This window comes from Sporosarcina sp. E16_3, assembly GCF_017347125.1.
Lineage (GTDB): Bacteria > Bacillota > Bacilli > Bacillales_A > Planococcaceae > Sporosarcina.
Window position 1 is genome coordinate 1 of the sequence record NZ_JADPRX010000012.1, and the last position, 89,113, is coordinate 89,113.

Sequence of the window (89,113 nt, forward strand, 5' to 3'; positions counted from 1 at the left end):
GAGGCTCGGGTCATAAGTCGGTCCGGCTGTGCGGCAAAGAACGCCGCTTCGCCAGCCCGCCTTATGCCTGCCGCCTCTGAACAGGCGCTTGCGCTTTTGATATTCAAATTATTTCCCACTTACGTTCTTCAGCTATAGCTTTTAACCGTGGTTCAGGTCGAACGGCAACAGGGTTCCCGACGAGTTCTAGTACAGACAAGTCGGAAAAACTATCTCCGTAGGCGAAACTATTTTCCCAGTCGATATCTTTCCCTTGTAGTACTTCTAGAATCTTTTCGTTTTTTCGTGGACCTTGTATATGATAGAGTGGCGTTCGATTATCAGTTTTTCCCTCTTTCATGGGAATTTCGGTACCGATAATTGAATCGAACTGCAACTCCTTTGTGACGGATTGCAAAAGGGACGAGTATGCCCCAGAAACGAGCATGATATGTACATTTTCAGTAGCGTGCTGATTCAAACGCGCAATTACATCGGGATTAAAGCCTTCTCGTACCCGATCGGTTAATTCTCCGAAGTAGGCATCTAATTCATTAATGGACATTAGGCCGAGTGCATTCAAGTAAATTTGCATGGAACGTTCTTTCATCTTGGCTTCCGGAATTAGTTTCAACTTGTGGCCGATATAAGGTGGAAGGATGGCCCGGTAAAATCGTTTATAATTTGTATGATGGACGGGGTGGTATCTTAAATGGCTCATTAATAGTTGAAAAGTTTCATCTGAATACAGTGTTCCATCAAAATCGAATATCGCAACTCGCATAAAAATCCCCTTTTTTCTGCTATTTGAAATAAATTCCTTGGTTTTATCATACAGCGTTTGTAATGTAGAGGCAATTTGAGGATAATAAGAAGTGAGAGTGAGGAGTTTATTATTATGAAAAAAAATCATAAGAATACAGCAAGTAGAAAAGAAGATACATCCGTTTATACAGTGAAAGAACCAATGGAGTTATTACCCTTCCTATTGGAGATGATGTCTAAAAGTAGCCGTAACTCAGTGAAATCTATACTGACACGTGGACAGGTCACAGTGAATGGTAGGATGGTTACGCAACATAATCATCCACTTCAAGCTGGACAACTTGTTGAAATTCTTAAAAATCGAGCAGCGATGAAAGAGGATACGCTAGTCGGAGTAACTATTTTGCATGAAGATGACGATATCATTGTTATTAATAAAGAAGCGGGTCTGCTTTCAGTCGCTTCAAAAAATCCGGAAGATATGACAGCTATTAGACAGCTAATGGACTATGTAAAAGAATCCAATTCACGAAACCGCGTTTATATCGTTCATCGTCTTGACCGTGATACGTCGGGTGTGATGTTGTTCGCGAAAAGCGAAGAAGTGAAAAATGGATTACAGGCCGCGTGGAATGAAGTCGTGAAAGAACGTACGTATACGGCACTTGTTGAAGGTAAAGTTAGGAAAAAAGAAGGAACGATTTCATCGTGGCTAAAGGAAAGTAAAACATTTAAAGTGTACTCAAATCCGACTGACAACGGTGGGCAACATGCTGTCACTCATTACAAAACGCTACAGACGAATAGTAACTACTCGTTACTTGAAGTTCAACTAGAAACAGGTCGTAAAAATCAGATTCGCGTTCATATGGAAGACCTAGGCCATCCAATTGTTGGTGATAAAAAATACGGATCTACCGTTAATCCAATCAAACGGATTGGTCTTCATGCAACAGCACTGGCACTTTTACACCCGCGTACTGGAGAACTCGTCCGTTTCAAAGCGGATGTCCCTTCTTCACTTATTGCGAAGTCAAAATGATCGGTTGGTGTGTTCATGAAAATTACATCTTTTGAGGATTTAAAACAGGCCGAGATGGTACTTTCATTTGGTAAGCAAAAAATGACCGTTTCCGTCTTTATGATAGATGGGTTATTAATTGATACCGGGCCGGCGAAAATGAAAGCAAGACTTATACCCCTGTTTGAACAGTGGGATATGACGAAAGTAATCTTAACACACCACCACGAAGATCATACGGGGTTGGCATATTGGCTTCAAGAAATTAAGAAAGTCCCGATTTATATTCATGAATTAGGGATTAAAGACTGTGAAGAGAGTGCGAAGTTGCCTTTTTATCGTAAAGTTTTTTGGGGTGAAAGAGAACCGTTCCAACCGATTGAATTGAATGACATGATTACAACAGATAACTACAACTGGGATGTCATTCATACACCTGGTCACGCACATGACCATGTTGCGTTGTTTAATCAGGAAAAAGGTTGGATGTTTGGCGGTGATTTGTATATACAACCGACTCCTAAAAGTTTGTTTGCATTTGAATCTGTTCCGGAAATCATTACATCATTAAAAAAAGTTTTGACATATGATTTTGAAACGTATATTTGTTCCCATGCAGGGATCAAAGTGAAAGGGAGACAAGCGATTGAGAAGAAGTTGGATTACTTGGAGAGCATACAACAAGAAGTCCAATCACTTTACAATCAAGGAATGACTTCGCATGCAATAAGAAAAAAACTATTTCCCAAAAGTCATCCGATGCATTACTTATCCTTTTTTGAGAATTCGCCAAAACATATCGTCAACTCGATTTTGGAATGAGTTGCGTGCTTGAGTAAATAGGTTGTGATAAAGAGCCCCATTGAATTTGCTGCGGCGCTAGGGGAAGCCTTCGCTCAGTTTATTATAGGTATTTATTTGTTCAACATATATAGTAATAAAAAAATCAGATGTCCACTCGATTTCGAGGGGGCATCTGATTTTTTGTTTTCAGTTATTTACTGCAAAGTGTTATTCGGCATACCTGGTTGGCCTTGCGAGGAGGCGAACGAATTCAATAATTGTTGCATATCTTGTGCGGCGAGTTGTGGTACTTGGTAATAATGGTGTTTGTTTTGGTAAATCGCCAGTTCATAAGCCATTTCTATACAATTGGGTACTGAGTCGGCAAGTACGCGACGTAAGACGGGGTTACATGTTTCAGTGGCAGCCATTGTTTTCATGGATGCTCCGGCCTTTGCAGAGCCTAGTAGAAAGCCTGAAATGATTTCATCCGATATGTCTGCCTCGGAATGCATCGGTTTTTTCGGTTGAGACGGTTTCATACCATACACGAAATCATTGCCTTGTTTCATCTCATATCTTCCAGTTGGATGTGAGGGATTTCGTCCGGTCTTGAAACATTCAACTGTAATGTTATATGCGTCTAAAGTAAAGCGGTATTGGCGATCCAAAATATCAAGTAACTCGGGATCTTTCACATGTGTTCGTAATAGCATTGCTTGGTTCAGACATGCGACAGTTCCAGATAATGCCTCGTGTACGTCAAATAATTCATGACCGCCATGATTCATTTGCTGTGAAACGCTACCCGTGTGCATATTCTCATGAGTTTGATTGTCCATTTGGCCGAATGGGTTTTGTGTCACTGTATTAACTCCTCCTTAATAGTTATTGATTTTCATCAACAATAGTATGGATGATTGCGTGGAAGCTATACGTGAAAATTGTTAAATCAAAACAAACTAAGCATAATCTCCTTCTAGCAAAAATAGTCTAGGGTAGAGGACATTTTTATTAATGAAAGGCAGATGATAAGTATGCAGATCCATGTGGTTCAAAAAGGTCAAAGTTTATATGGAATTGCCCAAGCTTATGGCATTAATTATCAAGAAATTGCACAAGCTAATGAACTGCCAGATCCATCACGTATCGTTGTAGGCCAAGCGTTAGTCATACCGATTACGGGTAGCTACCACTGGGTTCAGCCGGGTCAGTCACTTTATTCCATTGCTCAAATGTACGGTTTGACAGTAAATGAGCTTGCAACAATTAATCGACTATCCCCATCGCAAAACTTACGTGTTGGACAGCGTCTGTATATTCCACCGCAACCGAAAAAGCAAGCTGAGTCATTACTCTATGTAGAGCCGCGGACTCCAGTAACTCAAGTAATGATTGATGAAGTTAAACAAAGAGTTGATGGGCTGACATATCTAGCTATGTTCAGTTATGAAGCGCAACGAGATGGGTCATTGAAGGCACCCTCGATTGATGATATGCCAAATATAGCAAAAGCTGCGGGAGCGGCAAATGCACTTGTTGTAAGTAATTTGGAAAACTTTGCATTTAATGCAGACCTTGCTCATGTATTGTTTACTGATCAAGCTGCACAAAATCAGTTGTTTGGCAATCTCATTCAAGTTGCCAATGAGGTGGGGTATAAGGACATTCATTTTGATTTTGAGTTATTATATCCAGAAGACCGTGAACTTTATAATCGTTTTCTGCGAAATGCGAGAGATCGATTCCATAAAGCCGGATTTACAATTTCGACTGCACTAGCACCCATGACAAGTGACGTTAGGACGGGTATTTACGGGGCTCATGATTATCGTGCGCACGGGGAGATTGTGGATTTCGTTTCACTAATGACATATGAGTGGGGTTATACGTATAGCGATCCACAAGCAGTCAGTCCAATAGGCCCTGTTCGAAACGTCGTCGAGTATGCTGTCAGTCAAATCCCAAGTGAAAAAATATTCTTGGGTCAAAATCTATACGGTTATGATTGGTCGACACCTTATCCGAGCCAAGGCGGATCTGCTGCCAAGGCATTAAGCCCTCAGCAGGCACTAGCGATTGCGGCAGAAAGAGAAGTTGATATCCAATACGACTATGTTGCGCAGGCGCCGCATTTCAAGTATACAGATGCAGGGGTACAGCATGAAGTTTGGTTTGAAGACGCACGTAGTATCCAAGCTAAATTTGACTTGATCAAACAGTTCAACTTACGCGGTATGATGTATTGGAAACTTGGTTTGGCTTTCCCACAAAACTGGTTATTATTAGAAGACAACTTTACAATCCGGAAAATCACCTAAAAAATGAACCGCAGTGCCTGAGCACTAGCGGTTCGTTTTGTCAATTTAATTACTCTTTATTGATATAATTAATGAAACTCGTCAGAAATTCTACATCCGGATTGAAAAGTAAAACAGGTAGGAAAACGAAAGTCGCCAGTAGCGTTATATTCGCACCTATAAACGTACGCAGTACCTTTTTAAATCTCATTGTCCTAACCTTCTTTCTCCTAGTTGTAATTTTCTAATAGCTATTGACAGCTACACAGATAAGTATATGCTTCATCAATCGATATTTGAATAACTAAATAATACTCTTTCTTCAGAAAAAAGTAAATAATTTTATTTTTCATACATAAATAAAACATAATGATGTATAATTACTTATTCAGCAATAGATAAAAAGTTGAATATATTCATATTTTCAGCGATAATACTAAAAAATGACTAAATGATTTTGAAATATCATTCAGTTGTGGAAGTAGGAATTTAACAGCTTCCACCTTTAACTTATACAAGAAAGGGATGAGTGAAAAATGACGAAGTTGAATGAATCTCACAATGATAGAAAAAAAAGAGCGAATGATTACGTTCATGAAGTCTATGAATTGATCAAGAAAAGAAATCCAGATGAAAAAGAGTTTTTGCAAGCAACAAGAGAGATTTTCGATTCACTTCGACCTGTCTTCTCCAAGCATCCCGACTATATAACAAATGGTATTTTAGAACGTATTACAGAACCGGAACGCATCATTATTTTCCGCGTTGCATGGGAAGATGATCAAGGTAAAGTACATGTAAATCGTGGTTTCCGTGTCCAGTTCAATAGTGATCTCGGACCGTATAAAGGCGGTATCCGCTTCCATCCTTCGGTAAATAGTAGCATCATGAAGTTTCTCGCATTTGAACAGATATTTAAAAATGCGTTAACAGGCCAACCAATTGGTGCGGGTAAAGGTGGCTCTGACTTTGATCCGAAAGGTAAATCAGACCGTGAAATCATGCGTTTTACTCAAAGCTTCATCACGGAGTTGAGCAGATATATTGGTCCTGATACCGACGTTCCAGCAGGGGATATCGGCGTTGGTAAGAGAGAAATCGGCTACATGTTCGGTCAGTATAATCGCTTGAAAGGCGGTTATGAAGCAGGCGTATTTACTGGCAAGGATCCAAAACACGGTGGTAGTCTTGGGCGCAAAGAGGCAACAGGGTATGGAACTGTCTATTTTGTTGAAGAAATGTTAAAAGAAGCAGGTTTAAGTTTTGTGGGTAAAAAGGTTGTTGTTTCCGGGTCGGGTAACGTTTCCACTTATGCAATTGAAAAAGCAATCCAGCTAGGCGCTACAGTATTGGCTTGCAGTGATTCAGGCGGCTATATTTATGACGAAAATGGAATCGATCTTGATACGATAAAGCGTTTGAAAGAAGTCGAGAACAAACGGATTTCAGAATACGTTAAAGAACATCCGGGTGCAAAGTATTACGACGATTGTTCGGCAATCTGGTCAATTCCATGTGATATTGCACTTCCTTGTGCGACACAAAATGAAATTGATGAGATAGCTGCACGTATACTGATTGCGAACGGTGTAATAGCAATCGGCGAAGGTGCGAATATGCCTTGTACGCTGGAAGCGATGGCAGTTTTTCACGAGCATAAAACTTTATTCGGTCCGGCGAAAGCTGCGAATGCAGGCGGGGTAGCGGTATCGGCGATGGAAATGTCCCAAAATAGCATGCGCCTTTCTTGGACAGTCGAAGAGGTTGATGAAAGACTTCAGACTGTCATGAAAAATATCTATACCAGCTGTTTGGATGCAGCAGAAGCATACGGACATCCCGGTAACCTCGTAATGGGAGCCAACATTGCAGGATTTTTAAAAGTAGCAGATGCAATGGTAGCCCATGGTCTTAGTTAAGCTTATGACAGTCCCATAAAAAGAGTACACAGGCTAAAAATTGTGTACTCTTTTTCAATTCGAAAAAACTCAAACAAAACTATTGTGTTAATTTGAAAATATGTTATTATAAAAATACAGATTGATGAATAAACATGCATCCGAGTAAATGGAAGGGGATTTTAAATATGGCTAAGAAAAAAGTGGTTTTAGCATATTCAGGTGGACTAGATACCTCTGTGGCAGTACAGTGGCTAACAGAACAAGGGTACGATGTGGTGGCGGTTTGTCTAGACGTCGGAGAAGGGAAAGACTTGGACTTCATCCAGGCAAAGGCGTTGCAGGTTGGAGCTGTAAATAGTTATGTAATTGATGCGAAAGAGGAATTTGCACAGGAGTATGCGTTGCTTTCACTCCAAGCTCAAACTTATTATGAAAACAAGTATCCTCTAGTATCGGCACTATCACGTCCGCTTATTTCAAAAAAACTTGTTGAAGTGGCGCATAAAGAAAATGCGACAGCGGTTGCACACGGCTGTACGGGAAAAGGGAATGACCAAGTACGTTTCGAAGTTGCCATCAAAGCACTGGATCCGTTATTGGAAGTCATAGCTCCTGTCCGTGAGTGGAGTTGGTCGCGTGAAGAAGAAATTGCTTATGCGAAGGAAAAGGATATTCCGATTCCAATCGACCTAGATAGCCCATATTCCGTCGACCAAAACTTATGGGGACGTGCTAATGAGTGTGGAATTCTGGAGGATCCTTGGGCAGCACCACCCGAAGATGCATTCGGACTTACGGTTTCTATTGAAAATTCGCCGGATACGTCCGATGTCATTGAAATTGATTTTGTAAAAGGTGTACCAGTCAGTATTGATGGTCAGCAGTATCCACTGAGTGAACTGATTCTGAAACTAAATGGGATTGGCGGAAAACACGGTGTCGGAAGAATTGACCACGTAGAAAACCGTCTTGTTGGTATCAAGTCACGTGAAGTGTATGAATGTCCAGGAGCAATTATATTGCTGAAGGCACATAAGGAATTGGAAGATCTGACACTTGTTAAAGAGTTGGCTCATTTTAAACCAATTATTTCCCAAAAGTTGAGCGAGCTAATCTATAACGGATTGTGGTTCTCACCACTTAGAGATGCTTTAGAAGCATTCATCAAAGAAACACAGCAATACGTCAATGGAACAGTACGTGTGAAGCTGTTCAAAGGGCATGCGCTTGTAGAAGGTAGAAAGTCGCCAAATTCTCTTTATGACATGAACCTTGCAACGTATACGTCTGATGACTCGTTTGACCAATCGGCAGCTGTTGGGTTCATTAAGCTTTGGGGATTACCTACAGAAGTGCACAGCATGGTAAACAAGATGCAAACGGTGAAAAAATAAGCACCATCAATTCAAAGAACCATCTACTCTATAATGGTAGATGGTTTTTTGAGTTGTATGATTCTTTTGGTGTAAAGAGGAGACTAGTCGAATATCATCAATTGCTTGAAAAGGTGAATTTTACCAACTATTTTTTGAGTAAAGACATAGACTGTGATAGTATGAAAAAATGTGAATATGAAAAAAATTCAACTTCAGCGAAATTTTTCTAGTTCACGATTCAAGTTTAGGAGGAGAATTGCATGGAAGAGAAAGTTGTGAAAAAAAAGTCGCCAAAGTTATTAATGATTATTGTATTAACTGTATTGGTCACTGTAGGCGGCAGCGTGTCGGCATTTCTTTTGGTGAATAAATCACCGAAAGTACAATATTTTTTAGCAGAAGTAGAAACGTTTAAACTAGTGGGGACTATCTTTGAAGACCGCTATAAGAACGAACTAAGGTGGTTGGAAGTTCAAAAGGAAAAGCCGGTTGAAACGAATTTTGACCTATCTGGCGAATGGAATGATCCATCCGTTGACAATGAAATGCAACAAGTACAAAGCATTGTCAATAGCGCTAAAATTTCCAGTAAACAAGTCTATGATCCAGTCAAGAAAGAGTTGGGAGTGGATCTTAGGGGGGAACTAGGTAGCGTTAACATGAACTTTGGTTCGGTTTTTGTGACAACTGAGAAACTAGTGGCTTCATTTCCATTCATGGATGAACTGATTCGCTTCGACGATAAGGATTTTGGGAAATTAATGCGAGAAACCGATCCAGATTATGAAGGAAATGAAAATCTTGGTCTATCCCAACTATTCGAAGACGGCTTTTCGATGACGGAAGAATCTCGTACATATGTCGAAAAAGAATATATAGCGTATTTCATTAAAGAGATTCCTGAAGAGGCATTTACGAGTGAAAAAGAAGAACTTACTGTGTTTGATAAAAAAATGAAAACAAAAAAAGTCAAGTTGGATCTTACAGAACAACAAGTTAAAACATTACTGAAAAATTTATTGGAAAAAGCGAAAAAGGATGAAAAACTTAAAACTATACTGAAAGAGCAACTGACACTTACTTCATTTGCTGGGGATACTTCCGATAATGAAATTGCAACGCTTATGGATGGCTTTGAAGATGGGCTTGATGAGGCGATTGTAGGTGTGGATTCCATTAAACTTCCTAACGGATTGCAATCTACAATCTGGCACCATTCAAACAAAATTGTGAAACGTGAATTTGCAATGGGTGTGGGTGAAGATAAGACTGATGTCGATACGTTAATGATTAGCGGAACTCAATTGCTAGAGAAAGTAGGGCAAAAATGGGACTTTACATTTGGCGTAGAAGATTCCTTCGGAGATGAAAACTTTGTGAAAATCAAAGGCGATTTAAGCTGGAAAGATCAAAAAGCAATTGATTCCATTACGTTGACGATGGATGATATGAAGTTCATCTATAAAGGAAAAGAACAACTAAAAGATAAGAAAAGAACATTCTCTCGTTCATTTGGCTTTACAGATGGGGATTTGGATCCTGCCGTTATTTGGAAAGGTAGCGCTACACACGAAAGTGATTCAATGAAAGCGAAGCATGAATTTACTTTCAGTGAAGAGTCAATGGACGTTAATATGTTCAATTTGATTTTAAAGCAACAAGGAAAAGTTGTGAAAAAAGTAGATATGCCAGTAGAAACAGATGGCACAGTGAATATTGGTAAAATGAATAAAGATGAATTAGAAGCGTTTACTGAAGAAGCTATGGTAAAAGTCCAAGATTGGGTGTTTGGGTTTATGGAAGATTTACAGGGTGAAATAGGCGGATTTTAAGAATGGAAGTGACTAATTTGCTGTCCATTAGAAGAATACTATTTTTCATGCGTCAATATAATAAACAGTTGAAGAAGAAGTGGGCGACACTTCTTCTTCTTTTTCTATTTCCAATTATTTTGATAGGCTCACTGTTGCTCCTGCTGGCTGGTTTACTGCTACCAGAAGAAGATTCTCCAATCCGGGTAGCTTTGGTTGATGAAGACAGAACGCAGGAAACGATACTGTTTAGCGGACTACTCGAAGAAACGGCCTCGCATAATCAATTCATCCAAATTATGTCGATAACGAAGGACAATGCTGAAAAGCTGATGGCGCAAAATGAAATCAGTACCTATTTTACATTTCCAAGCGGGTTTACGGAGGATTTGTATGAAGGTGAGTCCGTGACGATTCCGATTGTTGGAAATGCAGCGCGTTCAACAGATAGTTTTCTTGTGAAAGAGTTAGTAGAAAGCATGATGCGCTACATTGCCGTGGCCCAGTCGACTATTCTGACTATCAATGAGTACGCAAAGAAAACCGATATGCCAGAAGAAGAACGCCAAAAAATGATGTTTCAACAGTTTATGGATTTCAGTTTGTACACACTTGGAAAAGATAAGTTACTTGATGAAGAAGTGATTACAAATGTGGCGACGGCTTCTCCGACTCACTATTACATATTATCGGGTTGGTTAATAATTATGTCAGTCTGGCTTTTCGCTATCTATACTGTTTTAGGGAAAGAAGAGCATTCCTCGATGCTCATTCGGATGAAATTATTCGGTGTAACCATGTGGCAACGTATCCTAGCAAGAATTCTTGTCTCTTTAGGATATAGCCTTGTCGTTGCGGCAGTAGCATTTTTCATCATAAATAAGTTTGTAGGATTTGAACTATTTCTCACTGATTATTTACGATTGGGCTTGTTCACTATTCTTTATGCCCTGTTATTTTTAGTTGGCATAGCGTTAATTGATGTTTTGATTACATCTCGGAAAGTGGTTCTTTTATTACAAAGCCTCTATACCTTCTTACTGATTTTCACAAGTGGTGCAGTTATACCGACACTTTACTTTCCGCAAGTGATTCAAGGTGTTTTACCGTATATCTTTTCATACATTAGCTTGAATTGGATGATTGATATTGTATTAGAAGGACGAAACTATGCGAACTTCACAACGCTGACGGTCCTTGCTACTATCGGACTACTCTTACTTTGGCTATCAACAGTCGAAAAAGAGAGGTGGATCCGGTGAAGATTGTTTTGTTTATCCGCTGGATGCGTTTGAAGAAGGAATGGAGAAGTCTTATATGCTGGATGCTTCTCCCACTTGTTATGACAGTGCTAATTATGCAAGGGGTTGAGACTTGGCAAGAGGAGACTAAGGTGCCGATAGCAATTGTAGTTGAGGAACAGACTGAAATGGCAGCTAATCTAGTCGATAATATCACGAATTCGGAACTTCTCCATATCCAGTTCATGTCCTTGGATGAAGCACTACATAAACTCGAACAGCATGAGCTGGATAGTGTCTTCGTTATTCGCAAGGGCTATGAGAATAATATACTGGCAAACCGGCGAAATCAGCTGATCGAGGCATACTCTTCCAATCGGTCTTTCGCTTATCAATCGGTCGTCGAAACGATTACTTCCTATTCCCAACAAGACGCAGCCCGTTCAAAAGCGGCTTTTGTTATCAAACAATTGTTCTTAGAATATGGTATGGAAGAAGAATGGAATTATGAAGAAGTAATTGCTAGTAGTCGTGAGAGACAAAAAAGTGAAGCGTTGCTCCAATCGAGTTTTACTTATTATGAAAAGAGTAAAACCACTGAAGAACATGCGTTGCCGTTACTGAAAGCTTGGGGGCTTTGGGCATTTTTCGCAGTCATCACGACATTTTTCCTGTTCGACTGGATGCTGAAAGAAAATCGACCATCGATGCGCCAGCGCTGGTTATTCACGGAAATCTCTTTTAAAAAGTATGCATGTGGATCGTTGATGTATTTTACAGTCATCATTTATCTAATGGATCTCGTCACGGCATTTCTCTTCTCGTCATTATTCCGGGAAGCATTGACCATCCGAGTGTTGATTTCACTTTTCGCTTTTCGGTTGACGATAAACTTGCTTGCGTTTTTACTCGCAAGCGTCTACAAGCAATTATTTATGTACTATATAAGTGGTCTTGGGATTGCACTGCTTTTGATTGTAATCGGTGGGTCAATCATACCGGTGGATGGGCTAACGGGGAAGTGGCCATGGATTGAAGAATTAAGTCCGGTCCATTCGTTACTGAAAGGGACGATACCGCTGATATGGCTTTTCGTTATGATTGTCTTGCTCACTTTTTGGATCCATAAAGGAGGGAAGGCAAATGCTTAACGTAACGGGGTTACAGAAAAAATACAAGGAAAAGACCGTTTTAGAAAATGTGTCTTTTCAAATGAAACCAGGCGAAATTGTCGGCCTTGTTGGGGAAAATGGTGCAGGTAAATCAACATTGCTTCAACTACTCGCGACGGTTATGCAGCCGACACAAGGTGACATTCAACTGGATGGACTTTCTTATGTGAATGATGTGAAGGAAATCAGGCGGATAATCGGTTATGTTCCTCAAGACATATCGATTTGGGAGGAATTCACTGTAGAAGAAAATATGCTGTTTTTTGAACAGTTGTCGTGGAAAAAACGTACAAAAGAGGAATGCCGACAACTTTGTTTGGATATGCAATTGACGCATTGGAAGGAAGGGGTTCAATCGTTATCGGGCGGTATGAAAAGGAAGTTGAACCTAGCAATCAGCCTGCTCCATGATCCGACTTTCCTGTTGTTAGATGAACCTACAGTTGGTATCGATCTAAAATCCAAAATGGAGATAGGTTCGTATTTGAATAGCCTGGCGAAAAATGAAGGGAAAATGATAATGTATACGTCTCATGATATGGATGAAATCACTACCGTTTGCGACCGAGTTTATGCAATAGGAAAAGATCCGTTTTATATGAATTTATTGATGGGAAATAAAATTTCCGTAGAACAGTTGAAATGAGTGATTGTATTGAAAAAATCGAAGAAAATAGCAATGGCTGGTGCTATTGTGCTTACAATTTTTAGTTTATTTTTGTGGTGGTTAACGGGTAAATGGATGGATGAGGGAGTGGAACCGGCAGCAGATGGAACGAATGACTATGCAATCATACTCGGGGCGAAAGTGAAAAAAGATTCCCTGTCGCTGTCTTTGCAGTATCGCTTGGATGCTGCGCTCCAGTATGCCAATGACCATCCACATTTGACCATGATCTTATCTGGTGGCCAAGGTTCTGATGAGCCTATTAGCGAAGCGGAAGCGATGAGACGGTTTTTAACGGAGAATGGCATCGCTGAGGGACGGCTTATTTTAGAAACAGCATCTACCTCAACTTATGAAAATATACTATTTTCGAAAAAGTTATTGCCGTCTGAAATTCAATCGGTCACAATCATTACAAGTGATTATCACCTTGCTAGAGCGCGGAAAATTGCGGCTAACCTTGGCCTTGCATCGGATGCCGTATCGGCTAAAACACCAAAAGTGGTAGCTGCAAAATTGACTGTGCGGGAGCGTATCGCGCTTGTGAAGACCTATATCGTAGGGAAATAAACGGGCAACCGTTTTTCTTTGATGATGGTGATAAAAATAGCTTTTATTTGATTTATATAAGTTACCAATCTGCTGAAAAGTCGAGTGTTTAAACAATAAAAGATGGGTACCAATAACTATAAAGGAAAACTAGTATTCTACGTCGAATTAATTGAAGGGTAGCACTAGTTTTGCACGTTAAAATGCGAAGACGAATTGACAAGGGGATTCACTAAGGTAAGAGGTTCACAAAAACATAAAATAGGAGGCATATTATGGTGAAAACGAGGTTCAAATTTCGAATGCTTTTCGTAATTGTGCTCATGATCCAAATGATTGTAGTTCCATATCACTTTTCAGCGGAAGAAATCGATTCAAGTGCTCCTTCTTGGACACAACCAATTGATTATCTTGCTCTAGGTGATTCGTTGGCGGCAGGCGTTACTCCAAACAATGAGTTAGGGAACGGCTATGCGGATTTCTTAGCAGAGTCAATGCAGAAGATAGGTGCTTTAAAGACTTATAACAAAGGCTTCTCGTATCCAGGCTATAAAACAACAGATGTTTTAAATGATATTAAACTGAACGTAACGAAGGAAATTTACGGCATTGGCTTCGAAGAGAAGACGGCCAAACTTCAGCAATCCATCAAGGATGCAGAAGTAATCACAATTAGCGTCGGAGCAAATGATATTTTACCACTCATGAAACAAGATCCGGCGACAGGTAAGATCTCCATCGATCAGCAAATGGCGTTGACAATTCTCCAGCAAGTAGGTACAAATTACAAATCGATTATGGCTCAAATCAACGAAATCAATCCCGAAGCGCAAGTGTATGTCATGGGCTACTATAACCCGTTTTATTATATGTCTGAAGACATGCAGCCATTGCTCAAACAGTTGCTAGATATGTTGAATAAAGCTATTGCAACAGGGCTAGTGGGAACGCAAGCAATCTTCGTGCCAACAGGTGATGTAATTGCGTCAAACTACATGACGTACCTTCCAAATCCGGGGAATATCCACCTGAGTGAGGCTGGCTATAAAAAAGTGACTGAGCAATTTTGGACGGACATGCGAACAGCTAATCCGGGGGGGGAGGCAAGTAGCCCCGTAGCTGATCCAACGACACCAAAAGTATTTTCAGATATTTCGAATCATGGTTTGAGAAGTTATATTGAACAAGCAGCGGCTGCTAAAATCATTGGTGGCTACTCGGACGGAACATTTAAACCTGATCAAAACTTAACACGTGTGCAAGCCGTTTCAATAATTGTGAGCGCATTAGGTTTAAAAACAGAAGAAGTAGCTCCATTTGGCGATACTGGTAATTATGCAGATAAAACCAAGGCTGACATCAATGCCGCTTATAAATATGGAATTATTAAAGGGAATAAAGGGAACTTTAATCCTAGTGATTTAGTGACGCGTGCTCAATTAGCTTTAATGATAGAGCGTGCATATGGAAGCGTAACAGGAAAAGCATACAAGGCCTCTACTAAAGCACCTTATTCTGATTTCGGAAGTTATAATGCGGAAGTAGTAAATGCTATTTCAATGCTTCATGAATTAGATGTTGCAACTGGATTCCAAGGGAAATTCATGCCAAGCAGCTCAACTACGCGTGCACAAGCTGCCAAAATGATTGTTAATTTTACCTCTATATTTAAACAAGCAGAATAATAGATGTGAAAAACGGTCCAGTATGTCTCTAGTAAGTAGAGGCGTACTGGACCGTATTATTTAAAGGTAAGAATAATCACGTCGGTTGATTAGCCATTTATTTGCATAAGATACAGGTGAGAAGGGCTTGATATCCGCCACTTACACTGGATCATTTCCGGCTCGCTTTCGGCGAAATATTCATGACAGATTTGGGGAGGAATTGCAGTACATTCCTCCATTGAGGGGTATGTGTGGCTAGCGGTGACTTCGTCACTTCTAGCCACACTCTTTTCTATAATCCTGTTGCGAATAGTTGCCTGTCGCGTTCCTACAATGTTCCAGTGAAAAATGCAGTTGCTTTGAAAGAAAAGAATAGATGGCTTTCTATAGAGGTTGTAAGTGCCCGAAGATACAATTTCGGGCGCTCTAGTACTCTGTACAATGTGTTCCTTGCTTACTTTTAGCAAAGAGTACACATCTAATCATGTGATGCCTTATAGAAAGTAACACTTCTTTTAAAGAAAAAACCATAGAGAAAGCATCAGCCGCCAAAATTGCATCTTTGGTGGCTTTTATCCAGTTAAGAAGCCAGCTATTCTTTCGTCCCAAAAAGCTTTAGCACTACGTGTACATATGCATTTGGAGCAGGGCGGATGAAGGACCACCATACGATTACCGAAAAAAATGTATAGGGATGCGACAAAGTCGCATCCCTATACATCCAGACATCTCGATAACGGTATAGTAGTCGTTCAATCCAAAGTAATCCAAATGCAACTATACACGTAGCACGCAGTGCGTGATCAAGTTATTTGCTTGTTGCTTTTGGGTAATCAACAGGCGTGAAGAAAAGTATAAGTTTTTCAACATGGAATAGTGTCTAGTCTCCGGCGCCTAGCCCCTCGAGTCGCTTCAGTCCTTAAGTTAAAGGCAAAAAGCGTCTTTATCTTAAGGCCCTCCAGCGCTTGTCGGGTCTACCAGGCTCCTGCGCTTTTCTCAGTGTCTAGCTCAAGCGCCCATGAGCTTGCGCTATTCTCAATTCACATCATATTACTAATTGCGTGAAAAGTGGGTTTTTTATTGTCGAATGTAGTGATATACTTGAATCCAATCGACTGCAACAACTGCAGCGATTCGCTGAATTGGAATGCAATGTCTTCGGGTTTATGTGCATCCGAACCAAGTGTGATGATTTCACCTCCGCATTGTTTATAAAGCTTAAGAATGTCATCACTCGGCATACCATTGGTCAATCCATAGCGGACACCAGAAGTATTCAACTCAATTCCTTTGCCTTCCGGAATAATAACATTGAAGATAGCCGTTAATTCATCATGAAAAGGGTTAACACAGGGTTTCTTTGTGTATCTTTTCACTAGGTCGACATGACCGAGGATGTTAAATTGTTTATAGTTTTTCACGCAATATAATAACTCTGAATAATAAATGCCATATGCTTCTTCGATGGTTTTATGCTCAAAAAACTCTCCGTAGTGTAATCCCTTTTTTTCGACGGTATGCATGGAACAGATTACAAAATCGAATGTTTCTGTGTCCATAAGCCCATCGTATCTGTCTAGTATATGTGGCTGTACACCAATTTCAACGCCTTTCTTTATACGAATACGCCCTTCATATTTCTTCTGCATCTCTATCAATTTACTTGCGTAATCCTTTTTGTCAAAGTCAAAAACAATTGTATCATCGGGATATTCATAGTCGATATGTTCAGTAAAACAAATTTCAGTTAATCCTTTATGAATCGCTCCCTCAATCATATCTTCCATTGAAATTGGGCAGTCTGCAGAGAACGAACTGTGCATGTGATAATCGAACATTATTAATCATTCCTCCTATTGACATTTCGTTGGTATACCTTTATAGTACTAAATAACTTTAGTCTAGTAAAGCAGTAAAGTAAGGGGTGTTGGAAATGGTTAGAAATGAAGTGTATCCTGAACGAATGTTAAGTGATAGTGAAAAGTTTGAAAGAATCATTAAGACAATCAACAAGCGCTTTACCACATACGGCTATAAACGCATTAAGACATCGGCTTTTGAACAATATGATTTATATTCAAAAGTAAAAAGCTCGATAAACCAAAATGAAATGATTAAAGTAATCGATCATACAGGGCAAGTATTGGTATTGCGGCCCGATGTCACGATTCCAATTACAAGGGAACTGGTGGAAAATTTCCCGGGCCTTTCAAGTGAACTTCGTTATTTTTATGTACAAGAGGTATTTCGTCAGCCATTTGATAAAAATGAAAGCATTGAACGTACACAAGCAGGCGTTGAATATTTTTGCGATAGTTCTCCTGAAGCGGATGCAGAAGTAATTGCACTAGCTTGTCATTTAATGAGGGATTTGGGATTCAGTGATATTAAAATAGAATTAGGGCACGCTGAATTTTTCAATGAACTTGTCCAAAAGATGCCACTTACGTCACTTCAAATTGATCAATTGAAGTCCTTGATACAAGCGAAAAATGTTGTAGAAATTGGACCTTTTCTTCAAAACCTGGACATTGAAGATGAAGTTAGAGAAGTAATCGAACGGATTCCGTTTCTATATGGTAACCCAGTTGATGTGAGTGAACGGACAACGGGGATTGTCTTAACGGAAAAAATGCAGGACACGCTCGATTATTTAATGGATGTTTACAGTATATTGAAAATGTACGGATTGGAACAGTATATCGTCATGGATTTGGGATTGATCAATCATATGGGTTATTACTCAGGGGTTATTTTCCAAGGATATGTCGAAAGATTTGGGAAACCTGTTTTAATGGGTGGGCGCTATGATGAGTTAGGAAACGAGTTTGGAGCAAGATTGCCGGCGATTGGGTTTGCATGTGAAATTGAATCGTTGGTTAAAGCGACAGATAGCAGGGAAGTTACATCCCGCTTTTCAATCGATGTAAAAATAACGTATGCAGATAGCCAATTGGAACAAGCCATCGCCATCGCCAATGAATTAAGGGAACGGAATTATAGTGTGCTGTCATTTTCAGCGCACAAGGAAACAGTAGATCCACGACAGAGTGTTTACTCGATACGTTTGGAGAAAGATAGTAATTCATTTCTTTATAAAGATAAAGTTACGACATTTACGGACTTAAAAGCGTTGTTGGATTTACTCGTAGGGGGATTGAATTGAAATGACACATCTTACCATCGCCATGGCGAAGGGGCGTACTGCTGACAAAGCGTTAGCGTTTTTCGAAAAAGCAGGCATCCGTTTTTCAGAATACCATGATAAAAGCAGGAAGCTTGTTATCTATGATGATGAAAATAAAGTAAAACTCATATTTGTGAAAGCAGTCGATGTTCCAACTTACGTCGAAAAAGGAGCAGCAGATATTGGGATTGTCGGTAAAGATACGATTATGGAAGATCCAGTAGATGTCTATGAACTGCTGGATCTTGGAATTGGAAAATGCCAGCTGGCTGTTGCCGGGTTTCCAGATAAACAATTTCCGAGCAGTGCGTTACTGACGGTTGCTTCAAAATATCCAGCAGTGACAAAAGCCTATTTTGACAGCAAAGGCATTCGTATTGAGACTATCAAGTTGAATGGCTCCATCGAATTGGCTCCGCTTATAGGTATGGCTGATGTCATCGTTGATATTGTTGAATCGGGCAAGACACTAAAAGAAAATGGATTAGTCATCTTAGAGACAATTGCGGATGTTAGCGCGAGATTGATTGTTAATAAAGCAAGTTATGCGACAAGGACCAGTCAAATCCAGCAAGTCATTTCGGACTTAAAAGCTGCATTGGAGTGATAATTTATGCGAATTGTAACGTTGGAACAATATAGAGAAGAGAAAGAGCAACAAGTAGCAGGACAAATAACTAATTTCGAATTTGACCGAACCGTGCTCGGAATTATCGAAACAGTCCGTGAAGACGGGGATCAGGCATTGAAAGGCTATACCGAACAGTTTGATGGCGTATGGCTAGATAACTTGATTGTTACGGCTGAGGAGTTCGCAGAAGCGCAGGCATTGATTACAGGGGAGTTTTTGGCTGCACTACGAAAAGCAAAGCAAAACATTACTGCGTTCCATGAAATTCAAAAAGAACAATCTTGGTTTATCAATCAAGAAAAAGGAATTGTACTTGGTCAAAAAGTAACTCCCTTGGACAGTGTCGGTATATACGTACCCGGTGGAAAAGCGGCTTATCCTTCGACTGTTCTCATGAATGCGATTCCAGCAAAAATTGCGGGAGTCGGTAGGATTGCAATGGTGACACCACCTCAAGCGGATGGCAAAGTGAATCCACACGTACTTATAGCAGCGCAAGAAGCTGGTGTGGATATCGTCTATAAAATTGGTGGTGCACAAGCAATTGCAGCATTGGCATATGGAACAGAAACGGTGAAGAAAGTAGTGAAAATCACCGGTCCTGGAAATGCATTTGTAGCACGGGCAAAAAAATGGGTGTTCGGTGACGTAGCTATCGATATGATTGCAGGACCGAGTGAAATTTGTGTTGTGGCGGACGATAGTGCCGTTCCAGAGTTTGTCGCTGCGGATTTGTTATCGCAAGCGGAGCATGATGAACGGGCAACAGCGGTATGCGTGACGACGAGTAATTCATTTGCCGAAGCACTTCAAAAAGAAGTGGTGAAGCAAACTGAACTAGCAGATCGTAAGGGAATTATCGAAGTTTCTATCGCTGATAATGGGCGCATTATCTTAGTCGATTCACTGGAGGAAGCTTACGACTTCGTCAATAAGCTTGCGCCGGAACATTTACAGCTAATGGTGCAAAATCCGATGGAGCAATTGCCGTTCATTCACAATGCAGGAGCAATCTTCTTAGGTAACTATTCACCAGAGGCATTGGGCGATTATATGGCTGGTCCGAATCATACATTGCCAACGAGCGGGACATCGGCATTTTCATCGCCGTTAGGTGTCTATGACTTTATGAAAAAATCAAGCATTATTCATTATACGGAGCAAGCATTGCAAGATGTATCCGAAGATATTATCACAATTGCGAATGCGGAAGGCTTAACTGCCCATGCAAATTCAATTCAAGTAAGGAAGGCGAACTTTTATGCGAAGTAAATCGATTTCAAGACAGACAGCGGAGACAAAGATTAACTTGGACTTTGCGATTGATGGAAGTGGAACAACAAACATTAAAACAGGTGTTGGCTTTTTCGACCATATGCTGACACTGTTCACAAATCACGGTCGATTCGATTTAACGGTTGATTGTGACGGCGATATTGACGTGGACCAGCATCACTCCGTCGAAGATATCGGCATCGTATTGGGACAAGCCTTCTATGAAAGTATCGGATCAAAGGAGGGCATTGAACGTTATGCGACAGTGTCAACACCTATGGACGAAGCATTATCAACAGTTTCGATTGATATTAGCGGGCGTCCATTTTTCGTTTATAACGTAGAGGGTTTGAAAGATAAAGTAGGAGAATTCGACACGGAGCTTGTTGAGGAGTTTTTCCAAGCATTCACAAGCCATGCCAAAGTGACATTGCATATAAATTTGCAGTATGGGAAAAACAGTCACCATATTATCGAATCAATTTTCAAAGGATTCGGACGTGCATTGCGCGTAGCAAGTGCAATTAATCCAGATGTAAAAGGAGTTCCATCTACGAAGGGGATGCTATAAAAATATCTCCTTTATGAACTTATATAGTGAACCAATGAACATACCTATACAAACTAAGCGAAGGCGCCTTAAAAGGGGTAGCCGAAGCCATAAGACTGGCGGCGAAGCTGCTTGGCTTATGGCGGGAGGCATCCCCGAGCGCCGCAACGAATTCAATGAGATTCTTCATATAACAAGGGGGAACAATGATGATTTTATTTCCAGCAATTGATATACGTAATGGTAAATGTGTTCGGTTAATCCAAGGCGATTATGATCAGGAAATTATCTATAATGATTCACCTACAGCAATGGCTTTGGAATGGGAAAAACAAGGTGCTGACTACATTCACGTCGTCGATTTAGATGGAGCGAAAACAGGAAACTCATTAAATCGCGAAGCCATCCAGGCGATTGCTAAAAGCGTATCGATACCGGTTCAAGTAGGCGGAGGAATCCGGACGATGGAGATCATTGACGCGCATATTGCATCCGGCGTTAGCCGCGTTATTATCGGTACGGCAGCGATTCAAGATAAACCATTTTTAAAGCAAGCCGTAGAAAAATACGCTGATAAAATCGCAGTTTCCATCGATGCAAGAAGAGGATTCGTCGCAACTGACGGCTGGACGGAAACAAGTGATGTATTGGCAGTTGACTTGTTAAACGAACTAGAAGAAATCGGTGTGAAAACAGTCATTTATACAGACATATTGAAAGATGGAATGATGCAAGGACCTAATTTTCACGAGCTGGAAATGATGGACAAAGCATCTTCTATCGACATTGTTGCATCAGGTGGTGTCTCCACAGAAGAGGATATTGTTCAGTTACGGGAACTCGATTTATACGGAGCAATTATTGGTAAAGCTTTATATGAAGGTAAACTATCTTTAGAAAAAGTATTAGGGGGACAACGGGGATGACTAGCAACCGGATAATTCCATGTTTGGATTTTGATAACGGGAAAGTCGTAAAAGGTAAAAAATTTCTGGAAGTTAAAGAAGTTGCAGATCCACTGACATTGGCAAAGAAATATGTAGCTGACGGTGCAGATGAACTTGTGTTTTACGACATTGCGGCTTCAACAAATAACCGTGCTATGTTCCTTGACTTAATTGCAGAAATTGCGAAAGAAGTACCCGTACCATTTATCGTTGGTGGGGGCATCCGGACTGTCGAAGATATCCAGAAGGTGTTTGACGCCGGTGGAGATAAAGTATCTATCAATAGTGCAGCACTCAGCAATCCATCATTAATTGAAGAAGCCGCAAAAAAATTCGGTTCTGAACGAATTATACTGTCAATGGATGTCAATGAAGTGGGCCCTTCTAAGTGGTCAGTATTTTCTAATGGAGGCATGAAAGATACTGGTATGGATGCTATAGAATGGGCGATTCAAGGTGAAAAATTGGGTGCCGGCGAGCTTGTTGTTAATAGTATTGGCGAAGACGGCGTGAAAAGTGGCTATAATATCGAATTGACGCGGGCGATTGCGGAAGCAGTCAACATTCCTGTCATTGCGAGCGGCGGCGCAGGGAAACCTGAACACTTCCATACTGTATTGACTGAAGGAAAAGCCGACGCTGCGCTTGCAGCATCCGTATTCCATTTCGAAGATATTAATATCGGTGAATTAAAAACATATCTAGCTGAACAAAATACATCTGTTGGGAATGACTGACTATGACACTAGAAATCGACACATTATCATTTGACGAAAATGGACTGATTCCAGCAATTGTCCAAGATGACCGGACAGGGAATGTATTGATGCTTGCTTATATGAATAAAGAGTCGTTGCAGAAGACGATTGATACGAAAGAGACCTGGTTTTTCAGCAGGTCAAGACAGGAACTATGGAACAAAGGGGCAACATCTGGCAACCGACAAATTGTGAAGAACTTGTCACTGGATTGTGATAGTGATGCAATTTTGGTACAAGTTACACCACAAGGTCCGGCTTGTCATACGGGAGAATTGACTTGTTTCCACAAGCAAATTCTCGATGAGGTTGTACAGACTCGCTCAATCGTTCATGAAATCACGGATGAAATAAAAAATCGACGTCTAAACCCTGTAGAAGGATCATACACATCGTATCTGTTCCGTGAAGGCTTGGATAAAATTTTGAAAAAAGTCGGAGAAGAAACAACTGAAGTTGTCATCGGCGCAAAAAACCGTGACAAAGCTGAAGTAACAAGTGAACTTGCTGATTTGACGTATCACTCACTAGTATTGATGGAAGAGTTAGGTGTTAGTGTGGAGGATGTCAAAAACGAATTGCGGAAAAGACGATCTAAAAGCGAAGTGCTGCGAGATGAGTAAATTTTGGAGCTCAATGGTGAAACGGACCGAGCCTTATATTCCTGGGGAGCAGGTTGAACAAAAGGACATTGTGAAACTGAATACCAATGAAAATCCGTACCCTCCAAGTCCGCAAGTGATCGCTGCAATCGAGCAAGAGATGGGACGCAACCTCCAGTTGTATCCATCTCCAACGGCGATTGAGTTACGAGAAACGATAGGACTGTACTATGGACTTACTGCTGAAGAAGTATTCGTAGGTAATGGTTCAGATGAAGTACTGGCATTCTCTTTCATGGCGTTTTTCGAGCCAGGCATACCAATTCGATTCCCTGACGTTACATATAGTTTTTATCCGGTCTATGCAAAGTTATTCGATATTCCTTATGAGGAAGTTCCGTTGAATAAAGATTTCACATTGCCCGTGGATAAATACTTTCAGTCCGAAGGTGGCGTCATTTTACCGAATCCAAATGCACCGACTAGCATCTATGCTGAACTTGGGCACATTGAGGAGATTGTCGAAAATAACCCTGACCAAGTCGTCATCATCGACGAGGCATATATCGACTTTGCATCAAAATCAGCGACTGAACTCATTCGGAAGTACGATAATGTCCTTGTCGTCCAGACGACATCCAAATCACGTTCACTCGCCGGTTTACGCGTGGGCTTTGCGATGGGAGCTCCTTCATTAATTGCTGCATTGATTCGCATTAAAGACTCATTCAATTCTTATACGCTGGACCGTCTTGCGCTGGTCGGGGCAAAAGCGGCGTTTGAGGATAGAGCGTATTTCACGGAAACGACCCAAAAAATCATTGCAACACGGGAAAAGTTGAACGAGACGTTGCAACAGCTCGATTTCGACGTACTACCTTCACAAGCAAACTTTGTTTTCGCCTCACATAAGACTGTTCCAGCAGAGTTTATTTACAATGAATTAAAAAAAGAAGGCGTGTTAGTTAGGTATTTTAACAAACCCGGAATCGACAACTACCTACGTATAACAATCGGAACAGATGAACAGATGGAACGATTAGTTGAGAAATTAAGTGACGTCTTGAGTTTGAAATGAACTAGTAGATTCGAAGATGAAATGAGTTAATGAAAAATGTATCGAAACTGCTATACTTGTGTAAACAAGGGAGGTTTTCGATATGGGATCAAAATATATTGATATCGCACTAATATTATTCATGAGTTATTTCGCAATTACGCGATTTAGGGATGGTCAAATTGGCTTTGGAATCTTTTTTACGGTTCTTAGCTTATTGAATATTTTAACGTTGGTCATGAAAATAAAGAAGGACAATGCCGCAAAGAATGAAGTGCGATGAAGTTTAAATAAGTAGTGACCACAAACTAGGCATCCTCCAGGGAATATGGAGGATGCCTAGTTTTATTTTTAACGTGTAGCTAAGAAACGCAACTGAATATATACTATTTGAATTCAGTGGTTCATAGAATGATGTAAGGAGTTAGCGATGTAAGATGTGAAAAAATAAAGAAGGGAAGTGAAAAATGAGCAAAACACTGCTTAAGATTTCTGTCGTCTATTTCATGCTTGGGATTTCGTTTGGGCTCTACATGTCGCTCACACACATCTTTACATTGACGTCTGTGCATGTTCACATCAATTTGCTAGGATGGATGTCATTAGCCCTCATTGGAGTTTTTTATCATCTATATCCGAGTTTGGAGAAGACTGGCTTGGCAAAATGGCATTTTTGGCTTCATAATATTGGATTGCCAGTTATGATGATTGCCATTGCATTAGCCATTTTAGGCGTGAGTCCTGTATTTTTTCCAATCGCAACGGCGGGTGGGGCAGCGACATTGATTGGTATTTTCTGTTTTGGTTTCAATATTCTTATGAATCTGGATAAACGAACGGCATAAAAATGGTATACCGCCTGCCCTTTCCGCTAGACGTGGAGAGGGCAGGCGGTTTTTATGTATTCAAAAGTGTTCAGTGAATTAAATTAGTTGTTCCAATTTCTAATTTCATGTAGTATAATATGTGAATTGCATTTTCTGAAATGAGGATAACTAATGAAAAATTCAATATATGGACTTACAATCGAACAACTAACAGAATGGTTATTGGAACAAGGTCAGAAAAAGTTCCGCGCCGCACAAATTTGGGACTGGCTATATAAAAAACGTGTAACAAACTTTGCGGACATGAAGAATATTAATCAAGAATGTATTGATTTGCTGGATGCGAACTTTGTTATGCGTACGCTGGAGCAGACTGTAAAACAGGAGTCTGAAGATGGCACTATCAAGTTCCTTTTCAAAATGCAAGATGGCAATTTGATTGAAACCGTTTTGATGAAATTCCCTTATGGTCAATCGGTTTGTGTAACGACACAAGTAGGCTGTAATATCGGCTGTAGTTTCTGTGCAAGTGGTTTGTTGAAAAAGAGCCGTGATTTGACTGCTGGAGAAATTGTAGAGCAAATCATGGAAGTACAGCATCACCTCGATGCAAAAGAGCAAGAGGAGCGCGTAAGCCATATTGTTGTTATGGGAATCGGCGAACCATTCGATAACTATTCAAATTTGATGGATTTCCTACGCGTCGTTAATGACCAAAAAGGACTTTCAATCGGTGCTCGTCACATTACTGTTTCAACTAGTGGTAATCCGCAACGAATTAAGGAATTCGCAGAAGAAAATATCCAAATCAACTTAGCTGTTTCTTTGCATGCACCGAATAATGAACTGCGTACACGCGTTATGAAAATTAACAAAGCGTTCCCGATTGAAAAATTGATGGATTCGATTGATTACTATTTGGAAACGACAAACCGCAGAATAACGTTTGAATATATAATGTTGCATGATGTGAATGATCATGTTGCTGAAGCGCAACAATTGGCAAAACTGCTTGAAAACAAACGTCATCTGTCATATGTTAACTTGATTCCCTACAACCCTGTTGACGAACATGACCAGTATCGTCGTAGTACACCTGAAGACATTAAAGCATTTTACGAAACGCTTAAAAGAAAAGGAATTAATTGCGGCGTTCGACTTGAACATGGTACAGACATTGACGCGGCATGCGGCCAGTTAAGAAGTAAGCAAATTAAGAAAGAGAAAGCTGTCTAAGGCAGTAAAAAAAGAGTGTACAATTCCTATGGAAACTAGGAATTGTACACTCTTTTTGTCGTATAGACTCCGACGCATTTGTTCTAGCTTTTTTTCTTCATCAAAATCACGATGAACTGGACAATAAAGGCCAGTCCCAATCCAAAGGAAGAGATGATGAACAAGGACAAGATTCCGAGTACATCACCTATCCCATTCGGATTCATTAATAAGCTGCGGAAAAACTCTGCAAAACCGAGAACCACACCAATCAAGAAGATCCTGAAAGCAATTTTCAAATTGTAAAACAGCAGTAAAAATGAAAAGACACCGATAATTAGCCCAAAAAGGCCAAATGTTAAGTAGTTTGTAAAGACAAGCGTTTGACCCAAAATAGTTCGTACACCTACTATGAGAAGAATGAAACTCGTAAGTCCAGTGAAAAAGCCAATCTTCCATAACTTGTTAATCATAAACTGCACCCACTTTCATTGTTCATCATATCGAATAATGGGGTGATTATGCCAATGAAAGCATTAAAATAGCAAAAGTGTAAGCACGACCAATCATATCTCCTTGCTAACTGACTTTATATGTCGCCAGACCGATCATATCCAATCATATATAGTCCATAGCCCGTGAGGCTAGGCAACAATTCACTAACTTGTAACTAATCCATAATCCAATTAATTTCTAAGTAATGAAAAAATCCCATTCCTCTGATTAAAGGAATGGGATTCATGAACTTATAGGTTATTTCTTTGCGATTAGGATAAGTTTACCTTGGTCAAGCTCTTGCTCAGCATCAGCAGCTTCTGCAACGGATAGACCTACAGCTTCCATCTTGCTACGAAGCTCATCTCCGCGGGAAGAGAACATGTTCTTCATACCATCCAAGAAACCTTGTTCTTTCATGCCTACGCTTTCCGTATCTAGCGCATCCGTTATGTGACTGGCTCTCTTTTTGTCATGTGCAAAAATATAGATGTCATCATGTGTATAGCCTTGTGTAACCAATTCCTCGATTTCTTTTTTAGCTTGAACGGCGTTTTCAACAGTTTTTTTAACAGTCATTAAATATCCCTCCATTTTTGTACTCTTTCTTTATATACCATTAAAATGTAAGTACTAAACATTTTTTTGAAAGAGTCGAATCTTAACGTAAATTTTTATACGTCCGAATGAAATTGGTTGGGTCTGTCTCGACTTCATATGTGAAGACACCTTGGGTTGTATGCAAATAGAAAAAGCCTGCTCCGCTAGAGAATGGTTTATAGGACATATCATGGACATGTTCTAATTTGAAAGTATTGTTTGCAGTTGAAATTGTGTCAGCGTATAAGTGGATGCTATGGACAGTTCGTTGCGTTTTTTGGTCGTACCAACCCATAATTCGTTCGACCCTGTTATATGAAATAGTGGACACGATTTGGCTGTTCGATTCAATCACTGTGATTCCTCCCGGGTTAAGTTTGGTCATGAACTACCTTGTCTAACCATATGGTAACAGTTTTTTTATATAATCGCTTCTATAGGAAATAAAGCAGCTGCCCACATCTCAATACCGGAAGTGGCAACCAAAGAAGAAACGAATAAAGCAATGCAGGAGTTTGGAGGAAACAGGGAGAAATAAAGAGAAAGAAGCCCGGGAGAAAGATATGAATACAGCAAACAATTTAGGTTTATCGTTAACTCCAAAATTCTATATAAGCGGAAAATAATATAAAGGTATTGCGCTGAGTGATTTACAAAAATGGTGGAAGAGGCGGCTGATAGTGGTAAGTAAACTCATTACAGCGATGATGCTCCTGCTTTGAAAAAGTAAGTAATGGTAGGGATATGGCACCTGTGATGAGTGGGAGGCTATTGTACTGGTGTATTAATCCCTTTTCAGTTCATGACAACTTTCACGGACAGCGGTATGATGAATAGGGTTGTTTCCATCAGTGTATCTGGCATATACTATTGAAAGTGATCCAAGGAAACACCTCCTAAGTGGATAAGCCTATGAGGTGTTTTTGTCTACTATTTTTGAATTTTTTTGATATCCTTCATCATTTCCTTAACATAGGACGCATCTACGTAATTGTATTCGTTCACGATCCTGCCTTGCTTATCGATCAGATAAAAGTTTGTCCCGTGAATGACTTGATTGGAGGTTGAGGGCTTTTGAACAATCGTTTGAAATTGCTCCCGTGCAAAAGTTTCGATTACTTCTTGTGTATACCCCGTCAACATATGCCAATTCGTTTCATCGTCCGTAAATTGGTGGATGTACGCTTTTAATATATCGGGTGAATCGATTGTTGGATCAACAGTGAATGATACGAATTCGGCTTGTATGTCTTCATCCTTGAACTTTTTTTGTAAATCCGCCATCTCAAGTGTCATCGGAGGACAAACGGTTTTACATTTTGTGAAGACGAAATCGGCAATCCAGACTTTCCCTGCTAATTCATCTGTACCAAAAGGTTGTCCATTTTGGTCAGTAAAAGAAAAGGAGACAATCTCCTTGCCATTTTGTGGCTGAGAACTACAAGCGGCAAGTAATACTGCAAAGACAAGGGGAATAAACAGATAGCGCATGTTTTTCAAATTACACCTCTTCTTTTTCATCATTAGATAAGCCTGGCAATCGAATCGTTACGCTTGTTCCTGTCAGGGCGTCACTAGTCATCTCAAATGTCCCGTTGTGTAGTCGAATGATCTCTTTTACAATTGGGAGCCCCAAGCCTGTACCACCTGTTGTCCGATTTCGGGCTTTATCTGTCCTGAAAAAACGATCGCCAATTCGTTCGATATCTTCATCGTCAATCAGAATTCCGTCGTTCGTCACTCGGAATTGCAGGGAAGTATCTTGTTTCGTTAATTCAATAGCCAGGGTGCCATTCACGACGGAATATTTTACGGCATTGTCTATGATATTGTAAAATATTTGTTGAATTCTTTTTGGATCACCTGTCAGAATAAGTTCTTCTTCGATAGTCAATTCGAGATGTAATTCTTTTTCAGCGATATGAATCGTGAACAAGTCAACTGTATCTACTACTAATTGAGCGATAGCAATCGGTTGCATGTCTATTGTATAAAAGTCTTCTTGCAAATGATTTAATTCCACAAGATCAGTGATCAATTTGGTCAGCCGTTCTGTTTCTTTTTCAATCGTTGTCAAATAGCTTTGTGCTTCTTCAGGCGATGAATAAATTTTGTCTTTAAGAACATGGGTGTAACCGCTAATATACGTAAGCGGTGTACGGAGTTCGTGCACGATGTTTGACGTGAATTCCTTTTTACGTTCTTCCTGCTGTTCGAGTGAAAGGCTCATCAAATTGAACGCCTTCGTCAATTGGCCAACCTCATCGTCGCGCTCGCTTTGGATTCGATTTGAATAGTTCCCTTTAGATACTTCAAAAGAAAGTCGCTGAAGGTCTTGCAATGGTTTGAATAAAGAACGCCATGCACGATTGACCACTAGAAAGAGTATGAAGAAAAATAAGCTGCCAACAATCAACAGTATCGGAATGCTTCCTCGAAACACATCCTGAACGGCCGCGAGAGGTACGTATATATAGATAAAACCGATAAGTCCATCCTCGCCCTTGATTGGGAAAATAGCGCCTAGAATTTCACTGTTCAATTCCTTTACGAATCCCTCTTTTAGCACATAGGCACCTTTGTCTAACTTTGCAAGGTCATTTGCATCGACAAGTGTTTCATAATTTATTTCATAAGGGAAATAGGAGGTGAGGTCATCTAAGTTATCCACTACGATAATTTCGTATTCGGAAACGATGTTATACCATTGTATTTTATCGATGATTTCATCACTTAATTCCCCGTAATGGTAATGAGAAGCCGTTCTTTTCCCCTGGTAGACAATGGATTCTTCGATACTTGTCAGATACAATTCGGAATAGAGATAATGGATGAAGAAAAAGGAGAAAAGAATTGTAAACCCGATACTGGAAATCAGGACTACTCCTATTTTCTTGCTTAATGTAAGTTTCTTCAATCTTCACACCTCGAATTTGTAGCCGATACCCCAGACTGTTTCAATCAGCTCTCCGTAATTTCCCATTTTTAGTCGTAACGTTTTAATATGTGTATCGACTGTGCGCTCGCTACTTTGATGTTCTTCACCCCAGACAATGTATAGCAGTTGTTCCCTTGAATATACGCGACCTTTATTTTTAGCAAGTATATGGAGCATACCGAACTCCTTTAATGTTAATGATAAGGGATTTCCATTCAATGACACTTTATGTGCTTCGATTTCGATAACTAGCGGCCCGATAGTTAACGTATCTGCGATAGCTTTATTTTGATAAGATCGTCTCAGAACGGATTCAATCCTTGCAAGAAGCTCCCCCGGTAAAAATGGTTTGACAATATAATCGTCGCCGCCAAGTTTCAAGCCTTGTATTTTATCCCATTCGTCCCCTTTTGCTGATAGAAAGATGAGTGGAATCGTCGATGTGCGTTTTACTTCCTTGGCGAATGTAAAGCCATCCATGTAGGGCATCATTACATCTACGAGTAGCAACTGCGGATCTGCTTTAGCTATCAATGATAGTGCATGTACACCGTCCGTTGCTTCGATGACAGTGTAGCCTTCTTTCTCGAGGAACATTCGAATCAGTTTCCTCATTTGCGGTTCATCGTCTATAATCATGATGGTGGATGAATTCAAGATAAAACCTCATTTCAATTATAGATTACTTATTATACTCATTTTCTCTAATAGTTGTGAAAATCGTGTGAAGCGCAGTACTTCACAATTAGTTCTAACTTATCTATTATAATCATAACGAACATAACGAACTACGTTAAGTAAAACGAAAATGGAGGAATCATGATGAAAAGAAAACTTGGTTTGTTAGCAGGGGTATTCATGCTGGCAATGATGGCGGCGTGCGGTAAAGAAGAAACGATAAAAGAGGACGACACAGGGGTACCTCTACCACTCGATGTGCAGCTAACAGTGACAGAACAAGTTGATGTGAATGGCATAATAAAAATGGCAGCAGTTGTTACACAAGGCGAAGACAAAGTAGATAACGCTGATGAAGTTGAATTTGAAGTATGGGAAGAAGGTAAAAAAGACGACAGTGTCAAGATTGAATCGAAGAATGACAAAGACGGTCTGTATTCGGCAGAAACATCGTTTGATCATGACGGTCTATTCCACGTTCAAGTGCATGTAACAGCGAGAGGTTTGCATACAATGCCGAAAAAAGAAGTGACGGTCGGTAACGGTGCACATATTGAAGAAGCTGTTGAAGGCGAGTCTGAACACGAACATGGGCATGCTGACGGATTTTCGATGCACTTCATGGAACCTGAAAATATGAAGCCCGGCGAAGCTGCTGAATTTGTCGTTCACCTGCAAGATGATGGTCAACCATTTGAAAAAGCGCAAGTACGTTACGAAATTTGGAATGAAGCCAATCCGGATAAACACGACTGGATCGATGTCGAGGAAAAAGTTGCTGGTGAATATACAGCTTCTTACACATTTGCACAAGCGGGTCCACACAAAATTCAAATTCACGTAACAGATGATAATGAATTACATGAACATGAAGAACATGCAATAGAAGTTAACTAAACTGAGCACGGAGCGTTCCTGACAAATCAGTCAAGAATGCTCCGTGTTTTTTGGATAAAGGATTATCCATTTACACTTGAATATCTTTACGTTTGCTAGAAGAAGGTATATTTAACTCTTCTCTATACTTACTAATTGTGCGTCTAGAGATTGTGATGCCTTTTTCGCTATTAAAGTATTCTGCTATTTTTTGATCAGAATAGGGTTTGAATTTGTTTTCCTGGGCTACGAAATTTTCTAAAAGTGTTTTTACTGCCGTTTGAGAAATGCTAGTGCCATCCGCAGATTCTAACTTTGAAGTAAATAGCAGTCGTAGTTCAAAAGAACCGAATGCTGTCTGAATGACTTTGTTGGATGTTGCTCTGCTGACAGTCGATTCGTGCATTTCAATTTCATCAGCGACTTCTTTTAGTGTTAATGGCTTTAATGAGGGGAATCCATCTACAAAAAAGCTTTGTTGTTTTTCTAACAGGACTTGCACAATTTTAATAATCGTATTCCGGCGCTGTTCGATGCTACTGAGAAGCCATTGCACATTTTTATATTGGGTTTGAATGTACTTTGACACATCACTTTTCGATTGAAGCTGTTGCGAATAATTTGCGGTGATTTGAATCGTCGGTAAATAGCCGTCATTCAAATGAAAAACTAATTTATCATCTTTGGATTCTACAATAATGTCTGGAGTTAAATATTCAGTTGAAGAATTAGAAATAAATGAGCAGGGCCTCGGATTAAGCGTTTGTATGAAGTCGTAGAGATTCTTGACTACCTTCATTTCAATATTCATTTGTAAGGCGATTTCATTCCATTTATGATCGGCAAGCAAGTTTAAATGATGTTCTATTAAATGAGCAGCTAGTCTATTGTCAGGATAGATGAATGTGATTTGTAGGAGCAGGCATTCCTCTAAGTTTCTAGCCCCAATACCGACCGGTCCCACTTGCTGAAGTAAAAGTATCCCCTTGTTAATAGCGTCTTCATCAAATTCCAAATAGAACGCTGAATCCCTATCAAGGACACGTAGATAGCCATTGTCATCTAAATTATAAATGAGATAGTTTAATAACTTTTGGGTGTGTTCGTCGGGGTAGAGGAATTTCGCATCTTCGAATAATGTGTCCCGCATGTTCCTATCCGTACATGGAAATAGATCATCCGGCATCTCGGAAGAGCCAAAGGAGGACGATCGCTGATTTAATCTTTCCTCATATGTATTTTTTTCTTTCAGCTCGATAAGCGGATTTTCAAGCTCTTGCTGCCGTATAAATTGTTCCAGTTCATACGTCGAGTATTGTAAGAGTTCAATTGCTTGTCTTAACTCGAGTGTCATTAGTAGACTCTGTTCTTGTCGTTGCTGGAGTACAAGCGCCATAAAGTTTCCTCCTTTTGAAGCTGATTGGTATTGTAAGCGTTTTCAAACTAGTGACATTAAGTGTACCATATGTTTTTGGAAACTTCGATTAGAAAAAAGAATTTTCAGTCGAGTGAAAAAAGAAGGGGAACTGAGAGCATTATAGTGATAGAAACTAATTTGACTATCCCATTTGCGAATAAGGCCATTGATTTGTTTGTTTTATATTATGAAGCAATTATTTGCGCCAAATGGGATAAGTATAATTAGAAAAACATTTCATAAATGCCAATTATGATAAGCAAGAGTCCTGCAATGATAGTTGAGTACTTACCAAATAGTGTACTGCCAATTTTATTTCCGATTTTAATCCCTAAAGAAATTGAAATTAGTGAAAATACGCCAATTGAGATGGAAGTGAAAAAAGGAGAGAATCCAGTGATTCCGGCTCCAAAACCAATTGCTAAGCAGTTTAAAGCAAGCAAGAAACCTAAAAAAGAAGATTCTTTTAACGTGATTATTTGTTCTTTTTCTACACTTAGAATTGCGGGACGTACATCTTCTTTTTGCATTGACTTATTTTTAACACACACTGGAGACGGCATTATAAACCATATGCCAAGGGCGGTAATTAGGAAGCCACCAGTAAAGTTGGCCATGGATTGTGAAAAGTAATGGGATAAAAAACTCCCCGCTGAAATGGATACAAATGCAAATACAATAGAAATTAGAGAAATAATGAAGTTGTATAAGATAGGAATTCTTTTTAATTTTAAACCGTATGAAACACTTATTGCTAAATTATCAATGTTTGCTGCAATTCCGATTAATAATATAGTTACCCACTGCATACTAATTTCCCCCTGTATCTATTTGTTTTTCTTCTATGTATATGAGCAAATAGAAAATAGCGTGTGGAATGGGTCTGCCGAATGACGTGGGAATCATCAAAGTCCCTGTTAGGTGACTCTGAATTTGAGGCTGCTATCAAGACAATTTGTTAGGATGATTAAATTTGGAAAAGTAAACTGTATAATGAAAGAAACAAAATAATAAAAGGGGGCTTTTCTTTTGGCAGAACACTACTTTCATTTAACAGCGGACTGGCCTGGTTTGCGGAATGATATAGGAACAATCGATGCGGGGAATTTGAAGACGAAGATCTCAATCCCACCTGAAATGGATGGGCCGGGAATTGGTACGAATCCGGATGAAATGCTGTTGGGCGCTGCTGCGACATGTTATATTATTACACTTGCGGCTATGATGGAGCGAAGTAAACTGGAGAAAGTTGCCTTGACGATGGAGTCAATCGGCGTTGTCGATGTATCCAACGGTGTTATTACATATAAAAAGATTATCCATAAACCCCAAATTGTGTTGAAACAGGACGCGACTGAAAAGGATGAAGCACTGGCACACAAGCTTGCGGAAAAAGCGGAAACGTCTTGTATGATTAGCCGCGCTATCAAAGGAAATGTAGAAATTGAGCTAGACGCGACAGTGATAAAATAGAACGCTAGGATGTTGAAAAACCGTGCTCTTTGGAGTGCGGTTTTTATTATGCGTAAAACAGGATTGAACGAAACGTAGATTAATGTTATGTTTGTTTATATAAAATGAGTATATATTGAAAGGTGTTTATGTTTAGTTGGATATGTTACTAGATTACCCGTTAGAAGTTATGGAAAAGGGCTATATCAAGGAGAGTCACCATTATCGCTGTTTAATATGTGATGAAGAAGTTGAAAAGGGAGTCATTTATCCTGTAGGAGATGTACTTTTCGCAGATTGGCGTTATATGGAACATCATATTGAAAGGATGCATGGCAATGTCTTTGACCTATTGCTCTCGGGTGGTAAAGAACAGACAGGGTTGTCCGATCAACAGTCAAAACTGCTGTCGTTGATTTACGAAGGAAAGACAGACAAAGAAATTCAAAAAGAACTGAAAATCGGAAGCATGTCGACGATTCGGAATCATCGTTTCTCATTACGGAAGAAAGAAAGACAGGCAAAAACACTTCTAGCCCTCATGAATTTGGTGAAACGGCAACAAGAAGTCGGTCCAAACGAACCGGGTATTGTTAAGTCGATATCGAAATCATTTGAATCTTCAACAGAATTAGCACGCTACTTCTCGGAAGAAGATGGTCGTTTGAAAACACTCCGTATGAAAGAACAAGAAAAAATCCAATTGTTGGCTGAAGTTGCATTGCTCTTCAAACCGGGAAAAGTGTATACAGAAGGTCAAGTCAACGCGGTTTTGGAAACAGTTTATGAAGATTATATGCTGTTACGGCGGGAGATGGTCGACCGTGGTGTGTTAACGCGTAACGCTGAAGGAAGTGCGTATCGCCTCGTGCAGAATTTAGAAAATGGAGATGTCGATGAAATGGATTTTAAAAAAGAAATGAAATTGAAGGCGAAGGAAGAGAAACCGAGTTATGGTATATTTCAAATCAAGAATGTAAAGAACGGGAAGCTTTTTGTAAATTCGACACCAAATTTCAAAACATTGAATGGATTGAAATTCATGTTATCTACCGGTGGGCATAAAAATAAAGAACTGCAAACCGATTGGGATGAACTTGGAAAAGAGAGTTTTGAAATCGAAATACTCGAATCGATAGATGAGAAGGATTGGAAAGGGACTAGCAAAGGTGAAATTCTAAAGAAGCAGTTGGATAAGTGGTTAGAAGAGTTACAGCCATACGGGGAAAAAGGATACAATCGTATAAAAAAAGTGTAATAGATAATGAAAAGACGGCAAACACAAAATTGTGAATGCCGTCTTTTCATATTTACTTATTTGGCGTATCCTTTTCAGGCTTTTTAATGGGTACGAGATTAAAGATATCATGATCTTCAAAAGCATCAACAAGGCGATCGAGCCATTCGTAGTAATCGCGCAGGTATAGTAATTTTTCAATATCTATAGTTACTTCTTCTCTTAATCCATCATCAATCGCAGGGTCGTTCACTAGTTCTTCCAGTTCAGCCAAAGATCTTCTAATTGCTGCTGAATGAAAGGAAACAGATCTTCTCCATTTTATTGAAAAAAGATCTAGAAAGCTTTGATACCAATCATCTTTCACTTGATAAAGGTCTTTTCGGACCCCTCTTTTCCAAGCGCGTTCCACTAACTTCAAATCGGATAGCGCTCTGACAGAAGTGCTCATGCTCGTTTTGCTCATCCCAAGTTCTTCTGTCATGTCATCCAATGTTAACGGCTCATTATGAAAAAACATCGTGCCATACTGTCTTCCAGCAGAAGGTGTAAGACCATAAAGATGTATATTTTGTGCGATGGATTCAATAATCCGTTCACGAGCTTTTTCAAGTTTTTCATTACCGTTCATAAGCGTCTTCCCTCCACTAGCATCGGCATTCATTAACCGATCCAGCCCATTTCTTATAGCGTATTATATCCTATCTTAAAAAGCAATTCGTAGCAATGAAAGTTCGTACAGTTTTTTCTGTACAAACCATTTAAATTGAGAAAACGGTTGTAATGCAAAAAAAAGACAGCTATACTAGAAGACATTCATTAGTTTTGAAAATGTCAGGAGTGTATGCATGAGTGAACAAATTGTCAATAAGAAAATCGAAGTGATTAACACCACGAAGATTTTTGGTAAAAACGCGAAGCGGGCTTCCCAGCTGCTTAATGAAGGAAAATCAAAAGGTGAGATTTTGAAGGCGACTGGAGCAACAGTCGGGGTTAAAAATGCATCATTCGATGTGTACGAGGGCGAAATATTCGTCATTATGGGATTGTCAGGTAGCGGAAAATCAACGCTTGTCAGATTGCTGAACAGGTTGATTGACCCAACTATGGGCAATATCCTACTGGACGGTGAGGACATCGTCGGGATGAATAAAGAACAACTTCGTACTGTAAGACGTAAGAAAATTGGAATGGTATTTCAAAACTTTGCACTTTTTCCCCACAAGACGATTCTTGAAAACGCGGAATATGGCTTAGAAATCCAAGGAGTTGCGAAGGCAGAACGTCAAGCCAAAGCGAAAGAATCCTTAGGGTTAGTCGGACTTGCAGGATATGAAGATCAATTCCCTAGCCAGCTGAGCGGAGGCATGCAACAGCGTGTTGGTTTAGCGAGAGCACTAGCTAACGGACCAGATATATTGCTGATGGACGAAGCATTCAGTGCACTTGATCCGTTAATTCGCAAAGATATGCAAGACGAATTATTGCAGCTTCATAATGATATGGGGAAAACAATTATTTTCATTACCCATGACTTAGATGAGGCACTTCGTATAGGAGACCGCATTGCATTGATGAAAGACGGGGAAATCGTTCAAGTGGGTACGCCTGAAGAGATATTGATGAGTCCGTCGAATGAATATGTCGAACGTTTTGTTGAAGATGTGGATCTTTCCAAAGTATTGACAGCGGGACATATTATGAAGAAAGCAGATACGGTTCAAATCGACCGTGGAGCTAGAATAGCGCTCCGTATGATGAAAAAACTTGGGATATCTTCAATTTACGTTGTCAATAAAGCAAACCGTCTATTAGGGGCAGTTACAGCGCAAGATGCGAGTTTAGCTATTGAAGCAGGGAAGACACTTGAGGAAATAATGATTACTGACCTTCCCATGATTCCTCAGGATACCGTGCTAATCGATTTGTTCGATATCGTATCGACAGCTGTTATCCCTGTTGCAGTCATTGATGAAAATAATAGGCTTCAAGGAATTATTATTCGTGGTGCATTGATTGGCGCATTATCAGGTGACAATCAGTTTATCAATAATAATGGTACATTCGATTCCGATGAAAAAACGGATACGGAGGTGAAGATAAATGGATAAAATTTTACCTCGTTTGCCATTTGCGGAGTGGATTGACAATGGTGTCGATTGGCTCGTGGTTACTTTTGGTACAGTGTTTGACGGAATTTCAGATTTTCTCAAAGGGATTGTTGAAGGGTCGGTAGAATGGCTCGATATGATGCCATCTATCTTACTTGCCGTGCTATTTGCCTTACTTGCGTGGTTCGTTTCCACTCGCCGCATAGCGTTATTCACATTAATCGGCTTGCTTTTCATTGATTACTTGGGCTATTGGTACCCGATGCTGCAAATGCTAGCGCTCGTACTCACCTCAGTATTTTTCGCACTGATAATCGGAATTCCAGTCGGTATTTGGGGTTCACAACAAGCGACGGCAAGGAAAATCATCAATCCATTATTGGATCTAATGCAAACAATGCCGGCGTTCGTTTATTTACTGCCAGCTATATTCTTCTTTAACATCGGGGTCGTCCCGGGGGTTGTGGCATCTGTTATCTTCTCAATGCCACCAACAATCCGTTTAACGATGCTGGGAATCCAGCAAGTTCCGAAAGATTTAATCGAAGCGACGGAAGCATTTGGTTCTACGACTTGGCAGAGACTGAGTAAAGTGCAAATTCCGCTTGCCAAACCGACAATTATGGCAGGTGTCAACCAAAGCATAATGCTTTCCTTGTCCATGGTCGTTATCGCCTCTATGGTTGGTGCGCCAGGGCTTGGTGAAGAAGTTTACAGGGCTGTAACACAATTGAAAACGGGTGTTGGTTTTGAAGCGGGGCTATCCATTGTGATCGTGGCAATTATTTTGGACCGAGTAACACAACACGCTGGAAAGAAAAAACAAGGGGGAATTACAAAATGAAATTAACTAAAAAAGTATTAGGGCTCGGAGCGGTTGCTCTACTAGCAGTTGGACTTGCCGCATGTGGTAATGACGATGACAAGAATGAAGCAGGTGGAAACACTGCGAAAACAGTTGGTGAATCAGTAGACTATAAAATTACAGGCATCGATCCAGGCGCAGGTATCATGGAAGCGACTGAAAAAGTGCTTGTAGAATATGACCTTACAGATTGGGATCTTACAACAGGTTCAAGTGCGGCAATGACAGCTTCACTGAAAAAAGCCTATGACAAAGAGCAACCGATTATCGTTACAGGTTGGACACCGCATTGGAAATTTGCGAAATACGATTTGAAATATCTTGAAGATCCAAAAGGCGTGTACGGTGGGGAAGAGCAAATCCGTACAATCGGAAGAATTGGTCTAGAAGACGATATGCCAGAAGCGCATAAAATCTTATCGCAGTTCAATTGGACTGAAGAAGATATGGGCGAAATAATGGTAGCGATTCAAGAAGGCGAAAAAGACGATGCAGCTGCACAAAAATGGGTTGATGCAAACGAAGAAAAAGTAGCTGAATGGACAAATGGTGTTGAAAAAGTGGACGGTGACAAGATCAAACTTGCTTATGTTGCATGGGACAGTGAAATCGCTAGTCATAACGTCATGAAAATTGTTTTAGAAGATATGGGTTATAAAGTGACATTAACGCAAGTTGAAGCAGGTCCATTATGGACGGCAGTTGCTGACGGTAGTGCAGATGCATCGCTTGCAGCTTGGATGCCATTAACGCATAAAACGTACGCTGATAAATTCGAAGGTAAATTCGAAGAACTTGGCGTCAATATGGAAGGTGTCAAAGTCGGTCTTGTAGTACCGAAGTATATGGACATCACTTCAATTGAAGACTTGAAGAATTAGAAATAATTGCTTTATACGCACCGAGCACCGAAGCGAATTCAATTGAATTCCTAATTTCATCAATTATAGAAGACTCAGTTCCGTTCAATCGGACTGAGTTTTTTTGATTTTATGGAAGTAGTATGATAACTTTAAGTCGACACGTATAAACAAACTCTTCGGGGCAAGGTGAAATTCCTTACCGGCGGTGATCGAGCATAGCTCGTTAGTCCGTGACCCGTCCTTCCTTGTTTGGAAGGCGGTGGAGCTGGTGAAATTCCGGCACCGACAGTTATAGTCTGGATGGGAGAAGTTGTTTGGATATGCGTGTTATGCTTGCAGGCTCTGCCCTTTCAAAAATCGAAAGGGGGAATGCCAATGGACCCTCAATATTATATGAGACTTGCTCTTGAACTGGCGCGTAGTGCACAAGGACAAACCTCGCCTAATCCACTTGTCGGTGCTGTTTGTGTAAAAAACGGCCGGATTTTAGGGACTGGTGCGCACTTAAAAGCTGGAACACCTCATGCTGAAGTGCATGCACTGGCAATGGCAGGTACGGATTCTATTGGTGCTGATCTATACGTGACACTGGAACCGTGTGCCCATACTGGGAAAACACCTCCGTGTACAGATCTCATTATTTCGTCTGAAATTCAACGTGTTTTTGTTGCGTCTATCGATCCGAATCCTTCCGTCAATGGAACTGGAATCGGGCTTCTTAAAGCTGCTGGAATTGAAGTTATTACCGGCATTTTACAGGAAGAGGCAGAGCAGTTAAACCAAGCATTTTTTCATTTTATCAGATACGGGAAACCATACGTTACCTTGAAAGCCGCCGCAACTCTTGACGGTAGACTTTCAACGCAGAACGGGGACAGCAAATGGATTACTTCGGCTGCATCACGAACCGATGTCCATCACCTCCGCCATACCCATGATGCTATTTTGGTCGGCGTACAAACCGTACTTCACGATAACCCTTTCCTCACCACCCGTTTGCCCCATGGTGGAAAGAACCCTATTCGAATTATTTTAGACCGGCATCTCAGGACGCCAAAAACAGCGAATGTCGTTACAGACGGCGCTGCAGAAACAATTATATTTACACTCGATTCAACAGAATCGACAACTACTTTTTCGGATTATCCGCTCGTTTCAATTGAAAGGATTTCAGAAAATGGATCTTTTTTGAATGAAGCCTTAAAACGTCTTGCTGACAAGGAAATCATGACGTTGTTTGTCGAAGGCGGTAGCAAAGTTCATTCCAGTTTCATCAATGAAGGTCTCGCGGATGAACTGTATTTGTATATGGCTCCGAAATTGATTGGCAACGGTGCTTCTTTATTCATGGATGATACTCGGAACCTGATGGCAGAAGGCGAATCCCTTCGTTTTTTAGATGTGCGACAAATCGGGGACGATATCCGATTGCACGCCAGGTTTCTGAAGGAGGATTGACAGCAGTTGTTTACTGGAATTATTGAAGAGATAGGAACAGTTTCAGCGGTTAGGCCAGCGGCGAATTCATTGCAACTATCAATACGTTGTACCAAAGTGCTTAGCGATGTTAAAAAAGGCGATAGTCTGGCAGTGAACGGTGTCTGTTTGACGGTATCAGACTTCTCGAGCAATCAATTTACAGCTGACGTCATGCCTGAAACTGTTAAAGCGACAACGCTTCAAGCACTGCGTACGGGAAGTCCAGTTAACTTAGAGCGTGCGATGGCGGCGAATGGTCGTTTCGGCGGACATATAGTCAGTGGACATGTTGATGGCACTGGCGAAATTGTTTCAGTTAGGCAAAAAGAAAATGCAATCTATATGGAAATCAGTATCGCAACTGAATTATTGAAGTATTTTATCCCGAAAGGTTCAGTAACAGTGGATGGAACTTCACTTACTGTCTTTGGTGTGACCGATAAAGGTTTTATCATCTCACTTATTCCAATTACACGAGACGACTCCATTATTGGCCGTAAACGGACCGGGGATAAGGTAAACGTAGAATGTGATATGCTCGCAAAATATATAGAACGGCTACTGACTACAAACAAAGGGAAATCAACTGGCGGTTTAACAATGGATACCCTTATCGCTAGTGGATTCCTTAGTTAAGGAGGCACAACAGATGTACACAACAGTAGAAAAAGCAATCGAAGAGCTGAAAAAAGGAAAAGCGATTATTGTCGTTGACGACGAAGACCGGGAGAACGAAGGGGACTTTGTTGCGCTTGGCGAATTCGCTACACCTGAAATAATTAACTTTATGGCAACAGAAGGCCGTGGACTGATTTGCGTGCCGATAGATGAAGAGAAATCGCGACAACTTGAACTAGGGCTGATGACGGAAAATAATAGTGATGTGCACGGAACTGCTTTTACAATTAGTGTAGATCACGCGGATTGTCACACTGGCATTTCAGCATTTGAACGGTCAGAAACCGTTCTGAAAATGCTCGGGAATGAATCAGGTCCAGCTGACTTCAGAAGACCAGGACATATTTTTCCGTTAATTGCGAAGTCTGGTGGTGTCTTAAAGCGGTCAGGCCATACAGAAGCCGCCGTAGACCTTGCGAAGCTTGCGGGAGCAGAACCGGTCGGAGTAATATGTGAAATTATGAACGTCGATGGAACGATGGCCAGAGGTCCGCAGTTGAAAGAGATAGCGGAGCGATTTGAACTTGTTATTTTAACAATTCAGGAACTAATTGCTTATCGTCGAATCAATGAAAAACTTGTTGAGCGTATTGTGGATATTAATCTGCCAACAGATTTTGGAGATTTCAAAGCAGTCGCTTTTGTTGAAAAAGAAACAGGGCATGAACATATTGCTTTGGTAAAAGGCGATATTGAAGACGCTGAAAATGTACTCGTCCGCGTTCATTCGGAATGTTTGACAGGCGATGTCTTTGGCTCATGTCGATGTGATTGTGGCCCGCAACTTCAAGCTGCTCTCGCACAGATTGAAAAAGCTGGAAAAGGCGTTCTGCTCTATATGCGTCAGGAAGGGCGTGGCATTGGCCTCGTCAATAAAATGAAGGCATACAAGCTGCAGGAAGAAGGATACGACACAGTAGAAGCCAATGAAAAATTAGGATTCTCAGATGATCTTCGAGATTATGGCATCGGAGCACAAATACTACGGGATCTCGGTTTAGCGTCGATTCATCTTTTGACAAACAACCCGCGTAAAATTGCTGGACTAGCGGGGCATGGGTTAGAAATAACAGAGCGTGTTCAAATCGAAATGCCTATTAAAGTAGAGAATAAAATATACATGGAAACGAAGAAAATTAAAATGGGTCACTTACTGAACAATTAAGGGGGAATTGGAATGAGCACAATTTATGAAGGACATTTAGTCGGAACAGGACTTAAAGTTGGGATCGTCGTTGCGAGGTTTAATGAATTCATCACAGGGAAATTATTAGGTGGGGCAGAAGACGCATTGCGTCGCCACGGAGTTGCCGATAGTGATATCGCGGTTGCATGGGTGCCAGGTGCTTATGAAATTCCGCTAATCGCGAAGAAAATGGCTGCTTCTGGTAAGTACGATGCTGTTATTACACTTGGAACCGTTATCCGTGGTGCAACACCGCATTTTGATTATGTGTGCAGTGAAGTAGCAAAAGGCGTTGCAGCTATTAATCTGCAAGAAGGCATTCCCGTGATTTTCGGTGTCTTGACAACAGATACGATTGAACAAGCGATTGAACGTGCAGGAACGAAAGCCGGTAATAAAGGATGGGATGCAGGGAATGCAGCGATTGAGATGGCGAATTTGTTGAAACAGATGTAAGTGTTGGTAAGGAGAAGGCTGAGTTTCCAGTTAATCGGAAACTCAGCCTTTTTTTTAATGCTTAGCATACAAAAAAATCCTGTACTGCGGGTAATTTGTCATGGGAGAAGCATCAGTGAAAATGTGGATTTACAACGATAAGCATTTTTTTATGAATATAAGGGGGTATTTCATACATACTAGACAAAAATGGGTGGTGAAGAATACTTTGAACAGGCTGTTAATACGATTCGTACTATTTGTTGTGATACTTCTAATACTAATTCCATTTAAAACCAAGGCCCTTAATCATGAGGCATCTAAAATGATCACCATTCAAAATGAAACAAAAGAAAAAGTTGTCGGGAATTTACTAGAAGCGAATGTAACTTTATATGCTATCGAAAGAGAAGGGTATTTGGAAAAGTTCAGATTAGAAGCAAATGGAGGTATTCAGTATTTTCCATATTGGATTAATGTATCTAATGAAGCTTATTGGCCACAACTTTTTTATAAGGACATTATTCAAGATGGAAAAAAAGAATTAATTATTGTATTAACAAGGGGATATGGAACCGGGGTTATAGAACAATTTGTCCATGTACTTCATAATACTGAAACCAATTTTGGGGAAGTTTACGGGGAAATACTTGTAGATAATCCAATGGCTATTCTTTTAAAAAACGTGAAAACAAAATTAACGAAGTCGGAAGCGATTATTAATATTGGAAATGAAAGAACTGTTATCCAACTTGATAAGTTGGGTATTGACCCCAAACGCTTATTTTCAGACGTCGTTACAGGAAGTTTAGTTCGCTTTGATGTTTTGGATAATGAATTGACTGCTATTATGGGGGCCCAAACTTCTCCACTTGGTGGCTATATAGGTGAATTTCATATTACTTATGAATTCAAAGATCAAATGTATCAAGTAAAAAGGATTAAATTCATTCCACTTGAAACTTCATGAGAGTAACTTGCTTATTTTGATAATCACCCTTGTAAAGAACCTATTTCCATCTACATAGTTCCTTTTTTGTTGCCATCTACGACCGAAAGCCTCGCTAAATTTGCTGGAAATAGTTATGATAGAGGAAGTTGTTATTTTATGAAATGAGGCGATTTACATGAGTGAACAAGCAAATGTTATTCTACCTAAAAAAACATGTACCATTGAGAAGCTAGTTACGATTCCAAAAGATGTTCAAAAAGTACTGAATGGTGAAAAGACAGCTACTCGCCGCAATGGTGTTTATGCAGATCTTGGTGAAGTTATGGTACTTGATGGTAAAGAGTTTAAAGTCGATACAATTTATTCACAGTCGCTTGGCGAAATGACGGACGAACATGCACAACAAGAAGGTTATACAACAATGGAAGAATATAAACAATCCATTCTTGCAATGCATGATAAAATGCCATGGATACCGACAATGCGTGTTTGGGTACATGAATATAGCCCTGTAGAGAAATGATGTTCTGAATGAATTCAGGAATCTATGGCGCGATTGTCTTTTTGCATGTTATTAGTGCTGTCCTCGCCATAGGTCCATTATTTATCTTAATGCCGATCATTAAGCGAGTGCGTGGCGTTGGAACCGGAATTGAGCAAGCTTTATTGTCTATTATCAACGTCATCATTCGTTTGGTCATGCATGCAGGACATGTTCTCGTCTACACTGGTGTCCTCCTATTGGTATTTGGACCTTGGCCATGGCATACGTCATGGGTGATTATGACGCTTGCTGTTATGCTTTTATCTGGAGTTTTTCTAGCAAAAGGATTTACAGTTGTGCTACGGAGATTTAAAAATCCACATGCTAATAAAAATAAGATACTTGATCGTTTGAATACTACTTCATGGATATACATTGGTCTTATGCTGATCATGCTTTGGCTCATGGTTCAAAAACCAATGCTTTGGTGAATATGAATAAGAAATACTTGCTATACATAGAAAATGATGTGCATCTAACTGATGCATGTCTTTTTTTTGGTATTCGACTCCTTTTTGAAAGTGGTTCGTCTAGTAAGGGAGAGGGGGTGGAGCAGTATAGACAGCCGTCACTTTGGACCCCTATCGTTGAGTAAAGTAGAAGGGAAAGTAATAGGCTATCGAATGGAACAGTAAAAACCAATGCCGGATACCCCAATTCAGGGAATCAGGCATTGGTTAGATCTGATTCAGCTGTAATCTAACAGCCTTCTTTTCCAAAAATGCTGTAAGACAAACAGAATTCTAGCGGATAACGGACGCAATAAGGAAAACCATCAGAATGTAGCAGGCAGTAAAAAGATGTCCTCACTGTATTTGGTTATTAAAAGATATTTCTAGAAGATGCGGGAAATTAAGGGTTTAAATTTGTATAGCGTTCGGCTACGAACTTCAAGTCCTCTAGGAATAAGGATCGTAAGTTAGGACGGCGCCTAACGGCAAGTGGATGGTAGGCCACAGCCGTCTGAAAACCCCGTACATCATGCCAACTGCCCCGCAATGACTTCACTTCGGCTTCGTGATTCTGAAAAAAAGATTGGACCGCCACGTTGCCTAGGCAAAGAATTAGTGCAGGCTTTTTTTCTTGAAGTTGCTGTTCTAAATGTCTCATACAAATTTGACGAACTACTTCTTTGTCGTATGCACGCACAGGTTTTCTTTTTAGGATGAAAGTGACATACAGATCATCCAATTTCAAACCGGCATCATTCGCGACTTCTTGCAGTGTTTGCCGCGTTCCGCAAACAAATGACTCACCTTCACGGTCTTCACGTGCACCCGGATTATCAAGAATAATTATAATCGGTGCTTGCGGATTTCCTTCGCCCCAAACCATTCGTGTCCCTTGCTCATATAGACCGCACTCCTTGCAATCTAGCAGGTAATCAGGGGTTGGATCCTCTGCAAGCGCCATTGGACAAAATTCAGGCATATTTTAAGCTCCCTTTGTAGTTTTGTGTAATAAAGAAAGCTTTCCTCTAACCAATGAATTTCAAACTTCGTTACAGCACATTGACTGTTTATGGTAAAATTATCATAAGATTTTGAAGTTAGACATTTAATACGAATGGGGTTGGTGGGAATGGAATTTGTGCACTATCAAGATGTACATGAATTTGCGGTGAAAGTAGAACCGATTTTGTCTAAAGGCGAAGATGTATACAGTCTATTTTTTGGAGTGCTGCAAGCAATTAAGGCTGGGCGTTACGAAAATCCATTCTTGGCAACAGTTGAAGAAGATGGGGAAGTGTTAGCTCTAGTTCAAATGACTCCCCCTCATCCGTTAAACCTTATTATTACCGATGAGAGTCGGTTGGAAGAAAGTATGGAATTAGTAATAGAAAAATTATTGGAATTTGAAATTAAAATGAGTAGTGTCATAAGCTTGAAACCATGGGCGTACAGTTTCGCGAAGAAATGGGAAACTAGAACTGGAATTGGACATCAGATACTAATGGATCAGGGCTTATATCGACTGAACAAAGTAAATGAGATACTTGAAAAAAGCCCTGGTGCATGGCGCTTTGCGGAAAAAAAGGATTGTCCACTTATCGAGAAGTGGTTCAACTTATTTGAAGGAGATGCCAGGATTCCGCTTACGCCAATGGAGGATGTGAAAAAGCGCGTTGCATCATTTGTTGACGAACAGGAAGTTTTTTTGTGGGAAAATAACGGAAAAGTCGTATCAATGATGAAAAAGGCGCGCCCATCGAAGCATGGTGTAACCGTATCTTTCGTTTTTACACCAAAGGAAGAGCGAAAAAAAGGCTATGCTCGAACGATGGTAGCTGCCGGTACAAAAGAACTTCTAAAGGAATATGACTTTTGCGTACTCTATACGGATTTGATGAATCCAACGTCGAATAAAATCTATATGGAAATTGGTTATGAACGAATTGCGGATTCCGTCCAGTTAGGCTTTACTTCAAAATGAATGGGAATATGAATAACTGAAAGTGAAAAATGGCAGGTATGAAGGGAGAAAAGAATTGTTAAGTTATTATAGTAGGTTATCTTCGGAAGTTTATGATTTAGATAAACCCGTTGGGCATTCATTTGGAGATGTAGAATATTATATAGATAGATTAGCTACATGCAAAGGGCGTATTCTAGAACCCGCAACCGGAACAGGGCGTATTCTAATCCCGCTTTTGGAAAAAGGGTTTAAGGTTGATGGATTTGATAGTTCGGATGATATGTTAACGATATGCCGTACAAACTGTGAAGAAAGAGGTTTATACCCACACCTTTTCGAAGGCAAGATGGAGTCATTTTCATTGGATATGAAATACGAAGCCATTATCATACCTGCGGGTACATTCTTGTTACTGCATAAAAGAGAAGACTCTATCAAAGCGTTGAGAAACTTTCACAAACATCTTGTACATGGCGGAAGGTTAATTGTTGATTTATTTATGCAAAGTGAAGTCTCGATAGGTAAAGTTACGACTAGAACTTGGGAATGTACGAATGGTGATAGTATTACTTTAGAAAATAATACAGTAGAGATTGACTATATTCATCAGTACTCAATTTCGCATGGACGTTATGAGAAATGGCGTAACGGATCGCTTTTACAAACCGAACTGGAACGTTTTCCACTACGCTGGTATGGCGTGGAAGAATTCAAACTGATTCTTGAAGAAATAGGGTTTGGAAATATCACAATTTCGTCGGATTATAATTTCGGGGAGTATCCGATAAATCCAAAACAGGCAATAATCTTTGAAGCGGTGGCTACTAAAGAATAGCTACTACTTCCTTAGGGGAGATTAGTCGGGGAGAATCTGTCTAGCCGCCTGGATTAGCAAAGCTGGTAGTACGGGCGCTTTCAGAAGCAGGTTACTTGCAACTTGTGCAGTTGATTAAGCCGGATGAAGAAGGGGTCTTACCACTACTTGGTACCGGAGTCTAAGCCTTGAATTCTTTCCGTAATGCTTTTTCTGCGTAAGGATTATCATTCTTGAAAGATACTTAAGATAAGCTAAGACTATCCGTTAGGTTTGGATAGTCTTTTTTTATGGTAAAGATTAATATGCTAGGTAGTGAGAAGAAATATGGCAATACGCTTAAAGCTTGAGTGACTTTTTCAATAAAAAGGGGGGTTGGTAAAATGAACGTTATTGAAGTGAAAAACTTAACGAAAACGTATGGCAAAGCCAGGGGGATTTCAGATGTGAGCTTTAATGTCGAGCAAGGTGAAGTATTTGGCTTTATCGGGCCGAACGGGGCTGGAAAATCGACGACAATCCGAACGTTATTATCATTAATTCATCCAACGAGCGGTAGTGCAACGATTTTCGGGAAAGACATACTAAAGGACGCACCGGAAATTAAAAAGGACATCGGTTATTTGCCTTCGGAAGTATTCTATTACGATAATATGAGAGTGAAGGACTTGTTAAAGTACTCCGCCAGTTTTTATAAAAAAGATTGTAGAAAACGAATGAATGAACTTGCGGAGATTATGGAATTGGACCTGAATCGTAAAATCGATGACTTGTCACTGGGGAATAAAAAGAAGGTCGGCATTGTGCAGGGATTATTACATGAACCTAAATTAATCATTCTCGACGAACCGACAAGTGGTTTAGATCCACTCATGCAACATAAATTCTTTGAACTGTTAGAGGAAGAAAATAAAAAAGGGGCGACGATTTTATTTTCATCGCATATTTTATCGGAAGTTCAACGACTGTGCGATCGCGTTGCAATTATTAAAGAAGGAAAGATTATTAAATTGGAGAAAATAAGCACGTTAAAAGAAAATAATTATAAAAAAATTCATATTGAGACGTCTACAGAAATTGGGAAAGACTATTTTGCGATTGAAGGAGTGACAGATTTAGTTGTTGATAGGCATAAAGTTGATTTTCTTTTCAGAGGAGATATTAATGAAGTAATGAAGAAAATCGCTACCACTTACATCGTAAATATAGCAGTGGAGGAGCCGGATTTAGAGGAGATTTTCATGCATTTTTATGAAAAAGAGGAGGCGTATTAACAATGAATATTTATTTACATGAGTTGAATGGTTACCGAAAATCTACTGTGATGTGGACGGCAACACTCGTGTTAGTTGTTTTACTATTCATGTCCATATACCCCGCTTTTTCAAAAGATGTAACGGCATTTAAAAGTATATTGGAAGGATTTCCTGAATCTGTTCGAAATGCCATCGGATTAGAGATAGATCAGTTTTTTTCGTTGTTGGGTTTTTATTCCTATCTATTTCTGTACATTAAACTTCTTGGAGCCATTCAAGCGATGAATTTAGGAATCGGTATTATTTCAAAAGAAGTACGCGATAAAACCGCTGATTTTTTGTTGACGAAGCCAGTGAGCCGCGTGACTATTTTAGTTGCAAAAATGATGGCTGCGTTAACTTGTATTGTCCTTACGAACGTGATTTATTTGCTACTAACTTGTCTAATTGTGTCATATTCGTCGACAGAACCATTTAGTTCGAAAACGCTATTTATGCTATCACTAACATTATTTCTTCTTCAACTACTATTTTTAAGTTTAGGGTTTATGATTGCGGTTGTTGTACAAAAAATAAAAGCAGTGCTCCCTGTTTCACTCGGAGTAGTGTTTATGTTCTTTCTACTAAATTTATTTGGTTCAGCGACCGGGGACAACTTGCTACGCTATTTGACTCCATTTCAATACGTTGAACCAATGTATATTTTAAAAAATAATAGCTATGAGCCAGATTTTCTACTTGCCGGGTTGATTGTTCTGATCGTTACCATCGTAGTCAGTTATGTCGTTTATACAAAAAAGGATATCCCATCTGTATAAGGTTGAAAAAAATATATGAGGGAGGATCATTTCCATGAACATTTTTAATAGGGAAATGAGAGCGAATCGAAAATCGCTCATTATTTGGTGTGTCGGTATATTGTTCATCGTTGGAAGTGGTATGGCTAAGTATGCGGCATTAAGCAATACAGGCGATTCGATAAATAAGTTAATGGCAGATATGCCAGCGTCATTGCAGGCACTCATGGGGATTGGATCGTTGGATTTAGCGACTGTGGACGGTTACTTTGGGTTGTTGTATTTATATTTAGTCATAATGGCGTCCATTCACGCAGCAATGTTAGGAGCGACAATGATATCAAAAGAAGAGCGTGATAAAACAGCGGAGTTTTTGTTTGTGAAGCCTATTTCTAGAACAACGGTAATTACGGCTAAATTAGGGGCATCCATTGTCATTGTCATAGTTTTTAATCTCGTAACCCTACTGTCTTCAATCGTTTCTGTCGACTTTTATAACACAGGAGACTCCGTCAGTGCCGAAGTTGCACTATTAATGGGTGGAATGTTCATGATGCAGCTTCTCTTTTTATTTCTCTCGGCAGCCGTTGCGGCCTTTGTTAAAAAGCCAAAGTTGTCTATCCCGATATCAACGGGTATCTTGTTGGTCACATTTATTATGTCTGTTGGAATTGATTTGAAAAGTAATCTAAAGGACCTTAAGTACGTAACACCATTTAAATACTATGAAGCACAGAATTTACTTCATGATGGCGGATTCGACGGAAAAATTATCGTAATATCACTCCTAATAATGATAGGATCCATTTTGACGACGTATGTCTTTTATAGAAAAAGAGATTTACATATATAATAAACTGACGGACTTTTGCAGTCCGTCAGTTTTCATCATTATAAATTACTTCGGACATAGGTAAGACGTTGTGCAATCTCATTAGCGATTTTCGTGCCATGAAAGCGTCCATCTTCAATGTAAACACGATTTGTAATGCCGCCTGTTACAACCCCAGAGAGAAAAACGTTCTTGACATTTGATTCATAAGTCTCTGGATTAAAGGATGGAACTAATGAAGAGAGGTCGGTTTGAATTCCAACGCTTTGAAGCATCGAAATATTTGGCTGATATCCGATGAGAGAAAATACATAGTCATTTTGAATTGTAATCGTTTCTTCGGGAGAAATTATACGAATGGTTGTTTCATCAATAGCAGCAATGCTGGAATTGGGGTGAAAATCAATATTTCCTTTTTTAAGAAGGTTTCGCATATCTAGTAATAAGGATGGTTTAATACCTTCTAAGACAGTTTCTCCTCGATGCACAAGTGTTACATAAGCTCCGTTACGATAGAGATCAATTGCAGCTTCAATTGCTGAATTTTTACCGCCGACAACTGTAACATGTTGTCCGTAATAGAGATGGCCTTCTTTATAATAATGGGACACCTTCGATAGATTGTCACCGCATACACCTAGCTGTTTAGGCGTATCGAAAATCCCGGTTGCAATCACAATCATCTTCGCTTCGTAAGGAATAGTGTTGCCATTACGATCTTCTGCATTGACAGAAAAGGATGCTGCGTTTTTTGAGATAGAATTCACCTTTTGATAGCACTTAATATTAATTTTCTGCCTTTCTGTTACAAGGCGATAATATTTTAACAACTCAGTTCGAGTGGGGCGTACGTCTTGAGATAGGAATGGAATGTTGCCAATTTCTAAGCGGTCTGAAGTACTATAGAACGTCATATGTAAAGGACAGTTGACAATGGAATTGACAATCGCCTCCTTTTCAATAATTACGTAAGTAAGTCCTTTTTCTTGAAGGGCAAGACCTGTCGATAAGCCACACGGACCACCGCCAATAATAACAACATCATACATACAACGAATATCCTCCTTAAAATTCACGTGAAAGTGGTTAAAAATGCTATTTCAGGAATATTACATGATGAATAACGCAACAAAGTAGTGTTTCTTATTACCGGTCAGTATGCTCAAACGAGTAAGAAGAAATACTGGGAAAATATAAACTAATTAATTGTCTTTTTGCAACATACTGTTGACAATAGACATCAGTATGTCTGTGTCAATCGTATCTTTGCCTAAGAATAAAATACAGAGGGGGTTATCAACAATGAAAGCTGTGAAAATTTATCATTACGACGCATTTAGTAATAAACCGAATAAGGGAAATCCAGCGGGCGTCGTTTTAGATGGGAATAACCTAACAGAAAAAGAAATGCAAGAAGTCGCTTTTAATGTAGGTTTTAATGAAACCGCTTTTCCTGTGAAGTCAGATGTAGCTGATATTAGAATTCGTTATTTTACGCCAGGTGAAGAAATGGACTTATGTGGTCATGCAACGATGGCTACTATTTACGCACTGAAATCTAGAGGGTTATTAGGGGAGAAAACGGAGCTAACTATTGAAACAAGAGCAGGTATTTTACCAATAAGGATACATTCAACAATAGATAATGAACTATACATAACTATGAAACAGGCATCTCCACAGTTTGAAGAATTTAAAGGCTCAATAGAAGATTTGGCAATGTCAATCGGACTTGTTGAAGAGGATATAGATTCTGAATTACCGGTTTTATATGGAAGTACAGGCTTATGGACTTTGTTAATTCCTATAAAAAAACGTAATGCGTTCAATAGGATGAAGCCCAACAACAAACTATTCCCGACTATATTAAAGGAAATGCCAAAAGCGTCTGTACATCCTTTTTGCCTAGAACCGGTTGATCCTGATGCACATATGCACGCCCGCCATTTCTCCTCTCCGTTTTCTGGTACGGTAGAGGACCCTGTGACAGGCACTGCTTCAGGGGTGATGGGCGCTTATTATGCCGAAAATATAGCAAATAGTTTTGACACTAAATTAAACTTGTTAATTGAACAGGGTATTGAAATTGGAAAAGATGGTAGGGTGAAAGTCAAAGTCACCAAAAATAATCAGACTTATGACATCGAAATTACTGGTAATGCTGTTTTTGTAAAAGAATTTGAGCTTTCTATTGGAAATAATAGAATATCCTTTTTTAATTAATGGCTGTATTTCTTTTGAAAGTTAGTGTTTAAGCTATATGTACAATTGCTTTGATTTCTCGTTTTAAAGCTATTTTCACCGCTCTAAGTAATCCCCATATACTAATAGTAGTTGCTTAGAAGGGGATTGTGTCTTGTATTTCAATCAGCATGGAGAGGACCATAACCAACAAGGCTTTCGGCACCACCAAGACAATTTTGGACCACCAATGGGAGGAGTTCCTATGGGTCCACCGCCTGGCTTTTCGCCACCAATACCTGCGTGGCAAGTTGGTCCGAGTAGGATAAGAAATTGTTTATATAGCAATACCTATATATGGTTGAGTAATGGAAACAGCTTTTGGTTCTTTCCAACATTTATAGGGAGACAATTGATTATTGGGTTACGTTGGAGCAGAAGGCGTGGTTGGATTCATCATGTAATAAATCGAAACGATATTCGTTCTTTCCAATGCTTCTAATGATAGATGAATAGTTAATTCAAAAAGGCCAGGAGATTATTCCTGGCCTTTTTGATGTGAGATCCAATTTTAGTTATCTTTTCATGAAAATATAGCGAGTTTTTCAATCCGTGCTACTGCTTCTTTTAATCGGTCTTCATTTTCCAATAAGCCTACTCGTACATAGCCTTCACCATACTGTCCAAAAGCATGGCCCGGTGCTACAGCAATGTCTGCTTTGTCCAATAGTAATTTTGTGAAAGACTCGCTCGTATATCCTTTTGGAACTGGTAACCAGGCGAAGAAAGAGGCAGTAGGCGCAATAACATCCCAACCGATTCGTTTACATTCGGAAATTAAAACATTTCGGCGGCTTTCGTATAGTGATACTAGCTCGTCCACACAATCCTGACTTCCCGATAATGCCTCTGCAGCTGCACGCTGAATTGCTGGAAATATATCTATGAATAGATGGTCTTGCAGTAAGCTGATTGCTTCGATGATTTCGGCATTTCCGATGGCAAAACCGACACGCCACCCTGCCATATTATAGGTTTTTGACAATGTGTACATTTCAATTCCGACTTCTTTTGCACCTTCTGCCTGAAGGAAACTGACGGGTTTCTCACCGTCAAAACCAATTCCCCCGTAAGCAAAGTCATGCAAAATTGCAATATCATTGGCTTTTGCCAATGCAATCGTTTCATCGAAAAATGGAATCGTGGCTGTTGCGCTCGTTGGGTTATTTGGATAGTTTAAATACATTAATTTTGCTTGTTTTTTTTGTTCATCTGAGAGTGCATTGTAATCAGGTAAAAAATCGTTTTCCGCAAGTAATGGCATTAAGTCGTATGTAATATTTGCCAAGCTTACACTTGATAAATAATCGGGATATCCTGGATCCGGTAATAAAAGCAATTCGCCTTCATTCATAATAGCAAGGGGTAACTCGACCAATCCAGGTTTTGTTCCAAATAGAATCGCTACTTCTGTTTTAGGATTAATATGAACATCGTATTCCCGTTTATAAAAGTCAGCAACAGCCTGTTTTAATTCGGGGGTCCCTCTAAAAGGGGAGTACCCATGCGTTGCTGGATCTTCCACCGCTTCTTGAAGAGCTTTTACAATATGAGGAGGTGTCGGTTGATCGGGGTTTCCTCGCCCCAAGTTAATAACATCTCGCCCTTGTGAAAGAGCTTCTTGAACGTTTCGAACAAGAGATGCAAAAAAGTGCGGGGGTAAATTTTTTAATCGATTTGAAATTGTCATGAAATAACCTCGTTTTCTTAGTAGTCACATAATAGTATGTTAGTTGAATCTTATAGCTTTTGAGATAAAATGTCTACATACAGATAGGAGTTATAAATACTAGATTCAGTTATTTGGATGGATTTTATCTTGTCTTTACTAAAAAAACGAATCAATCCATAATCGGATTGACTCGCCTCAAAGCAATCAAGCAAACTTAATTTTTCACGCCTTCGATTTCTTCGGTTAACACAACTAGCTGATCAATCAAGTCACCGATGTAAGCAATAGTGTCACGCAATGGTTTATCTGTTGTAATGTCAACACCCGCCATTTTTGAAAGTTCAGCAGGGGATTTTGTACCGCCGGCTTTCAAAACTTCGAGCCATTCGTCCACAGCAGGTTGTCCTTCTTCCAAGACACGTTTGGATACTTGTGTGGAGATGGTTAGTCCAGCACTGTATGTGTATGGATACAAGCCCATGTAGTAGTGTGGCTGACGCATCCATGTAAGTTCCGCGCCTTCATTAATTTCCACATCATCTCCCCAGAACTCTTCAAGAACGCCGCGTTTTAAGTTGTTCAAAACACCTGCGTTAACACTGCCGCCAGCATCAATGCGTTCGTAGACTTTGCGCTGGTAGGCAGCTTCTAGTAAGTGCGTTACGAAGTTATGATAGTACGTACGTGCAACGATGGATGAAATGACCCAGCGTTTGAATTTCGGATCATCCGAATTTGAAAGTAAATGGTTTGCTACAAGCATTTCATTCATCGTTGATGGTGCTTCGATGAAGTACAAGGAAGGACGTGCATTGAAGACGTTTTGCTCCCGGTTCGCATTGTAGAAATGACCCGCATGGCCTAATTCATGAGCCAAAACAAATACATCTTCCATGCTGCCTGTCCATGAAATAAGGATATATGGATGGTTGCCGTAAGGACTAGAACAGAATGCACCTGTCGATTTTCCTTTGTTCTGAGCGAAGTCTATCCATCTTTCTTTATATGATCGATCTACCATATTCATATAATCGTCACCCATAATAGCTAGGGCATCATCAATGTATTTCTTGGATTCGTCTACCGTTATTTTTGGTTCGTAAGTTGGATCAAGCGGGATTTTCAAATCGGCAAATGTCATTTTATCAAGTCCATGGACTTTTTGAAGAAGTTTCGCGTATTTACGCATATGAGGCGCAAGTTCCTTTGTGATCAAATCAATTTGACGGTCATACATAGATTTTTCCACTTCTTGATTGAACAGTAAGTAATCGAAAATTGTGTCGTAACCACGCAAATCAGCAGTTGTCTTTTCAGTTTGCAGATGCATGTCGTACGTTTTTGCAGTCGTATGCTGATAGTCTTTTAATTTTGAGGAAAATGCATTAAATGCAGCGCGGCGCTTGTCCGTATCTGCTTCTGATTCCCAATCCCCTTCAAAGGACACATAGCTCAACGGATATTTTTTGCCATCTACTTCAAAATCATCAAATGACATATCAACCATTTTCGTCGTGTTATACAAGCCGTATGGGCCAGCAAATGTGGAAGAAAATGCAGCTAATGTTTTCTCAACCTCGGGGTGCAATTGGTACTCTTTTTTGAGAATCAATTTCTCCAAGTAATTTTTGAAATCACCTGACTGTTTCATTGCATCTTCCAAAACATCTACAGGCAACTCAGAAAGTTCACTGTTGACGAATGATAGCTTGCTGTTTATTTTTGCTGCAGTTGAACCAAACTTGCTTGAACGCATCTGTGCTTCATCATCCGTTTGGTCTGTACTGGATGACAAGCTTGTGTAGGTACCAATTGGAACCATTTTTTCATAAATAGCCGCATAGCCTTCCAATGCTTCATGTACAGATTTAGCATCTTTAATGTTACCATTGAATTTTTCAGCATATGCATCGACTTCTTTTTCCAATTCAATTACTGCAGAATTGTACGCTTCTTCTGTTTTGAAAAGGTCTTGCAGATTCCATGTTTCTTCTGTCTTTACTTCTGAGCGTAGCGGCATACTTTTAACCAATCAAATCTCTCCCTTTTATTACGGATGTCGAACTAAATAATAGTATATAGTAGAATAGAGTGAAAGTAAAAAATAAATCGCCTTTTTGACAACTTTCAGATAAATAGTGTTAGTTGTGCTTTTTTGAAAGACGTTCGATTTCATCTGTTAGGATAAAAGCGAGATCATCATTGCCGAAAAGTTGTAGGACATCCAGCATTGTTTCGTTATCAATGTCGATTTCTTCTTCATATTTAGCTTCCTCAACTATTGTCTTCATCGTCTCATTTTCTTGTTGGTCTGGGTATGCACGGCTATATAACTCATGCGGATTCACTTCATTATTAGCACACCATTTTACAAACAACCGAATCATCAGCTGCTCATCCTGTTGATATTTTTGAATGACTTGTTCATCGATGCTTTTAAATTCCATGATTAGTTCACTCCTTTAAGTACAGTTCCTATAAGTATATACGAAGTGTTAAAATTCTAAGGGATATAGACAAGGAACAGCGATTTATTACTGAATTTGCGGCTGACTTTTTGATTGCTCCACTTAAATAAGCGTATTTGCGTCCAGATTTTGAATTAAGCTTGCTCAATTAACACCCTTCAAAATCTGGGACATCCGCCGGAGGCTTTAACTTTATAAAGAAGTGGGAGACTTCTGTATAAAGTTAAAAAGGACAAGAATAGAATGACTATCTTGCCCTCGTGTTGGAATGGTTAAATTTTATTGCTGATAAAAAACTGAACAATCCAATCCACGTCTATAGGACCGTCAACGACTTCGTAATAGAGCGAAGAGTTCTCGATGATTAAATCCTCATTAACAACAATACTAAAGTTGTCTCCATTTTTATCTGTTAAGTTAATAATGAACTGGTTGATGTCATCGACCCTATTGATTTTGTTAGGCTTTAATTTCCGAACGTGATAATCTTGAAGGAATTCAAGTAAGCTTTCAATTTCAGACTCATCATTGACATTCCAAATTTTTGGGGCGGCTCCTGATAGGGAAGGTTCCGAAAAGGTCATTAAACTAAATGGAGATTTTGTGGGATCAATAACGGCTAAAATTTCTTTCTTATCATAGCCCAGAAAAACTTGGATCATTGCATATGTGCCCATGATCATAATCGCAATCAATAATAGTGCCCTTATTTTCATGTTCTATTCCCCCTGTAATTCATTTCTTTAGTATACGCAGATGAAGATGTACGGGATCATGCTTGTACATTAATAATCTATGCAGAATCACACGGGAAAATTTGTAGAAAGGGGGTATTATCAAATGTTTTTGAAAAAAATAACGCTTCTTCATAAAGAGACGCAATCAGAGAAGGAGTATCCATTTTCTATTCCTTCAATACAATCACTAACGGAATTAAATCTAACGAATAGTGTTACATTTTTTGTTGGGGAAAATGGTTCGGGGAAATCGACATTACTTGAGGGCGTCGCGGATTTATGCGGGTTTAATGCGGCAGGGGGAGGTAGGAATAATACCTATGAAGTAGATGCGTCTGAAAGTGCATTAAGTGATTATCTTCGCTTGTCATGGATGCCGAAAGTGACGAACGGATTCTTTTTACGGGCTGAATCTTTTTATCATTTTGCTTCACACATTGATGGGTTGGGCGCTGCTGCTCAAAATAGCTATGGAGGGAAATCATTGCATGAACAATCACATGGTGAATCATTCCTGTCATTGTTTTTAAATCGTTTCAATGGAGATGCAATTTATTTACTCGATGAGCCGGAGGCCGCATTATCACCGCAAAGGCAGCTGTCGTTTCTACGTATCATGCATGATCTTGTCAGGGATGAAAATTGCCAGTTCATCATTGCAACACATTCCCCCATAATTTTAGGCTATCCCGATGCGACAATCTTGAGTTTTAATGATGGGGAAATAAAGGAAACTGAATATGAAATGACAGAGCACTATCAGATCACAAAATATTTCCTGGATCATCGGGAAAAGTTTCTGAAAGATATTTTAGAGGATTAATAGATTGTCGGAATGTTATAATGATTACGTAGGAATGGGGGATGAGTGGGATGACTAAAGAAGTAGTACATGCAATTCAAGATGACTATCCGGAAGATTTCGCTTGGTGTTTTGGTTGTGGGCGCTTAAATGAAGATGGATATCATTTTCGAACAGGGTGGCAAGGGGAAGAGACGGTATCCTATTATGAACCGTCTACGAAACATATTGCAATCCCAGGGTTTGTTTATGGCGGGCTAATCGCATCATTTGTCGATTGTCATGGGACGGGTTCTGCCGCGCTTGCGCTGCACCGAAAAAACGGGCATGAGCCAGGCAGTGGAGAAGAACCTCCGCGTTTCGTAACAGCGTCATTAAACGTGAATTATATGAAACCAACTAAGCAAGGAACATTGTTAAAAGCTGTTGGAAAAGTGGAAGAAATTCATCCCAAGAAATTTAAGGTGTCTGTTGAAGTATTTGCGGATGACACGGTTGTTGCAACAGGGGAAGTGGTTGCAGTTGTTATGCCAGCAACATTTGCGAATAAATAATGGAATATGTAAATGTGAAAAGCTGATTGCCGCGTGCAGTCAGCTTTTTTAATGAATTCTAAATTGAAAATTGACATGAAACCAATTGGTTGTATATAGTTAAACATGCAACCAATTGGTTTCACTTATTAATGGGGAGGTATTTATATGTCAATTAATGAAAATGAACAATTCGCCGAAGTGAAAAAGAATATACTTATCAATGCACCATTGGAAAAAGTTTGGGGATATGTTGCTACAGCTGAAGGAATTGGTGCTTGGTTTATGCCGAATGATATGCAACCGATTGAAGGGAAAGAATTTATCCTACAAGCGGGACCGTGGGGCAATTCGGTGTGTAAAGTGACGGAAGTGAATCCACCAAATCGCTTATCTTTCGAGTGGGGAACGGAATGGCTAATTACGTTTGAGTTGAAAGAAAAAGACGGTCAAACTGAATTAACACTAATTCATGCGGGATGGAATGAAGCAAATCAAACAGAATTTGGTGAATCACATGCAGAGGTGCGTTCACGTATGTCCGGCGGATGGGATGGACTCGTACTAAAACTGAAACATGTGGTTGAAGGCTAATTGGCTGAAGAGCCCCAACGATACGATGTTTTTCAAGCAATTGCCGACCCGACTCGACGGAAATTGCTTGAACTGCTCGCAAGTGAAGAATTATCGATTTCAACAATCAGTAGCCATTTTACGATGAGTAGAACTGCCGTAACCAAGCATCTGCATGTATTAGAATCGGCTGGGCTTGTAATTGCTCGAAAAAGGGGTCGTGAAAAGTTATATTGTTTGGAAGCTGAGCCGCTGAAAAAACTGCAAACATGGCTTACCTTCTATGGACAGTTTTGGGACAACAAACTTTCAACACTTAAAAATGTTGTTGAAAGCGATTTAAGCGAAGAATGATTATATTGATTTTAGCAGCTCCACAAATAAAAAAGAAAAAGCGTGTTAACATCCAACACGCTTTTTCTATTCCCGCTGTCATAATGTCATATGTCAGTAACCGTTACTCCTACCTTTAACGGTTCCAGTGCATTTGTTTGATCAATAAAAATAAAAGCATCATAGCGATTCCCGATTTGAGACGGTACATAATTGCCGTATTGTTCATATTCAGGGTTATAGACGACTCCAATTGCTCGATGGCCAATCCAACCTGAGAAATATTTACGATTTTCTTCATTGAAAATAAATAGTTTATCAAAAGCGCCTGATTGGTGTAATAAATCTTCCCACGAATGTTGACGTGCAGGAGGGACTTCTATTTTCTCGTAAGGTACTCCCCACTCTTTAGCTGCGATGACGGTACCTCGATGCGTCCCGAATCCTACTGCGTAGACATCATCTTTCTTAAATTGTTCTCGAAGTAGTTGGCCCACATTGAGCATTCCGTCCTCCTGCATTGTTGTTGCACGGGCATCTCCGATATGTGTATTATGCTCCCAAACGATGATCTTTGCATCTTCTCCATAATGATTCATCACTTCATTAATCGCTTCAACCATATGTTCATCACGAATATTCCAGGAACGTGCATTGTCTTTAAGCATGGCGCGGTAATATTCTTCTGCATTTTTAGTAACGAGTGCATTCACTTTTAAATTTAATGTGGTTTCCTGTCTGTCTTCATAGTGTTTAGTATGCGAACGAATGGACGATAATAAATCACTCACTTCGTCAATGCACACTTGTGAAAAATGTGCTGTGGAAATTGCATAATGATCCGGCATGCCGTTGAAAGGTTCAAAACAGGAAAACGCTTTTTTAGCGAGGTCAAGATCCGCACCAGCAGGATTGGATTCTGATAAGTAACGGATAATTTCCTCCATTGATTCCCAAAGGCTATATAGATCAATTCCGTAAAACCCAACTTTTTTAACAGGAATCATTTTATCGTTATGCATTTTCAACCAGTCGATAAACTCCGCAATCTCTTCATTGGCCCACATCCACGTTGGCCATCTGCCGAAAGCTTTCAATACTTCTTGGACATTTCCTTTACTTTCACTGTAGCCTTTTATGTAACGATTAACCTGTTGAGAGGAAGGCCAATCGCCTTCGACCGCGATGGCTGAAAAGCCTTTCTGTTCAATCAGCATTTTAGACAACCTAGCGCGGACTTTGTAAAATTCCGATGTCCCATGGCTTGCTTCTCCTAATAAGACGATTTTTGCATCACCTATGGCTTCGATTATAGTTGAAAGATCCTTATCAGATTGAAAAGGGAGTGCATAATTGTTAACGGCTTCCTCAAGGGTGAACTTCAATTGGATAACCTCATTTCGTGTAACGTATTATGGAAGTATGCCCAATTATTCGTATTGTACCCTGTGAAAGTTGAACAAAATGAATTGAAAATGTATGACAGACAATTGAGATAATGTACAATTAAACTAATTACATGAATAAGGGGCGATTGAGATGCTAGAGGGAGTTATTATAGTTGGTCTTGTGATGAGTGTGCCGATCATTGCAATTATTACCGATCACCAGAGAAGAATTGTGAAAATCAAAGGGGAATTTATGCGCGATGAAATTGAACTAGAAAAACTAAAACAGCAAAACTTCATCATGGAAACTGAAAAGATGAAAATCGAATTGGAACAAATGAAGCTGGATTATACTTCAGGGAAAAATGAAATAATAAAAATATAGAGTAAGGGGGAAGTGAATGAGAATGAGCGATGATAAATTAAACCCACCATACAACGATCTGATTGGCGATATTTTAAAAGAGTATACAAAAAAAGGTGGTATGGATAATTTGGCGGGACAAGGGAAACCACTGCCACAGGAATATTTCTCAGGTGATACATTCCAACATTTTCAACGGATTGCTAAAGATGCCGGTTATAAACCACATTGGCTGAAGCTACAGCACGATATTCGCGATGAAGTAATCGCAATTGCAGCTATTCATGCGACAGATACTGCAAAAGTATTGGAATCGCGAATAGAAAAATTAAACGAAAAGGTATTTGAATACAATAAATCTTGTCCAGCCCCTATGCAGAAAGGATCGGTGTCGGTTAGCAATATTGAAGCTGCGATTGATTGGTGGAAATGAAGTAATGAGAAAAGGGGAGTGACAGTGAATCGTGATTATAAGTTCATTTTTCTCGTCGTTTGTTGCATTTTATTGATGCCGGGGTGTTTTCTATCAAAACAGAAAGGTGAAACTATACCAACGATGATTATACCACCTGAAAAAGGGGGAGTAGTAAAGTCTCCCAAGGTTACCACGTCACCGATAGATGAAATGATTGGCCAAATGACGTTGGAAGAAAAGGTCGGGCAATTACTAGTGATTGGTGTGGAAGGTACCTCGTATTCTGGTGAGATGGATAACCTCATCCGTAATTATCATGTTGGTGGCGTCATTATTATGGGTAGAAATGTAGCGACGACAACTGAAATGCTACAGCTTATTAATGACATTAAAAAAGCGAATGAACCCAATAAAAGTCCTTTATTTATTTCTGTTGATGAAGAAGGAGGACGTGTTTCTAGACTGCCCGCCGGTCTTCCTAAACTACCACCGAGTGCGGAAATCGGTAAACTCAATGATGAATCAGTGAGTTATCTTGCAGGAGCCTATTTAGCTGTGGTGCTTTCCGAATTCGGTTATAACATAAACTTTGCACCTGTATTGGATGTTAATAGTAACCCGAGAAATCCGGTTATCGGAGATCGCTCATTCGGATCGGATCCCTATCAAGTCGCTAAGCTAGGCATATCGACGATGCATGGAATGATGGACAATGGCATTATTCCTGTCGTTAAGCATTTCCCAGGGCACGGTGATACGGTTGTTGATTCACATAAGTCGTTGCCAAAAGTGGAAACAACTTTGGAAGAACTCCGTAACGTAGAGCTAGTACCATTTCAAAAGGCGATTGAAGAAGGTGCAGATGCTGTAATGGTGGCTCATATTTTATTCCCGGCACTCGACCCTGATTATCCATCCTCAATGTCTAAAGCTATTATCACGGGATTACTTCGCAACCAAATGCAGTTTGAAGGTGTCATCATAACGGATGACCTGACAATGGGGGCAATCGAGAATGACTATACAATCCCTGAAGCGTCTGTTCAGTCCTTCATCGCGGGAAGTGATCTGCTACTTGTGGTTCGCAATTATGAAGGTCAAATAAATACCTTCAAAGCGCTCAAAAAGGCTATTGCAACAGGAGAAATTACAGAAGAACGGCTTAATGAGAGTGTGAAACGGATTTTAACGCTTAAAGAGAAATATAGTGTATCAGATGAAGCGCATGAAAAAGTAGATGTGGATAAAGTTAAAGAAATGTACGACAAGCTCCCGCTGAAATAAATGAATCTTCCCGCGCTCTCATCCGTATAATAAGATACTAGAAAAGCCAGGGAGGATTATTATATGGAGAATAAAGGATTAAAAGTGTTAGTTCATGCCAGTGCTTTCTTCATGCCGTTTTTGGTACCGTTCATCATTTATCTAGTTATTGATGATTTAGAGGTCAAAAGGATGGCGATACAAGCAATCTTATTCCAACTGGTCATGGGAGCACTGATTGTTGTTTCTACGATTCTTGTTATTGTAATTGTAGGGATTCCAATGCTAATTGGATTCGGTTTAATGTGGTTGATTGTTCCAATCATAGCAATTGTCAAAGCACTAAATGACGAAAAGTACAATTATCCGATTGTAGGTAGATGGATTTAATAATGTTATCAATAAAATAAAGACGCGTTTCGTAGTTATTTCATACGAAGTGCGTCTTTTTACTTTCATATTGATGGCTAGACTTGTATAAGATGGTGTAAGCAAAAAAAAGAAGGAGGGAGAGGAAAATGAAAATCAAGTTTAATCTTGTCACGCAGATTTTTATCGCATTCGTCTTGGCTATTATTTTAGGCAGTATCTTTGGTAGCTCCATTGATTTCTTGAAGCCGTTTGGCGATCTGTTTCTACGGTTAATTAAATTTATCATTGCTCCGCTTATCTTTTCGACATTAGTTGTAGGTGTTGCAGGAACGTCCGATCCGAAACAGCTCGGGAGAATCGGTGTTAAAACGATTTCGTATTATTTAGTTACGACGGCAATTGCAATCATTATAGGATTGGCTGTCGCATTTACGATATCACCTGGTAAAGGAATTACGATATCGACAGAAGGATTAACTATTCCAGAAGCTGCTACTCAAGAACCACAAAGCGCCATTACAACAATCTTGAACATTATTCCGGAAAATCCGTTTACTGCTTTGGCTGCAGGGAATATATTACAAATCATCTTCTTCGCATTGTTCATCGGTTTAGCCATAACATTTGTTGGGGAAAAAGCACAACCGGTTTACCGTTTCTTTGAAGGTTTTGCAGAAGTAATGTATAAAATAACCGGTATCGTTATGAAAGTTGCACCACTAGGGATTCTCGGATTGCTCGCTCCAGTTGTCGGTCAGTATGGATTAGCAGTTCTTTTGCCACTTGTAAAAGTGATAGCAGCCGTATATATTGCCTGCATCCTCCATGCAGTTATTGTTTACTCGTCTGCTGTAAAGGTTTTGGGGAAGATGAGTCCCATCAAGTTTTTTAAAGGGATTTCACCTGCTGCTCTTGTCGCTTTCAGTACGGCAAGTAGTGCTGGGACATTACCAGTAACCATTAAAAATACGAATGAAAACCTAGGTGTGCCAAATAAAATTTCGAGCTTCGTTCTTCCGCTTGGTGCAACGATTAATATGGATGGGACAGCCATTTATCAAGGTGTTGCCGTTGTCTTCATTGCACAATTTTACAATCTAAACTTGTCATTCACTCAACTTTTAACCATTGTCTTAATCACAATTTTAGCTTCAATTGGAACAGCTGGAGTACCGGGTGCTGGTATGATTATGTTGGCGATGGTTCTAACCTCGGTTAATATGCCCCTCGAAGGAATCGCGCTTATCGCAGGTATTGATCGGATTTTGGATATGATGCGTACAACCGTGAATATTGTAGGGGATGCATCCGCAGCTGTTGTGGTAGCAGGCACTGAAAAAGATCAAATTGAAGTTGTTCCAAGCGATTGAAGCACAGAAAAAGCGCCCTCCGCAATTGCAGAAGGCGCTTTTTCTCCGGTTCATTATTTCAGTTTATCGTTTAAAATGCTATCTTCTAGAACGGAAAATTTATCTCCATATACTTTCGTAATATGTACGTTCCCCCATGCACATAAAGAATCTAATATGCCCTCTAAACTTAAACCATATTCACTCAATTCATATTCTACTTTAGGTGGAACCTGGTTGTAGGCAATCCGGTTAATTACGCCATCTGCTTCTAGCTCACGTAATTGTTGCGTGAGCATTTTTTGTGTGATGTCAGGCATGAGCCGTTTCAATTCACTCGTCCTTTTTTTACCATGTGTTAAATGGCAAAGAATAACACATTTCCACTTTCCCCCAATTACTTCCAATGTTGCTTCAACGGATATATTATACTTCTTTTTTGTCATAGTTATCCTCCTCAGCTTAGGGTACTAAAAAGTACCTATATAACTTTTTGGTGCCTATAGTACTTTAAAGTGCGTACTTTTCTTTTTAATCCCTGTGACTCATACTAACATTTGCAGGTGAATTGCACGAGTAATCTAATTATGCTCTACTCAAATTCAATCATGCAACATGGGAATAGGAAGGATGAAAATAATGACTTTAGATAAAAAGAGAAGTATGTTTGCGCTACTTGCATTAGCTGTCAGTGCATTTGCAATAGGAACAACGGAATTTATTAGTGTTGGGCTGTTGCCGTTGATCTCTCAAGACTTAGACATATCGGTGACAACGGCCGGACTAACTGTTTCCCTGTACGCGTTAGGTGTGATGATAGGTGCCCCATTATTAACATCGCTTACTTCAAGAATGCCAAGGAAAAAATTATTGTTATGGATTATGATAGTCTTTATCGTAGGAAACGGGATTGCAGCGGGTGCAACTAGTGTTACCATTTTGCTTGTGGCCCGTGTCATATCCGCGTTTTCACATGGTGTTTTTATGTCAATTGGATCGACGATTGCTGCTGATTTAGTTCCTGAAAATCGTAGAGCAAGTGCGATTTCAATTATGTTTACAGGGCTTACTGTTGCTACGATTACGGGAGTTCCATTTGGCACATTCATAGGGCAACAATTTGGTTGGCGCTTTGCTTTTGTAGCGATTGTTGTCATCGGGGTTATAGGGTTTATTGCGAACAGTATTCTTGTTCCATCGGATTTACGTCAAAGTACTCCGACAACGATTCGGGACCAAGTTAAGCTCATAACAAATAGCCGGATATTGCTGGTATTGACTATTACAGCACTAGGGTACGGAGGAACATTTGTCGTATTCACATACTTATCTCCGTTGCTTCAGACGATAACAGGATTTAAACAAGGAACCATCGTAATCATCTTACTTGTTTACGGAATTGCGATTGCAATTGGTAATATGATTGGCGGAAAGCTGTCAAATAAAAATCCGATTGGTTCGCTTTTTTATATGTTTATTGCGCAAGCAATTGTGCTTTTCATATTGACATTTACAGCTCCATTTAAGGTTGTGGGTTTAGTAACAATACTTTTCATGGGTTTGTTTGCATTTATGAACGTTTCGGGACTTCAAGTGTATGTCGTCATGTTAGCCGAACGTTTTGTCCCAAGTGCAGTAGATGTTGCTTCTGCTATGAATATTGCCGCATTTAATGCCGGAATTGCGATGGGTGCGTACGTAGGTGGAGTGGTTACCGATTCGATTGGGCTCATTCATACGGCTTGGATTGGAGGGACAATGGTACTGATTGCAGCCATATTAACAGGCGTAAGTCGGGCGCTAGAAAGAAAAGATCAGCAAAGGATTAACCAATCCTGAAAGGGGGTGATTGGAACAGTATAATCCGTAGCACAACTTTAATTAAAAAATAGGGGGACATTAAATAATGAAAAACTTACAATCGACAACAACGTTGCATAATGGTACGAAAATGCCTTGGCTGGGTCTCGGTGTATTTAAAGTTGAAGAAGGTCAAGAATTAGTAAATGCAGTGAAGACTGCGATTGCACATGGTTATCGTAGTGTCGATACAGCCGCGATTTACGGCAATGAGGTTGGCGTAGGACAAGGTATTCGTGAGGCGATTGAAGAAACAGGTATTGCGCGAGAAGATCTATTTATCACATCAAAAGTTTGGAATTCAGAGTTGGGCTACGAATCAACAATTGCAGCATATGAAGAGAGTTTAACGAAACTAGGTGTAGATTATTTAGATCTATACCTTATTCACTGGCCAGTAGCAGGGAAATATAAAGAGGCATGGAGAGCGCTAGAAACGCTTTATAAAGAAGGACGGGTTAAAGCAATTGGCGTAAGTAATTTCCAAATTCATCATCTTGAAGACTTGATGAAGGATGCGGAAATTAAACCAATGGTGAACCAAGTGGAGTACCATCCACGTTTGACACAAAAAGAACTGCAAGCATTTTGCCAACAGCAGGATATTCAATTGGAAGCATGGTCGCCGCTCATGCAAGGACAATTGCTGGATAACACAGATCTTCAAAAAATCGCTGATAAATATGGAAAATCGGTTGCCCAAGTTGTTTTACGCTGGGATTTACAAAATGGCGTCATCACAATTCCAAAATCAACGAAAGAACATCGTATTGCTGAAAATGCAACCGTGTTTGATTTTGAATTAACGGCAGATGACATGAAACGCATCGATAGTTTGAATCAGAATCATCGAGTTGGTCCGGATCCGGATAACTTTGATTTTTAATTAAAGCAAGTCCCCTATCATCTGAACGAGGATAGGGGACTTGCTTTGCCCGGTAATGTTTGCTGATGGGAATTGAAGTTATTGACACATGATTAGATTGAATTTGTAATATATTATGGTATAGTATTGAATAATCTGGCTATTGTGCGATGTATATACTGAATCATGTTTAGCGGTAGCATATTGCAGATAAATAACTTTATGGATTAGAGAGGAGCGTAATGTATGAAGTGTAAGAATATCACGCCGATTTTTCGAATATTTGATGAGAAGAAAGCGAAAGAATTTTACGTTGACTATTTAGGATTTGTTGTAGATTGGGAACATCGATTTGAGGAGAACATGCCATTGTATATGCAGGTGTCAAACGGAAATTGTAAAATTCATCTTTCAGAACATCATGGGGATTGTAGCCCAGGAGCTGCAATCCGAATTGCGATTGAAAATGTCGAAGACCTTCATACAATGCTTCATTCGAAAGAATATAAATACGCACGTCCTGGTATTGAAACAACTCCATGGCAAACAAGGGAACTGACAGTTGGCGATCCATTCAGCAATCGTATTGTTTTTTTTGAGGAGAAATAATGAAAAGAGGGTTTTCTTCAATCGAAGAAAACCCTCTTTTCATTATTTACTATTTCTGTAGGAATTTAAGATTTGATCGGAATGTTGCATGATTTGTATGGCGTTGTCGATAGATTGTGGTCTTTTATACGTCGGGAACTTCTTCTTGATTGTTTCCGAATTATCAAGGATTGCAGGTAACTTAGCGTTTGGCGCGACACATAAGGTGTCATTGTTTATGAACGAACTGCCTGGCAAGTGGTTCTGCATGCCGAGCGGTTTTCGCTAAACGGATTGTGGCCGTTCGTTCATCCGTAGCTCTCCGAAGGTCAGGTCCACTAAGTGCTTAAGCCTCTGGGAACGAATGAATAGACACTTTTCCACTTAAAGAAAGTAGCCAAAGTTGCAATTTTAGCTCTTAAATCATTCTCTATTGCATTTTTTCATTTTCAAATTTAAGGAAGTGTCACTTTCAATATGGTACCTCAATGTTACTTGTATTATCTTTGCTAAAATAAGCAAAGAAGACATTACTCTATAAATATCGGAGTGAAAAAAATAGTCCGAAAAAAACAGCTCACTCAAATGGATTTACTCCATTGGGTGAGTTGTTTTATTAATATGGATTGGCGTCATGGCTTTTTCTCACTGCTTCATCAGGGGCTTGATCGCCATCTCTATTTCCGAGGGGCTTTTGACTCGACCCTTTTGTTGATGCTTGTGCCAAGCCATCACGTAAACGGCGCCCGTATTCTTCATCGGCTTCTTCAGCAAGTGCCATCATTTTATCTTGAATGCGCTGGTCACAATTTGTAAGATCTGATACTAAGTTTGATATTAAATCTGCTCGTTCCCATTCTTCGAACATACGATATGTCTCTCCAGCTTGCTTTGTATTGCTTTGTCGGTCAATCGACTCCCGCACAAGTTTACCTTCAATATAGGGGGTGTATTCTATTCCATCTTGTTCCGCCTCTTTTAATCCGCCCAAGATCGACGGCTCGTAGTTAATATGAGGATTCTGACCCGGAACTCGGTCAAGTTTATACTGCATTTGTCCACCACTCTGATTTGTTGCGACCCGTTTTTTTGGAGAATTAATGGGTAGCTGTAAATAGTTGGCACCAACGCGATGACGCTGCGTATCAGAGTAAGAGAAAGTGCGCCCTTGAAGCATTTTATCATCAGAAAAATCAAGACCATCAACAAGCACACCTGTACCGAATGCAACTTGTTCTACTTCAGTAAAGTAATCTTCAGGGTTTTTGTTCAAGGTCATCTTTCCGACAGGTAGCCAAGGGAACTGATCCTCCGGCCATAATTTTGTATCATCAAGCGGGTCGAAATCGAGATCTGGATGCTCATCATCACTCATAATTTGGACAAGTAACTCCCATTCGGGATAATCACCATCTTTGATCGCATCATGTAAATCTTGTGTCGCATGATTGAAACTTGTTCCCTGGATTTCACTTGCTTCTTGTTGGGTCAAGTTTTTAATACCTTGTTTGGGCTCCCAATGATACTTGACAAGTACTGCAACGCCTTCTTGGTTCACCCATTTATACGTATTGACACCGGAGCCCTGCATCATACGATAGTTGGCGGGGATGCCCCAAGGCGAATAAACGAATGTCACCATATGGAATGATTCGGGAGAGCTGGCACAAAAATCAAAAAAGCGTTCGCCATCTTGAATATTCGTAATCGGGTCTGGTTTAAAAGCATGAATCATATCGGGGAACTTGATGGCATCACGGATAAAGAAAATTTTCAAGTTGTTTCCGACAAGGTCCCAGTTCCCATCCTCTGTATAAAACTTAACAGCAAATCCACGGGGGTCACGGAGTGTTTCAGGTGAGTGACCACCATGAATAACGGATGAAAAGCGGACGAATACAGGCGTCTGTTTGCCTTTCACCTGAAATAGTTTTGCGCGTGTATACTTCGACACAGGTTCGTCACCAGCTGTTCCGTAAGCTTCGAAATAGCCGTGCGCGCCGGCACCACGCGCATGGACAACACGTTCAGGAATTCGTTCTCTGTCGAAGTGGCTGATTTTTTCTAGAAAATCATAGTTTTCTAAAACAGCAGGACCTCGATTGCCGACTGTCCTTAGGTTCTGGTTGTTTGTAATAGGATGTCCCTGTCTATTCGTCAATGTGTCTTCTTGTTCATCATTCGAGTTGTTAGTGGTTGAACTTTCAGGCAAATAAAAACCTCCTCTTTAATGAAATTCATCTTGAATAGGGTATCTCATCCCACTCTGCTCAATATCGAAGGAATTAATTCCTGTTTTAGTTTATTTTGAAAATGAATGTCGTGAATGAGTGAAGAAATGCCGGAGACAAACATATACATCAATAAAGTAAGTGAAATAGGTGGGGTCTTGTGTACATATTGCAAAAGGCATTGACGATATTTATGGGAAGTATATTAATCGCAATTGGTGTGAATGCATTTCTTGTTCCATTCGAGTTGTTGGATGGTGGTGCGATTGGTATTAGTCTAATTATCCATTATTCGATGGGTGTCAAAGTAGGGCTAACATTTCTTATCGTAGGCATTCCGATTTTTATGTTGGCTTGGAAGTATTACCGTTCATTCTTTTATAACGGAATCCACGGCATGTTGTTTTCATCCCTAATTATAGATTTGTTATATCCACTGAATGTGATTGGAAGGGAATTGGTGACTGGTCCTCTAATGAGCGCAATATGTGGCGGAATATTTATTGGTATAGGAGTCGGCATCATGCTTCGTCAAGACATTAGTATTGGGGGAACCGATTTACTTGCACAAATGATCGCTAGAAAACTAGGCATTAATACAGGTTTTGTGATTTTTTGTATCGATGTACTGATTGTTTCAATGGGAAGCTTATTGATCCCTTCCGTTAATTTGGTTTTGTCGTTTACGACGGTGTTCATTGTCGGGCTCACAACGAGTTTGATTGTATCGGTATCTGGAAAAGATATAAATGTAAAAGTGTAGGGATAGCGCCCGTATTGATAGTAAGAAATGACTTGAAGAATAATTATGAAGTTTAAAAGTATTACATCGAAACTCCGAAATGTCACGGAGAATCTCAATAAGGAGAGTGGGGGCATACAGATTAACAAATTGAATCATTGAGACTAAAAAAGCTAACAGGGAAACAAGACCAAGTGTACCTCACTCGGTCTTGTTTTTGTCAGTCTTGTTTTTCGTAAATCTTTAGTTTGGTATAAATTGTTTCCAGTGTCGGGGTGGGAATGCCATGCGTTTTTGCATGTTGCAATAATAAACCTTGCAGATGATCAGCTTCTAATGGAAGGGATTTTTCCATGTCTCGTTGCATCGATGATTTCATGTCATACGGCATAGTACTTATTTTAGTGAATAGGTCTCTCGTAATTGTATCTTGTATAGGTACACCGATCTTTTTCATTACTGTGCCGAGTTCTTCCAAAAGTGAGGCAATCGTATTACGCCCGGATTCAAGTTCCATGATAGGTCCAATAGAGGATCCCATAATTGAAGTGACACCAGACATTACTGTAATGAACAAATATTTGTGCCACATTTCTTGAGTGATTTGTTTACTTAGGTCAAATGAAGCGTTTGCTCCATTAAAAACCGATTTTAATTTTTCGATCCGGGGTGTGATTTCACCGGATCTTTCGCCGTAAACAAGTTGGTGGAGTGGGCTTTTTTGAAGGATGGTCCCGTGTTCGTCAAGTGTTGTCTCGATAAAGCACAGGCCCCCTATAACTGCATGTTCACCAAAAGCATCGACTAATTGGTCAAGATGGCCGATACCATTCAAAAGTGGCAGAATAATCGTGTCCTCTTTAACAAATAGACTGACATCATCAATTGCTTGTGTAAGATGATAGGACTTCGTTGAAATGATGACTACATCAAATTTCTCCCCAATGTCGTTTAACGTGATCAGTTTGGGAATGAACTTCATATTACCGTTAACACTTTCAATAGTTAAGCCGGATTTTTCAAGCGCTTCTTTACGCTTTGCCCGGACAAGAAAAGTAACGTTCTCCCCTTTTTCTATTAATCTTCCCCCGAAATAACCTCCGATTGCTCCCGCCCCGACGATTAATATCTTCACGTAAAATCCCCCCGCATTTGTATGATAAACTCTAGTATACATTAATCAGAGTTATTAGAAACGTTGTGTTGCGTGAAATGAAAAACGGTGGCACGACGAGACTTGAATGTCCTAATTGCCATCATTTAGCCTTAACCAATAATCGTAATCTATTTATTGTCAAGAACTTCATTTGTTTCTTAATCAATATTGGAGAATTGTTCACTCACGGATATATCCTCTTCTTTTTCTTTACTATATAAGTTAACCTTCTTTTGAGGTGTAGAGAGATCGATAAATTTCATTTCAGTGTCGCCCCCGGTTCCGCATATACCAGTTTCTAAGTCACATATCGAACTTTTTTCATTTCCATCCCACTTCCTCATTTCTTTAGTTTGAATTTGTCAGTTCCAATAAATTAGGGACAATGGGTCCATTAAAAAACCTGTCTAAAAAGTATAGAAACACGATTCTGAATTAAGTATATCGACATAGATAGGCTAAATCATTTTTTTGCTTTATTAAACATCCGGTTATTCATAGTCTTTGATATACTTAGCCTATTAAGTTATCAACGTCAAAAAAAGGGAGCGGAAATCAAATGGCCGAAGAAAAAATTTCATCCGCATTAGGAAACCCCGTTTATCCAATCATGTTTGCAATTGGCGGCGTCCATTTGTTGAATGATACGCTTCAATCTGTCATTCCTGCAATGTTTCCGGTTCTTGTAAGGGATAGGGGATTCAGCTTTACTCAACTTGGGTTCATTTTCTTCGCTTTGAATATGGTTGCATCTGTGTTGCAACCGGTTATCGGGTATTTAAGCGATCGAAAGCCAAAACCTTATGCACTTCCTTTTGGAATGGTGTTTTCGCTTGTTGGCATAGGAGGACTCGCTTTTGCACCGAGCTATTGGCTACTAATTGTATCTGTCATGTTGCTTGGATTTGGTTCCGCTGTTTTTCATCCAGAAGGATCACGAGTTTCATTTATGGCTGCTGGATCGAAGCGGGGGCTTTCCCAGTCCATCTATCAAGTAGGTGGAAACTCTGGTCAGGCACTTGCTCCGTTGATTGGGGCGTACATATTAGTTCCTTATGGCCAAAAATCGGCAGCGTTATTCTTACTTGTCGCGGCACTTGGTATTTTTATTTTGATGAAAATATCTGCCTGGTATAAAAAGCAGTTGGAACAGGAGAAATTAAACAATCGAAAAAAAGTACTACTATCTTCTATTGGTAATTTGACGAAAAGGAAAATAGGGATAGCACTAGGCTTACTTCTTGTCATCATCTTCGCACGTTCATTTTACGTTACGAATATTACAAGCTTTTTCATCTTTCACTTGGTGGAGAAATATAACATATCAGATAAAGAAGGACTACTCTATATATTCCTGTTTCTTGCACTTGGTGCAGTGGGCACATTTTTTGGCGGACCGATGGCAGACAAGATTGGAAGAAAAAACATAATTGTTCTGTCGCTCGCAGTGCCGATACCGTTATGCCTACTGCTCCCATACGCTCCATTATGGGCTGTAGCAGTGTTACTGATGTTAATTGGTTTTTTCATTATGCTAAGCTTTTCGGTGACGGTTGTTTATGCTCAAGAACTAGTACCAAGCAAAATTGGGACGATGGCAGGGCTGACTGTTGGCCTGGCATTTGGTATGGGAGCAATCGGTTCGGTTGTCATCGGAATAATGATGGATAGTATCGGGATTTACCCGACGATGATCATTGTTTCATTCCTCCCTATTATTGGACTTGTAGGATTGGCGCTTCCGCGCGATCAAAAAATAACAGCAGAAACCGCTTCTTAAGGAGGAGAAATGAATAGTTATTGTAATCACACATTGCATCAGATAAGGATTGCGGTCGATTCCCTCGTTGAACTAGTGGATGGCTTGGATGAACATGATTTACAACAAAGACCTACAGCCAATAAGCATTCGATTGGAGAGTTATTAGGACATATAGCGACAATTTGTAGAGCGGATTATTATATCTCTGATGGTAGGAATCATGAGGAAATGATTACATATTATTCAACGGTTTCATTGACTTCGAAAATAGAAATTAAAGAGGCGTTGTTAAGTAATTACGCTTTTATGGAAGAGAGGTTTATGGAGTTTAGTAAGGAAGAATTACATGAGGAAATGACTTCTTATTGGGGAACAACGTATTCGCGATTTGAATGGCTTTTAGAAATAGTGGCCCATCTGTACCATCATAGGGGGCAGTTGCATTCAATGCTTGTCCATTGTTACGGTATGGATTTGAAGATTCAGTTGTTCGAATAAGTGTACTGTGAAAATAAATGGTTTTTCCAATTGGCTTTTACATTCATTCCATATTATAATATGAAGTCGGTTTAAATTTGAAAGTAGGTTGTAAAAGTTGTCGAAAAACCAAAGGAAGAAAATGCTAGTATTAATGATAAATATGTTTATTGCGGTAGGAAGTTTTGGAATAATAATCCCTATTTTACCGGCCTATCTATTGTCAATTGGTCAAGGTGGGATGGCAGCAGGCTTGATGATTGCCATATTTGCGGGAGCACAGCTTATTATGTCGCCAATAGCAGGGAAATGGACAGATCGCTATGGACGTAGAATAATGATTATTTCAGGGCTTAGCGGTTTGGCTCTATCAATGTTTGTTTTCTACTTTTCAGATTCAATTGGAGTTTTATATCTTTCACGTGTAATTGGCGGCGTTGGGGCAGCACTATTGATCCCTGCGATTTTTGCTTATGTGGCAGATATTACGACAATGGATCAACGTGCCAAAGGAAACAGCTTCATTTCCGCTTCAATGTCACTTGGGATTGTTATTGGACCAGGAATCGGAGGATTCTTAGCTGATTTCGGTTTGAAAATGCCATTGCTCATTTCAGCATTGGTAGGGCTTGCAGCTGTTGCTTTCTCAGCATTCATGTTGGAGGAAAGCATGGATACGAAAGTCGAAGTATCTAATGAAAAGCCTGAGCCAATGGTAAAAGAAATTGCACAGTCATTTAAAAAACCATACTTTATCCCTTTAGTTATAACACTTGTCATGAGCTTTGGGTTAATGGCGTATGAATCAGTTCTTGGACTTTTTGTAGATAATGTGTTCGAAGCCACTCCGAAAGACATTGCTATATTAGTGACGTCAACAGGTATCATCAGTGTAATCATTCAACTTTTTGCTGTTGAGTGGATTGTTCGCAAATTTGGTGAAGTGGCCGTATTAAACATTTTCCTTGCGCTTGCAGCACTTGGATTTTTACTGTCCATCTTTGTACCAAGTTATATTATGTTTTTCGGTGTTACAATGATTATCTTCCTATCGACCTCAATACTGAGACCAGTACTGACAACGCTCATTTCGAAGTTAGCGGGGAACGAGCAAGGATTTGCGATGGGTATGAATAATGCATATATGAGCATTGGCAACGTCCTTGGTCCACTTCTTGCAGGCATTCTGTTTGACGTAAATATTATTTTTCCGTTCATTCTTGGATTAATCATTCTTGTTATTACAATTTTTGTCTCGATGAAATGGAAAGGTCCACAGAATATCTCAATGTGAAAAAACAGGCAATCCCAATTAGAGGGGTTTGCCTGTTTTTTTGTAAGTTCTGCTTGGATTAGCGCTTAATTAAATTTCGTAAATTCGTTTCAGTGCATCTTTAAATTGAAGTTTTACATTGATAGCGGGTTGTATTAATTTCGCTTGTTGCTCCGCTTCATCAATGGAATCAGCTAGTCCTAGTTCCATTAATGTTGCAATAGCAATGGTTCCCGCTCTACCTCGGCCGGTATTGCAGTGAAAGTAGACATTCTTTCCCTCTTTATATGAATCGATTACTTTTTTAACTGCAGCTTGTATGGACTCATCTTGTTGCTTGGCATCATCCACTATAGGCTGATGTACACTTTTATCACTTGAAAGTGCACCTGTCACTTCTGCCCGTAAATCATAAATCACATCGATGTTTTCATTGGTTAGAAGATCATCAATTGCATCTACACCGCCAATAAAGATACGGTTTGGGATTAGTTCTTCATACTTTTTGTTCGTCATGGATGCTCACCTCATTATGTAGTTACAATTAGTATATCATTTTTCAAAGATTGCTTCATATGATCAATATTCACATTAGTAATAAGGTGATGTAAATGCGGTTTAATTAATAAAGGATAATTTTATACGTGCTCGATTTACATTTGTGTGATTAAAAAGTTAACATTTTAAACGATTTAGTGGCTAGGTCTAGTTTTAGTGTGAAGTTCTATATTTCCTGGGGAATATTTCGTGAGTTTTGAAAATAAGGCGGAAAAACATTTATACATCACTGTAATTAAGGTTTTATGCATCGGGGTAATGTAAACTTGCTTTCAATTACGGCCTGTCGGCGAAGAATATAAAATAACCATTCTTTTGTTTATTTTAAAAGTAAAGTTTTTTAAATTTATTTCAACGTCGTATTAATTGGATTTTTGGTGGTATTAATTATAATGAAAAATTGAAAATCCTATTGCTGAAACAGAGTCGAAGTTTCAACAGTAGGCTTAACTTTGAGGTTTGGTGATGAATAATCAAGTGAATGCCATCATCCGATCAAGTGGACCATCGGGTTTTATAATATCCGCTAAATCTAGGATTGGAATAGGGAAATAAGGAAAGCCCCAATAGTGTGGCGTAATTTCGATTTGTTGGAAGTAGATAACCAGAGATGTATCTGCAATATAGAAATCCTGATCACTGCGGATTCCTTTGAATGGTGGGTCCGACAACTGGATATTCCAGTCTTTGATTCGTTTTCTAATTATATCCGACAACATCTTCTCGTAATCGCTTCCAGTTTTGAATAAATCCTTCAGTTCATATTGTTTTCCAGTTTTCGTATCAAAGGTCAGCGATTTACTGATAGTTAACCCGTTTGCACCGCCTGTAAATGAATATACGATTAGATTTAAACTAAGGATGCCGCGTTGATTGTTTTTTAACTCATAATTAGCAAATAATTCCACGAGGTCTTTATCGTAAAAACTTTGCTCGACTAGAATTTTGTTCAAGGCTGTTATGATGGCATGATTAATCGTACTTTGCACATTGGGATTTGGTAACTGGGTAACGACAGGGTAATACACTTTAACATCTTTCGAGGCATGGGGCAGTCTTTTTGTTGTGATCGACACTGGTAAATCCACTGGGGACGTCCTTTCCTTCTCAATAGAGTAGTACATCATATGTGCAATTGAGCTTGAAAAGTCGAAATAATGGGTAGTAAGAATAAAATAATACCACGTCAGTTGATTAACCATTCATTTACATAAAGTACTGGTGAGATGGGCTTGATGACCTTTATTTTCACTTGACTATTTTCGGCCCGCTTACGGCTAACTATTCATGACAGATTTACTAAGGGGTCCTAGTGTGGCTAGAAGTGACTCCGTCACTTCTAGCCACACCTTTTTCAGTAATACTATTGCGAATTGTTGCCTGTCGCGATCCTACACTATTCAAGTGGAAAATGAAGTTGTTTTTGAAGAAAAGAGTAGATGCCACCCTATAGGGAGTGTAAGTGCCCGAAGATACAATTTCGGGCACTCTTGCACGTTGTACAATGTGTTCCTTGCTTACTTTTAGCAAAAAGTATATATCTAATCATCTGATGCCCTATAGAAAGTGACACTTCTTTAAAATAAAAAAGAAAAAACCATAAGGAAAGCATCAGCCGCCAAAATTGTATCTTTGGCGGCTTTTCTCCAGGTAAGAAGTCAGTTATTCTTTCGTCCCGAAAAAATTCAGCACTCTGTGTATGTATGTCTTTGGAGAGCGACGGATGAATGACAACCATAGGATTACCGAAAAGATGTGTAGGGATACGACGAAGTCGAATCCCTACACATCCAGACATCTCGGTAATCGTAATCGTAGTCATTCAATCCAAAGTAATCCAAAATCAACTATACACATAGCGTCCAGTAGGTGATTAAGTTAGTTAATGGTAACTACCGGTTAATCGACAGACGTGAAATAATACCTTTCTGATACGAAAATTATAGCCGCATATAGATTGAAATAAAGAACTTCATTGAATCCACAGCGGCTACCCCTTGAAAAGCGCCTTCGCTGTTTATATTGTTATTCATACATCCAATTACCTATATAAATGTTGATGTATCAACGATGTATATAAAAACCTACCGGCAGGGCTCTAGAGCTATCGAATGACACATAGCGTCGTTCCGTGTAGAATTAATGGCACGAGCACTAAATTGGGAGGTTTTAATATGACGAAAAAAAAGAATGAATTTGAAGACAAATTGAAAAACTTTGACCCTGAGTCCAGAATGCAGGGAACAGAAAACCATTATTCAGACGAAAAGTTTTGGGGCAAAATGATGAAATATGGGAAACGGGCGGGGAAGACAACAGTCTACTATAGCCTGCTCCTTTTTTATGTTGCAAAAAGCCCAAAGGTTCCCAAATCGACAAAAATGATTATTGTCGGTGCACTTAGCTATCTGATATTTCCACTCGATCTCATTCCAGACTTCATACCAGTAGTTGGACTGGTGGATGATGCCGGCGTCATAGCGGGGGCCGTATTCAAAGTGATTTCTCATATTGATGACGATATAAAAAACAAAGCAAAAACAAAAATGAATACACTGCTTGGTGTTAAATTCGATGCTGAAGAAGTTGACAAACGATTGGTATAGTGGAAAGAGCTAACGAGGGAATGAAGAATTCCACGTTAGCTCTTTTTGATTGCTGTGCTGTTGTTATTCATAGACAATTCTAGGTGCCTTGCGAATAACGATTTCCCAGTTTGTTCCCGTGCCTACACGATAGGCATCTGCAAACGATCCCTGATTGATGGCAATACCGATGTTATCGAGTGAGTTCACATAAACGAGTGGCTCGCCGATATGCAAGTCTGCAAATGATCGGCCAAAAGTCATTATGTTGTTGTAAATAGTACGGCCATCTGTCGTTATTGAAACTTCTATCGAATCGCCATGCTGTTCTACGATTTTCTTAAATTGACTCCGGCTAATATTCGTCCACAGATTGCCGAAGGGGCGGTCGATAATATCGACTATACCTGTAATTGTTTCATCCACAATGGTGGACAATTTCAAGGGGAGTGCAATAACTGTCGATGGATCAACTGATGCACCGATATCTTCAAATTGGATAATACCAGCAGCCAGCCGTGCACCTGTGTATGCGAATATATCCCGTCCATGGAAGGTGTGCGATTCACCTGAGTTAGGGAGTCTGTTTTTCGATTCATCGATTTCCCGGATCTCCGTTATTTTGATGAATTGCAATACATGTGTTAAGGTCCCGTTATCTGGGGTAATAATATAGTGGTCATTCGCAGTCTTCGCGACAATCGCACGCCGATTCGATCCTACACCTGGGTCGACAATCGATACAAATACCGTTTCACTTGGCCAATAATTGATGGACTGTAATAAACGGTAGGAAGCTTCCCAAATATTGTATTGGGGAATTAGATGCGTGATTTCAAAAATCGGGATTCCACGTTGAACGGAGTTTGCTACGCCATGCATTGCACTCACTGCGCCATCACTTTTTCCAAAATCTGATTGAAAAACTAATAAACCTGTTGTCATTATAAATCCACTCCTCATTTATATAGTCTATGATAATAAGAAATAAAAAAATTCCATCCAAATCAATCATTAATCGATTGAAAAGGACGGAATTTACTCACTTTACTATACTCTTCAACGTGCATCTTTATTATTGTATAATTTACATGATTATGAATGGAAAGTCAATAAGGTTGGATAACGAAATTATCAGGACTTGTAAAATGCCCGCCACACCAAGTCCTTTTTGAATGAGTCCGCTTTCTTCAGCACTGATGGCTAACGGAATAAAATGACACCATTCTTCGCTTTTTGGGTCGTTTTATGGTAGAATTTAAGTTCATAACAGAAGAGGACGTGACGTTTAATTGATCACAATTACTATACCAAATCCGGATGTAACGATTGTACAACGCAAACAAGAAATGGGTGCCGATGTTGCACCGATAAAACCGATTTACGGCTTTATTGATTTACATGAGATTCCTCGTGATAAAGGCGGTATCATTTTGTTTTATAACAACAAAGATGAATTGCTGTTTGCTGGGAAAGCACGTAAACTGCGCCAACGTGTCAAGAAGCATTTTGAAGACACGGTCTCTCCAATCAAAAATCATCGTAACGAAGTGCATGAAATTGCGATTATCGTTGTCGAAGACCCAATGGAACGCGAAATTTATGAAACGTATATCATTAATACACAACGTGCGAAATATAACCTTGATAAAGTATTTTTTGAATGAAATAAAGAGCTGACTGCTTAATGCAATCAGCTTTTTATTTTGACTACATTGGAATAGGGTGAAGTTATGGATAGTAGATTGCAGGCAATTGTAAACCGCACGCAAGAGGAGTTCGGTCTTGAAAATTATTTGTTAGGAAGACACTCATTTTATAAGCAAAAGGATACTATGCAAAGTGTGTATTATCAATTGACGATGGAATGGTTCCCTAAAAATTTAAAGGGATTGATAGAAGAGGATGAGAATCCTGAAGGCACAGCAATTATTGAATATAATATTCAAAGTGGGAAATTTGAGAGTGTCATTTTTGTCCATGGCGAGTCAGATTCAACGATTACATTATTTAAAGAGAAAACCCCTGAAGAGGTGGTATCTTGGGTTGAACAACAAACAGATCTAGTATATGGAGTAGATTTCACTCTGAAAAGAGCAGCAGAAGATGAGTATGTTTATGAGACGAATGTAGATGGCGTCCAAATTTCACCTAGCTTTCAAATTGAAGTGAAGTTCGATAACGAGGGAAAACTAACGTTTTACACAACATATGGAAGTCCGCCGCAGATGGAGCTAGTTGCAAAATCAGCATTCACTTTGACGTTGGAAGAAATTGAACCCATCGTGAAAGAGCATCTTCAGCTTATCAATTTCCCATCCGAATCGCAAAAAAAGTTTGTACCAGCTTATGCGATGAATGAAGTGTTTATCATGAATGATGGGAATAGACTTATCCCATTTTTAGAGGAAGAGCGTTCTGAAATAAAGTTGGGAACTGTTTTAGAATGGAACGTGTCGTTAAAAGGACATCTTGAACGGAAATACCTTCATGTGACCCCGTCAACCTTTAAGGAAGCATTTGAATCGGAAAGTTTTTCCAATCCTCTTGTGCTTACAGATGATCAAATTGAGCAGTGTAAACAAATCATACTGGATACTATGCGAACGGAGTATCCGGCAGAAAGTGGCATATGGAAGTTAGACAAGCTTCGGGTGTTGGAAAACTATATAGAAGGATTTTGTTTTTTACAAAATGAGAATGTAGAATTATTTAGTCGTAAGATTGTCATTCTAATAGACCGGGATTCGATGAAATTTGTAAATATGATGGATAATGAAGGGATGCTTGAAGTTTTTGATTCATTTACACTAGCAGAACAAGCTACTGTATCACATGAAGAAGCATACGAGAAAATGATTTCCTATATAACTATGGATCCTGTTTACGTATATGATCAAACGACGGAAAAGTATGTCTTATGTGGCTTGCCTGATTCGGAGATGGCGGTCGATGCCGTATCCGGTGAAATCATTGCATTGGCTGATCTATAAGGGGTAAATTAGAAAGGGCAGTTCTTAATTTTTAAGGATTGCTCTATTTCTCTTTACTTTTTCAGAACCTTCTTTTATAATCAGAGTATATTAAGTTTCCCTCGTGCAACAAAAGAAATTTAGAGTAATGATATTTTTTTGTTATTAAAGTTTCCCAAGGGAAAGAAACGTGTGTAAGAATTTTATTTTTTTGACTATAAAGTTGCACTAAGGAAACATACGCGCATACACTACGGTTATACAAACTAAAAACTAGGAAGTGATTGAATGAAAAATAGTATACAAATCCGCCATTTATACGTTTCTTATGACGGACAAAATGTATTGAATAATATTGACTTTGAAATTACCAAAGGGAAACTTGTAGGTATTATAGGGCCGAATGGCGCAGGAAAATCAACGTTGATGAAAGCGATGCTTGGATTGGTTCAAACGGATAAAGGCGAGATTTCAATTTTTAATAAACAAATCAAAGAAAATAGAAAAAAAACGGCTTATGTACCACAACGTGCAACAATTGATTGGGATTTTCCTATCACCGTAAAAGATACAGTTCTTATTGGAACTTATCCTTCGCTGGGTATATTGAAAAGACCTGGCCGAAAAGAAAAGGAATGGGCGTTGGAATGTTTGGCGAAAGTGGATATGTTGTCATTTAAAGATCGACAAATTGGTGAGTTATCGGGGGGACAACAGCAACGTGTATTTTTGGCACGTGCCCTTGCGCAAAAAGTAGATTTGTTCTTATTGGATGAACCATTTGTTGGTATCGATGCTACGAGTGAAGAGATGATTATCAAAATATTGAAAGAATTGAGAAGTGAAGGTAAGACGATTATCGTTGTTCACCATGACTTAAGCAAGGCGGAAAAGTATTTTGATGAGGTTTTATTGCTAAATAAAGAATTAATTGCCTATGGGCCAGTACGGGATGTATTTATTCCTAAGACTATAGCAAAAGCCTATGGCGGACAGTTATCCTTCTTGGAAGACATGGTGATGCCGACATGATGAATTTTATAGAAGCAATCATCCAGTATGAATTTCTCCAGAAAGCACTAATTACTTCAGTAATGGTTGGCATAATAAGCGGAGTAATTGGCTGTTTCATCATTTTAAGAGGAATGGCGTTAATGGGAGATGCTATATCACATGCAGTGTTGCCAGGTGTAGCCCTATCCTTTATGTTAGGTATTAATTTCTTTATAGGTGCGGTTGTAACAGGTATTTTGACAGCTGTAGGCATTGGGTATATTACTCAAAACAGCCGTGTTAAAAATGATTCATCTATAGGGATCATGTTTACTGCCGCATTTGCTGTAGGTATTATTCTCATAACATTTCTGAAGAGTAGTTCAGACTTGTATCATATCCTGTTTGGGAATGTATTGGCTGTAAGACCATCGGATATGTGGATGACGTTGATCATCGGATTGGTTGTTTTAGTAAGTGTGTACCTCTTTTATAAAGAGCTACTCGTCAGTTCATTTGATCCAATAATGGCTGAAGCATACGGTTTGCCTAATAAAATGATTCATTATTTCCTAATGACATTGCTCACATTAGTCACCGTTGCATCTTTGCAAACAGTAGGTATCATTTTAGTTGTAGCGATGTTAATTACACCCGCATCGACTGCCTACTTATTAACAAATCGCTTATCCATTATGATATTTTTAGCGATGTTATTTGGGGCGATTTCGGCAATCGTTGGCTTGTATTTGAGTTTCACTTTTAATCTGGCTTCAGGAGCTACAATTGTTCTTGTAGCGACAGCTCTATTTATTTTGACGTTTATTTTTTCACCGAAACAAGGGGTTTTATGGCGGTCAATGAAAGTTAGAAAACAAAAGATTCGTGTGTCATAAATAAAGAAAATAGTGGGGGAATAATAAATGAAGAAATTAAGCATACTTTTTTCCGTTTTCATCATGGCGTTTGTATTGGGTGCATGTAATAAAGGCACTGCTACAAATGAAGCGCTATCGGAACAAAGTAAAGATAAGGTAAAAGTAGTGACAACGTATTCAATTGTCTACGATATTGTGAAAAACGTTGGTGGAGATTTAGTAGATATTCATAGTTTAGCGCCAATTGGATCTGATCCACATCAATATGATCCATTGCCTCAAGATGTTGTATTAACAACTGATGCAGATGTTGTATTTTATAATGGGCTTAATCTGGAAGAAGGAAACTCTTGGTTTAATAAAATGATTGAAACCGCTGGGAAATCTGGGGATGATGCCCATGTGTATCAGGCAAGTGAAGGTGTTAAACCTATGCTACTGAACTCAGAAGATCACAGGGGGGAAGAAGACCCACATGCATGGCTAGATGCTAGAAATGGAATTATCTATACCGAAAATGTTCGTGATGCGTTAAAAAAAGTAGATCCTACCCATTCAGAAACCTATGATACAAATGCAGAAAAGTATATTAAGGAAATAGAAGCAGTGCATACGGAAATTAAGGAAAAGATGGATAGTATACCAAAGGAAAAAAGAATTTTAGTAACAAGTGAAGGCGCATTTAAATACTTCTCATCGGCATATGATTTCCAAGCAGCATATATCTGGGAAATCAATTCGCATAATGAAGGAACTCCAGATCAAATAAAAAGTATTGTTTCTACAGTTTTAGATGAAAAAGTTCCTGCCCTATTCCTCGAAACAAGTGTTGATCCAAGAAGTATGGAAATGGTATCAAGAGAAACAAAAGTACCAATTGCAGGAAAAATTTTCACTGATTCCCTAGGGAAACCGGGAGCAGACGGTGATACTTATCTGAAGATGTTAAAGTGGAATGCAGATATGATCTATGAAGGATTAAGTAAATAATGAACAAACCAACGGTCAGCTTCCTATTAGAAAGGAGGCTGACCGTTTTAGATTGTATAATAAGGGGAAGGTTTACCTTTGGCCCTAAGGGGTTCTAAATGGCATTAAGAATTCCTTAGCGGTTGCTCTTTCTGAACGAACCTGATGTACCAAGGTAGTAACAAGGATGACTTTTGTTAGTCCATATTAACAAAAATACCATTCAAATCAGGTTCTTCCGTTAACAAACCTTCATTCAACATCCAGTTCGCGGTCGCTTCCCAGTTTTTCACATCCTGATCACCGAACTTGTTCTGTGCTTTCATTTTTGGAAGAAGAATAGCTAGCGATTCTTTTTCAACATCCTCAATAAGAGGGAAGTTGGCTTCATTTTGGTTTTTTAGTAAGATAGAAATTGCTTCGTCAGGAGAACTTTCTATATCGACAAATGCCTTCCCTACTGCACGCCAGAAGGCCTCAATATTCTTCCGTTCCTTTTCCCACGTTTCATCACTCGTGACAACAACAAGCTCATAAAAAGAAGGGACACCATATTCAGTTGGATCAATATAGCCAGTAGGGTAGCCTTCGTATTCAAGAAGCGGTACTTCGTGGTTAATATAAGCACCAATGACAGCATCTGTTTTGTTAGAAATAAGGGATGAATTCAACTCAAATCCAACGTCTACCATATTCACTTTACTGTAATCTCCACCATTCGCTATCATCATGGTCTTAAGCATGGCTTCGTTTAATGGATTGCCTGTATAACCAACCGTTTTTCCCTCCAAATCTTTTGGTGTCGTAATGCCACTGCTTTTTAAAAAAGCAACATGATTCAAAGGTGACTGGACAAGTGCACCGACGGATTTGATGCCAACATTCTGCTCAGACTTTGCAATGATAACGTCAGGCTGATAGGTGATACCCATTGTAACTTTCCCAGCTGCCGCAAGATTAATGGGGTCAGTCGGACTTGCAGGGAACTTGATATCCAGTTCAATACCCTCATCTTTGAAATAGCCTTTTTCCTCCGCAACATAAAGGAAGCTATGTACCGCATTCGGATACCAATCGAGCATGATACTTACGTTCTTCGTTTCTTCCTTATTATTGCATGCGCTGAGCAATAGGATTAGCGCGATACTTGTTAGTGATAATGTGATTTTCTTCAATTCTTATCCCTCCATTTTAATGTTTGATTTTCAATGACGGTCACGCAGATGAATAGAACGATTCCGACGGTACTCAGTACAAAAATGGGTGCGAAAACAGCTGCACCATCGAATTGCGTCATCATACGTCTGCTGAAATAACCAAGGCCAGCCTGCGCTCCGAGCCATTCTCCGATTGCCGCACCAATCACGCTTAGTGTCACAGCGACTTTCATGCCAGAAAAGAAATGGGGGAGAGCAGTTGGTACGGAATACTTATAGAAAATATCCTTTTTTGAAGCACCCATCGTCAAAAAGAGCTCTTGCATGTCTTTTTTTCCCGACGATAAACCATCGAATGTATTCACTGTTATCGGGAAAAATGTGATTAGTACGGTGACCGCAACTTTGCTCCAAATTGTGTAGCCAAACCACAGTACGAAAATAGGGGCAAGCGCAATAATAGGAATCATCTGAGATGCAATGAGAATGGGGTAGAGTGCTTTTCGTACGCCTGGACGAGAAGACATCAGTACCGCAATTGCTGTACCTGAAATGATTGAAATGACTAGGCCAATAACAATCGTCATTAATGTAACCGGCAGATGTTGCAACAACAATACTTCCTTCAGTTCCCAAAAACGAATGAATATTTGAATAGGGGAAGGCAGAATGAATGCTTTACCGTAAAGGCGTGCGCCCAACTCCCAGATACTTAGGAATCCTGCAATGATTACTAAGGATGCCGCATTTTTCACAGTGTACCCTCACTTCTAAGCTTGTTGATAAGTAGTTCTTTTAGCTCGAGTATTTCAGCGCGATGTAAATCGTTTCTTGTCCGGGGCCTGTCAAGAGGCACTTCGATTTCTACGAATGAAGTGACAGGTTTGTTTTGTAACAGAAAAATACGGTCTGACAGGAACAGTGCTTCCTCTACATCATGTGTGATGAATAGCACAGTTGATTTGCGCTTTTCCCATTGATTGATGAGCCACTCTTGCATAGACAGTCGAGTGATAGCGTCGAGTGCCGAAAACGGTTCATCCAATAACAGCAGGGAATTCCCAGAAAGAACAGCGCGCAAAAAAGCGACGCGCTGCTTCATCCCGCCGGAAAGTTCGCCGGGATAGTTATCCTCTGTCCCATCAAGTCCGAACTCCTGTAACAATGGTCGGACTTGTTCCCTAGCAGTTTTTTTATCTATCCCAGCTATTTCAAGCGGAAGACAAGCATTTTCTAAAATGGTCCTCCAGGGTAAAAGCAGATCCAGTTGTGGCATGTAACCAACCTTTCCAAGGCGCTGACTGTTTGGATTACTCTCAAGAGAAATGGTTCCCTTTGATGGCTCATCTAATCCTGTTACAAGCCGGAAAATTGTGCTTTTACCGGAACCGCTCACGCCGATTATTGAAATGAATTCTCCGGGATGGATGTTGAATGAGAGATTATCGAGAATGCTATTGCCTGATTGGTACGTGAATGAAACATCGTTAAACGCTAGCATTTGCCATTTCAACCCCAGGCCACATTTGTTTTGTATTCGCCATATCCCAAAACATGTATTCATAGCGAGTTGTATTGAGGAAGATATCTTCGAGCTTTAACAGTTCATGCTCCGGTTTACCCTCTGCTGATTTGTTCATTAAATCGATACACCAGCCAGCAAGTTCCTCGAATTCATCAGAAGAATACATACGAATCCAGTCTCCGTATAACGGGTGATTTGCGGCTCCTGGAATGGCATTCAGTTCCTTGCCAATTTCCCAGTAACTCCATGCACAAGGAAGCAGTGCAGCCAAAACTTCGGCAACGGTTCCATTTTGACAGACATGCAACATGTAGTGAGTGTAAGCAAGTACAATTGGAGACGGTTTTGCGTCCTCTAGTTCCTGTTCAGAAATGCCAAACCGTAAAGCATAGCTACGATGCAGTGCCATCTCCTTGTTTAGCGTCCCGTCGAGAAGTGTCGCGAACTTGCCCATCGTTTCCAAGTCGTTGGCTTTTACAGCGCCAATTGCAAACAGTTTTGCATAATCAATCAAGTACAAGTAATCCTGTACCATATAAAATCGGAATTTATCCGGATCAAGCGTCCCATCGCCAATCCCTTGGACGAACGGATGGCTATGATTCTGCCTCCAGATTGGTAATGTCTTTTCTAGCATGCGGTCAGTGAATTTCATAATTTCAACACTCCCTTTATTTATTACTTAGGAAACCATAAAATCTCGTACTGTGGATAAGTTGCAACATAGTGATTTCACGTCCAGACTCCAGCGCCTAGAGGCTCGGGTCATAAGTCGGTCCGGCTGTGCGGCAAAGAACGCCGCTTCGCCAGC

Annotated in this window: 93 protein-coding genes and 1 riboswitch; of the genes, 63 read left to right on the plus strand and 30 right to left on the minus strand. The window is 39.7% G+C overall.

The window, feature by feature from the left end; genetic code table 11:
• Nucleotides 1–103: 103 nt before the first annotated feature.
• A complete protein-coding gene (locus I2483_RS09075; protein ID WP_207175459.1) occupies nucleotides 104–763 on the minus strand; it encodes an HAD family hydrolase in 660 nt (219 codons plus the stop codon).
• 114 nt (nucleotides 764–877) lie between these two features.
• On the opposite strand from I2483_RS09075, the gene I2483_RS09080 reads away from it, so the two are divergent.
• Nucleotides 878–1,786: an RluA family pseudouridine synthase gene (locus I2483_RS09080; RefSeq protein ID WP_207175461.1), complete on the plus strand. Its 909-nt coding sequence runs from the start codon at nucleotides 878–880 to the stop codon at nucleotides 1,784–1,786.
• Between the two features lie 15 nt (nucleotides 1,787–1,801).
• Nucleotides 1,802–2,587: an MBL fold metallo-hydrolase gene (locus tag I2483_RS09085; protein WP_207175463.1), complete on the plus strand. Its 786-nt coding sequence runs from the start codon at nucleotides 1,802–1,804 to the stop codon at nucleotides 2,585–2,587.
• A 176-nt stretch (nucleotides 2,588–2,763) separates the two neighbouring features.
• On the opposite strand, the gene I2483_RS09090 is transcribed toward I2483_RS09085, so the two are convergent.
• Nucleotides 2,764–3,390 (minus strand): spore coat protein, encoded by a 627-nt coding sequence (locus I2483_RS09090; protein WP_207175565.1) that lies wholly within the window; start codon nucleotides 3,388–3,390, stop codon nucleotides 2,764–2,766.
• Nucleotides 3,391–3,585: 195 nt separating this feature from the next.
• On the opposite strand from I2483_RS09090, the gene I2483_RS09095 reads away from it, so the two are divergent.
• Complete coding sequence (locus I2483_RS09095; RefSeq protein WP_207175465.1) at nucleotides 3,586–4,869, plus strand: glycoside hydrolase family 18 protein; 1,284 nt, start codon at nucleotides 3,586–3,588, stop codon at nucleotides 4,867–4,869.
• Between the two features lie 49 nt (nucleotides 4,870–4,918).
• Here I2483_RS09095 and I2483_RS09100 read toward each other — a convergent pair whose 3' ends face one another.
• A complete protein-coding gene (locus tag I2483_RS09100) occupies nucleotides 4,919–5,059 on the minus strand; it encodes a hypothetical protein (protein ID WP_207175468.1) in 141 nt (46 codons plus the stop codon).
• A gap of 325 nt (nucleotides 5,060–5,384) precedes the next feature.
• Between I2483_RS09100 and gdhA the strand changes: the two genes are divergently transcribed.
• The 8 genes from gdhA (at nucleotide 5,385) to I2483_RS09140 (ending at nucleotide 15,250) form a co-directional block, all read left to right on the plus strand.
• Nucleotides 5,385–6,767, plus strand: coding sequence for an NADP-specific glutamate dehydrogenase (gdhA, locus tag I2483_RS09105; RefSeq protein WP_207175469.1), 1,383 nt, complete (start codon nucleotides 5,385–5,387; stop codon nucleotides 6,765–6,767).
• A gap of 167 nt (nucleotides 6,768–6,934) precedes the next feature.
• Nucleotides 6,935–8,143 carry an argininosuccinate synthase gene (locus tag I2483_RS09110; RefSeq protein ID WP_207175471.1) on the plus strand — a complete coding sequence of 403 codons (1,209 nt, stop codon included), beginning with the start codon at nucleotides 6,935–6,937 and terminating at the stop codon, nucleotides 8,141–8,143.
• A 242-nt stretch (nucleotides 8,144–8,385) separates the two neighbouring features.
• Nucleotides 8,386–9,957, plus strand: a complete 1,572-nt coding sequence (locus I2483_RS09115) for a DUF6583 family protein (protein WP_207175473.1) — start codon at nucleotides 8,386–8,388, stop codon at nucleotides 9,955–9,957.
• 2 nt (nucleotides 9,958–9,959) lie between these two features.
• Nucleotides 9,960–11,198 (plus strand): ABC transporter permease, encoded by a 1,239-nt coding sequence (locus I2483_RS09120; protein ID WP_207175475.1) that lies wholly within the window; start codon nucleotides 9,960–9,962, stop codon nucleotides 11,196–11,198.
• Entirely contained in the window at nucleotides 11,195–12,328 is a 1,134-nt protein-coding gene (locus tag I2483_RS09125; RefSeq protein ID WP_207175477.1) for an ABC transporter permease, read from the plus strand. The genes I2483_RS09120 and I2483_RS09125 overlap by 4 nt, the downstream gene beginning before the upstream one ends.
• The gene (locus tag I2483_RS09130) at nucleotides 12,321–12,995 is read left to right on the plus strand and encodes an ABC transporter ATP-binding protein (protein ID WP_207175479.1); all 675 of its coding nucleotides are present in this window, start codon (nucleotides 12,321–12,323) and stop codon (nucleotides 12,993–12,995) included. The genes I2483_RS09125 and I2483_RS09130 overlap by 8 nt, the downstream gene beginning before the upstream one ends.
• Nucleotides 12,996–13,004: 9 nt before the next feature.
• Nucleotides 13,005–13,586: a YdcF family protein gene (locus I2483_RS09135; protein ID WP_255550371.1), complete on the plus strand. Its 582-nt coding sequence runs from the start codon at nucleotides 13,005–13,007 to the stop codon at nucleotides 13,584–13,586.
• A 254-nt stretch (nucleotides 13,587–13,840) separates the two neighbouring features.
• Nucleotides 13,841–15,250, plus strand: coding sequence for an S-layer homology domain-containing protein (locus I2483_RS09140; RefSeq protein ID WP_207175481.1), 1,410 nt, complete (start codon nucleotides 13,841–13,843; stop codon nucleotides 15,248–15,250).
• A gap of 1,022 nt (nucleotides 15,251–16,272) precedes the next feature.
• On the opposite strand, the gene I2483_RS09145 is transcribed toward I2483_RS09140, so the two are convergent.
• A complete protein-coding gene (locus tag I2483_RS09145) occupies nucleotides 16,273–17,070 on the minus strand; it encodes a histidinol-phosphatase HisJ family protein (protein WP_207175483.1) in 798 nt (265 codons plus the stop codon).
• Between the two features lie 95 nt (nucleotides 17,071–17,165).
• On the opposite strand from I2483_RS09145, the gene hisZ reads away from it, so the two are divergent.
• The 11 genes from hisZ to rlmN all read left to right on the plus strand — a co-directional run bounded on the left by hisZ (nucleotide 17,166) and on the right by rlmN (nucleotide 26,302).
• The gene (gene hisZ / locus I2483_RS09150; RefSeq protein ID WP_207175485.1) at nucleotides 17,166–18,398 is read left to right on the plus strand and encodes an ATP phosphoribosyltransferase regulatory subunit; all 1,233 of its coding nucleotides are present in this window, start codon (nucleotides 17,166–17,168) and stop codon (nucleotides 18,396–18,398) included.
• A gap of 1 nt (nucleotide 18,399) precedes the next feature.
• On the plus strand, nucleotides 18,400–19,026 hold the full coding sequence (gene hisG / locus I2483_RS09155) for an ATP phosphoribosyltransferase (protein ID WP_207175487.1): 627 nt from the start codon (nucleotides 18,400–18,402) through the stop codon (nucleotides 19,024–19,026).
• A 6-nt stretch (nucleotides 19,027–19,032) separates the two neighbouring features.
• Nucleotides 19,033–20,322 carry a histidinol dehydrogenase gene (hisD, locus tag I2483_RS09160; RefSeq protein WP_207175489.1) on the plus strand — a complete coding sequence of 430 codons (1,290 nt, stop codon included), beginning with the start codon at nucleotides 19,033–19,035 and terminating at the stop codon, nucleotides 20,320–20,322.
• Nucleotides 20,312–20,896, plus strand: a complete 585-nt coding sequence (gene hisB / locus I2483_RS09165) for an imidazoleglycerol-phosphate dehydratase HisB (RefSeq protein ID WP_186669709.1) — start codon at nucleotides 20,312–20,314, stop codon at nucleotides 20,894–20,896. The genes hisD and hisB overlap by 11 nt, the downstream gene beginning before the upstream one ends.
• 188 nt (nucleotides 20,897–21,084) lie before the next feature.
• Complete coding sequence (gene hisA / locus I2483_RS09170) at nucleotides 21,085–21,801, plus strand: 1-(5-phosphoribosyl)-5-[(5-phosphoribosylamino)methylideneamino]imidazole-4-carboxamide isomerase (RefSeq protein WP_207175569.1); 717 nt, start codon at nucleotides 21,085–21,087, stop codon at nucleotides 21,799–21,801.
• On the plus strand, nucleotides 21,798–22,559 hold the full coding sequence (gene hisF, locus I2483_RS09175) for an imidazole glycerol phosphate synthase subunit HisF (RefSeq protein ID WP_186669719.1): 762 nt from the start codon (nucleotides 21,798–21,800) through the stop codon (nucleotides 22,557–22,559). Before hisA ends, hisF begins: the two co-directional genes overlap by 4 nt.
• Nucleotides 22,560–22,561: 2 nt before the next feature.
• Nucleotides 22,562–23,203, plus strand: a complete 642-nt coding sequence (gene hisIE / locus I2483_RS09180) for a bifunctional phosphoribosyl-AMP cyclohydrolase/phosphoribosyl-ATP diphosphatase HisIE (RefSeq protein ID WP_481886332.1) — start codon at nucleotides 22,562–22,564, stop codon at nucleotides 23,201–23,203.
• Complete coding sequence (hisC, locus tag I2483_RS09185) at nucleotides 23,196–24,260, plus strand: histidinol-phosphate transaminase (RefSeq protein WP_207175573.1); 1,065 nt, start codon at nucleotides 23,196–23,198, stop codon at nucleotides 24,258–24,260. The genes hisIE and hisC overlap by 8 nt, the downstream gene beginning before the upstream one ends.
• Nucleotides 24,261–24,342: 82 nt before the next feature.
• Nucleotides 24,343–24,522 carry a hypothetical protein gene (locus I2483_RS09190; protein WP_186669721.1) on the plus strand — a complete coding sequence of 60 codons (180 nt, stop codon included), beginning with the start codon at nucleotides 24,343–24,345 and terminating at the stop codon, nucleotides 24,520–24,522.
• A gap of 184 nt (nucleotides 24,523–24,706) precedes the next feature.
• Nucleotides 24,707–25,084, plus strand: a complete 378-nt coding sequence (locus tag I2483_RS09195; protein ID WP_207175491.1) for a cytochrome-c oxidase — start codon at nucleotides 24,707–24,709, stop codon at nucleotides 25,082–25,084.
• A gap of 153 nt (nucleotides 25,085–25,237) precedes the next feature.
• The gene (rlmN, locus tag I2483_RS09200; protein ID WP_207175493.1) at nucleotides 25,238–26,302 is read left to right on the plus strand and encodes a dual-specificity RNA methyltransferase RlmN; all 1,065 of its coding nucleotides are present in this window, start codon (nucleotides 25,238–25,240) and stop codon (nucleotides 26,300–26,302) included.
• Nucleotides 26,303–26,385: 83 nt separating this feature from the next.
• On the opposite strand, the gene I2483_RS09205 is transcribed toward rlmN, so the two are convergent.
• The 6 genes from I2483_RS09205 to I2483_RS09230 all read right to left on the minus strand — a co-directional run bounded on the left by I2483_RS09205 (nucleotide 26,386) and on the right by I2483_RS09230 (nucleotide 30,971).
• Complete coding sequence (locus I2483_RS09205) at nucleotides 26,386–26,754, minus strand: hypothetical protein (protein WP_207175494.1); 369 nt, start codon at nucleotides 26,752–26,754, stop codon at nucleotides 26,386–26,388.
• A 280-nt stretch (nucleotides 26,755–27,034) separates the two neighbouring features.
• A complete protein-coding gene (locus I2483_RS09210; protein WP_207175495.1) occupies nucleotides 27,035–27,355 on the minus strand; it encodes a YflT domain-containing protein in 321 nt (106 codons plus the stop codon).
• A gap of 82 nt (nucleotides 27,356–27,437) precedes the next feature.
• Nucleotides 27,438–27,731, minus strand: a complete 294-nt coding sequence (locus I2483_RS09215) for a hypothetical protein (protein ID WP_207175496.1) — start codon at nucleotides 27,729–27,731, stop codon at nucleotides 27,438–27,440.
• Nucleotides 27,732–28,306: 575 nt separating this feature from the next.
• Nucleotides 28,307–28,867 (minus strand): SCO family protein, encoded by a 561-nt coding sequence (locus I2483_RS09220; protein ID WP_346267718.1) that lies wholly within the window; start codon nucleotides 28,865–28,867, stop codon nucleotides 28,307–28,309.
• A gap of 10 nt (nucleotides 28,868–28,877) precedes the next feature.
• The gene (locus tag I2483_RS09225; RefSeq protein WP_207175498.1) at nucleotides 28,878–30,293 is read right to left on the minus strand and encodes a sensor histidine kinase; all 1,416 of its coding nucleotides are present in this window, start codon (nucleotides 30,291–30,293) and stop codon (nucleotides 28,878–28,880) included.
• A gap of 3 nt (nucleotides 30,294–30,296) precedes the next feature.
• Entirely contained in the window at nucleotides 30,297–30,971 is a 675-nt protein-coding gene (locus I2483_RS09230) for a response regulator transcription factor (RefSeq protein ID WP_255550372.1), read from the minus strand.
• Nucleotides 30,972–31,136: 165 nt separating this feature from the next.
• Here I2483_RS09230 and I2483_RS09235 point away from each other — a divergent pair, with 165 nt between their 5' ends.
• Nucleotides 31,137–31,889, plus strand: coding sequence for a FixH family protein (locus I2483_RS09235; protein ID WP_255550373.1), 753 nt, complete (start codon nucleotides 31,137–31,139; stop codon nucleotides 31,887–31,889).
• 70 nt (nucleotides 31,890–31,959) lie between these two features.
• Here the strand turns inward: I2483_RS09235 and rpoN are convergent, their stop codons facing one another.
• Nucleotides 31,960–33,264, minus strand: coding sequence for an RNA polymerase factor sigma-54 (gene rpoN / locus I2483_RS09240; protein ID WP_207175500.1), 1,305 nt, complete (start codon nucleotides 33,262–33,264; stop codon nucleotides 31,960–31,962).
• A gap of 245 nt (nucleotides 33,265–33,509) precedes the next feature.
• Nucleotides 33,510–34,094 carry a manganese efflux pump MntP gene (locus I2483_RS09245; RefSeq protein WP_207175502.1) on the minus strand — a complete coding sequence of 195 codons (585 nt, stop codon included), beginning with the start codon at nucleotides 34,092–34,094 and terminating at the stop codon, nucleotides 33,510–33,512.
• 220 nt (nucleotides 34,095–34,314) lie between these two features.
• Here I2483_RS09245 and I2483_RS09250 point away from each other — a divergent pair, with 220 nt between their 5' ends.
• Together I2483_RS09250 and I2483_RS09255 are read left to right on the plus strand one after the other, a co-directional pair.
• A complete protein-coding gene (locus I2483_RS09250) occupies nucleotides 34,315–34,758 on the plus strand; it encodes an OsmC family protein (RefSeq protein ID WP_186669742.1) in 444 nt (147 codons plus the stop codon).
• A gap of 142 nt (nucleotides 34,759–34,900) precedes the next feature.
• Entirely contained in the window at nucleotides 34,901–35,995 is a 1,095-nt protein-coding gene (locus I2483_RS09255) for a DUF2087 domain-containing protein (RefSeq protein ID WP_255550378.1), read from the plus strand.
• A gap of 52 nt (nucleotides 35,996–36,047) precedes the next feature.
• On the opposite strand, the gene I2483_RS09260 is transcribed toward I2483_RS09255, so the two are convergent.
• A complete protein-coding gene (locus tag I2483_RS09260; protein ID WP_207175505.1) occupies nucleotides 36,048–36,605 on the minus strand; it encodes a GbsR/MarR family transcriptional regulator in 558 nt (185 codons plus the stop codon).
• Nucleotides 36,606–36,822: 217 nt separating this feature from the next.
• Between I2483_RS09260 and I2483_RS09265 the strand changes: the two genes are divergently transcribed.
• From I2483_RS09265 to I2483_RS09310, 10 genes are all read left to right on the plus strand, one after another.
• A complete protein-coding gene (locus I2483_RS09265; RefSeq protein WP_207175506.1) occupies nucleotides 36,823–38,085 on the plus strand; it encodes a quaternary amine ABC transporter ATP-binding protein in 1,263 nt (420 codons plus the stop codon).
• Nucleotides 38,078–38,929 (plus strand): ABC transporter permease, encoded by an 852-nt coding sequence (locus I2483_RS09270; RefSeq protein ID WP_207175507.1) that lies wholly within the window; start codon nucleotides 38,078–38,080, stop codon nucleotides 38,927–38,929. Before I2483_RS09265 ends, I2483_RS09270 begins: the two co-directional genes overlap by 8 nt.
• Nucleotides 38,926–39,831 (plus strand): glycine betaine ABC transporter substrate-binding protein, encoded by a 906-nt coding sequence (locus I2483_RS09275; RefSeq protein ID WP_207175508.1) that lies wholly within the window; start codon nucleotides 38,926–38,928, stop codon nucleotides 39,829–39,831. Before I2483_RS09270 ends, I2483_RS09275 begins: the two co-directional genes overlap by 4 nt.
• A gap of 150 nt (nucleotides 39,832–39,981) precedes the next feature.
• A riboswitch (FMN riboswitch) is annotated at nucleotides 39,982–40,129 on the plus strand.
• Between the two features lie 59 nt (nucleotides 40,130–40,188).
• Complete coding sequence (gene ribD, locus I2483_RS09280; RefSeq protein WP_207175509.1) at nucleotides 40,189–41,271, plus strand: bifunctional diaminohydroxyphosphoribosylaminopyrimidine deaminase/5-amino-6-(5-phosphoribosylamino)uracil reductase RibD; 1,083 nt, start codon at nucleotides 40,189–40,191, stop codon at nucleotides 41,269–41,271.
• A gap of 6 nt (nucleotides 41,272–41,277) precedes the next feature.
• Nucleotides 41,278–41,928, plus strand: coding sequence for a riboflavin synthase (gene ribE / locus I2483_RS09285; protein WP_207175510.1), 651 nt, complete (start codon nucleotides 41,278–41,280; stop codon nucleotides 41,926–41,928).
• Nucleotides 41,929–41,941: 13 nt separating this feature from the next.
• Nucleotides 41,942–43,135 carry a bifunctional 3,4-dihydroxy-2-butanone-4-phosphate synthase/GTP cyclohydrolase II gene (locus I2483_RS09290; RefSeq protein WP_207175511.1) on the plus strand — a complete coding sequence of 398 codons (1,194 nt, stop codon included), beginning with the start codon at nucleotides 41,942–41,944 and terminating at the stop codon, nucleotides 43,133–43,135.
• Nucleotides 43,136–43,147: 12 nt separating this feature from the next.
• Nucleotides 43,148–43,612, plus strand: coding sequence for a 6,7-dimethyl-8-ribityllumazine synthase (ribH, locus tag I2483_RS09295; protein WP_186669757.1), 465 nt, complete (start codon nucleotides 43,148–43,150; stop codon nucleotides 43,610–43,612).
• A gap of 304 nt (nucleotides 43,613–43,916) precedes the next feature.
• On the plus strand, nucleotides 43,917–44,561 hold the full coding sequence (locus I2483_RS09300) for a hypothetical protein (RefSeq protein ID WP_207175513.1): 645 nt from the start codon (nucleotides 43,917–43,919) through the stop codon (nucleotides 44,559–44,561).
• A gap of 157 nt (nucleotides 44,562–44,718) precedes the next feature.
• Nucleotides 44,719–45,066 (plus strand): ASCH domain-containing protein, encoded by a 348-nt coding sequence (locus tag I2483_RS09305; RefSeq protein ID WP_207175515.1) that lies wholly within the window; start codon nucleotides 44,719–44,721, stop codon nucleotides 45,064–45,066.
• 8 nt (nucleotides 45,067–45,074) lie between these two features.
• Nucleotides 45,075–45,518 carry a hypothetical protein gene (locus I2483_RS09310; RefSeq protein WP_207175516.1) on the plus strand — a complete coding sequence of 148 codons (444 nt, stop codon included), beginning with the start codon at nucleotides 45,075–45,077 and terminating at the stop codon, nucleotides 45,516–45,518.
• Nucleotides 45,519–45,939: 421 nt separating this feature from the next.
• On the opposite strand, the gene I2483_RS09315 is transcribed toward I2483_RS09310, so the two are convergent.
• Entirely contained in the window at nucleotides 45,940–46,518 is a 579-nt protein-coding gene (locus I2483_RS09315) for a uracil-DNA glycosylase (RefSeq protein ID WP_207175517.1), read from the minus strand.
• A gap of 150 nt (nucleotides 46,519–46,668) precedes the next feature.
• Here I2483_RS09315 and I2483_RS09320 point away from each other — a divergent pair, with 150 nt between their 5' ends.
• The 5 genes from I2483_RS09320 (at nucleotide 46,669) to I2483_RS09340 (ending at nucleotide 51,222) form a co-directional block, all read left to right on the plus strand.
• Nucleotides 46,669–47,520 (plus strand): GNAT family N-acetyltransferase, encoded by an 852-nt coding sequence (locus tag I2483_RS09320; RefSeq protein WP_207175518.1) that lies wholly within the window; start codon nucleotides 46,669–46,671, stop codon nucleotides 47,518–47,520.
• A 55-nt stretch (nucleotides 47,521–47,575) separates the two neighbouring features.
• A complete protein-coding gene (locus tag I2483_RS09325) occupies nucleotides 47,576–48,337 on the plus strand; it encodes a class I SAM-dependent methyltransferase (protein WP_207175519.1) in 762 nt (253 codons plus the stop codon).
• Nucleotides 48,338–48,699: 362 nt separating this feature from the next.
• Nucleotides 48,700–49,590 carry an ABC transporter ATP-binding protein gene (locus tag I2483_RS09330; protein WP_207175520.1) on the plus strand — a complete coding sequence of 297 codons (891 nt, stop codon included), beginning with the start codon at nucleotides 48,700–48,702 and terminating at the stop codon, nucleotides 49,588–49,590.
• Between the two features lie 2 nt (nucleotides 49,591–49,592).
• Nucleotides 49,593–50,390, plus strand: a complete 798-nt coding sequence (locus I2483_RS09335; protein ID WP_207175521.1) for an ABC transporter permease subunit — start codon at nucleotides 49,593–49,595, stop codon at nucleotides 50,388–50,390.
• Nucleotides 50,391–50,424: 34 nt separating this feature from the next.
• The gene (locus tag I2483_RS09340) at nucleotides 50,425–51,222 is read left to right on the plus strand and encodes an ABC transporter permease subunit (RefSeq protein ID WP_207175522.1); all 798 of its coding nucleotides are present in this window, start codon (nucleotides 50,425–50,427) and stop codon (nucleotides 51,220–51,222) included.
• A gap of 38 nt (nucleotides 51,223–51,260) precedes the next feature.
• Here I2483_RS09340 and I2483_RS09345 read toward each other — a convergent pair whose 3' ends face one another.
• On the minus strand, nucleotides 51,261–52,250 hold the full coding sequence (locus I2483_RS09345) for a YpdA family putative bacillithiol disulfide reductase (RefSeq protein WP_207175523.1): 990 nt from the start codon (nucleotides 52,248–52,250) through the stop codon (nucleotides 51,261–51,263).
• A gap of 253 nt (nucleotides 52,251–52,503) precedes the next feature.
• Between I2483_RS09345 and I2483_RS09350 the strand changes: the two genes are divergently transcribed.
• Complete coding sequence (locus I2483_RS09350; RefSeq protein ID WP_207175524.1) at nucleotides 52,504–53,424, plus strand: PhzF family phenazine biosynthesis isomerase; 921 nt, start codon at nucleotides 52,504–52,506, stop codon at nucleotides 53,422–53,424.
• 541 nt (nucleotides 53,425–53,965) lie between these two features.
• On the opposite strand, the gene I2483_RS09355 is transcribed toward I2483_RS09350, so the two are convergent.
• The 4 genes from I2483_RS09355 to I2483_RS09370 all read right to left on the minus strand — a co-directional run bounded on the left by I2483_RS09355 (nucleotide 53,966) and on the right by I2483_RS09370 (nucleotide 58,298).
• On the minus strand, nucleotides 53,966–55,132 hold the full coding sequence (locus I2483_RS09355; protein WP_207175526.1) for a pyridoxal phosphate-dependent aminotransferase: 1,167 nt from the start codon (nucleotides 55,130–55,132) through the stop codon (nucleotides 53,966–53,968).
• A gap of 196 nt (nucleotides 55,133–55,328) precedes the next feature.
• Nucleotides 55,329–57,146 (minus strand): oligoendopeptidase F, encoded by a 1,818-nt coding sequence (gene pepF, locus I2483_RS09360; RefSeq protein WP_207175528.1) that lies wholly within the window; start codon nucleotides 57,144–57,146, stop codon nucleotides 55,329–55,331.
• Nucleotides 57,147–57,255: 109 nt separating this feature from the next.
• Complete coding sequence (locus tag I2483_RS09365; RefSeq protein ID WP_207175530.1) at nucleotides 57,256–57,561, minus strand: hypothetical protein; 306 nt, start codon at nucleotides 57,559–57,561, stop codon at nucleotides 57,256–57,258.
• Nucleotides 57,562–57,854: 293 nt separating this feature from the next.
• Nucleotides 57,855–58,298, minus strand: coding sequence for a hypothetical protein (locus tag I2483_RS09370; RefSeq protein WP_207175531.1), 444 nt, complete (start codon nucleotides 58,296–58,298; stop codon nucleotides 57,855–57,857).
• A 124-nt stretch (nucleotides 58,299–58,422) separates the two neighbouring features.
• On the opposite strand from I2483_RS09370, the gene I2483_RS09375 reads away from it, so the two are divergent.
• From I2483_RS09375 to I2483_RS09390, 4 genes are all read left to right on the plus strand, one after another.
• On the plus strand, nucleotides 58,423–59,142 hold the full coding sequence (locus I2483_RS09375; protein WP_207175532.1) for an AAA family ATPase: 720 nt from the start codon (nucleotides 58,423–58,425) through the stop codon (nucleotides 59,140–59,142).
• A gap of 50 nt (nucleotides 59,143–59,192) precedes the next feature.
• On the plus strand, nucleotides 59,193–59,675 hold the full coding sequence (locus I2483_RS09380; RefSeq protein WP_207175533.1) for a PaaI family thioesterase: 483 nt from the start codon (nucleotides 59,193–59,195) through the stop codon (nucleotides 59,673–59,675).
• A gap of 147 nt (nucleotides 59,676–59,822) precedes the next feature.
• Nucleotides 59,823–60,248, plus strand: a complete 426-nt coding sequence (locus tag I2483_RS09385) for an SRPBCC family protein (protein ID WP_207175534.1) — start codon at nucleotides 59,823–59,825, stop codon at nucleotides 60,246–60,248.
• A complete protein-coding gene (locus I2483_RS09390) occupies nucleotides 60,249–60,581 on the plus strand; it encodes an ArsR/SmtB family transcription factor (protein WP_207175535.1) in 333 nt (110 codons plus the stop codon).
• 86 nt (nucleotides 60,582–60,667) lie between these two features.
• Here the strand turns inward: I2483_RS09390 and I2483_RS09395 are convergent, their stop codons facing one another.
• The gene (locus I2483_RS09395) at nucleotides 60,668–61,945 is read right to left on the minus strand and encodes an erythromycin esterase family protein (RefSeq protein ID WP_207175536.1); all 1,278 of its coding nucleotides are present in this window, start codon (nucleotides 61,943–61,945) and stop codon (nucleotides 60,668–60,670) included.
• A 154-nt stretch (nucleotides 61,946–62,099) separates the two neighbouring features.
• On the opposite strand from I2483_RS09395, the gene I2483_RS09400 reads away from it, so the two are divergent.
• The 5 genes from I2483_RS09400 to I2483_RS09420 all read left to right on the plus strand — a co-directional run bounded on the left by I2483_RS09400 (nucleotide 62,100) and on the right by I2483_RS09420 (nucleotide 65,732).
• A complete protein-coding gene (locus I2483_RS09400) occupies nucleotides 62,100–62,333 on the plus strand; it encodes a hypothetical protein (RefSeq protein WP_186669805.1) in 234 nt (77 codons plus the stop codon).
• 16 nt (nucleotides 62,334–62,349) lie between these two features.
• Nucleotides 62,350–62,745 (plus strand): DnaJ family domain-containing protein, encoded by a 396-nt coding sequence (locus I2483_RS09405; protein WP_255550374.1) that lies wholly within the window; start codon nucleotides 62,350–62,352, stop codon nucleotides 62,743–62,745.
• A 24-nt stretch (nucleotides 62,746–62,769) separates the two neighbouring features.
• Nucleotides 62,770–64,011: a beta-N-acetylhexosaminidase gene (nagZ, locus tag I2483_RS09410; RefSeq protein ID WP_207175537.1), complete on the plus strand. Its 1,242-nt coding sequence runs from the start codon at nucleotides 62,770–62,772 to the stop codon at nucleotides 64,009–64,011.
• 63 nt (nucleotides 64,012–64,074) lie between these two features.
• On the plus strand, nucleotides 64,075–64,380 hold the full coding sequence (locus tag I2483_RS09415; protein WP_186669809.1) for a DUF4870 domain-containing protein: 306 nt from the start codon (nucleotides 64,075–64,077) through the stop codon (nucleotides 64,378–64,380).
• 134 nt (nucleotides 64,381–64,514) lie between these two features.
• The gene (locus tag I2483_RS09420; protein ID WP_207175578.1) at nucleotides 64,515–65,732 is read left to right on the plus strand and encodes a cation:dicarboxylate symporter family transporter; all 1,218 of its coding nucleotides are present in this window, start codon (nucleotides 64,515–64,517) and stop codon (nucleotides 65,730–65,732) included.
• Nucleotides 65,733–65,785: 53 nt separating this feature from the next.
• Here I2483_RS09420 and I2483_RS09425 read toward each other — a convergent pair whose 3' ends face one another.
• Nucleotides 65,786–66,157, minus strand: a complete 372-nt coding sequence (locus tag I2483_RS09425) for a winged helix-turn-helix transcriptional regulator (protein ID WP_186669811.1) — start codon at nucleotides 66,155–66,157, stop codon at nucleotides 65,786–65,788.
• Nucleotides 66,158–66,350: 193 nt separating this feature from the next.
• On the opposite strand from I2483_RS09425, the gene I2483_RS09430 reads away from it, so the two are divergent.
• From I2483_RS09430 to I2483_RS09440, 3 genes are all read left to right on the plus strand, one after another.
• The gene (locus I2483_RS09430) at nucleotides 66,351–67,550 is read left to right on the plus strand and encodes an MFS transporter (protein WP_207175538.1); all 1,200 of its coding nucleotides are present in this window, start codon (nucleotides 66,351–66,353) and stop codon (nucleotides 67,548–67,550) included.
• Nucleotides 67,551–67,617: 67 nt separating this feature from the next.
• Nucleotides 67,618–68,457 carry an aldo/keto reductase gene (locus I2483_RS09435; protein ID WP_218624919.1) on the plus strand — a complete coding sequence of 280 codons (840 nt, stop codon included), beginning with the start codon at nucleotides 67,618–67,620 and terminating at the stop codon, nucleotides 68,455–68,457.
• 225 nt (nucleotides 68,458–68,682) lie between these two features.
• Nucleotides 68,683–69,045: a glyoxalase superfamily protein gene (locus I2483_RS09440; RefSeq protein ID WP_207175539.1), complete on the plus strand. Its 363-nt coding sequence runs from the start codon at nucleotides 68,683–68,685 to the stop codon at nucleotides 69,043–69,045.
• 595 nt (nucleotides 69,046–69,640) lie between these two features.
• On the opposite strand, the gene I2483_RS09445 is transcribed toward I2483_RS09440, so the two are convergent.
• The gene (locus I2483_RS09445; protein ID WP_207175540.1) at nucleotides 69,641–71,236 is read right to left on the minus strand and encodes a catalase; all 1,596 of its coding nucleotides are present in this window, start codon (nucleotides 71,234–71,236) and stop codon (nucleotides 69,641–69,643) included.
• Nucleotides 71,237–71,415: 179 nt separating this feature from the next.
• Here I2483_RS09445 and I2483_RS09450 point away from each other — a divergent pair, with 179 nt between their 5' ends.
• Entirely contained in the window at nucleotides 71,416–72,018 is a 603-nt protein-coding gene (locus tag I2483_RS09450) for a YitT family protein (RefSeq protein WP_207175541.1), read from the plus strand.
• A 199-nt stretch (nucleotides 72,019–72,217) separates the two neighbouring features.
• Here the strand turns inward: I2483_RS09450 and I2483_RS09455 are convergent, their stop codons facing one another.
• Nucleotides 72,218–73,132: a 2-dehydropantoate 2-reductase gene (locus I2483_RS09455; RefSeq protein WP_207175542.1), complete on the minus strand. Its 915-nt coding sequence runs from the start codon at nucleotides 73,130–73,132 to the stop codon at nucleotides 72,218–72,220.
• Nucleotides 73,133–73,712: 580 nt separating this feature from the next.
• On the opposite strand from I2483_RS09455, the gene I2483_RS09460 reads away from it, so the two are divergent.
• The 3 genes from I2483_RS09460 (at nucleotide 73,713) to I2483_RS09470 (ending at nucleotide 76,686) form a co-directional block, all read left to right on the plus strand.
• A complete protein-coding gene (locus I2483_RS09460) occupies nucleotides 73,713–74,933 on the plus strand; it encodes an MFS transporter (RefSeq protein ID WP_207175543.1) in 1,221 nt (406 codons plus the stop codon).
• Between the two features lie 9 nt (nucleotides 74,934–74,942).
• Nucleotides 74,943–75,413: a DinB family protein gene (locus I2483_RS09465; protein WP_207175545.1), complete on the plus strand. Its 471-nt coding sequence runs from the start codon at nucleotides 74,943–74,945 to the stop codon at nucleotides 75,411–75,413.
• 97 nt (nucleotides 75,414–75,510) lie between these two features.
• Nucleotides 75,511–76,686 carry an MFS transporter gene (locus tag I2483_RS09470; protein WP_207175546.1) on the plus strand — a complete coding sequence of 392 codons (1,176 nt, stop codon included), beginning with the start codon at nucleotides 75,511–75,513 and terminating at the stop codon, nucleotides 76,684–76,686.
• A 69-nt stretch (nucleotides 76,687–76,755) separates the two neighbouring features.
• Here I2483_RS09470 and I2483_RS09475 read toward each other — a convergent pair whose 3' ends face one another.
• Nucleotides 76,756–77,181 (minus strand): protein-tyrosine phosphatase family protein, encoded by a 426-nt coding sequence (locus I2483_RS09475; RefSeq protein WP_207175547.1) that lies wholly within the window; start codon nucleotides 77,179–77,181, stop codon nucleotides 76,756–76,758.
• Nucleotides 77,182–77,696: 515 nt separating this feature from the next.
• The gene (locus I2483_RS09480) at nucleotides 77,697–78,311 is read right to left on the minus strand and encodes a DUF3298 and DUF4163 domain-containing protein (protein WP_346267717.1); all 615 of its coding nucleotides are present in this window, start codon (nucleotides 78,309–78,311) and stop codon (nucleotides 77,697–77,699) included.
• 1,086 nt (nucleotides 78,312–79,397) lie between these two features.
• On the opposite strand from I2483_RS09480, the gene I2483_RS09485 reads away from it, so the two are divergent.
• Complete coding sequence (locus I2483_RS09485) at nucleotides 79,398–79,829, plus strand: YkvA family protein (protein ID WP_207175548.1); 432 nt, start codon at nucleotides 79,398–79,400, stop codon at nucleotides 79,827–79,829.
• A 63-nt stretch (nucleotides 79,830–79,892) separates the two neighbouring features.
• Here I2483_RS09485 and I2483_RS09490 read toward each other — a convergent pair whose 3' ends face one another.
• Nucleotides 79,893–80,753, minus strand: a complete 861-nt coding sequence (locus tag I2483_RS09490; RefSeq protein ID WP_186669847.1) for an SAM hydrolase/SAM-dependent halogenase family protein — start codon at nucleotides 80,751–80,753, stop codon at nucleotides 79,893–79,895.
• Between the two features lie 347 nt (nucleotides 80,754–81,100).
• Between I2483_RS09490 and I2483_RS09495 the strand changes: the two genes are divergently transcribed.
• From I2483_RS09495 to I2483_RS09515, 5 genes are all read left to right on the plus strand, one after another.
• The gene (locus tag I2483_RS09495) at nucleotides 81,101–81,475 is read left to right on the plus strand and encodes a nucleotide excision repair endonuclease (RefSeq protein ID WP_067207386.1); all 375 of its coding nucleotides are present in this window, start codon (nucleotides 81,101–81,103) and stop codon (nucleotides 81,473–81,475) included.
• Between the two features lie 66 nt (nucleotides 81,476–81,541).
• Entirely contained in the window at nucleotides 81,542–82,801 is a 1,260-nt protein-coding gene (locus tag I2483_RS09500) for a hypothetical protein (RefSeq protein ID WP_207175549.1), read from the plus strand.
• Nucleotides 82,802–83,068: 267 nt separating this feature from the next.
• On the plus strand, nucleotides 83,069–83,812 hold the full coding sequence (locus I2483_RS09505) for a metal ABC transporter ATP-binding protein (RefSeq protein ID WP_207175550.1): 744 nt from the start codon (nucleotides 83,069–83,071) through the stop codon (nucleotides 83,810–83,812).
• Nucleotides 83,809–84,669, plus strand: coding sequence for a metal ABC transporter permease (locus I2483_RS09510; RefSeq protein WP_481886333.1), 861 nt, complete (start codon nucleotides 83,809–83,811; stop codon nucleotides 84,667–84,669). Before I2483_RS09505 ends, I2483_RS09510 begins: the two co-directional genes overlap by 4 nt.
• A gap of 27 nt (nucleotides 84,670–84,696) precedes the next feature.
• Nucleotides 84,697–85,641, plus strand: coding sequence for a metal ABC transporter substrate-binding protein (locus I2483_RS09515; RefSeq protein WP_207175551.1), 945 nt, complete (start codon nucleotides 84,697–84,699; stop codon nucleotides 85,639–85,641).
• Between the two features lie 176 nt (nucleotides 85,642–85,817).
• On the opposite strand, the gene I2483_RS09520 is transcribed toward I2483_RS09515, so the two are convergent.
• Genes I2483_RS09520 through tenA form a run of 4 tightly spaced genes read right to left on the minus strand, consistent with a single transcriptional unit; the run spans nucleotide 85,818 to nucleotide 88,957 of the window.
• A complete protein-coding gene (locus I2483_RS09520; RefSeq protein WP_255550376.1) occupies nucleotides 85,818–86,795 on the minus strand; it encodes an ABC transporter substrate-binding protein in 978 nt (325 codons plus the stop codon).
• Nucleotides 86,792–87,532 carry an ABC transporter permease subunit gene (locus I2483_RS09525; protein WP_207175552.1) on the minus strand — a complete coding sequence of 247 codons (741 nt, stop codon included), beginning with the start codon at nucleotides 87,530–87,532 and terminating at the stop codon, nucleotides 86,792–86,794. The genes I2483_RS09520 and I2483_RS09525 overlap by 4 nt, the downstream gene beginning before the upstream one ends.
• On the minus strand, nucleotides 87,529–88,278 hold the full coding sequence (locus I2483_RS09530) for an ABC transporter ATP-binding protein (RefSeq protein WP_255550382.1): 750 nt from the start codon (nucleotides 88,276–88,278) through the stop codon (nucleotides 87,529–87,531). Before I2483_RS09530 ends, I2483_RS09525 begins: the two co-directional genes overlap by 4 nt.
• Nucleotides 88,265–88,957 (minus strand): thiaminase II, encoded by a 693-nt coding sequence (tenA, locus tag I2483_RS09535; protein ID WP_207175556.1) that lies wholly within the window; start codon nucleotides 88,955–88,957, stop codon nucleotides 88,265–88,267. The genes I2483_RS09530 and tenA overlap by 14 nt, the downstream gene beginning before the upstream one ends.
• Between the last annotated feature and the right edge of the window lie 156 nt (nucleotides 88,958–89,113).

What these genes read in the sequence shown, in the direction of transcription:
- tenA (WP_207175556.1), bottom strand. Translation starts at nt 88,957, where the DNA reads ATGAAATTCACTGACCGCATGCTAGAAAAGACATTACCAATCTGGAGG.
- I2483_RS09140 (WP_207175481.1), top strand. Translation starts at nt 13,841, where the DNA reads ATGGTGAAAACGAGGTTCAAATTTCGAATGCTTTTCGTAATTGTGCTC.
- I2483_RS09085 (WP_207175463.1), top strand. Translation starts at nt 1,802, where the DNA reads ATGAAAATTACATCTTTTGAGGATTTAAAACAGGCCGAGATGGTACTT.
- I2483_RS09400 (WP_186669805.1), top strand. Translation starts at nt 62,100, where the DNA reads ATGCTAGAGGGAGTTATTATAGTTGGTCTTGTGATGAGTGTGCCGATC.
- I2483_RS09335 (WP_207175521.1), top strand. Translation starts at nt 49,593, where the DNA reads ATGAATATTTATTTACATGAGTTGAATGGTTACCGAAAATCTACTGTG.
- I2483_RS09195 (WP_207175491.1), top strand. Translation starts at nt 24,707, where the DNA reads ATGAGCAAAACACTGCTTAAGATTTCTGTCGTCTATTTCATGCTTGGG.
- I2483_RS09100 (WP_207175468.1), bottom strand. Translation starts at nt 5,059, where the DNA reads ATGAGATTTAAAAAGGTACTGCGTACGTTTATAGGTGCGAATATAACG.
- I2483_RS09120 (WP_207175475.1), top strand. Translation starts at nt 9,960, where the DNA reads ATGGAAGTGACTAATTTGCTGTCCATTAGAAGAATACTATTTTTCATG.
- hisG (WP_207175487.1), top strand. Translation starts at nt 18,400, where the DNA reads ATGACACATCTTACCATCGCCATGGCGAAGGGGCGTACTGCTGACAAA.
- I2483_RS09485 (WP_207175548.1), top strand. Translation starts at nt 79,398, where the DNA reads ATGACGAAAAAAAAGAATGAATTTGAAGACAAATTGAAAAACTTTGAC.
- I2483_RS09315 (WP_207175517.1), bottom strand. Translation starts at nt 46,518, where the DNA reads ATGCCTGAATTTTGTCCAATGGCGCTTGCAGAGGATCCAACCCCTGAT.
- rpoN (WP_207175500.1), bottom strand. Translation starts at nt 33,264, where the DNA reads ATGGCGCTTGTACTCCAGCAACGACAAGAACAGAGTCTACTAATGACA.
- I2483_RS09320 (WP_207175518.1), top strand. Translation starts at nt 46,669, where the DNA reads ATGGAATTTGTGCACTATCAAGATGTACATGAATTTGCGGTGAAAGTA.
- I2483_RS09075 (WP_207175459.1), bottom strand. Translation starts at nt 763, where the DNA reads ATGCGAGTTGCGATATTCGATTTTGATGGAACACTGTATTCAGATGAA.
- I2483_RS09330 (WP_207175520.1), top strand. Translation starts at nt 48,700, where the DNA reads ATGAACGTTATTGAAGTGAAAAACTTAACGAAAACGTATGGCAAAGCC.
- I2483_RS09190 (WP_186669721.1), top strand. Translation starts at nt 24,343, where the DNA reads ATGGGATCAAAATATATTGATATCGCACTAATATTATTCATGAGTTAT.
- I2483_RS09425 (WP_186669811.1), bottom strand. Translation starts at nt 66,157, where the DNA reads ATGACAAAAAAGAAGTATAATATATCCGTTGAAGCAACATTGGAAGTA.
- I2483_RS09205 (WP_207175494.1), bottom strand. Translation starts at nt 26,754, where the DNA reads ATGATTAACAAGTTATGGAAGATTGGCTTTTTCACTGGACTTACGAGT.
- I2483_RS09440 (WP_207175539.1), top strand. Translation starts at nt 68,683, where the DNA reads ATGAAGTGTAAGAATATCACGCCGATTTTTCGAATATTTGATGAGAAG.
- I2483_RS09210 (WP_207175495.1), bottom strand. Translation starts at nt 27,355, where the DNA reads ATGACTGTTAAAAAAACTGTTGAAAACGCCGTTCAAGCTAAAAAAGAA.
- I2483_RS09235 (WP_255550373.1), top strand. Translation starts at nt 31,137, where the DNA reads ATGAAAAGAAAACTTGGTTTGTTAGCAGGGGTATTCATGCTGGCAATG.
- I2483_RS09310 (WP_207175516.1), top strand. Translation starts at nt 45,075, where the DNA reads ATGAATTCAGGAATCTATGGCGCGATTGTCTTTTTGCATGTTATTAGT.
- I2483_RS09465 (WP_207175545.1), top strand. Translation starts at nt 74,943, where the DNA reads ATGAATAGTTATTGTAATCACACATTGCATCAGATAAGGATTGCGGTC.
- hisB (WP_186669709.1), top strand. Translation starts at nt 20,312, where the DNA reads ATGCGAAGTAAATCGATTTCAAGACAGACAGCGGAGACAAAGATTAAC.
- I2483_RS09090 (WP_207175565.1), bottom strand. Translation starts at nt 3,390, where the DNA reads ATGGACAATCAAACTCATGAGAATATGCACACGGGTAGCGTTTCACAG.
- hisIE (WP_481886332.1), top strand. Translation starts at nt 22,562, where the DNA reads ATGACACTAGAAATCGACACATTATCATTTGACGAAAATGGACTGATT.
- I2483_RS09345 (WP_207175523.1), bottom strand. Translation starts at nt 52,250, where the DNA reads ATGTATGATGTTGTTATTATTGGCGGTGGTCCGTGTGGCTTATCGACA.
- rlmN (WP_207175493.1), top strand. Translation starts at nt 25,238, where the DNA reads ATGAAAAATTCAATATATGGACTTACAATCGAACAACTAACAGAATGG.
- I2483_RS09095 (WP_207175465.1), top strand. Translation starts at nt 3,586, where the DNA reads ATGCAGATCCATGTGGTTCAAAAAGGTCAAAGTTTATATGGAATTGCC.
- I2483_RS09275 (WP_207175508.1), top strand. Translation starts at nt 38,926, where the DNA reads ATGAAATTAACTAAAAAAGTATTAGGGCTCGGAGCGGTTGCTCTACTA.
- I2483_RS09300 (WP_207175513.1), top strand. Translation starts at nt 43,917, where the DNA reads ATGATCACCATTCAAAATGAAACAAAAGAAAAAGTTGTCGGGAATTTA.
- hisZ (WP_207175485.1), top strand. Translation starts at nt 17,166, where the DNA reads ATGGTTAGAAATGAAGTGTATCCTGAACGAATGTTAAGTGATAGTGAA.
- gdhA (WP_207175469.1), top strand. Translation starts at nt 5,385, where the DNA reads ATGACGAAGTTGAATGAATCTCACAATGATAGAAAAAAAAGAGCGAAT.
- hisD (WP_207175489.1), top strand. Translation starts at nt 19,033, where the DNA reads ATGCGAATTGTAACGTTGGAACAATATAGAGAAGAGAAAGAGCAACAA.
- I2483_RS09115 (WP_207175473.1), top strand. Translation starts at nt 8,386, where the DNA reads ATGGAAGAGAAAGTTGTGAAAAAAAAGTCGCCAAAGTTATTAATGATT.
- I2483_RS09380 (WP_207175533.1), top strand. Translation starts at nt 59,193, where the DNA reads ATGACTAAAGAAGTAGTACATGCAATTCAAGATGACTATCCGGAAGAT.
- I2483_RS09475 (WP_207175547.1), bottom strand. Translation starts at nt 77,181, where the DNA reads ATGACGAACAAAAAGTATGAAGAACTAATCCCAAACCGTATCTTTATT.
- I2483_RS09375 (WP_207175532.1), top strand. Translation starts at nt 58,423, where the DNA reads ATGTTTTTGAAAAAAATAACGCTTCTTCATAAAGAGACGCAATCAGAG.
- I2483_RS09515 (WP_207175551.1), top strand. Translation starts at nt 84,697, where the DNA reads ATGAAGAAATTAAGCATACTTTTTTCCGTTTTCATCATGGCGTTTGTA.
- I2483_RS09305 (WP_207175515.1), top strand. Translation starts at nt 44,719, where the DNA reads ATGAGTGAACAAGCAAATGTTATTCTACCTAAAAAAACATGTACCATT.
- hisA (WP_207175569.1), top strand. Translation starts at nt 21,085, where the DNA reads ATGATTTTATTTCCAGCAATTGATATACGTAATGGTAAATGTGTTCGG.
- I2483_RS09290 (WP_207175511.1), top strand. Translation starts at nt 41,942, where the DNA reads ATGTACACAACAGTAGAAAAAGCAATCGAAGAGCTGAAAAAAGGAAAA.
- I2483_RS09460 (WP_207175543.1), top strand. Translation starts at nt 73,713, where the DNA reads ATGGCCGAAGAAAAAATTTCATCCGCATTAGGAAACCCCGTTTATCCA.
- I2483_RS09355 (WP_207175526.1), bottom strand. Translation starts at nt 55,132, where the DNA reads ATGACAATTTCAAATCGATTAAAAAATTTACCCCCGCACTTTTTTGCA.
- I2483_RS09145 (WP_207175483.1), bottom strand. Translation starts at nt 17,070, where the DNA reads ATGTTCGATTATCACATGCACAGTTCGTTCTCTGCAGACTGCCCAATT.
- I2483_RS09350 (WP_207175524.1), top strand. Translation starts at nt 52,504, where the DNA reads ATGAAAGCTGTGAAAATTTATCATTACGACGCATTTAGTAATAAACCG.
- I2483_RS09245 (WP_207175502.1), bottom strand. Translation starts at nt 34,094, where the DNA reads ATGCAGTGGGTAACTATATTATTAATCGGAATTGCAGCAAACATTGAT.
- ribH (WP_186669757.1), top strand. Translation starts at nt 43,148, where the DNA reads ATGAGCACAATTTATGAAGGACATTTAGTCGGAACAGGACTTAAAGTT.
- I2483_RS09340 (WP_207175522.1), top strand. Translation starts at nt 50,425, where the DNA reads ATGAACATTTTTAATAGGGAAATGAGAGCGAATCGAAAATCGCTCATT.
- I2483_RS09365 (WP_207175530.1), bottom strand. Translation starts at nt 57,561, where the DNA reads ATGGAATTTAAAAGCATCGATGAACAAGTCATTCAAAAATATCAACAG.
- I2483_RS09490 (WP_186669847.1), bottom strand. Translation starts at nt 80,753, where the DNA reads ATGACAACAGGTTTATTAGTTTTTCAATCAGATTTTGGAAAAAGTGAT.
- I2483_RS09220 (WP_346267718.1), bottom strand. Translation starts at nt 28,867, where the DNA reads ATGCGCTATCTGTTTATTCCCCTTGTCTTTGCAGTATTACTTGCCGCT.
- hisF (WP_186669719.1), top strand. Translation starts at nt 21,798, where the DNA reads ATGACTAGCAACCGGATAATTCCATGTTTGGATTTTGATAACGGGAAA.
- I2483_RS09255 (WP_255550378.1), top strand. Translation starts at nt 34,901, where the DNA reads ATGTTACTAGATTACCCGTTAGAAGTTATGGAAAAGGGCTATATCAAG.
- I2483_RS09415 (WP_186669809.1), top strand. Translation starts at nt 64,075, where the DNA reads ATGGAGAATAAAGGATTAAAAGTGTTAGTTCATGCCAGTGCTTTCTTC.
- ribD (WP_207175509.1), top strand. Translation starts at nt 40,189, where the DNA reads ATGGACCCTCAATATTATATGAGACTTGCTCTTGAACTGGCGCGTAGT.
- I2483_RS09505 (WP_207175550.1), top strand. Translation starts at nt 83,069, where the DNA reads ATGAAAAATAGTATACAAATCCGCCATTTATACGTTTCTTATGACGGA.
- I2483_RS09265 (WP_207175506.1), top strand. Translation starts at nt 36,823, where the DNA reads ATGAGTGAACAAATTGTCAATAAGAAAATCGAAGTGATTAACACCACG.
- I2483_RS09510 (WP_481886333.1), top strand. Translation starts at nt 83,809, where the DNA reads ATGATGAATTTTATAGAAGCAATCATCCAGTATGAATTTCTCCAGAAA.
- I2483_RS09405 (WP_255550374.1), top strand. Translation starts at nt 62,350, where the DNA reads ATGAGAATGAGCGATGATAAATTAAACCCACCATACAACGATCTGATT.
- I2483_RS09385 (WP_207175534.1), top strand. Translation starts at nt 59,823, where the DNA reads ATGTCAATTAATGAAAATGAACAATTCGCCGAAGTGAAAAAGAATATA.
- I2483_RS09370 (WP_207175531.1), bottom strand. Translation starts at nt 58,298, where the DNA reads ATGAAAATAAGGGCACTATTATTGATTGCGATTATGATCATGGGCACA.
- I2483_RS09435 (WP_218624919.1), top strand. Translation starts at nt 67,618, where the DNA reads ATGAAAAACTTACAATCGACAACAACGTTGCATAATGGTACGAAAATG.
- I2483_RS09530 (WP_255550382.1), bottom strand. Translation starts at nt 88,278, where the DNA reads ATGCTAGCGTTTAACGATGTTTCATTCACGTACCAATCAGGCAATAGC.
- I2483_RS09500 (WP_207175549.1), top strand. Translation starts at nt 81,542, where the DNA reads ATGGATAGTAGATTGCAGGCAATTGTAAACCGCACGCAAGAGGAGTTC.
- I2483_RS09110 (WP_207175471.1), top strand. Translation starts at nt 6,935, where the DNA reads ATGGCTAAGAAAAAAGTGGTTTTAGCATATTCAGGTGGACTAGATACC.
- I2483_RS09270 (WP_207175507.1), top strand. Translation starts at nt 38,078, where the DNA reads ATGGATAAAATTTTACCTCGTTTGCCATTTGCGGAGTGGATTGACAAT.
- I2483_RS09080 (WP_207175461.1), top strand. Translation starts at nt 878, where the DNA reads ATGAAAAAAAATCATAAGAATACAGCAAGTAGAAAAGAAGATACATCC.
- I2483_RS09430 (WP_207175538.1), top strand. Translation starts at nt 66,351, where the DNA reads ATGACTTTAGATAAAAAGAGAAGTATGTTTGCGCTACTTGCATTAGCT.
- I2483_RS09260 (WP_207175505.1), bottom strand. Translation starts at nt 36,605, where the DNA reads ATGAACGGTAATGAAAAACTTGAAAAAGCTCGTGAACGGATTATTGAA.
- hisC (WP_207175573.1), top strand. Translation starts at nt 23,196, where the DNA reads ATGAGTAAATTTTGGAGCTCAATGGTGAAACGGACCGAGCCTTATATT.
- I2483_RS09130 (WP_207175479.1), top strand. Translation starts at nt 12,321, where the DNA reads ATGCTTAACGTAACGGGGTTACAGAAAAAATACAAGGAAAAGACCGTT.